General features: G+C 38.8%; 99 protein-coding genes, 2 tRNA genes and 1 other RNA gene (2 of these 102 running past the window's edge). 49 read left to right on the top strand and 53 right to left on the bottom strand.

What is annotated here, in order from left to right; translation table 11 throughout:
- The 10 genes in view from D9O48_RS14605 to D9O48_RS14650 are tightly spaced (at most 32 nt apart) and all read left to right on the top strand, a layout consistent with a single transcriptional unit that may run on beyond the window.
- Window positions 1-1,651: the 3' portion of a glycoside hydrolase family 88 protein gene (locus D9O48_RS14605; protein ID WP_126973722.1), read on the top strand. 251 nt of this gene lie to the left of the window's left edge; the window shows 1,651 of its 1,902 coding nt (coding positions 252-1,902); the start codon falls outside the window, past its left edge; its stop codon occupies window positions 1,649-1,651.
- Window positions 1,652-1,661: 10 nt separating this feature from the next.
- On the top strand, window positions 1,662-2,690 hold the full coding sequence (locus D9O48_RS14610; RefSeq protein WP_126973723.1) for a pectinesterase family protein: 1,029 nt from the start codon (window positions 1,662-1,664) through the stop codon (window positions 2,688-2,690).
- 11 nt (window positions 2,691-2,701) lie between these two features.
- Complete coding sequence (locus D9O48_RS14615; RefSeq protein WP_126973724.1) at window positions 2,702-4,219, top strand: tagaturonate reductase; 1,518 nt, start codon at window positions 2,702-2,704, stop codon at window positions 4,217-4,219.
- Window positions 4,220-4,242: 23 nt separating this feature from the next.
- On the top strand, window positions 4,243-5,889 hold the full coding sequence (locus tag D9O48_RS14620) for a UxaA family hydrolase (RefSeq protein ID WP_126973725.1): 1,647 nt from the start codon (window positions 4,243-4,245) through the stop codon (window positions 5,887-5,889).
- Between the two features lie 30 nt (window positions 5,890-5,919).
- A complete protein-coding gene (uxaC, locus tag D9O48_RS14625) occupies window positions 5,920-7,335 on the top strand; it encodes a glucuronate isomerase (protein ID WP_126973726.1) in 1,416 nt (471 codons plus the stop codon).
- A gap of 21 nt (window positions 7,336-7,356) precedes the next feature.
- Entirely contained in the window at window positions 7,357-8,124 is a 768-nt protein-coding gene (locus D9O48_RS14630) for an SDR family NAD(P)-dependent oxidoreductase (protein ID WP_126973727.1), read from the top strand.
- Window positions 8,125-8,135: 11 nt separating this feature from the next.
- Entirely contained in the window at window positions 8,136-8,966 is an 831-nt protein-coding gene (gene kduI / locus D9O48_RS14635; RefSeq protein WP_126973728.1) for a 5-dehydro-4-deoxy-D-glucuronate isomerase, read from the top strand.
- Window position 8,967: 1 nt separating this feature from the next.
- A complete protein-coding gene (locus tag D9O48_RS14640; protein WP_126973729.1) occupies window positions 8,968-9,987 on the top strand; it encodes a sugar kinase in 1,020 nt (339 codons plus the stop codon).
- Window positions 9,977-10,633: a bifunctional 4-hydroxy-2-oxoglutarate aldolase/2-dehydro-3-deoxy-phosphogluconate aldolase gene (locus tag D9O48_RS14645; RefSeq protein ID WP_126973730.1), complete on the top strand. Its 657-nt coding sequence runs from the start codon at window positions 9,977-9,979 to the stop codon at window positions 10,631-10,633. Before D9O48_RS14640 ends, D9O48_RS14645 begins: the two co-directional genes overlap by 11 nt.
- 32 nt (window positions 10,634-10,665) lie before the next feature.
- Window positions 10,666-12,255: an MFS transporter gene (locus D9O48_RS14650; protein ID WP_126973731.1), complete on the top strand. Its 1,590-nt coding sequence runs from the start codon at window positions 10,666-10,668 to the stop codon at window positions 12,253-12,255.
- A gap of 107 nt (window positions 12,256-12,362) precedes the next feature.
- Here the strand turns inward: D9O48_RS14650 and D9O48_RS14655 are convergent, their stop codons facing one another.
- The 4 genes from D9O48_RS14655 to surE form a co-directional block, all read right to left on the bottom strand.
- Window positions 12,363-12,686: a DMT family transporter gene (locus D9O48_RS14655; protein ID WP_126973732.1), complete on the bottom strand. Its 324-nt coding sequence runs from the start codon at window positions 12,684-12,686 to the stop codon at window positions 12,363-12,365.
- A gap of 137 nt (window positions 12,687-12,823) precedes the next feature.
- Window positions 12,824-15,067, bottom strand: coding sequence for a cation:proton antiporter (locus D9O48_RS14660; RefSeq protein ID WP_126973733.1), 2,244 nt, complete (start codon window positions 15,065-15,067; stop codon window positions 12,824-12,826).
- Window positions 15,068-15,201: 134 nt separating this feature from the next.
- On the bottom strand, window positions 15,202-15,555 hold the full coding sequence (locus D9O48_RS14665; protein WP_126973734.1) for a hypothetical protein: 354 nt from the start codon (window positions 15,553-15,555) through the stop codon (window positions 15,202-15,204).
- 10 nt (window positions 15,556-15,565) lie between these two features.
- Window positions 15,566-16,336 (bottom strand): 5'/3'-nucleotidase SurE, encoded by a 771-nt coding sequence (gene surE / locus D9O48_RS14670; protein WP_126973735.1) that lies wholly within the window; start codon window positions 16,334-16,336, stop codon window positions 15,566-15,568.
- 67 nt (window positions 16,337-16,403) lie between these two features.
- Between surE and D9O48_RS14675 the strand changes: the two genes are divergently transcribed.
- Window positions 16,404-17,303, top strand: a complete 900-nt coding sequence (locus D9O48_RS14675; protein ID WP_126973736.1) for a diacylglycerol/lipid kinase family protein — start codon at window positions 16,404-16,406, stop codon at window positions 17,301-17,303.
- A gap of 59 nt (window positions 17,304-17,362) precedes the next feature.
- Window positions 17,363-18,556 (top strand): glycoside hydrolase family 88 protein, encoded by a 1,194-nt coding sequence (locus tag D9O48_RS14680; protein WP_126973737.1) that lies wholly within the window; start codon window positions 17,363-17,365, stop codon window positions 18,554-18,556.
- Here the strand turns inward: D9O48_RS14680 and D9O48_RS14685 are convergent.
- The 5 genes from D9O48_RS14685 to D9O48_RS14705 form a co-directional block, all read right to left on the bottom strand.
- Window positions 18,542-19,477, bottom strand: coding sequence for a DUF3078 domain-containing protein (locus D9O48_RS14685; RefSeq protein WP_126973738.1), 936 nt, complete (start codon window positions 19,475-19,477; stop codon window positions 18,542-18,544). The genes D9O48_RS14680 and D9O48_RS14685 overlap by 15 nt on opposite strands.
- Before the next feature lie 134 nt (window positions 19,478-19,611).
- On the bottom strand, window positions 19,612-20,265 hold the full coding sequence (locus D9O48_RS14690; RefSeq protein WP_126973739.1) for an NAD(P)-dependent oxidoreductase: 654 nt from the start codon (window positions 20,263-20,265) through the stop codon (window positions 19,612-19,614).
- 79 nt (window positions 20,266-20,344) lie between these two features.
- Entirely contained in the window at window positions 20,345-23,755 is a 3,411-nt protein-coding gene (locus D9O48_RS14695) for an ATP-binding protein (RefSeq protein WP_126973740.1), read from the bottom strand.
- Window positions 23,736-24,317, bottom strand: coding sequence for a DUF4194 domain-containing protein (locus D9O48_RS14700; protein WP_126973741.1), 582 nt, complete (start codon window positions 24,315-24,317; stop codon window positions 23,736-23,738). The genes D9O48_RS14695 and D9O48_RS14700 overlap by 20 nt, the downstream gene beginning before the upstream one ends.
- A complete protein-coding gene (locus D9O48_RS14705; protein ID WP_126973742.1) occupies window positions 24,317-25,798 on the bottom strand; it encodes a DUF3375 domain-containing protein in 1,482 nt (493 codons plus the stop codon). Before D9O48_RS14705 ends, D9O48_RS14700 begins: the two co-directional genes overlap by 1 nt.
- Before the next feature lie 171 nt (window positions 25,799-25,969).
- Between D9O48_RS14705 and D9O48_RS14710 the strand changes: the two genes are divergently transcribed.
- Together D9O48_RS14710 and D9O48_RS14715 are read left to right on the top strand one after the other, a co-directional pair.
- Complete coding sequence (locus D9O48_RS14710; protein ID WP_126973743.1) at window positions 25,970-28,723, top strand: S8 family peptidase; 2,754 nt, start codon at window positions 25,970-25,972, stop codon at window positions 28,721-28,723.
- A 334-nt stretch (window positions 28,724-29,057) separates the two neighbouring features.
- Entirely contained in the window at window positions 29,058-29,489 is a 432-nt protein-coding gene (locus D9O48_RS14715) for a small multi-drug export protein (RefSeq protein WP_126973744.1), read from the top strand.
- A gap of 171 nt (window positions 29,490-29,660) precedes the next feature.
- Here the strand turns inward: D9O48_RS14715 and D9O48_RS14720 are convergent, their stop codons facing one another.
- Window positions 29,661-31,559: a gamma-glutamyltransferase family protein gene (locus D9O48_RS14720; protein ID WP_126973745.1), complete on the bottom strand. Its 1,899-nt coding sequence runs from the start codon at window positions 31,557-31,559 to the stop codon at window positions 29,661-29,663.
- Window positions 31,560-31,665: 106 nt separating this feature from the next.
- On the bottom strand, window positions 31,666-31,890 hold the full coding sequence (locus D9O48_RS14725) for a hypothetical protein (protein WP_126973746.1): 225 nt from the start codon (window positions 31,888-31,890) through the stop codon (window positions 31,666-31,668).
- Window positions 31,891-31,963: 73 nt separating this feature from the next.
- On the opposite strand from D9O48_RS14725, the gene D9O48_RS14730 reads away from it, so the two are divergent.
- From D9O48_RS14730 to D9O48_RS14740, 3 genes are all read left to right on the top strand, one after another.
- Window positions 31,964-32,704 carry a ThuA domain-containing protein gene (locus tag D9O48_RS14730; RefSeq protein ID WP_199750592.1) on the top strand — a complete coding sequence of 247 codons (741 nt, stop codon included), beginning with the start codon at window positions 31,964-31,966 and terminating at the stop codon, window positions 32,702-32,704.
- Window positions 32,705-32,844: 140 nt separating this feature from the next.
- On the top strand, window positions 32,845-33,603 hold the full coding sequence (locus tag D9O48_RS14735; protein ID WP_126973748.1) for a 5'-nucleotidase C-terminal domain-containing protein: 759 nt from the start codon (window positions 32,845-32,847) through the stop codon (window positions 33,601-33,603).
- Window positions 33,590-34,516, top strand: a complete 927-nt coding sequence (locus D9O48_RS14740; protein WP_126973749.1) for a bifunctional metallophosphatase/5'-nucleotidase — start codon at window positions 33,590-33,592, stop codon at window positions 34,514-34,516. The genes D9O48_RS14735 and D9O48_RS14740 overlap by 14 nt, the downstream gene beginning before the upstream one ends.
- Window positions 34,517-34,615: 99 nt before the next feature.
- Here the strand turns inward: D9O48_RS14740 and D9O48_RS14745 are convergent, their stop codons facing one another.
- The 5 genes from D9O48_RS14745 to D9O48_RS14765 all read right to left on the bottom strand — a co-directional run bounded on the left by D9O48_RS14745 (window position 34,616) and on the right by D9O48_RS14765 (window position 38,899).
- Window positions 34,616-35,113: an SWIB/MDM2 domain-containing protein gene (locus tag D9O48_RS14745; protein WP_126973750.1), complete on the bottom strand. Its 498-nt coding sequence runs from the start codon at window positions 35,111-35,113 to the stop codon at window positions 34,616-34,618.
- Between the two features lie 698 nt (window positions 35,114-35,811).
- A complete protein-coding gene (locus D9O48_RS14750; RefSeq protein WP_126973751.1) occupies window positions 35,812-36,495 on the bottom strand; it encodes a hypothetical protein in 684 nt (227 codons plus the stop codon).
- A gap of 56 nt (window positions 36,496-36,551) precedes the next feature.
- Entirely contained in the window at window positions 36,552-37,037 is a 486-nt protein-coding gene (locus tag D9O48_RS14755; protein WP_126973752.1) for a DoxX family protein, read from the bottom strand.
- 16 nt (window positions 37,038-37,053) lie between these two features.
- Window positions 37,054-37,974 carry a DMT family transporter gene (locus D9O48_RS14760; RefSeq protein WP_126973753.1) on the bottom strand — a complete coding sequence of 307 codons (921 nt, stop codon included), beginning with the start codon at window positions 37,972-37,974 and terminating at the stop codon, window positions 37,054-37,056.
- A 109-nt stretch (window positions 37,975-38,083) separates the two neighbouring features.
- Complete coding sequence (locus D9O48_RS14765; RefSeq protein WP_126973754.1) at window positions 38,084-38,899, bottom strand: 2,3,4,5-tetrahydropyridine-2,6-dicarboxylate N-succinyltransferase; 816 nt, start codon at window positions 38,897-38,899, stop codon at window positions 38,084-38,086.
- 108 nt (window positions 38,900-39,007) lie between these two features.
- On the opposite strand from D9O48_RS14765, the gene D9O48_RS14770 reads away from it, so the two are divergent.
- The 5 genes from D9O48_RS14770 to miaA all read left to right on the top strand — a co-directional run bounded on the left by D9O48_RS14770 (window position 39,008) and on the right by miaA (window position 43,648).
- Window positions 39,008-39,574, top strand: coding sequence for an L-threonylcarbamoyladenylate synthase (locus D9O48_RS14770; protein ID WP_126973755.1), 567 nt, complete (start codon window positions 39,008-39,010; stop codon window positions 39,572-39,574).
- A 10-nt stretch (window positions 39,575-39,584) separates the two neighbouring features.
- The gene (locus D9O48_RS14775) at window positions 39,585-40,610 is read left to right on the top strand and encodes a glycosyltransferase family 9 protein (protein WP_233589253.1); all 1,026 of its coding nucleotides are present in this window, start codon (window positions 39,585-39,587) and stop codon (window positions 40,608-40,610) included.
- A 21-nt stretch (window positions 40,611-40,631) separates the two neighbouring features.
- Window positions 40,632-42,077 carry a CCA tRNA nucleotidyltransferase gene (locus D9O48_RS14780; protein ID WP_126973756.1) on the top strand — a complete coding sequence of 482 codons (1,446 nt, stop codon included), beginning with the start codon at window positions 40,632-40,634 and terminating at the stop codon, window positions 42,075-42,077.
- A gap of 62 nt (window positions 42,078-42,139) precedes the next feature.
- Window positions 42,140-42,694: an IS1096 element passenger TnpR family protein gene (locus D9O48_RS14785; protein WP_126973757.1), complete on the top strand. Its 555-nt coding sequence runs from the start codon at window positions 42,140-42,142 to the stop codon at window positions 42,692-42,694.
- Window positions 42,695-42,754: 60 nt separating this feature from the next.
- Window positions 42,755-43,648 carry a tRNA (adenosine(37)-N6)-dimethylallyltransferase MiaA gene (gene miaA, locus D9O48_RS14790; RefSeq protein WP_126973758.1) on the top strand — a complete coding sequence of 298 codons (894 nt, stop codon included), beginning with the start codon at window positions 42,755-42,757 and terminating at the stop codon, window positions 43,646-43,648.
- 70 nt (window positions 43,649-43,718) lie between these two features.
- On the opposite strand, the gene D9O48_RS14795 is transcribed toward miaA, so the two are convergent.
- Together D9O48_RS14795 and D9O48_RS14800 are read right to left on the bottom strand one after the other, a co-directional pair.
- A complete protein-coding gene (locus tag D9O48_RS14795) occupies window positions 43,719-45,293 on the bottom strand; it encodes an OmpP1/FadL family transporter (RefSeq protein WP_126973759.1) in 1,575 nt (524 codons plus the stop codon).
- Between the two features lie 94 nt (window positions 45,294-45,387).
- Window positions 45,388-46,260 carry a hypothetical protein gene (locus D9O48_RS14800; RefSeq protein WP_126973760.1) on the bottom strand — a complete coding sequence of 291 codons (873 nt, stop codon included), beginning with the start codon at window positions 46,258-46,260 and terminating at the stop codon, window positions 45,388-45,390.
- A 226-nt stretch (window positions 46,261-46,486) separates the two neighbouring features.
- Between D9O48_RS14800 and proS the strand changes: the two genes are divergently transcribed.
- Window positions 46,487-47,965, top strand: a complete 1,479-nt coding sequence (proS, locus tag D9O48_RS14805; protein ID WP_126973761.1) for a proline--tRNA ligase — start codon at window positions 46,487-46,489, stop codon at window positions 47,963-47,965.
- A gap of 182 nt (window positions 47,966-48,147) precedes the next feature.
- Here the strand turns inward: proS and D9O48_RS14810 are convergent, their stop codons facing one another.
- Together D9O48_RS14810 and tamL (D9O48_RS14815) are read right to left on the bottom strand one after the other, a co-directional pair.
- On the bottom strand, window positions 48,148-48,546 hold the full coding sequence (locus D9O48_RS14810) for a hypothetical protein (protein ID WP_126973762.1): 399 nt from the start codon (window positions 48,544-48,546) through the stop codon (window positions 48,148-48,150).
- A 114-nt stretch (window positions 48,547-48,660) separates the two neighbouring features.
- Window positions 48,661-50,985, bottom strand: a complete 2,325-nt coding sequence (tamL, locus tag D9O48_RS14815; RefSeq protein WP_126973763.1) for a translocation and assembly module lipoprotein TamL — start codon at window positions 50,983-50,985, stop codon at window positions 48,661-48,663.
- 24 nt (window positions 50,986-51,009) lie between these two features.
- Between tamL (D9O48_RS14815) and D9O48_RS14820 the strand changes: the two genes are divergently transcribed.
- A complete protein-coding gene (locus D9O48_RS14820) occupies window positions 51,010-51,726 on the top strand; it encodes an RNA methyltransferase (protein WP_126973764.1) in 717 nt (238 codons plus the stop codon).
- On the opposite strand, the gene truB is transcribed toward D9O48_RS14820, so the two are convergent.
- Window positions 51,713-52,411, bottom strand: a complete 699-nt coding sequence (gene truB / locus D9O48_RS14825) for a tRNA pseudouridine(55) synthase TruB (protein WP_126973765.1) — start codon at window positions 52,409-52,411, stop codon at window positions 51,713-51,715. The two genes, D9O48_RS14820 and truB, sit on opposite strands and share 14 nt — an antisense overlap.
- A 20-nt stretch (window positions 52,412-52,431) precedes the next feature.
- Entirely contained in the window at window positions 52,432-53,661 is a 1,230-nt protein-coding gene (locus D9O48_RS14830) for an ABC transporter permease (RefSeq protein WP_126973766.1), read from the bottom strand.
- A gap of 111 nt (window positions 53,662-53,772) precedes the next feature.
- Here D9O48_RS14830 and D9O48_RS14835 point away from each other — a divergent pair, with 111 nt between their 5' ends.
- From D9O48_RS14835 to fsa, 3 genes are all read left to right on the top strand, one after another.
- On the top strand, window positions 53,773-55,056 hold the full coding sequence (locus D9O48_RS14835) for a type IX secretion system plug protein (protein WP_126973767.1): 1,284 nt from the start codon (window positions 53,773-53,775) through the stop codon (window positions 55,054-55,056).
- Window positions 55,057-55,116: 60 nt separating this feature from the next.
- Window positions 55,117-55,215: signal recognition particle sRNA small type (gene ffs / locus D9O48_RS14840), an RNA gene on the top strand.
- A gap of 85 nt (window positions 55,216-55,300) precedes the next feature.
- A complete protein-coding gene (gene fsa / locus D9O48_RS14845) occupies window positions 55,301-55,954 on the top strand; it encodes a fructose-6-phosphate aldolase (protein ID WP_126973768.1) in 654 nt (217 codons plus the stop codon).
- A 615-nt stretch (window positions 55,955-56,569) separates the two neighbouring features.
- Here fsa and D9O48_RS14850 read toward each other — a convergent pair.
- On the bottom strand, window positions 56,570-57,397 hold the full coding sequence (locus D9O48_RS14850; RefSeq protein ID WP_126973769.1) for a VOC family protein: 828 nt from the start codon (window positions 57,395-57,397) through the stop codon (window positions 56,570-56,572).
- 18 nt (window positions 57,398-57,415) lie between these two features.
- The gene (locus tag D9O48_RS14855) at window positions 57,416-57,829 is read right to left on the bottom strand and encodes a hypothetical protein (protein WP_126973770.1); all 414 of its coding nucleotides are present in this window, start codon (window positions 57,827-57,829) and stop codon (window positions 57,416-57,418) included.
- 242 nt (window positions 57,830-58,071) lie between these two features.
- On the opposite strand from D9O48_RS14855, the gene smc reads away from it, so the two are divergent.
- Entirely contained in the window at window positions 58,072-61,593 is a 3,522-nt protein-coding gene (gene smc / locus D9O48_RS14860) for a chromosome segregation protein SMC (protein ID WP_126973771.1), read from the top strand.
- Between the two features lie 95 nt (window positions 61,594-61,688).
- Here smc and D9O48_RS14865 read toward each other — a convergent pair whose 3' ends face one another.
- Window positions 61,689-62,213, bottom strand: coding sequence for a ferritin (locus tag D9O48_RS14865; protein ID WP_126973772.1), 525 nt, complete (start codon window positions 62,211-62,213; stop codon window positions 61,689-61,691).
- 39 nt (window positions 62,214-62,252) lie between these two features.
- Window positions 62,253-63,260, bottom strand: a complete 1,008-nt coding sequence (locus D9O48_RS14870; RefSeq protein WP_126973773.1) for a WD40/YVTN/BNR-like repeat-containing protein — start codon at window positions 63,258-63,260, stop codon at window positions 62,253-62,255.
- A 282-nt stretch (window positions 63,261-63,542) separates the two neighbouring features.
- On the opposite strand from D9O48_RS14870, the gene D9O48_RS14875 reads away from it, so the two are divergent.
- A complete protein-coding gene (locus D9O48_RS14875) occupies window positions 63,543-64,172 on the top strand; it encodes a hypothetical protein (RefSeq protein WP_126973774.1) in 630 nt (209 codons plus the stop codon).
- A 126-nt stretch (window positions 64,173-64,298) separates the two neighbouring features.
- Here the strand turns inward: D9O48_RS14875 and D9O48_RS14880 are convergent, their stop codons facing one another.
- The 3 genes from D9O48_RS14880 to D9O48_RS14890 all read right to left on the bottom strand — a co-directional run bounded on the left by D9O48_RS14880 (window position 64,299) and on the right by D9O48_RS14890 (window position 66,331).
- Window positions 64,299-64,844, bottom strand: a complete 546-nt coding sequence (locus tag D9O48_RS14880; RefSeq protein WP_126973775.1) for a hypothetical protein — start codon at window positions 64,842-64,844, stop codon at window positions 64,299-64,301.
- Between the two features lie 233 nt (window positions 64,845-65,077).
- Entirely contained in the window at window positions 65,078-65,995 is a 918-nt protein-coding gene (locus D9O48_RS14885; protein WP_126973776.1) for a transglutaminase domain-containing protein, read from the bottom strand.
- Between the two features lie 69 nt (window positions 65,996-66,064).
- Window positions 66,065-66,331, bottom strand: a complete 267-nt coding sequence (locus tag D9O48_RS14890; protein WP_126973777.1) for a hypothetical protein — start codon at window positions 66,329-66,331, stop codon at window positions 66,065-66,067.
- 277 nt (window positions 66,332-66,608) lie between these two features.
- Here D9O48_RS14890 and D9O48_RS14895 point away from each other — a divergent pair, with 277 nt between their 5' ends.
- Entirely contained in the window at window positions 66,609-67,595 is a 987-nt protein-coding gene (locus tag D9O48_RS14895; protein WP_126973778.1) for a type I glyceraldehyde-3-phosphate dehydrogenase, read from the top strand.
- A gap of 63 nt (window positions 67,596-67,658) precedes the next feature.
- On the opposite strand, the gene D9O48_RS14900 is transcribed toward D9O48_RS14895, so the two are convergent.
- Window positions 67,659-67,997: a response regulator gene (locus tag D9O48_RS14900; protein WP_158624908.1), complete on the bottom strand. Its 339-nt coding sequence runs from the start codon at window positions 67,995-67,997 to the stop codon at window positions 67,659-67,661.
- A 132-nt stretch (window positions 67,998-68,129) separates the two neighbouring features.
- Between D9O48_RS14900 and D9O48_RS14905 the strand changes: the two genes are divergently transcribed.
- From D9O48_RS14905 to D9O48_RS14915, 3 genes are read left to right on the top strand one after another with little or no spacing between them, the layout of a single operon-like run.
- Window positions 68,130-68,363, top strand: a complete 234-nt coding sequence (locus D9O48_RS14905) for a YtxH domain-containing protein (RefSeq protein ID WP_126973780.1) — start codon at window positions 68,130-68,132, stop codon at window positions 68,361-68,363.
- Between the two features lie 60 nt (window positions 68,364-68,423).
- Window positions 68,424-68,759, top strand: coding sequence for a hypothetical protein (locus D9O48_RS14910; RefSeq protein ID WP_126973781.1), 336 nt, complete (start codon window positions 68,424-68,426; stop codon window positions 68,757-68,759).
- Between the two features lies 1 nt (window position 68,760).
- Window positions 68,761-69,099 carry a hypothetical protein gene (locus D9O48_RS14915; RefSeq protein ID WP_126973782.1) on the top strand — a complete coding sequence of 113 codons (339 nt, stop codon included), beginning with the start codon at window positions 68,761-68,763 and terminating at the stop codon, window positions 69,097-69,099.
- Here the strand turns inward: D9O48_RS14915 and D9O48_RS14920 are convergent.
- Together D9O48_RS14920 and D9O48_RS14925 are read right to left on the bottom strand one after the other, a co-directional pair.
- Window positions 69,096-69,530 carry a response regulator gene (locus tag D9O48_RS14920; protein WP_126973783.1) on the bottom strand — a complete coding sequence of 145 codons (435 nt, stop codon included), beginning with the start codon at window positions 69,528-69,530 and terminating at the stop codon, window positions 69,096-69,098. The genes D9O48_RS14915 and D9O48_RS14920 overlap by 4 nt on opposite strands.
- A gap of 247 nt (window positions 69,531-69,777) precedes the next feature.
- On the bottom strand, window positions 69,778-69,942 hold the full coding sequence (locus tag D9O48_RS14925; RefSeq protein WP_126973784.1) for a DUF1328 domain-containing protein: 165 nt from the start codon (window positions 69,940-69,942) through the stop codon (window positions 69,778-69,780).
- A gap of 598 nt (window positions 69,943-70,540) precedes the next feature.
- On the opposite strand from D9O48_RS14925, the gene rpoN reads away from it, so the two are divergent.
- From rpoN to D9O48_RS14945, 4 genes are read left to right on the top strand one after another with little or no spacing between them, the layout of a single operon-like run.
- Complete coding sequence (rpoN, locus tag D9O48_RS14930) at window positions 70,541-71,953, top strand: RNA polymerase factor sigma-54 (RefSeq protein ID WP_126973785.1); 1,413 nt, start codon at window positions 70,541-70,543, stop codon at window positions 71,951-71,953.
- A gap of 60 nt (window positions 71,954-72,013) precedes the next feature.
- Window positions 72,014-73,531, top strand: coding sequence for a sigma-54-dependent transcriptional regulator (locus D9O48_RS14935; RefSeq protein WP_126973786.1), 1,518 nt, complete (start codon window positions 72,014-72,016; stop codon window positions 73,529-73,531).
- 40 nt (window positions 73,532-73,571) lie between these two features.
- On the top strand, window positions 73,572-75,191 hold the full coding sequence (locus tag D9O48_RS14940) for a sensor histidine kinase (RefSeq protein ID WP_126973787.1): 1,620 nt from the start codon (window positions 73,572-73,574) through the stop codon (window positions 75,189-75,191).
- Between the two features lie 3 nt (window positions 75,192-75,194).
- Window positions 75,195-76,658 carry a hybrid sensor histidine kinase/response regulator gene (locus D9O48_RS14945; protein WP_126973788.1) on the top strand — a complete coding sequence of 488 codons (1,464 nt, stop codon included), beginning with the start codon at window positions 75,195-75,197 and terminating at the stop codon, window positions 76,656-76,658.
- Window positions 76,659-76,729: 71 nt separating this feature from the next.
- Here the strand turns inward: D9O48_RS14945 and D9O48_RS14950 are convergent, their stop codons facing one another.
- Both D9O48_RS14950 and D9O48_RS14955 read right to left on the bottom strand, forming a co-directional pair.
- Window positions 76,730-77,647: a YihY/virulence factor BrkB family protein gene (locus D9O48_RS14950; RefSeq protein WP_126973789.1), complete on the bottom strand. Its 918-nt coding sequence runs from the start codon at window positions 77,645-77,647 to the stop codon at window positions 76,730-76,732.
- Between the two features lie 101 nt (window positions 77,648-77,748).
- Entirely contained in the window at window positions 77,749-78,324 is a 576-nt protein-coding gene (locus D9O48_RS14955; protein ID WP_126973790.1) for a DUF4142 domain-containing protein, read from the bottom strand.
- Between the two features lie 354 nt (window positions 78,325-78,678).
- Between D9O48_RS14955 and D9O48_RS14960 the strand changes: the two genes are divergently transcribed.
- The 3 genes from D9O48_RS14960 (at window position 78,679) to D9O48_RS14970 (ending at window position 81,673) form a co-directional block, all read left to right on the top strand.
- Window positions 78,679-79,155 (top strand): hypothetical protein, encoded by a 477-nt coding sequence (locus D9O48_RS14960; protein WP_126973791.1) that lies wholly within the window; start codon window positions 78,679-78,681, stop codon window positions 79,153-79,155.
- 353 nt (window positions 79,156-79,508) lie between these two features.
- Window positions 79,509-80,015, top strand: a complete 507-nt coding sequence (locus tag D9O48_RS14965; protein WP_126973792.1) for a hypothetical protein — start codon at window positions 79,509-79,511, stop codon at window positions 80,013-80,015.
- Window positions 80,016-80,032: 17 nt separating this feature from the next.
- A complete protein-coding gene (locus D9O48_RS14970; RefSeq protein WP_126973793.1) occupies window positions 80,033-81,673 on the top strand; it encodes a hypothetical protein in 1,641 nt (546 codons plus the stop codon).
- Here D9O48_RS14970 and tamL (D9O48_RS14975) read toward each other — a convergent pair.
- From tamL (D9O48_RS14975) to D9O48_RS15000, 6 genes are all read right to left on the bottom strand, one after another.
- Window positions 81,670-83,961, bottom strand: coding sequence for a translocation and assembly module lipoprotein TamL (gene tamL, locus D9O48_RS14975; RefSeq protein WP_126973794.1), 2,292 nt, complete (start codon window positions 83,959-83,961; stop codon window positions 81,670-81,672). The genes D9O48_RS14970 and tamL (D9O48_RS14975) overlap by 4 nt on opposite strands.
- Window positions 83,948-89,014 carry a translocation/assembly module TamB domain-containing protein gene (locus D9O48_RS14980; RefSeq protein ID WP_126973795.1) on the bottom strand — a complete coding sequence of 1,689 codons (5,067 nt, stop codon included), beginning with the start codon at window positions 89,012-89,014 and terminating at the stop codon, window positions 83,948-83,950. The genes tamL (D9O48_RS14975) and D9O48_RS14980 overlap by 14 nt, the downstream gene beginning before the upstream one ends.
- A gap of 97 nt (window positions 89,015-89,111) precedes the next feature.
- Window positions 89,112-89,579 (bottom strand): NUDIX hydrolase, encoded by a 468-nt coding sequence (locus D9O48_RS14985; RefSeq protein ID WP_126973796.1) that lies wholly within the window; start codon window positions 89,577-89,579, stop codon window positions 89,112-89,114.
- 2 nt (window positions 89,580-89,581) lie between these two features.
- A complete protein-coding gene (locus D9O48_RS14990; protein ID WP_126973797.1) occupies window positions 89,582-90,520 on the bottom strand; it encodes a magnesium transporter CorA family protein in 939 nt (312 codons plus the stop codon).
- 9 nt (window positions 90,521-90,529) lie between these two features.
- A complete protein-coding gene (dapF, locus tag D9O48_RS14995; RefSeq protein ID WP_126973798.1) occupies window positions 90,530-91,327 on the bottom strand; it encodes a diaminopimelate epimerase in 798 nt (265 codons plus the stop codon).
- 32 nt (window positions 91,328-91,359) lie between these two features.
- Window positions 91,360-92,238, bottom strand: coding sequence for a nucleoside phosphorylase (locus tag D9O48_RS15000; RefSeq protein ID WP_126973799.1), 879 nt, complete (start codon window positions 92,236-92,238; stop codon window positions 91,360-91,362).
- Between the two features lie 92 nt (window positions 92,239-92,330).
- Between D9O48_RS15000 and D9O48_RS15005 the strand changes: the two genes are divergently transcribed.
- From D9O48_RS15005 to D9O48_RS15025, 5 genes are all read left to right on the top strand, one after another.
- A tRNA-Cys gene (locus D9O48_RS15005) sits at window positions 92,331-92,404 on the top strand.
- A gap of 133 nt (window positions 92,405-92,537) precedes the next feature.
- Complete coding sequence (locus tag D9O48_RS15010) at window positions 92,538-93,077, top strand: DUF1801 domain-containing protein (protein ID WP_126973800.1); 540 nt, start codon at window positions 92,538-92,540, stop codon at window positions 93,075-93,077.
- An 85-nt stretch (window positions 93,078-93,162) separates the two neighbouring features.
- Window positions 93,163-93,555, top strand: a complete 393-nt coding sequence (locus D9O48_RS15015; RefSeq protein ID WP_126973801.1) for a hypothetical protein — start codon at window positions 93,163-93,165, stop codon at window positions 93,553-93,555.
- Between the two features lie 175 nt (window positions 93,556-93,730).
- Window positions 93,731-94,576, top strand: coding sequence for a helix-turn-helix domain-containing protein (locus D9O48_RS15020; protein WP_126973802.1), 846 nt, complete (start codon window positions 93,731-93,733; stop codon window positions 94,574-94,576).
- A 78-nt stretch (window positions 94,577-94,654) separates the two neighbouring features.
- Window positions 94,655-95,371, top strand: coding sequence for a siderophore-interacting protein (locus D9O48_RS15025; RefSeq protein ID WP_126973803.1), 717 nt, complete (start codon window positions 94,655-94,657; stop codon window positions 95,369-95,371).
- Window positions 95,372-95,409: 38 nt separating this feature from the next.
- On the opposite strand, the gene rocD is transcribed toward D9O48_RS15025, so the two are convergent.
- The 5 genes from rocD to D9O48_RS15050 form a co-directional block, all read right to left on the bottom strand.
- Complete coding sequence (gene rocD, locus D9O48_RS15030) at window positions 95,410-96,648, bottom strand: ornithine--oxo-acid transaminase (protein ID WP_126973804.1); 1,239 nt, start codon at window positions 96,646-96,648, stop codon at window positions 95,410-95,412.
- 655 nt (window positions 96,649-97,303) lie between these two features.
- Window positions 97,304-98,116: a 4-(cytidine 5'-diphospho)-2-C-methyl-D-erythritol kinase gene (gene ispE, locus D9O48_RS15035; protein WP_126973805.1), complete on the bottom strand. Its 813-nt coding sequence runs from the start codon at window positions 98,114-98,116 to the stop codon at window positions 97,304-97,306.
- Between the two features lie 3 nt (window positions 98,117-98,119).
- Entirely contained in the window at window positions 98,120-98,719 is a 600-nt protein-coding gene (locus D9O48_RS15040) for a bifunctional nuclease family protein (RefSeq protein ID WP_126973806.1), read from the bottom strand.
- A gap of 94 nt (window positions 98,720-98,813) precedes the next feature.
- Window positions 98,814-99,767, bottom strand: coding sequence for an electron transfer flavoprotein subunit alpha/FixB family protein (locus D9O48_RS15045; RefSeq protein WP_126973807.1), 954 nt, complete (start codon window positions 99,765-99,767; stop codon window positions 98,814-98,816).
- Window positions 99,768-99,791: 24 nt separating this feature from the next.
- The gene (locus D9O48_RS15050) at window positions 99,792-100,535 is read right to left on the bottom strand and encodes an electron transfer flavoprotein subunit beta/FixA family protein (RefSeq protein ID WP_126973808.1); all 744 of its coding nucleotides are present in this window, start codon (window positions 100,533-100,535) and stop codon (window positions 99,792-99,794) included.
- Between the two features lie 114 nt (window positions 100,536-100,649).
- On the opposite strand from D9O48_RS15050, the gene D9O48_RS15055 reads away from it, so the two are divergent.
- On the top strand, window positions 100,650-100,961 hold the full coding sequence (locus tag D9O48_RS15055) for a tetratricopeptide repeat protein (RefSeq protein ID WP_126973809.1): 312 nt from the start codon (window positions 100,650-100,652) through the stop codon (window positions 100,959-100,961).
- 110 nt (window positions 100,962-101,071) lie between these two features.
- Window positions 101,072-102,427, top strand: a complete 1,356-nt coding sequence (gene tilS, locus D9O48_RS15060) for a tRNA lysidine(34) synthetase TilS (RefSeq protein ID WP_126973810.1) — start codon at window positions 101,072-101,074, stop codon at window positions 102,425-102,427.
- On the opposite strand, the gene D9O48_RS15065 is transcribed toward tilS, so the two are convergent.
- On the bottom strand, window positions 102,414-103,064 hold the full coding sequence (locus tag D9O48_RS15065; protein ID WP_126973811.1) for a rhomboid family intramembrane serine protease: 651 nt from the start codon (window positions 103,062-103,064) through the stop codon (window positions 102,414-102,416). The genes tilS and D9O48_RS15065 overlap by 14 nt on opposite strands.
- A gap of 4 nt (window positions 103,065-103,068) precedes the next feature.
- Complete coding sequence (rlmH, locus tag D9O48_RS15070) at window positions 103,069-103,542, bottom strand: 23S rRNA (pseudouridine(1915)-N(3))-methyltransferase RlmH (protein WP_126973812.1); 474 nt, start codon at window positions 103,540-103,542, stop codon at window positions 103,069-103,071.
- Window positions 103,543-103,966: 424 nt separating this feature from the next.
- Between rlmH and D9O48_RS15075 the strand changes: the two genes are divergently transcribed.
- A complete protein-coding gene (locus D9O48_RS15075) occupies window positions 103,967-108,142 on the top strand; it encodes an Ig-like domain-containing protein (protein WP_126973813.1) in 4,176 nt (1,391 codons plus the stop codon).
- A 911-nt stretch (window positions 108,143-109,053) separates the two neighbouring features.
- On the opposite strand, the gene D9O48_RS15080 is transcribed toward D9O48_RS15075, so the two are convergent.
- Window positions 109,054-109,127: transfer RNA gene (locus tag D9O48_RS15080), tRNA-Arg, on the bottom strand.
- 291 nt (window positions 109,128-109,418) lie between these two features.
- On the opposite strand from D9O48_RS15080, the gene D9O48_RS15085 reads away from it, so the two are divergent.
- On the top strand, window positions 109,419-111,368 hold the full coding sequence (locus D9O48_RS15085; RefSeq protein ID WP_126973814.1) for a M1 family metallopeptidase: 1,950 nt from the start codon (window positions 109,419-109,421) through the stop codon (window positions 111,366-111,368).
- A gap of 87 nt (window positions 111,369-111,455) precedes the next feature.
- Here the strand turns inward: D9O48_RS15085 and D9O48_RS15090 are convergent, their stop codons facing one another.
- From D9O48_RS15090 to nagB, 5 genes are all read right to left on the bottom strand, one after another.
- On the bottom strand, window positions 111,456-112,502 hold the full coding sequence (locus tag D9O48_RS15090; RefSeq protein ID WP_126973815.1) for a Gfo/Idh/MocA family oxidoreductase: 1,047 nt from the start codon (window positions 112,500-112,502) through the stop codon (window positions 111,456-111,458).
- A gap of 5 nt (window positions 112,503-112,507) precedes the next feature.
- Window positions 112,508-113,299, bottom strand: a complete 792-nt coding sequence (locus tag D9O48_RS15095) for an L-fucose dehydrogenase (RefSeq protein WP_126973816.1) — start codon at window positions 113,297-113,299, stop codon at window positions 112,508-112,510.
- Window positions 113,300-113,304: 5 nt separating this feature from the next.
- Window positions 113,305-114,156: a fumarylacetoacetate hydrolase family protein gene (locus tag D9O48_RS15100; protein ID WP_126973817.1), complete on the bottom strand. Its 852-nt coding sequence runs from the start codon at window positions 114,154-114,156 to the stop codon at window positions 113,305-113,307.
- The gene (locus D9O48_RS15105; protein WP_126973818.1) at window positions 114,156-114,896 is read right to left on the bottom strand and encodes an SDR family NAD(P)-dependent oxidoreductase; all 741 of its coding nucleotides are present in this window, start codon (window positions 114,894-114,896) and stop codon (window positions 114,156-114,158) included. The genes D9O48_RS15100 and D9O48_RS15105 overlap by 1 nt, the downstream gene beginning before the upstream one ends.
- A gap of 287 nt (window positions 114,897-115,183) precedes the next feature.
- Window positions 115,184-115,343: the 3' portion of a glucosamine-6-phosphate deaminase gene (gene nagB, locus D9O48_RS15110; protein WP_126973819.1), read on the bottom strand. Its footprint extends 1,748 nt past the window's final position; 160 of the gene's 1,908 nt are visible here — the last part of the coding sequence; the start codon falls outside the window, past its right edge; its stop codon occupies window positions 115,184-115,186.

The raw sequence follows: 115,343 nt of genomic DNA on the forward strand, positions 1-115,343 counted from the left end.
ACTGAACGAAGGTGCGGCAATCAAAGCATACAAACAACATGAATATAATATCGACCACGTAAACAATGGTAAAAATTTACTTTTCCTTTACCGTGTTACCGGAAAAGATAAATACAGAAAAGCCGCCCAGTTATTGCGTGATCAATTGAAAAGCCACCCACGTACACAATTGAATACTTTCTGGCATAAAAAAATCTATACCCATCAGATGTGGTTAGACGGCCTGTATATGGGACAGCCATTTTATGCAGAATGGGCAGCCTTGTTTAACGAACCTGAAATTTTTGATGATGTTACCCGCCAGTTTGTGGTAATGGAACAAGTGTCGAAAGACGAAAAAACAGGCTTGTTATTGCATGGGTGGGATGAATCAAAAGAACAACGATGGGCTGATAAAACTACCGGCCGGTCACCGAATGTATGGGGCCGCGCATTAGGATGGTATGGAATGGCAATGGTAGACGCACTGGAATACTTTCCGGAAAACCATAAAGGAAGAGACTCCATCATTCAAATCCTAAACCGTTTTGCAAAAACAATCGTAAAATATCAGGATCCTTCTACCGGCTTATGGTATGATGTGGTAGATAAAGGTAATGAACCTAAAAACTACCTCGAATCATCAGCCTCTGCCATGTTGGTGTATACATTGGTGAAAGGAGTAAGAGCCGGTTATTTACCAGACTCATACATGAAACCTGCTCTTAAAGCTTATGAGAATATCCTGACGATATTTCTTAAAAAGAATGCGAATGGGTATTACGACTGGGAAGGAACCGTAAAAGTATCAGGCTTAGGTGGTGATAAGAATTACAGAGACGGATCATTCGAGTATTATATGAGCGAACCGGTCATTACCAACGATCCGAAAGGTTTAGGTGCATTTATAAAATGTGCGGTACAGGTAGAAGCCTGGAAAAATGCTCAGAACTATAAACCCTCAACCGTAGTTTTAGATAACTACTTCAACAATGAATTTAAAAAACATAAAAACGGAACTACTTACTCTTACCATTATACGTGGGATGATAGGGCAAATAGTGGTTTTAATGTTTGGGGATTTTTATTTGAAAGAGCCGGTGCTAAATTAAAAACTTTAAAAACCGCTCCTTCCAAAACTAATCTCAAAAAAGCCGATGTATACATCATCGTTGATCCGGATGACGCAAAGGAAACAGCTCAGCCTAATTTTATTACAGTAGCTGATATTAAACAAATCAGAAACTGGGTAAAGAAGGGCGGCAGTCTGGTATTAATGGCCAATGATACCGGCAATGTTGAGTTGGCTCATTTCAATCAACTGGCAAAAGAATTTGGTGTACAGTTTAATCATGATTCTAAAAACAGGGTACAGGATAATCAATTTGAAGAAGGATTGGTTACTGTAGACGCAGTAAATCCGGTATTCAAAACAGCAAAGCGACTTTATATCAAAGAATATAGTTCTTTGAATGTTCAAAATCCGGCCACAACAATTGTAAAACATAAGGGTGACAATGTAATAGCAATAGCAAAGTACAAAAAAGGAAAAGTGTTTTTAATTGGTGACCCATGGTTGTACAATGAATATGTAGACGGTAGAAAATTACCTGCTTCTTTTCAAAATCATTTAGCAGCGCAGGAATTGATTCGCTGGTTATTGAATAAGTAATCGTACCGGTATGAAAAAAGTATTTTGTCTCGTTATATTGTTTTTTTGTTTACAAACAAATGCAGAAAATATCGTACGCCTTCCCAGCGTACTGAATAAAATTGTAGTTGCTCAGGACGGATCAGGACATTTCAGGTCTATTCAGGCAGCCATCAATAGTTTGTCGGGGAAGGCAGATTACGATAGAGTGATTTTCGTGAAGAATGGTATTTATAAAGAAAAGATTTATATAGAGCAGTCAAATATTATCATAGAAGGTGAAAGCAGAGAAAAAACAATTTTAACGGCTTCTATAGCCAGAGATCAATGGCGTTGTTTTGTGAATGATGATTGGGGAGTAGCTACTATGAATATCATGGGTAGTGATATTACTTTACTGAATCTTACGGTTGCGAATACGTTTGGGTTTGATTTAGGAAATGATGTTGTTAAAGTTGATTGTATTCTTGACACTATCAATAAGGTAAAAGAAATAAAAGCGAATACCCACCAGATGGCTCTTCGCACCATGCACGGCACACGTATAAAAGCGATTAACTGTCATTTTATGGCTAAGGGTGGAGATACGGTAAGCCCCTGGAATGTTGTGGAAGGAATGTTTTATTTCAAAGATTGTGTGATGGAAGGTGGTGTTGACTTTTATTGCCCGAGAGGCTGGGCCTGGGCTGAGAACGTACGGTTTATTGCACATGGCGGATCTGCGGCTATCTGGCACGACGGTTCGGTTCATGAAGATTCAAAAACCGTTTTGAAAAATTGCACTTTCGAAGGCTATGACGGATTTAAGTTAGGACGTTACCACCGCGATGCACAATTTTATCTCATCAATTGCGAATTCGCAGCGAATATGGCCGACCGCCCGATAGCGCTGGTACCTACTGCCAATACTATTTTATGGGGCGAAAGAATTTACTACTACAATTGTAAACGACAGGCAGATAAACAGTTTTCATGGTATAAAAATAATTTACCTGATTATATCAGCGTAAAGCAAATAACTCCTGAATGGGTGTTTGGAAAAAGATGGAATATTCTTTAAAGTATTAATGTATGAGCGCACAACTATCAAGAAAGATATTAAGTTCGGTTGCAGGAAATAGTATTTCAGTTCCGGATGAAGCATACTTCAGTTTACCTGAAAAAGTGTTACAATTCGGAACAGGAGTATTACTGAGAGGATTGCCTGATTATTTCATTGATAAGGCAAATAAGAAAGGTATTTTTAATGGACGAATTGTTGTCGTGAAATCTACCGGCAATGGTTCTGCCGATGAATTTTCAGTACAGGATGGTTTATATACACATTGTGTAAAAGGCTTTGAAGCCGGTGATACTGTTTCTGAGTGGCACGTAAACGCAAGTATTTCAAGAGTATTGTCTGCACAAGCCCAATGGAATGAGATTATTGCCTGTGCAGCAAATCCTTTCATGGAACTCGTTATTTCAAATACAACTGAAGTAGGTATACAACTGGTAAAAGAATCTATTCACGATCATCCGCCAACGTCTTACCCTGCAAAATTATTAGCATTCCTGTATAAAAGATATCAGGTTTTTAATGGAGATGCAGATAAAGGTATGGTGATTATTCCTACAGAACTGATTCCTGATAACGGTACCAAATTAAAAAATATACTAATCGAGCTGGCTGCTTACAATGAATTGGAAGAAGCTTTTATCAGCTGGTTAAAAGAACACAATGAATGTTGCAATTCGTTAGTAGATAGAATTGTTCCCGGAAAGTTACCTGCCATTCAACAGCAGGCAGCTGAAAAAGAACTGGGGTACAAAGACGATTTAATGATTATGTCTGAAACCTATCGTTTATGGGCAATAGAATCTTCTTCCGTAAAAGCGAAAAATGTTTTATCATTTGCATACGCTGATGAAGGAGTTGTGATCGCACCTTCTATCAATAAGTTCAGAGAGCTGAAATTGAGATTATTGAATGGGTCGCATACCTTCACTTGCGGATTGGCTTATCTGGCAGGTTTCCCTACTGTGAAAGAGGCAATGGATAATGAAGGATTTAGTACATTTATAGAGCAATTGATGAAAACGGAAATTATTCCGTCAATTGTTTCCGATGAAATTACACCCGGTGAAGCAGAACAGTTTGCAAATAGCGTTTTAGACAGATATAGAAATCCTTTTATTGAACATCAATGGATTAGTATTACAATGGAATATAGCTCCAAAATGAAAATGCGTTGTATTCCGGTACTATTAGCATATTGTGATAAGTTTAATACATTGCCGTCACTGATGACTGCCGGTTTTGCAGCACATCTGCAATTCATGAAATCAATTGGTAAAGATGGTGAAAAGCATATGGGAACCTGTTATGGAAAAACATATGTTATTAATGATAGTAATGCAACTGTTTATGCAACTGCATGGAACGGTGAAGATAATCAGGGTACCGTCAATAAGATTTTATCTGATACGGCGTTATGGGGATTAGATTTAACTCAATTATCAGGATTTAAAGATATGATTGTTGAAAACCTGAACCTGATTCAGAATATCGGTGTTAAATCGATTTTACAATCTGTTAAAATTTCTTAATACAATAGTATAATCAGGAAATAATGAAAAATAAAGTATTAAAAGTGCATCCTGCCGACGATGTAATAGTGGCGTTGGCAGACCTTAAAAAAGGGGAGGTTGTTTCTTATCAGGGAACAGATTATACTTTATATGAAGATATCGCCGCCAAACATAAATTTGTAGTGAAAGATTTTGCAGAAGGAGAACCTTTGAAGATGTATGGTGTGCTGATCGGCAAAGCAAAACTTCCGATACCTAAAGGTGCCAGAATTTCTACTGAAAATCTGAAACATGCAGCAGAAGGCTTCGAGTTGAAAGTAGAGAGAAGAACAGACTGGCATACTCCTGATATCGCTAAATGGGAAAATGCTACGTTTAAAGGTTTTCATCGCTCGAATGGAGATGTAGGTACCGGAAACTATTGGTTAATTGTGCCGATGGTTTTTTGTGAAAACAGAAATGTTGAGGTGTTAAAAGAAGCTTTGCTGGATGAATTAGGTTACGGCCGTACTAAAAAGTATAACCACTATACTCAAAAATTAGTAGAAGCGTATAAAAATGGAATTTCTATAGAAACCATTCCTTTTCAAACGGCAGAAAATCAGTATACGAAAAATCCTTTGTTTCCGAATGTAGACGGAATCAAATTCCTGACCCACGATGGTGGATGCGGTGGTATTCGCCAGGATGCTCAGGCTTTATGCGGCTTATTAGCCGGTTATATTACACACTCAAATGTAGCTGGTGCAACCGTTTTAAGTTTGGGTTGCCAGAATGCACAGGTAAGTATGTTACAGGCTGAAATTGAAAAACGCCAACCTGGCTTTGACCGTCCTGTTCATTATCTGGAACAACAAAAAATCGGAACCGAACTTGATTTAATTGCGCAGGCCATTCAACTTACTTTTAAAGGACTGGTAGATGCTGATAAAATCACCCGTCAATCTGCACCCTTGTCTAAACTGACGATCGGTTTAGAATGTGGAGGTTCCGACGGATTCTCAGGTATTTCTGCTAATCCGGCCATCGGCTATACTTCGGATATTCTGGTGGCATTGGGCGGTAAAGTTATTTTGTCTGAATTTCCTGAACTATGCGGTGTTGAGCAGGAGCTGAGCGACCGTTGCGTGGAGATCGGTAATGCTGAAAGGTTTATTGATTTAATGCGTACTTACAATGCGCGAGCGCAGGCAGTAGGTTCTGGATTCGATATGAACCCTTCTCCGGGTAATATCAAAGACGGTTTAATCACTGACGCGATCAAATCGGCGGGAGCTGCTAAAAAAGGTGGTACATCACCGGTCGTAGATGTATTGGATTATCCCGAATTAGTAAAACAACCAGGTTTAAACTTGTTATGCACACCCGGTAATGACGTAGAGTCTACTACTGCTGAAGTTGCTTCCGGTGCAAACGTGGTATTATTTACTACCGGATTAGGTACACCTACCGGTAACCCGATTACCCCCGTCGTTAAAATATCTTCTAATACAGCACTCTATAAAAGAATGCCCGATATCATCGATATCAATGCCGGTGAAATTATCGATGGAAATGAAACGATCGAAGAATGCGGCGCCCGCATTTTGGATTACATTATTTCTGTAGCCAGCGGCGATACTACAGTACATGCAGTACGCCACGGACAGGATGACTTTATTCCATGGAAACGCGGAGTAAGCCTTTAATGATTATAATTCTATTCAATAAATATTGATATGAGAAACTTTTTAGACGAGAATTTTTTACTGTATACAGAAACTGCAAAACGTCTTTATCATGATTATGCTAAAGACATGCCTATTATCGATTACCACTGTCACCTTCCGCCTAATCAGATTGCCGAAGATACGCAGTTCGAAAATTTAACGCAGATCTGGTTGTATGGCGACCATTACAAATGGAGAGCCATGCGAACGAATGGAGTGGATGAGAGTTTTTGTACCGGTAATAAATCTGATTGGGAAAAGTTTGAACAATGGTCTAAAACCGTTCCCTATACACTTCGTAATCCTTTATACCACTGGACGCATTTAGAGTTACAGCGATATTTTGGTATCCATAAAGTACTCGGTCCGGATACGGCACGTGAAATTTATGAAGAGTGTAACGAAAAGTTGCGCTCTCCGGAATATTCGGTTCGTAACCTGTTGCGTAAAATGAATGTTGCATTGATTTGCACCACCGATGATCCTGTTGACGACCTGGGTTACCATCAAAAAATCAAAGCCGATAACTTTGAAATTCCGATTTTACCGGCCTTCAGACCGGATAATGCCATGAACGTTGACAATGCTGAAAAGTTTAACGCCTATGTAAATAAGGTGGAAGCTGCTTCAGGTAAGTCAGTCAGTTCTTATAATGACTACGTAGATGCGTTAAAATCGAGACACGATTTCTTTGTTGCACAAGGTTGTAACGTTTCTGATCACGGATTGGAGGAAATTTATGCAGAAGACTACACTGAGACAGAAATAAATAAGATTTTCGACCATATCAGAGGTGGAAAAGATCTAACTTTAACTGAAAGGCTGAAATTTAAGTCGGCCATGTTAGAGTTATTTGCCAAATGGGATTGGGAAAAAGGCTTTGTACAACAATACCATCTCGGAGCCCTCAGGAATAATAACAGCAGAATGATGCGGAACCTGGGGCCGGATACAGGCTGGGATTCAATCGGAGATTTTTCACAAGCCCGTTCAATTGCTAAATTTTTAGATCGTTTAGATCAGAATAATCAATTGGCAAAAACAATTCTTTATAACCTGAACCCTGCAGATAACGAATTAATGGCTACCATGATCGGTAACTTTAATGATGGATCTGCTCCCGGCAAAATTCAGTGGGGTAGCGGTTGGTGGTTCCTTGATCAGAAAGACGGAATGACCAAACAAATTAATACCCTTTCAAATATGGGGTTATTGAGCAGGTTTGTAGGAATGCTGACTGATTCAAGAAGCTTCTTATCCTTCCCGCGCCACGAATATTTCAGAAGAATTCTTTGTGGTTTGTTAGGAGAAGAAATCGAAAATGGAGAATTACCGAACGATATTGAATGGGTGGGTAAAGTAGTACAGGATATCTGTTTCCATAACGCGAAGAATTATTTCGGTTGGAAACAACTCAATAAATAATCAGTGTATTAAGTTCATCACATGAATATATTAGAAGCTTTCAGTTTAAAAGGTAAAGTTGCATTAGTAACAGGATGCAGCAAAGGTATAGGTGCGGCAATGGCACTGGCATTGGCAGAAGCAGGGGCCGATATCATCGGTGTGTCTTCAAGTCTGAAGCCGGGCAGTGACCTTGAAAATGCAGTAAAGGCTTTGGGAAGAAATTTCACGGCTTATCAGGCTGATATGAATGACAGAGCTTCTGTATACACATTTATAGAAACCGTACATGCCAACCACCCCGTTGTAGATATATTGATCAATAATGCCGGTACGATTATGCGTGCCCCGGCTGCAGAACATCCCGATGATTATTGGGATCGTGTATTGAATATTAACCTGGATGCCCCTTTCATTTTATCAAAAGCTTTTGGTAAAAAAATGGTCGAAAGAGGTTCCGGAAAAATTATATTCACCTGCTCTTTACTCACTTTCCAGGGAGGTATTAATGTTCCCGGTTATGCAGCTTCTAAAGGTGCATTGGGTAGCTTAGTAAAAGCACTGGCCAACGAATGGGCCGGAAAAGGCGTGAATGTGAATGGTATCGCTCCCGGTTATATCGCTACCGACAATACCGAGGCTTTGAGAAATGATCCGGATCGTAGTAAATCAATTTTAGATCGCATCCCTGCCGGAAGATGGGGTGAATCAGAAGATTTTAAAGGTGCCACCGTTTTTCTGGCATCGCCAGCCGCTAATTATGTTCATGGAACCATTCTGACCGTTGATGGCGGTTGGATGGGCAGATAAAAATAATTCTAATGGAAATCAGATTTCAAAATAGTCCGAAAGAAACCAGCCGCATGAATACGGCTGAGTTAAGAGAAAACTTCCTGATTGAGTCGCTGATGGTAAACGATGAGGTTAAATTGGTTTACTCTCATTATGACCGTGTAATTGTAGGTGGAGTAAAACCCGTTAAAAAATCAGTGGAGCTTCCGAACCACGAAGAACTAAGAGCAGACTTCTTCCTGCAAAGAAGAGAGCTGGGCGTCATTAATGTAGGAGGAAAGGGTACGGTAACAGTAGACGGACAATCGCACTCATTAAATAAATTAGATGCGATCTATGTTGGTAAAGGTGCACAAAAAGTAAGTTTTGCATCTGTTAATGAAAACGAACCCGCTTTGTTTTATCTGTTATCAGCACCTGCGCACCAGCAATATCCTACCAGCGTGTTAACTAAAGAAGAAGCTTCGCCTTCAACTTTAGGTGACCAGGCTACTGCAAATAACAGAACAATTTATAAATATATTCATGCAGACGGATTACAGAGCTGTCAACTGGTAATGGGCTTAACCATTCTTGCTGAAGGTAGTATCTGGAATACAATTCCTTCGCATACGCATACACGCAGAATGGAAGCTTATTTTTACTTCGATGTAAAACCGGGGCAGCGCGTTTTCCATTTTATGGGAGAACCAACGGAAACCCGTCACCTGGTAGTGGATAATCATCAGGCGATTCTTTCGCCACCATGGTCAATCCATTCAGGAGCAGGTACCGCTGCTTACGGATTTATCTGGGGTATGGCAGGCGAGAACTACACTTACACCGACATGGATCCTGTTTCATTAGAAGAAATCAGATAGTATGAAGAATAAAGTGTTTTGTTTCGGTGAGTTGTTGCTACGCTTGTCGCCGGTTTTAAACGGTGAATGGATCCGTCAGGGAGAAATGCCTGTTTTTATCGGTGGTGCAGAACTGAATGTTGCTACTGCTTTAGCAAAATGGAACTTACCTGTTAAGTATTCATCAGCTTTACCCGATCATTATCTCTCTCATGAAATCTGTGAAGCGCTGATAAAAAAACAAATCGATGTTTCGGCAATGCATTTTTCCGGCAAAAGAATCGGTACGTATTATTTACCTCAGGGTATTGATATGAAAAATGCAGGTGTTATTTATGACCGGGCATACTCTTCTTTCAGTGAACTTACACCCGGAATGATTAACTGGTACGAGGTATTAAAGGATGTCAGCTGGTTTCACTTTACGGCAATCAACCCTGCCTTAACACCAAATGTGGTAGATGTATGTGAAGAGGCTTTAAAAGTGTGTAAAGAAAAAGGAATTACCATTTCGATTGATCTGAACTATCGTGCAAAATTATGGCAGTATGGTAAATCTCCGGTGGATGTGATGCCGCGTTTATTGCCTTATTGTGATGTTGTAATGGGTAATATCTGGGCCGCCAATAGTTTATTAGGCATTGATGTAGATCCTGAAATACATATTCAGGCCAATAAAGATGAATTACTTGTACATTCAATAAAAACCGCTCAGGCCATTCAGGTGGCTTACCCACAGGTAAAAACAATTGCGCAAACATTCAGGTTCGATGTGGGAGAAAAAGGAATTAGCTATTTTGCTACTTTATATAAAAATGATAATCAATATATATCAAAGCACCTTTCTGCAAATGAAATAATTGATAAAGTAGGAAGTGGTGACTGTTTTATGGCAGCTTTGATTTATAGTTTATATAATGAACTACCTGCACAGCAGGTGATTAATATGGCGGCTTGTGCAGCCTTTGGTAAACTCTTTGAAAAAGGAGATACCACACAACAAACCATTGAAAAAATTCAACAGGCGGCAAATGACGAATGAAGTAATTATCAATAAGATTGTTCAACAGGGTGTTTTACCGTTATACTATCATGCGGATGTAGGTGTTTCACTGGCAATTGCAAAAGCATTGTATCAAGCCGGTGTGAGAGTAATTGAATATACAAACAGAGGTGAACAGGCAATTGAAAATTTTAAATTACTGGTAGAAGCCAGAAATAACGAAATGCCTGAAATGATACTGGGTATCGGTACGATTAAAACAACCGGTCAGGCAAGTGCTTTCATAGAAGCCGGAGCGGATTTTATTATTTGCCCGGGCTTAAACACTGCAGTAGCAAAATTAGTACACGAAAAAAATATGCTTTGGGTACCCGGTTGTATGACGCCTTCTGAAATAATGCAGGCGGAAGCAGCAGGTGCCGGATTTATAAAATTGTTTCCCGGAAACCTGTTAGGACCTTCTTTCGTATCAGCTATCAAAGAATTATTCCCACAGATGAAGTTTATGCCTACCGGTGGGGTAGAAGTAGAAGAAAAGAATCTTAGTGCCTGGTTTAAATCGGGTGTTGTAGCAGTAGGAATGGGCAGTAAACTGATCACAAAAGAAGTTGTTGAAAACAAACAGTTCGAACTGTTGGCGGAAAATACAGTTGCGGCCATTGAACTGATCCGGAAAATCCGCTAAAATTTCTAAACCCACACCTAAAACTAACGATTATGCAGCAAACCATTGGAAAATATAGATGGACGATTTGTGCGCTTCTGTTTTTTGCAACAACGGTTAACTATCTCGACAGACAGGTTTTGTCGCTCTTACATCCGCAATTAGAAGAACTCTATAACTGGAGCAATTCGGATTATGCAAACATTACAGGTATCTTTCAATTGGTTTATGCCATCTCCATGCTATTTGCAGGAAGAATGGTAGACAAGCTGGGAACTAAAAAGGGATATGCCTGGGCGATTATTATCTGGTCGATAGGAGCTGTTGTACATGCATTTTCTATTCCTATTGGTGAATCGTTAGTAACCTTATTTGGTTGGTTGGGTATCACTGCATTTTCAGTATCTGTTTTAGGATTTATGTTTTCACGCGCTGTATTGGCCATTGGTGAAGCGGGTAACTTTCCGGCTGCTATCAAAGCCACAGCAGAATATTTCCCTAAAAAAGAACGGGCCCTGGCTACCGGTATATTTAACTCCGGCGCAAACGTTGGGGCTATTCTGGCACCATTATCCGTTCCCTGGATCAGCGAACATTGGGGTTGGGAAGCAGCTTTTATTTTTGTAGGAGCAATTGGTTTTATCTGGTTAATCTTATGGTGGATTTTCTATGATAAACCTGAAAATCAAAAGAGATTAAGTACGGCTGAACTAGCTTATATCCAACAGGGTGAAGAAGGAGAAGCGGTAACTGCTGCAATTTCAGCTAACCCAAAAGTAGAAAAAGTAAAATGGTTCAGTTTATTAAAATATAATCAGACATGGGCATTTACCGTAGGTAAATTCCTGACTGACGGTGTATGGTGGTTTTTCTTATTCTGGTTACCGAATTACCTGAAAGTACAATATGGAATGGTAAAAACCGATATCATGTTACCTTTGGCTATTTTATATACAATGGCGATGGTTGGAAGTATCGGCGGCGGATGGTTACCCATGCACTTTATTAAAAAAGGCTATACGGCTTACGATGGAAGAATGCGTGCGATGCTGATTATTGCAATATTACCATTAGCGATTCTGGCAGCACAACCTTTCGGACATATTTCATACTGGGTACCTGTTATTCTGATTGGTATCGGAGCTTCTGCACATCAGGCATGGAGTGCGAATATATTCACTACAGTATCTGATATGTTTCCGAAGAAAGCAACTGCTTCGGTAGTAGGTATCGGTGGAATGGCCGGTGGTATCGGTGGCGTATTGATCGGTAAAACCGGTGGTTGGTTGTTTGATGCTTACCGTTCGTCTGGTATTCAATCGGCCTGGGAAGCTGCAAAAGAAAAAGGTTTGGGTGATTTTGTACAACAAATCACCACTATGAATCTTACGAATAAAAGAGGTGATGTAATTAATCTGGGATTAACCGAATTAAAAAACCTGCCTGCTGAAGCTGCTGATCAGATTAAAAACCTGAATGCTATGGCATTTGATCAGCTGGTTGCAATTCAGGAGCCATTAGTACATGGTCAGATGACAACTGCTTACACCATTATGTTTGCCGTATGTGCACTGGCGTATTTAATTGCCTGGACGATTATGAAGAGCTTAGTACCTAAATATAAACCAATTACTGATTTATAATGGTATAAAGCACCATTGAGAATTAGAGTTAACAACTGCCTGGTATTTTTATGCCGGGCAGTTTTTTTATAAAAAAATCCCCGCAACTTTTATTGCGGGGATTTTTATTATGCTTTTCCACCAAGTAGTTTCAATCCGATAATACTGGCGATTAGTGTACAGATGAAAAATATCTTCCAGAAGTTGGCGTCTTCTTTGAAAAAGAGAATACCAACCAGTACTGTACCAACGGCACCGATACCTGACCATACTGCATAAGCCATTCCCAGCGGAATAGTTTGTGTAGCTTTATTCAATAGAAAAAAACTACAGGCTATACATATAAAAAAACCAAGTGACCACTTCCAGTTTGTAAAATTATTAGCCAGCTTCATACAAGTAGTAAAACCTACTTCGAAAAAACCTGCTAACACTAAAATTATCCAAGCCATAAATTAACATTTAGTAAAGAAGGCCGTCTCTAAAATGCAGCCTATATTAATAAATATGTAAATGGCTAACTAAATGCAGACAATTTTAATGGTTAATATATGCCTACTGTTTAGAGACAACCCCTTAGGGTGTACAATTATATAGTTTTTTTATTGATCTTTTTAATTACCTCAGGCACTATCTTGTCATCTCCTACAATATAAACGATATCGTTTGGTTGAAATACGAAATCTGATTCAGGATTTAATATTCTATGACCGTTTCGTTCAATACCTACTACCAGGCCTTTGATAATTTCTTTGATTTTGCTCTCTCTGATGTTTTTACCAATCAATTGAGATTCTTCCTGTATCACAAATTCACGCATCATTACATCGTGGTGTTCTTCAACACCTTCTTTGGTATGTTTAGCCGGACGAATGATTGCCTGTAATCGCTTCATCTGAGCATCTGTTCCTAATATCAGTATTTCATCGCCGGGGAATACCTGATCATTCCAGGTAGGAATGGGGATATGATGTTCGCCACGTTTAATCATAACAACATTAATGCCTAAGGTTTCTCTCCATGCCAGGTCTTTTAAGGTTTTACCTGCACTTGGAGAATCATGGCCAATTTTAATAGGAACAATGTGTGCGTCCCACGGAGCAAGTTCACTTCTGTTCTTTTTAGCAGCTGCAATTTCTCTCTGATTGAAATTCGACATAAACCGTGATTCGATTTTATCATAAAATGCCTGAATTTTCTTAGAGAAAGAAAACAGTGTAAATATAATTACACAGGTAGCTATTAAACCTACCCAGATGTTGAAGAAGTTATGGAATAATAAACCGATGAAGGCTGCGACCAGTATCAAACGAACAATGAATAAAGCATATACTAATGGCTTATACTTAGGTGATGCTAATATTCTTCCATACTCTTCACTATGTTTGATACGTACGGCTAATGCCCACATGAACGGAAGGATAAATAATAAGGTAACTGTAACTGTTGCATATTTTGCCCATACATTTCCATCCAGGTTTTCCATTACATAGGGTAATACAAACTGAGAAGCAGCTAAGATAAACGTCAATATAATTGCTGATAATACAGCTATATTCGTAAGGGCACTTTTTAATACAGACTGCCAGTCTGAAATCGAAGCAACTTTTTTACCTTCTGCGTGTTCGTTCTGGAAAAAGTTGACCATTTTCTTCGGCAAAAACTTCTCTATAAACTTATATACGTGTTTCGAGTATTTAATGGAATAAGGAGTCGTCAATGTTGTTACAGCCGATACTGCTACCGTAATAGGGTAGAGGAAATGACTGGTTACACCTAACGTCATACCCAAGCCGGCTATAATAAAAGAGAACTCACCGATTTGAGATAAACTCAATCCGACCTGGACGGAAGTCTGAAGGCTCTGTCCGGCTATTAAAGTTCCCAAACCTGTTGAGAGTAATTTACCTACGATTGTAACTACGGTAATAATTAAGATCGGCACGGCATATTCAACAATAATATTCGGATCAATCAGCATCCCTACAGAAACGAAGAATATACCACCGAAAAGATCCTTGATCGGAATGATGAGGTGCTCTATTTTTTCAGCACTGGTAGTTTCTGCCAGGATAGATCCCATTAAGAAAGCGCCCAGCGCCGGAGAAAAACCTGCTTTATTAGCCAATACCACCATGATAAAACACAGTGATAAAGAAAGTAACAACAAGGTTTCTTCGTTCATCCATTTTTTAACTTTCTTCAGGAAGGTCGGGATGAAGAAAATACCACCTACAAACCATATAATCAGGAAGAATAATAGTTTAAGAATACTGAAAAGCATGTCGGGGCCGGCAAACTGCTGACTTACCGCTAACGTTGATAACAATACCATCAAACCGATGGCGGCAAGGTCTTCAACAATCAGAATCCCGAATACAATGGTGGCGTATCGTTGGGCTTTAATATTAAGCTCTTCAAAAGCGCGGATAATAATGGTAGTAGAAGATACGGATAACAGACCTCCTAAGAAAAGGCTGTCCATTGTATTCCATCCCATCAGTTTACCGGTACCAAAACCGATCAGCGACATGAATATAATTTCAGAAAGGGCACCGATAGAGGCCGGAGCGCCCACTTTAATTAATTTTTTAAAACTGAATTCTAAACCGAGTGCAAATAACAATACGATCACACCAATTTCCGACCAGATGGAAATATTTTCTCTTTCCAATACTGTCGGTAAAAAACTAAAGTGTGGTCCTACTAAAAAGCCCGCTAAAATATATCCTAATACTACAGGCTGCTTAAATCTTCTACAAATAATCGCTACAATCCCTGCAGCAGCCAGGATTAATGCTAAGTCAGTTATTAAGTGAGGTAAATGTCCCATTTTTTAATGATTGTATAATTCCTTTCTGTATTCAACTCAGATAAACACACCAGGCATTTTAATGCCCTGTTAATGTGCTACTGATTTAAATTTAATTGATTAAATCCAAATTATTGTAATATAACTACTACAGATCACCAAAAATAATGTTGTGGAAACAGTAGAAAAAAATAATGAAGGGTATGGTCAGACAAATAATTTGAAAAAGAATTTTTCTCTGACTGGTATTGATAATCAACGATGTAGGTGTCGCAATTAGGTAGGGCATTGTCACCCAGATACTTTTTAAAGGGTTCTTTTAAACCTAAAGTATTTTCTTCCTGTTGCGGTTGGGAGGTAGATACCTGTACAGTGCTGCTGCCCACAGAATACAGGTAATTGTTTCTTTTTGAAACTTTTACAACTGCAGCAGGCTTTTGTTTACCGGGGCATGCTTTCGCTACCTGGGTAAGCAACACAAATGAACAGAGTAATAATAAATACCTCACAACCACAAATTTATGCTTTTTTATCGGGATTTCCTTTGTCCAGCTGCTGTAAGCTGGCTTCCTGCGTTAATTTACTCAGCTCTTCTTCGTTGGTCAGATTCAATCTTAAGGGTGTTACAGACACGTAATTATTTTCAACAGCCCAACGGTCGGTATTTTCTTCGGCCGGTTCCAGTGCATGAACGGTATACCAGTAATGTTTTCTGCCCATGGGGTCCATTCCCGGAACAATTTTACCATCATAGAAGCGAACGCTCTGACGCGTGAATTTGATTCCGACAGGACGTATGGGGAAGTTTACATTAAACAGGTATAGCCCTTCTTTTTTGAGCAAAAAATCCAGCACCTGCTTTAAATACGGCTGAATAACTTCAAAATTAGGTTCTTCTTTTCCGAGTACCATACTTAATGCGATTCCTTTTTTGCCCAATAGAACAGCCTGTTTAGCGGCAGCCAGTGTACCGGAGTGCCACATCGCATTACCCAGGTTAGGCCCCATGTTGATGCCACTCAGAACAACTTCCGTTTTTGGCCAGATATGCGATCCCAAAGCCACACAATCGGCGGGTGTACCGTTGACGCGATAAGCCTCCACTCCCTCAAACTTCTGAAAACTGGCTTTGTAGTACAGTGGCCGGGTAGCAGTAATCGCATGGCCCATAGATGATTGTTCCACATCAGGAGCAACCACTTTCACTTCTCCAAATGACCGGGCAGCCTGTGCTAATGCAGATAATCCCGGGCTATAAATACCATCATCGTTTGCAATTAAAATATTCATACTATCTTAAGGAACAGAACCATGCCAAAATCGCTGGTATGCACATTATATTGCAAATTTCCCATCGATGAAAGTTGTTAAAATTGTACATAATCCCACTGCCGGTAAAAGAAATTTACCAATGGAATTGCTCATTCAGATCGTTCAAAAAGCCGGTTTTGAATGTAGATATTCGTCTACAAAAGAGAATGACTGGAAGCATATTGAAGACGATGTAGATTATATTCTCATTGCGGGGGGAGACGGATCTGTCAGGAAAATAGCCCATATTCTCATTGAGAATAAGAAAACGCATATACCTATCTTCCTGTATCCTTCAGGTACTGCTAACAATATCGGTTTAACGATGGGACTCGAACGTTCTATCACCAGTTTTACGAATCTCATTCAATCACACCTTACACAAAGTTTTGATGTAGGAAAATTTACGATGGATGAAAAAGATCATTATTTTCTTGAAAGTCTGGGATGGGGTGTTTTTCCTAAATTGATTCAGAAAATGGATGATCATAAAAAAGATTTAAAAAAACCTTTGTATGATGAACTACCGCTGGCATTGGAGAAATTATATAAAATTGTAAAAAAATATAATCCCAAATATGCAGTAATTGAAACCGACCAGCACAGGTTAGCAGGTTTTTTTCTCATGATAGAAATAATGAATACAAAATCGATAGGGCCGCGACTCACACTTGCTCCGCTGGCATCTACCAGAGATGGTTATCTGGATCTGGTACTGATTCCTGCACATCAACGCATTCATCTTTTAAAATATCTTGAGAAAAGAATGAAAGGTGAAAAAGCTTATTTTAAATTACATCCGTTACGGGTGAAATATGTAAACATCGAGTGGTATGGAAAAAGGTTGCATGCTGATGATGCGGTGATGACCTGCGCCAAAGAGAAAATATCAGTAAAAGCTGCTGAGGAACAATTAAGATTCATTGCACCTAAAAAATTTGGATAAACCAGCTATTTTTTGTATCTTAATAGAATAGCCATTTTGTTTTTATAACCTCCTATTATATGCGATTTTTTTTTGCCGCCGTTCCGGTATTGTTGCTTTTATCTTCATGCCGCTCAGCTTCTGACAAGAAGTTTGATGAACAGATTGTAACCAATGCCGTTCATTACGCACATGAACAATATCCTTATCTGATGAAACAAACACCACCGGATAAATTTCCTAAAACATTTGAGCATGATACGGTACGCTTTTCTAATTCAGAATGGTGGTGCAGTGGTTTTTACTCCGGAAACCTTTTCAGGTTGTTTACGCTTACAGAAGACAGCCTTTTTTATAATACAGCCATTGAAAATTTGAAGTATTTAGAGAAGGAACAATATAATACCTCTACACATGATCTTGGTTTTATGATGTATAACAGTTTTGGAAAACTGTACACTTATAAAAGAGATACTTCGGTTGCTCAGATATTAATGCAAAGCGCAAAATCGTTAGCCGGTCGTTATAGCGATACGGTAAAAGCGATCCGTTCGTGGAACAGCCGCCCCGACGATTTTCTGGTGATTATCGATAATATGATGAATCTCGAATTGTTATTCTGGGCCGCGCGTTATTCTAAAGACACTACCTACAGAACAATCGCCATCAATCATGCAAATACAACATTGAAGAATCACTTCCGGCCAGATAATAGTAGTTATCACCTGATTAATTATGATCCGTTAACCGGCAGCATAAAAGAGAAAAAGACAGTGCAGGGCTGGAGCGATGAAAGTGCCTGGGCGAGAGGGCAAGCCTGGGGATTATACGGTTTTATGATTGCCTACAGATATACGAATGACCTCAATTATTTAGTGCAGGCCAATAAAATAGCAGACTTTATTTTACAACACCCGCGTTTACCAAAGGATAAAATTCCATATTGGGATTTTGACCTTCCCGACACTGCACATGCACCGAGAGACGTATCTGCCGCAGCTATTACCGGCGTTGCATTGTTAAAGTTATCTCGTATGCAAAAAGGGATTGATAAGGGCGAAGAATATTTTGCCGCATCTTATGAAATCATGAAAAACCTTTATGAGTATTACAGATATCCGGTAGGAGAAGGAGGAGGCTTTTTATTGTCGCAAAGTGTAGGACATTATAAAGCGGCATCTGAAGTGTCAGTGCCGCTGATGTATGCAGATTACTATTTTCTTGAACTTTTGTTAGAGTGGAAACGAACATTTCATGAACTAAAACTTATATAAAAAACCGATTCCCATTGTTTCTTTGATCTGCGTTTTAGGCGGACCTTCCGTTCCGTCTTTATTTACACTTTTGGTGTCATTATCATAAATTACATCGCAGGTAATGGTCATACTGATATATTTTGAAACCTTGGCCGTCAGAATGTTTGTGCAATAAATATCTATATTCCACGGATCGTGTTTGTAGTTTGAGAATAAATCTAAACGTGTTTTATAAGTTAAATTGTCATTGAATTTTTTATTCCAGTTGATACTGGCATAAGCACCGGGTTCGGTGTTTTTTTGTTTACCCGGAGGTACACCGAATGCGCCGATTTTAGCTAGTGAGTCATTTCGAACGACCGTCCACCGTTGAGTAAAGGGAGATAGGAAGATCGAAAAATTAGGATTGGGTTTAAAGTCAATACCCATAGATAATAAGATATATCCCGGTGCCATGAAATCGGAAGTAAGGATACGGGTACTGTCATTGATATGATTCCAGCCTTTTGTGAATTGACTTCTGAAGTTTCCTAATGCAGATATATACCATTTCTTACTTACTTCATAGCCGTATTTGGTGAGATAATCGATACGGTCACTTGATTTTCTGCTACCGCTGGTAGTGGTATTTACCATACCGAAAGCCAGGTCTATGTTGTGATCCCAGGCATTTACTCCTTTACGATAGGAGCCGTTTAATGACAGGTTACTCGATACTGCCAACGACCAGTTATCGCCGCCAGCTGCCCAGTTACTGAGTGCGCCCTGATTAACGTTAACATTGTAGGTGCCATTGATTTTCCATCTTTTAGCCGTGTCAATTGCTGCTGTTTTTAACGCTCTGCTGGCTTCAGTTCTTAAGTTGATAATATTTTTATCTTGTGCATACGCAGATAACACAGATAAAAACAGTATCATTAATATGAATACATTTCTCATCTTTATATTGCCTTCTGTTCGCTGAATTCGTTCAATAGACGCTCACAATGGCAAAATGGATGCACCGGGGAGAAACAATTGATAATTAATAATTAATTATTTCATTAAAATGAATAGTCTAAATTCTTAATTCTTTAGTACGCTATGGTAAAACGTTTGCGGGGAAACTGATGATTTTCTACTTCATCAATGATGGCTACTGCTAAATCTTCCGGAGATATTCTGCTGCGGCGGTGTTCATCAAATACGGGTTGGTTATAACCTGTTCTGTATTTACCGGTTCTACCTGTTTTTATACCTGGATGCATTTCGATTGCAGGGCTTACGAAAGTCCAATCTAATTCCTGTTCTTTTTCCAGTTCTGTAAAATAATCTCTTGCTGCACGCGCAATCGGTTTATATTCTTCAGGAAACTCGGAAGAGTCAACCAGCTGAAGTCCTGGTTTTATTTCTAAACTACCTGCGCCACCCGATACGATCAGTCTTTTAACTCCGGCAAGTTTTGCAGCTTCCTGAATACTTTCAGATCCGCTTAAAAAACGTTGATGATAATCGTTATCGGTATTTTTAACATTATAAGCACTGATAACAATATCATGGCCTTTAAAGATGTCGGATAATTCTTTTGTATTGAAAACGTCGCCCTGAACGATATGTAATTGTTCATTGAAGGTTCCTACTTCACCGGGTTTTCTTACTACTGCGGTTATTTCATGCCCTCTGCTCAATGCCTCTTTCAAAATATGGCTACCTACAAATCCGGTAGCACCGATTAATGCGATTTTCATAACATTGTTTTCATTATTGACAAAATAGGTTTCGGAAAGTTGCGCACCTGACTGGGTTTAACAGATGCGCAACATCTTTCTAATTCAAAGATTCTGCCACCGCGGAAGTTAATACCGATCGGTCGGTATACTCCTTAATTGTCATGTTATATACAATGCTATGCCGGTTATTAACTCTTTGTACGAGGTGAACAAAAGCAATATAGTTTTCAACGATCTGAATTTTATCACTCGGTGTTACCACCAATAGTTGCAGATGTAATTGTTTACATAGCTCCATCAGGTACGTGGCTTTTTCCTCATCCTGATTACTGAAGCTTTCGTCAACGGCAATAAAACGCAGACTCCTTGCATTTTGTCCTTCTTTTGTAATACCAAATTGATAAGCAATGGCACTACACAAAATAGTATAGGTTAGCTGAGCTTTTTCTCCTCCCGACAGCTGGCCCATCTGACGGTAAGATTTTTTGAGGCTATGATCAGATCTGAAAATTTCATCTGCCCAGAATTCGAACCAGTTACGTACATCGAGTACTTTGCTGCGATAGCGTTCATCTTCAGCCAATGCCATAATAAACGGATATACGTGTTCGTTAAAATGAGCCGCTTTATCTTCAAAACTGCTTTCGCTCCATTCATTATAATCAGTCAGTGCATTAATTAATTGATGTCTGAACTCTTTTATCTGCGTATCTACACTGGCTCTTTTTCCCAGCTGGATATAAGTATCGGGAAATTTGTTAAAATGAATACCGCCTAACGAGTCATTTAGTTTTTTTATGCTTTCCTGAATATCAGATTCCCAGCGATCAAGATCTTCTTTAAAATGAACGACGTTCTGCGTTACTGTTTCGTAAATATATTTTTCAAACTGCTGTTTGTATTCAGGTAAACGTTCCTCCTGAATTTTATGTAGCCAGTCTATATATTCGCCGGCATGTTGTATCTGGTCGGGTAGATGTTGTACATCTCCCATCCAGTCAGGAAACTGTTTTAACAGCTCTGCGCTTGGGTTTTTCAGTTTATAAATAGCTCGTTCAATCTGGTTAGATGATTTCTGAACACTGTCACCAACTTTCTTTGTTCTGTTATCCAGTTCTACCCGCAATTCATCGCAGATAGTGTGAATATTTTCCAGCTCTACCTGTTCAAAACGGCTCTGATGTTTGAATTTGAATTGTTCCAGTATTTCCAGTTCATTTGCCTGCAGCGTGGATAATAATACTTCCAGCTGTGTAATTTGTTGACGGTACTGCTCATATTCATTTTGTGCAATCGCTTTTTTACCGAAATGTTCATCCCGATGATTTTGCAGCTGATTTTTTTCAATCACCACTTCTTCCAACTGCTTCGCTAACTCTGAAAGGTATTGAGAACCTTTTTCAAGTTTAGCCATCTGGTCTACCAGCTTTTTAATCTGTTGTTCCGGAGAAATTGTATCAATCTGCTGGAAGCCCGTATGGTGTTGCAGAAAATGAAACGACTGCCATTGACTCTGCAATTTTCTTTTCTTTCTTTCTGTTTGCTGCTGCACTTCCTGCGCCGCCGTTAATGACTCCCTGAACTGATTTCTCTTTTGTGCCAGCTGATCTTTTTTACGGGCATTATTCCACCCCATTACATATTTAGAAGAATCTCCGTAACCTCCGCGATCGTCTTTTTCATGACGGTCCTTCGATTTGATCAAACCTTCCAATGTGATGGCTTTATCGTATTTTTCGAATTGCTGAACTTTGGTAACGCAGTAATAGTTATAATACTGAATAATCTGTTGTTCCACCCATTCACTGAAAGGATGGTCTGGCATAAATTCAAGTTTATCGTGAATGGTTTCTGCTTCCGGTAATGTTTTAAAACCCGATGGGTTCACTCTATAGTAAACCAGTTTGGTATTGAATCTTGTTTTATTAACAAAAGTGTTGATTTTTTTATAATGTTTTTCAGGAACCAATAATCTGAGTGAAAAACTATACAGGAGTTTTTCTAATGCGGGTTGCCATTCAAGTTCTTCTGAGCGTACCTGCATCAGTTCTCCTGCAAAAGGAATTTCTCCCTGTTCAATTTTTAATGCATCACAAATCTGTTCTCTTACGGCAATCAGGGCCGGAGGTATATTGTTGCGGTGGTGTAATACATGTTCGAGCTCTTCTTCTACCTGTGAAAGCTTCTGTTGTATTTGCTGGATTTCTGATTTCGCCGCATACTCATCTTCTTCAATTAACCTGTCTTCACGTTCCAAACGGTGTTGCGATTTACTCAGTGACTGCTGAAACTGGTTATATCCGGCCTGAGTTAAAGGAATGGATACTTTTACACCAATCTGATCGGCGTGTTGAATATAATGTTGTAATTGCTGTGCAGCGCTATCCAGACTGAGTTGTTGTTGCGAAAGCTGGTCTCTGAGTTGTTGAATGCGTTTACCGGTTTCATGCTGCGCCAGTTGTTCTTCGAGTGATTTTTCCTCCAGCTCCTGCTTTTTTATTTTTAAAGCAATTTCATCAATGAGTAAACTATATTGTTGTGCCGCTTCCTGCAACTGAGCACTTTTAATTTGCATCAGTTGATAAGAGCCAAACTTCTTGAATAATGTTAGCTGTTCTATTTCGTCTTGCAGTTCCTGTAAAATTTTCTTTTGTTCCTGAAAATTTTCATAATGATCGGCAATTGGTTGCAGCAACTGTATTTGTACATTGATTTTTTCAATAGCATTTTTGGCGGCAAGTAATTCTTTTAACTGCGACTTTAGTTGCATGAAACTATCTTCCATAGCCCGTGGTTCGAGCATATTGGTGCGGATGAAATCGTTCAGGTCTCCCAACACCTTGATACCAACTGTTTGGTTGAAAAGGCTCAGTGCCTGGGTACTTTGCATACCCATTACATCAATCATGCGCTGTGCATATTTACTGGCAGAGTCAAACCATTCAATAGCTCTGAAGCGCCCTTTGTTAAATTGCTCATCCAAACGTTTTTTCCATTTGTTCTGAAGATCAAAAGGTTTGAAATGTTCTTCAACATGAAGCTCTTTATGAGCGATGGCGTAATATCTTTTCAGGTCATTACCTGAAAAATACCTTACCTGGAAAAGAGTGATTTCCTGGCCGGTTTCATTTTTGAAACCTGCCATCAGAATACTGTAAGCTGCGGCTTTGTTTTCGCGGAGATAAAGTGTTTTAGTGCCGTGGCTATCATTTTGATGAATACTTCCGTATCCACCTAATACATAGGTTTCTTCATTTCTATCGCCTTTTTTTTCGGAACCGGAGCTCTGATTATAAAACCTGTTTTTCTTTTCGGGAACCATCAGTGTTAACAGGGCATCGATAAATGTAGTTTTACCGCTACCGTTAGCTCCCGTTAATAAAGAGGTTTCTCCCATGGGTTTAATGGAATGAACTTTTCCGTCAAAAGTTCCCCAGTTAAAAACTTCCATGTATTGTAAGCGGAATCCGTTTTTGTTATCGTCAGTACTAAATACGTTCAGTTGCATAATTTTCTAATTGAGCTTTAAATTGATCTAAGACTTCACTGTTCACTTTTGCTTTTATCAGCTTTTTAATTCTGAAGCGTTGTTCGTCTGCTATGTCATGATGTTCAACTTTTGCAATGAAACCATGATCTTCCATCTTATCAATTACTTTGTCGAGTTCTTTTAAAAACTTTACCCTTGATGCATTTTCTTTAAAAAATAACTCTACGTATTCTTTAATATCTTTTCTTTTTCTGATCAGTTCACGATGAGTGGCTTCACTCATTTCATAATCGGCCAGCATTTCTCTTAATAAAATCAGTACCAGTGATTCTTCAAAACTCAGGGGCCTTTTTTGGGTCCAGTGAACGATTGCAGTATCATCTTCTTCATTAATGATGTGCTGTACAAATGCATAACCGTCATTTTCGTCGAGCACCAATCGTAACCCCACACTTTGTAAAAAAATGGCGAGGTCAGATTTATACTGTAGTAACTTTTCCCAGTTCGATTGATCAGTATACTCAATCGGTGATTTGAGTAACTTGATAAAAAGGGGAGTATATGGTAATATGTTTGTCATTATTTCTTTTCTTTTTTATTGCTGAACAGGAGGTAAGGTACTTCTACAAATTTATTTTTTCCGGCACCTAAAGGAACCAGTTCTGTAGTTTTATCTACTACCTGTACGCTGAGCTGTGGGTCTTTATTTAATGCGAAATAGGTTACAACTTCTGCTATACCGTGCTGAAGCGGATATTTTTCCAGTATTTCGAGTAATGTCACCGTTTCTTTATTGTTTAAACTTTCCTGTACTCTTTCTTTCAGTACTTTTTTGTCAACCATTGTTGTATTCAGCATTTTGCTCAAACGGTCATAATCGGCAATTTCCTCTTTGGCTGCACTTGGTTGTAAGAGTTCAATATTTTTTTCACCGGGAAGAAGTGATATCTTACGATCCATTACAAAAGGCATTGTGAGTGATTCGTCTATCTCGATACCCGGTAATGCTTCTTCACTGTCTCTTACCTGGAAGGCAAGTTCTTTAATGGCGTTAATTTGTTTTCTCAGGCGACGGTGTTTGGTAATTTCTTTTTCGGTAATGATACGGCTTAACTTTTCAGCCATACGGTCATTGGCCTGACTTACTTTCTTACCCTTTTGCAGTAACTGAGATTTCAGCGAAGCTAAAAATTGCTGGTCTGTATCAATGCTTCTTTGTGCTAAAACCTCTAGTAATTGGTGTGAGAGTAATTCCCACTCGGTTTGCCCTTTACGTGAAATCAGAAAATCCCAGAAAGCATAAAAGCTGCGTCCCTGATCGCTTTCGCGTAATGCATCGTATGCGTGAAAGGCAAATTCAAGAATGGTTGATTTTTGATCGCTGCCTTTGGTATGTTGTTCTACTATTCTGCGGTGTATTTGTTTAAAATTATCTTCTACTTCTGTAAAATCACTTAACAGGTCGTAACACATTTTATTAAAAATATGTAAGCGTTCCTGTACCTGCGCATTGGTGTACTGGTGCATCATGCTACCCAGTTCGAGTGCTTTGATTTCTTTTTCAATATTGGCTTTCCGCTCTTTTAAAAGCTCGAGTCTTTTTTGTTTATTGTCTTCGGTATATTCCACCAGGTCTTTCAAATGATGAAACATCATTTTGAAACGACTTTCAGTGCCAACGAACTGACGTTCCTGTAGTTGTTGCAGCCACTGAAAAACTTTTTCGGTGTAAGCCGAAAGTTGGTAATGTATTACTCCTTCCGCATCCGGAGTATCTTGCAGAATTCTTTTTTGTACCCAACTGGTAAGGTATTTCCGGCTACGGGCTTCATCGTCGTCGCCGAATTCAATATGGGTTTCCTGCAGGATGTCTGCGTCGTCTTCCTGTTGTTGTAAGTGAAAACTTAAAGCCTGCACCAACACTTCTTCGGTTACCGTACTTTTTTGATCAATCTTGAAAATCTGATACAAAAATGGTAACACCCAATGTGCATTTTTCAATCTCAACATCTGTAATGCCGGCGATGAAGCCAGCAGCATTTCTAAGGTAGCTTTATTCATAACTGATTAAGGGCAAAAAATAAAACTTTTTAGCCTATCTGACCCCAAAAGCGGCTCAAAAATTATACACTATTTACTCCCGTTTCTTACGACAATTTTTCAGTATCCGGGGTGGTAGAGTGGTGAATATTCTTTATATTGTCTAACAGTTATCCTTATACTTGAATTTGTATGAAACATCAATATAAACGTGGTTTTTACCTCATTTTTTTGCTGCTGATAAATGTTCTTTTTGCAAATGCCCAGCGTAAATGGGGGAAAGAAGATTTGTCAGTTTACCGGAAAGATGCCCCTTTTGTGGCTGTTCTGGTAGAGGATATCCCTGCCTCCCTGCGTGGAAAAGTGATCAGGAGTTTTGGTACCAATGGCGCAATTATCGCTCAAAATGACCTCCACAGGTTAACAAATTTTACCGGTACTGTTTACACGGCTTCCAATACATTTAAATTATCGCCTGCATTATGGCACCGTTGGGAAGAACTGAAAGAACAACCTTTTACGGGTATTATTCAACTGTTGAGTGATGCCGCTCAGGAATCTGCTGTTTTTGATGAAGCGGATTTTGAATGGGTTTATCCGGCAAAAAAAGTAGCTAAAATTACCGCTTATAAAAGCTTAAAAGCTTTGGTCGAAAATCCGAATATCGTTTACATCGATGGAGTAAAACCGATCGAAGTAGAAGGATACAATGGCTGGGCTGATTTAAGTATTCATGGAATTACGAATTTCAGAAAACAATTCAGCTTAGCGGAAGTGCCGTTGGTTTCTTTGCGCGAGGGTATGGTCGGAGCTGACGAAATTGACCTTCAGGGGCAATTGGTATTACACGGTAATCAGCCGGTAACAGTAACGGAACATGCTTCACAAATGGCAATTCTGGTTGCCGGCAGCGGAAATACCGGTTTCAATGCACTGGGTGCAGTGCCGGGAGCAAAGTTTATACTCGAACCTATGAATTCTTTTTTTCCGTTGATGAATGCATTACACCCGTCACCCTTGCAACTGAACAGCTACGGTTCAGATTTAGAGTGGTTCTACAGTATCGAAGCACAGGCATATGATGAGTATATTAAGAATCACCATACCTTATTCATTTTTTCATCAGGTAATAGTGGTGTATTGAGCCCTCACGACGGAACTTATAAAAATATACCTGGTTTCAGTAATTTAACCGGTGCGTTTAAACAGGCTAAAAATAATTTACTGGTAGGTGGTCTTGCCTTTCATTACGATGTAGTAAATTATGCTTCAGCCGGACCAACTTTTGACGGAAGAGTAAAACCTGAACTGGTTACCATTGCTGATAACGGCACTTCATCTTCAGCTGCTGTAGCAGCAGGTATCACAACCGGATTGTACGCAACTTTGCCACCTGATTTACATAGAAATGATCTCGCAAAGGCTATATTGATTGCATCAGCTGATGATGTTTATACAGCAGGAATCGATTTTAAAACCGGCTATGGACTAATGAATGCTGATAGAGCGCTGCAATTGTCAAAAAATGAAAATTATATTATTGGTAACGTGGTGCCCGGAGCAACTGCTGCACATAACATTACAGTTCCCGCAGGTGAATACACCGTACGGATTGCATTGGTGTGGAACGATATTGCTGCGCCTGTAAATGCCGCAACAGCATTGGTCAATGACCTGGATTTTTATTTACAGAAAAACGGCAACCAGGTGTATCCATGGGTATTATCAACCGCTGCAAATATAGATTCACTGAATGCAGTTGCTCAGCGGAAAAAAGATGAACTCAATGTGGTAGAGTTGATTACCGATACATTGAATGGAGGTACTTATCAGTTAATAGTTGATGGTTCAAAATTGATAGAAAAGCAGCCTTATGCTATCGCTTATCAATTATTACCGGTAAACCGTTTTGAGTTTATACATCCTGTCAAAGACGATATTATACAGGAAGGACTGAATCAATATATACGTTGGAGTACAGATCTTATACAAAAAGGAAAACTGTTTTACAAAAACGTAATGACAGCCGAAGGTGAATGGATTGAAATAGACTCGGTTCGTACAGAACGCCCCATTGCAATGTTCAGCAATTTTACAGAGGCTGCACGTTATGTGTTAAAACTTGAAACGGATCAGACGGTATATTATTCGGATAGTTTCTGGGTAATGCCGAAAGTAAATTTGCGGCAACAATATTTATGTGACGGAGAAGGTCTGTTTAAAATATTTACAACAATCAATAGCCCGTTGACGTATCATTTACAACAGTTTGATCAACCATCAGCTCAATGGAAGACAGTAGGATCATCAGCGGAACCACTTCTTACACAAAATATCGACGGCGATTACTGGTGGCGTGCCGGTGTGCGTTTGAATGAACAGTGGTTGTCTCCCACCCAGGCTATTACGGTAAAAAGTAACGAAGATCTTTGTTTTCAGGGAACCCTGCTGGTAGATAAAATGAATGAAAATGTATTGTTGAATTTTCAAACCTGGGCATTACATTATGTAGATCAGGTAGAATTTGAAAAAATCATTAACCGCGAGTGGGTTTCTATCCATCAGATGAATCAGATTACTATAGGTGATCATACTTATTCTGATCAGCAGTTAACTTATGGTTCAAATGTATACAGGGCGAAAATTATCCTTAAAAACGGAAGAGTTGTTTATCTGCCCCAGCAATCTGTGGTAAATATGAGCGACAAAGATGTATGGGTATATCCAAATCCCGCACGGGCAGGCCAGAGAATAGAAGTGGTGGTAAAAGAACCACAAAAAATGAGGCTGTTTTTATACAGTAATGATGGCCGGTTGATCAAAGAGATTCAGGTAAATGATACGAATACCGTCATTGCTACCGAGCGGCTTTTACCCGGTGTTTATTTTTTAACAATGGTATATGAAACGAAACTTACTACTGTTAAAAAAATAATAATACAATAAAAAGCCCCTTCCAGCACGGTTGATGATGGAGAGGGCGAAATGTTTGTAGATAACTTTACAAAAGTTGATGGAATATAAAGCATAATTATCCGGTAGTAATTAACAATATCCTAAAGCCCAATAAATCAACAAAAACACTAAAATAGTACCCACACATCCGCCACCCCATTTATAGGCTCCATAGCCGGCTAATAAGCTTCTTAGAAAATTATTCATATCTGTTGTTTTTGTAGATAACTTAAAAAATGATGCCAATTCAGGTATTAAAGAAACTTTAATAAGGCTCCGGCACTATTATTCTTCGGCTGAGATTATATTTGCGCTTTGAAAGATTATGGAAGAAACATTGATCGGTAAGATTTTATTAGTAGGAGCGTTAGCAACCTTTGAGATATATGTAGCTATTCCAACCGGTTTTGCTTTCGGTTTTAGCCCGTGGTGGATTTTTACTATTTGTGTAATTGGTGGCCTGACCGGCGTTTTTGTGACCGCCTATCTGGGGGATATGCTGCGGAATTTAATCAGAAAAGGTAAAGAACCTAAGCCGAAAAAAACATCCAACTGGGCGAATAAGCTTTGGGAGAAATACGGAATGATCGGTTTAGGATTAATCGGAACCTTTACCGTAGGCGCACCTATCAGTATTGCTGTAGGTGTTGGCTTTAACGCCAATATTCATAAGCTGGTTTTCTGGAGTTCTATCGGCGTAATTTTAAGATGCGCAGTTTTTACTTCGATTGGTCATTTTGGTACACAACTGCTTTAAATAATTAATAATTAAGAATTAGAAGTGTTGTGCTTATTAAGCCGGAAATTCTTAAGTTTCAAGCTTATAATTAAAAAATGTCCTTTATTGTCTGATTAATCAGCGATAAAGGACATTTTAATAAGTTGTATTTCAATCTCAATTCATCATTCTTAATTCTTCATTCTTCTTTTACCACGCTATTCCGTAATCTTCTCCGTGGTTCGAACTGGCTCCCCACATGGTTTTGTGTTTTTTGTCGAACAATATTGCATTGATAGGGCCGGAAGTTCTGTCATTCGTAGTAATGCGGTAACCCATCTTCTGTAAATCTTTTTTCACCCACGAAGGTGTTTGTGAATGTATAACAATTGAGCCGGCACGCGGTGCGCGATCGGCTGATTTTGTACCTCCTAACGATAACCATAATTGATTACTGTTAATATTAGCCGCTTCGGCTGCTTCTTGCGGAGTCATTTCAAAGTCTACTACATTTAAAAAGAATTGTAAGAGGTTCTGATCCTGCACATCACCGCCTTGTACGGCAAATGATAAATAAGGCTCATTGTCTTTCAGCGCCATGCTCGGTGTAAGTGTTACTCTGGGTCTTTTGCCCGGTTCTATTACGTTAAAAGGATTGTAAGAACTGTCGAGTACAAAACTTTGCAAACGCTGACTTAAGCCTACACCGGTTTCTCCGGCGATGCACGCAGGAATCCATCCGCCGCTTGGTGTAATCGAAACTACCCAGCCTTCAGCATCAGCAGCCTCAACAGAGGTGGTACCACGCCACAACCGGTCTTCGTAAGCGGCATCTACCGGCAATTGCTGAAATGAGAGTGACTGTGCATCTGTTATTTGAAAAGAGGTTCCTGCAGCCGCAGGGGTATAACCTCTTTTTTCTAAGTATTGTAAGTACGGATTGGTTTCTCCCTGAAACGGATAAGGATCCCCGGGGCCGGTTTTCGGATTGTTTTTAGTCCAGTCAATCTCTTTCGCCCGTTGCTTTGCATATTCTTTGCTCAATAAACCTTTCATTGGCTCTGCCGGAGCGAAATATGGATCACCGTAATAAAAATCCCTGTCGGCGTGTGTCAGGTTCAGCGTCTGGTAAATCAGGTGAATGTAGTTAGCTGAGTTGTAACCTAATTTTTTTAAGTCGAAATTTTCCAGAATATTCAAAGCCTGCAACATCATCGGCCCCTGTGTCCATTGCTGTAATTTATAAACATCAATTCCTTTATAATTAACACTTAGAGGGGTTTCTTCAATTACTTTCCAGTTGGCAAGGTCTTCTTTGGTGAATAAACCGCCCTGTTCTTTAACGCCTCTTACAATTTCTTCGGCTATATCACCTTTATAAAAACGATCATAAGCAGCATAGATAGCTTCTTTTCTTGATTTCTTTTTCTTTAAAGCAGCTCTTTCTGCATCTACTAATTTCTGCAGCATTTTTAACAGATCTGCCTGCACAAAAATTTCACCGGGTTGTGGCGCTTCGCGTTCTTCTCCTAAGTGGGGTAAGAAAACTTTTTTACTATAAGGCCATTGTTTGATACGGTCTTTGCCTCTTTCAATCATGTTGGCGGTTTGTGCGTCAATCGGATAACCTGCTGCCAGTTCCATCGCTGGTTTTAATACTTCTTCGAGTGAAAGGGTTCCGTACTCGGCCAGCATATGCAATAATCCGCCCGGAGTACCGGGTGTAACTGCAGCCAATGGCCCGTATTCAGGTGGAAATTCATAGCCCAGGCTTTTGTAGTAAGCCGCTGTAGCACCTGTAGGCGCTACGCCCAGGGCGTTAATACCAATTACCTTTTTAAGTTTCGGGTGATAAATTAAAGCCTGGGTTTCTCCGCCCCAACCCAATACATCCCAAACAGTACAGGTAGCTGCTAACATGGCGCAGGCAGCATCTACGGCATTGCCCCCTTTCTGAAAGGTCATGGCACCGGCAGTAGCGGCCAAAGGTTTTCCGGTAATAGCCATCCAATGTTTACCATGTAAAGGTGGTTTCTGGGTAGATTGAGCGTTGACGTTAACAACAAATCCTAAACATAGGATCGTTAAGGAGGATAGAACTTTATACATATGCAGCGCTTTGGTTTTAGAGGTTCTAAGTATTCCGGATTTACAGGTTGATGAAAAGCCGGAATAAAATAAACAATGCCGGCTAACTTCCTTCCTCACTGTTCATTTATAAAAATCTCCACATTTTCTCTTTCAATTTAAGCAAAACTTCCAATTGGTCAATATCTTCCAGTACAACTTCACTGTTATTGAACTGTTTTCTTACAATGCGAACCACACCGCCGCCAACTAATACCGACTGGGCTTTCTGAAAAAACAAACTCAGCTGATACTCGTCTTTTAACATTTCCCACTCTTCTAAATCGTTAATATAAACCTGATATATATCCATAAATTTGCCGGAGGCGATTTTATTTATACTTTCGTTAGCAAATTATATACAATTCTTCAAATAAATGCCGGTTATGCGATTTCTTCTTGTAATATGGACTGTCTCTATCAGCTTAATCGCTTGTAATTCTTCTGCTACACCCGATCCGGTATATCCGATGGAAGTGTTGGTATTTACGAAAACGGCCGGGTTTAAACACCAATCTATTCCCGTGGCTGTTAATGCACTGATAGATATGGGATTTGATAATGATTTTGCAGTTGATACAACTTCTGATGCAAGCTTTTTTCAAACAGATTCACTGAATGAATATCAGGTAATTGTTTTTCTGAACACGACGGGAGATGTGCTGGATAGTGTACAGCAGGTAGCTTTTCAGCAATACATTCGTAATGGGGGAGGTTTTGTTGGTGTGCATGCGGCTTCAGATACAGAGTTTGACTGGGAATGGTATGGCAATCTGGTGGGAGGTTATTTTGTATCTCACCCGGATGTTCAACCGGCACAGTTAGTAAAAGCCAAAGTAGCTCACCCCGCAATTGATTTTTTACCTGATACATTAACCCGTACAGATGAGTGGTATGATTTCAAATGGATCAGTTCAGCTGTTCAGCCGTTATTATATTTAAATCAGCAGTCTTATCAGGGAAGTAAAATGGACACAGCCGTTCATCCGATTGCCTGGTTTCATGAATTTGAAGGAGGAAGAAGTTTTTATACAGGGCTCGGACATACTGAAGCTTCTTATACCCGGGATACCGTATTCCTCAGGCACCTTTTAAACGGCATTCTCTGGGCCGGTAAAAGAGAATAGGAGTAAATAGATGGTATTCAGGGTAAAGGTTAAGGAAATGGCTGAATAAGGCTTATTCGACCCGGTTAATGCCATACCATCAAAAGAATTGAAGGAATCAGGTAACTTTGTTTTATTGTTTTATTTAATTCTCATAAAGCATGTTTCAAAAAATCAGATGGGGAGCTTTATTGTTCAGCATTTTGTTGATCGCAGGTTGTAAAACTTATTATTCTCCGGCAGGAGCTCCTGCCCCCCGGCTTATTCAAATCAATGACCAGCTTGGTTCTGACACTGCTATCGTAAATTACCTGGCACCCTATAAAGCCCGGTTAGATAAAGAAATGAATGTGGTAATCGGTGAAACTGTGACTGATTTAACGCGTCAGTATACTGCGCACGAAACCACGATGGGTAACTTTTTTTCAGATGCATTGTTGTCGATCGGCCAGGAGCTCGATCCTGCCGTACAAATTTCATTTGCAACGAAAGGCGGCATCCGCGCAGATGTACCCAAAGGGCCGATGACTGTTTCAAACATGTTTGAAGTAATGCCTTTTGAAAACTATGTAGTAGTATTGACGATTACCGGCAGCCAGTTCCTGAAAATGCTCGATCATATCGTTCGGGCAGGAGGACAACCGGTAGCTGGTATGACGCTGACCCTTACCAATACCACTTGTGAAGATGTGATGGTACAGGGAAAACCTTTTGATCCGTCTAAAAACTATACAATTGTCACTTACGATTATCTGGCAGATGGGGGGGATGGTGTTGAGTATTTCAGAAATCCGGTGAAATTTGAAAAGTATAATTTACTGATGCGCGACGGCTTAATCAATTATGTAAAAGCTAAAACCGCAAAAGGAGAAAAAATAAATGTTCACATTGATAATCGAATAAAAGATGCAAGAAAATAGCCGCCGCAGTTTCCTTAAATTATCAGGTACAAGTGCTGCTTTAATAGCAATGGGAACACTTCCTCTGGAAGCCTTTGCAAGCGGCGACCTGGTACATTTAACCATTTTGCATACCAATGATGTACACAGCAGGATAGATCCTTTTCCGATGGATGGTGGCCGTAACCAGGGATTGGGTGGCGTAGCGCGCAGAGCCTCGGTAATTGAGAAAATCCGTAACGAAGAACCGAATGTTCTGTTGTTTGATGCAGGTGATATCTTTCAGGGAACACCTTATTTTAACCTGTTCGGAGGCGAACTGGAGTTTAAGCTAATGACCAGAATGGCTTACGATGCCGCAACCATGGGTAACCATGATTTTGATAATGGACTGGATGGCTTTGACAAACAACTGCCTCACGCACAGTTTCCTTTCATTACGTCGAACTACGACTTCTCCGATACTATCCTGAACGGTAAAACAATCGACTATAAGATTTTTAAGAAAGGTGGTATTAAGATCGGTGTATTCGGATTGGGGATTGAGCTCGAAGGATTAGTAGACCGTAAATGCTATTTAAATGCCCGTTATCTTGATCCGGTGGAAACGGCGAACAAATGGACCCGTTTTCTGAAACACGACCAGAAATGCGATATGGTGATCTGTCTGTCACACCTGGGCTATAAGTACAATAATAATAAAATCAGTGACGTCGCACTGGCTGCTATGACCCGGGATATTGACCTGATCATCGGTGGGCATACCCATACTTTCCTCAATCAGCCTGAAAACATTAAGAATGCAGGCGGTGGTATTACTACAGTGAACCAGGTAGGATTTGCCGGTATTAACCTCGGCAGGCTTGATTACGTATTTAATAAAGCAAAAGGTAAAAAGCAAAGAAAAGAAAGCCGTGTGATTACTATCGGGTAATAAGGAGATAAACCCTGGTAAAGGAATAAATGACACTCTTGATATAAATAAGAAGCCCCTCAACATTGTTGAGGGGCTTCTTATTTATAAAGTCGTTAATTAACTTACGTGTTTGCTAACGATTTTTGCTAAGTCAAACATAGAGATCTGATCTTTACCGAAGATGCCTTTTAATTTAGCATCAGCATTGATCATACGCTTGTTTTTCTTGTCTTGTAAACCGTTTTTCTTAATATAATCCCAGATTTTCTTAACGATCTCTGTTCTTGGTAATGCTTTAGAACCTATTACTTCTGCTAATTCAGCACTTGGAGTAAGAGGAGCCATGAAAGCTGCATTAGGCTTTCTGGCACTTTTCTTTTTAGCAGGTTTAGCTGCTTTTTTAGGAGCCGCTTTTTTCACAGCTTTCTTAGGAGCTGCTGCTTTTTTAGCTGCTTTCTTAGGAGCTGCTTTTTTTACTGCTTTTTTAGGAGCTGCTGCTTTTTTAGCCGCTTTCTTAGGAGCTGCTTTTTTTGCTGCTTTCTTTGGAGCTGCCTTTTTAGGCGCCGCTTTTTTAGCTGCTTTTTTTGGCGCTGCTTTCTTAGCTGCTTTTGCCATAATTGAAGAATTTAATTGGTTAGAAATAGTATCTACAAAATTATAATTAAATATATCAATGAACGATGTAAATATAGTTAGTTCATTTGACAAATAAAGCTACAAAAAGAAATTTCATATTTCAATGATTTAATACACATTTCTTTCACATTTTTTTCATTTTCTTTCCCAATGGATTCCCTAAGGAAAAGTTGTGCTTTCTTTAATGCTTTTACTTAGTGTTCAATATCAATGTTTTAATTGTTTTGATATAATTGCTAAAACGTTTTAGTATATCGTACAAAAACTTATGATGATGAACGTTTAGTTGTTTATAAATTCTTTATTCTTTATCATTTTTCGGACCAATTTTCTTTATTGAGGTTATCCGTAAGAGATATTCATGATGATTGTTACTGTTTCTTGTCATGAAATATACTTCTTAAGTACCTTTTTTATTGTAACCAAACAGGCCGGTAATGAGTTTTATCTATAAGGGTGGTGGAACTGTAATAGTGAGAATGCAGTACTGATAGTGAATTCGTTTAAAGTAATGACAGGGTAATTGATGTGGATAGATTATCTAACATGTGTAAGAGTGGTACGATAGAGGGATATATATTATAACTTCTTTCTTTTGCTGCTAAAAAAGACCTGTCCTGGCTCAATAAGAGTGAACAGGTCAATGTATTCAGAGCTGATCTTCTGTTAGCTGCGCCTTAGTCAAACTTGTAATGTCTTACTTTGGCCAGGGTTGCCTTTAGCCCTAAATTAATGCCGTATCTACCGGTGCTATTATGATTACTTTCATAGACCACACCGTTAAAACCGGCCCGGGTAATTTTTCCTAAGCTGATATTACTTCTTACATAAAAGCTTACTTTTTCGGAACAGATTATCTCTGCTTCCACCAGTGCCTCTGAGAAAGCTTTTTTGATCATAGTACCGCTATTATCGCCCATTTGACCAACAAAAAGACTTTTTCTTAAAGTAGGGGTCTGGTTGATGGTAAGGGCCAGTTGATGCCCTGCAGAAAAGTTGAATCTGGATGTATGATAGGTAACAAAAGTCGGAAGTAATAATTGTCTGATATAATATCTGGCATTGCCGTATTCAACATTGTTTCTCTTCAGTTCCCACTTAATGATATGTGACCCATAAGCAATTTCCTGAGCAACCGATATCTTTTCATTCAGATAATACCGGCCATAAACGCCCCCCTGAAAATTGAGCGGGTTTTTAGCGGTTCTGGTATACATCGGGTGCATGTCAATGAAATCATCTGATGGCATATAATACTTAGTACCGGCGAATGTAATACCTATGTCAAAGTTTTGGCTATAAGCCTTTTCTGTAAAAATGAGTATTAAAAGGGTCAGTCCAATAATGGCTTTTCTGATCATTAGAATGGTTTAAGGTTAATTAAAGTGAAAATATATAAAAGAGAAAGTGAAGTATTTTATTGCCCGTTTTCTATCTTTTTTAATGGTAAAGGATTCCATCTGTATATAAAATAACACCAGGCAATCCAGAATAACTGAAGGGGTATTCTAAACCACAGGTAAACCGGTCCGTCACCACTATAGTCGGCCTGTACATAATTTACATAATATATAGATGCATATATATTTACCGGCAGGGTGAGTGCTAAATACACCATACAGATTCTTGCGGCAATTTTTCTTCTGTGGGGTAAAAAGAAACTATAAGCCAGCATCAGTTCATAAATACCGGTTAAAAGTACGATTGGTTTTTTGAAAGGTACCCATGCCGGAAGCATCAGTTGCATTCCTTCTGCGTACATAAAATGGCCGGCGGCGGCCATCACCAGCATTGCCCCCATCGCTACACTCGCAGCTCTGTAGTAATACCACCCGTGATACTTTACTTTCAATACGAGCAGGAACAGTAGAAATACACTTAACTGGGTAATGAGTAAAGCCATAGGTTATATTTATTGATTATTTCATTTTCCATCCTAATACCAGCACACCGGCTACCACCAAAGCCGTACCGATGAGCTGTTCGGCAAAAATCGGTTCACCTAATACATAATGTGCTTGTAGTATTGTGCTTACGGGGCCGATACTACTCACAATAGCGGCATTATTACTACCGATTTTTTTCATTCCCAGTGAAATCAGGAATGTTGGGATGACAGTGCCTATTACGGCTAAAATTAATCCATATTTCCATGTAATAGCCGGTGCCTGCAATAAACTGTAGTCGCCCCTGATAAGATAATGAAGAAATATTCCTCCGGTAGCAATTAAAATCGAATAAGCAGTAAACCTTCCCGCGCCCATTATTGGTATCATCCGCCCGTTTCCCACCAGATAAAACGCATAGGTAACCGCACACAGAAATACCAATAAACTGCCCAGATAAAAATATGGATTGCCTGCATCTATATAAACTTCACCAAAAAAAGCCAGTCCGATTCCGAAATAAGTTAGTACCAAAGCCCAGCGTTGATGTGCCAGAACCTTTTGTTTGAAGAGAGTTGCATTTAGTAATACGGCAAAACTTGGATACAGAAACAGAATCAAACGCTCCAGTCCTGCAGAAATATACTGTAAACCTAAAAAATCAAATAAACTACTCAGGTAATAGCCACATATACCATAAAAGAATAAAAGAGCATATTGACGACGGTTCATTTTCAACGGTGGCGACTTCCTGGAAATCCACCAGGCGGCAATGAAGTAAAAAGGGCTGGCAAATAACATTCGCAGCGTTAGCAGGCTGAGCGCATCCGTAGATGTGTCTCTGAATGTCAGTTTAACAATAATAGCTTTGGTAGAGAACAATATTGCACCGGTCAGGGTGATAAAAATGCCTGCAATAAATTCCTTTCTGGCGTTAATAGGGAGTTGAGTCATAATAAAAAGACTGTCCCAAAAGTAAAATAAAATCCCCTTATTGTTCAATTTTAAACTGAAGAATAAGGGGATAATGATAGCTGCTCCGAACAGTAAGCAACTGTTATTATTAAACGCTTACATTAAAGTCGCGTAAAGCATCATTCAGGCTTGTTTTCAGATCAGTACTAGGTTTTCTCTGACCAATGATCAGCGCACATGACACCTGATATTCTCCTGCAGGAAATTTTTTAGTGTAAGATCCCGGAATTACTACACTTCTTGCCGGAATTCTACCTTTATACTCTACCGGCTCTGTACCACTCACGTCAATGATTTTAGTGCTTTGTGTCAATACTACGTTTGCGCCTAAAACCGCTTCTTTTTCAACGATAACGCCTTCTACTACAATACAACGGCTTCCGATAAAACAACCGTCTTCAATAATTACCGGAGCAGCCTGTAACGGTTCTAATACACCTCCAATACCCACACCACCACTCAGGTGTACGTTTTTTCCAATCTGCGCACAGCTACCGACAGTTGCCCAGGTATCTACCATTGAACCTTCGTCAACAAAAGCACCGATATTTACGTATGAAGGCATTAATACCACATTTTTGCCTACGAATGCACCATATCTTGCTGTTGCCGGAGGAACTGCCCTAACCCCCAAGTCTTTATAGTTGTCTTTCAATAACATTTTGTCATAGAACTCAAACGGACCAGTCGTCCAGGTTTGCATTCCCTGAATACCAAAATATAATAATATAGCTTGTTTAACCCATTCGTTAACAACCCAACCGTTCTCTGTAGGAGAGGCCACTCTCAATCGCCCTTTATCCACTTCTTCAATTACCGCTCTCACATCATCAGCAAAAGATTGCTCTTTTAATAATTCTCTGTTTTCCCATATTTGTTGAATGGAACTCTGTAAAGTCGACATATTCTTCTATTTTTTACAAACTTAACGCCTAAATTTCAAAAATGAATCATCCCTCACTGCAAATACCTGCAAATTTTAAATGCGCTTTTTTCGATGTACCTTTGCGTCATGGAATTTCAACAAGATGTGGAAGCTGCTTTAGCTACTTTGCACAATGGCGGATTGATTTTGTATCCAACCGATACCATCTGGGGAATCGGCTGTGACGCCACCAATCCTGTAGCAGTTGAAAAAATCTATCAACTGAAACAAAGAGCCAATGAAAAAGCAATGATTGTGCTGGTAGCTGACGCACGCGATTTGCTCCGGTATGTGGCAAGTGTTGACCTGGCCATTTTTGATTATCTCGAGTCTGTTCAGAAACCTACTACCGTTATTTATGACGGCGCTATCGGGCTCGCCGATAATTTATTAGCCGAAGACGGTTCTGTTGGCATCAGAGTAGTAGAAGAACCTTTTTTAAAACATCTGATAAAAAGGTTCCGGAAACCGATTGTTTCTACTTCGGCAAATGTTAGTGGTGAACCTTCACCGGCTAATTTTAATGAAGTAGGGCAGGAGATAAAATCTGGCGTTGATTATATTGTTGAATACAGACAAGCCGATTTAACACCGGCTACTCCTTCAGCTGTTGTAAAGTGGTCGCAAGAAGGAGTAATTGTTTTAAGACCCTAAAATTCGAGGTTTGAAAAGAATTCTGGTAATACAAACGGCTTTTATAGGCGATGTGGTGTTAGCAACGGGCATGGTGGAACAATTGCACCAATGGTACCCCGGGGCAGATATTGATTTTTTATTGAGAAAAGGGAATGAAGGATTGCTGAAGAATCATCCGTTTGTCGGAAATGTACTGATTTGGGATAAGAAAAACGGAAAGTATGGTGATTTATATCGCCTGCTGAAAATTATCCGTGCAAATCGTTATGATTTAGTGGTAAATGTACAAAGATTTGCCGCAACGGGTTTACTGACGGCTTTGTCCGGTTCGGCAACCACTATCGGATTTAATAAAAATCCTTTCAGCAGATTTTTTACACATCGGATTCAACATGTAGTACAGCAGCAAAATGGGGAAACTTTGCATGAAGTAGATCGCAATCTTGCATTGATTAAGCCTTTGCAGCCTGATCCTTCAGCGCCGCTCAAAGCCTTAAAACCAAGGTTATACCCTTCTATAGAAGATACGGAAAAAATCCGGCATTACCAAATAATACCTTATATAACTATTTCACCCGCTTCTATCTGGTTTACCAAAATGTTTCCGGTTGAAAAGTGGGTTGAACTGATTCAGCAGATCCCTGCTCAATACCGAATTTATTTACTGGGAGGGCCTGCAGATAAAACATTGGCTGAAAAAATCATTGCCCTGACTCAACGTAATGAAATCGTGACTCTGTGCGGGCAACTGAGTTTTCTTCAGTCGGCAGCATTGATGAAAACAGCGGTGATGAATTATGTAAACGATTCAGCCCCGATGCATTTCGCTTCTTCTGTAAATGCGCCTGTAACAGCTGTTTATTGCAGCACTTTACCCGGTTTCGGGTTCGGACCATTGTCTGACCAATCAACCGTTGTAGAAACAAAAGTAGCATTACATTGCCGCCCCTGTGGATTACACGGACATGCAAAATGCCCTGAAAATCATTTTAAATGTGCTTATACAATTGCTGTCAGTGATTTACTGAAGCCGATTGGTGAAAAGATAAAATAATATTTGAATTACCTTTATTGCATGGATATACAATGTTCGGAGAAAGAGTTGTTTGTGTTTAAAAAGATTGCAAGAGCAGCCGGTGAAATTGGTTGCCCTTCTTTTGTGATTGGCGGCTTTGTGAGAGACAAGATATTAAACCGGGCTACCAAAGATGCCGATATTGTATGTGTGGGTGATGGAATTGAGCTGGCGAATAAAGTAGCCGATCTTTTTCAACCCCGTCCTTTTGTAGCGGTTTACAAAAATTTCGGAACAGCACAGATACGACTGAAAAATTTCTTTTCAGAAGAAGGTGACGAAGACTGGGAAATCGAATTCGTCGGAGCCAGAAAAGAATCTTACCGCGAACAATCCAGAAACCCTTCAGTAAGCCCCGGTACATTGGAAGATGACCAGTTACGACGCGATTTTACCATTAATGCACTGGCGATAAGTCTGAATGCACACGACTACGGAAAGCTGATTGACCCTTTTGAAGGACTGGCTGATCTGGAGCGTAAAATTATCCGTACGCCACTTGCGCCCGGTACAACATTCAGTGATGACCCTTTACGTATGATGCGCGCTATCCGTTTTGCGTCTCAACTTCAATTTGAAATAGAACCGGCTACTTTCGAAGGTATCCGGCAAATGGCTCACAGAATTGAAATTATTTCTCAGGAGCGAATTACGGTGGAATTGAATAAAATTCTGGCCAGTGAAAAACCATCTATCGGATTTGATCTTTTGCTGAAATCAGGTTTACTTGAAAAAATTTTTCCGGCAATGATCGACCTGCTGGGTGCGGAATATATTGACGGTAAAGGACATAAAGATAATTTTTACCATACGCTGCAAGTGATCGACAATATTGCAGAGCATACCGATGACCTTTGGTTGAGATGGGCTGCTTTATTGCATGATATTGGTAAACCTGCTACCAAAAAGTTTGAACAGGGACATGGCTGGACGTTCCACGGCCACGAAGTGGTAGGAGCCAAGATGGTTCCTAAAATTTTCAGTAAGCTGAAATTGCCCATGAGCGAAAAAATGCGCTTTGTAAAGAAACTGGTGAACTTACATTTACGTCCTATTTCATTAACCAAAGAAAATATTACAGATTCAGCTATCCGCCGCTTACTTTTTGATGCCGGAGATGATATAGAGGCATTAATGTTATTGTGTGAAGCAGACATTACATCGAAAAATAAGTATAAGGTAAAGAAATACTTAGACAACTTTCATCTGGTACGTGAACGCCTGAAAGAGGTAGAGGAAAAAGACAAAATACGAAACTGGCAACCACCGATAACCGGCGAAATGATCATGAAAATATTTCAATTGGCACCGGGAAAAGTGGTAGGAGATTTGAAAAATATGATCAGAGAGGCTATTCTCGACGGGCAAATTGCCAACGACTACGATGCTGCTTATCAATACATGGTAGAATGTGCTGCAAAAATGGGGCTTACACCAGTGGAATGATAGTTGTGCTATAAAATTTTTTATATTATTTTTGAATCCATCCATCAATTCAGAGATATATTATGGCAGTATTAAAATTCAGGGTTTATTTTGAAGAAGATGATAGTGTTTATCGCGATGTAGCGATCAAACACAATCAAAACTTTGTTGACTTGCATAGAATCATTTTGAAAGCTTTCGAGTTCGACAATAAACATCAGGCAACCTTTTATCGTAGTAACGATAACTGGCAGAAAGGAAGAGAAATCTCTTTAGAAAAATATGATAAGTCTTATCAGGCTCCTCCTTTGTTGATGGATGAAACATTAATCGGTTCAGAAATTAAAGATCCGAATCAAAAATTTATCTATCAGTATGATTTCGTAAAAGGCTGGTCATTTTTGGTTGAATTGATCAGTGTTCAGAAAGAAGATTTTCAGAAGCTTGATTATCCTGTGGTTGTTCGTTCAGAAGGTATTCCTCCTTCTCAATACGGTACGAAAGGCAGCGGTCAGAAAAACGCTATTTCTGAAGTAGAAGAAAAGTATGACTTAACTGAAGGTGCTGATGGGTTTGGAGAGGAAGGAGATGAAGATTTATTTGATGGAATGGCTGCTGAGGGAGAAGAAGAATTTTAATGACAATAATATTATAGATCATTGGCATCCGAATGAACCTCATTCGGATGTTTTGTTTATATGAAAACAAAAAAACTCATTATTATAGCAGGGCCTACTGCCGTTGGTAAAACTGCTTTGGCTATCCGGTTGGCGAAAAGCTTAGGTTGTGAAATACTGTCGGCTGATTCGCGTCAATGTTATCGTGAAATGAATATCGGCGTAGCAAAACCTTCTCCCGAAGAATTAGCTGAAGTGCATCATTATTTCATTAACTCTCATAGCATTCATGATACGGTAAATGCCGGGGTTTATGAAAATTATGGTCTGACTGTAGCAGAAAACTGTTTTCAGCAAAATGATCACCTCGTAGTGGTAGGAGGAACCGGTTTATATATTAATGCACTATGTGATGGAATAGACCTGTTACCTGAAGTGGCTGCTGAATTAAGATCGTCGATCAGGCAGCAGGTAGAGGAAAACGGGTTTGAATGGCTGGTACAAACATTGACTGAAAAAGACCCTTTATATGCAGCTGAAGGCGAAATGAAAAATCCGCAACGGATGATGCGGGCATTGGAAATTGTATTGCAAACAGGAAAAAGTATCCGTGCTTTTCAGCAAAATCAGAAAAAAGAACGTCCTTTTGATATTATAAAGTTTGGTGTAGCCTTACCAAAGCCGGTTTTACAGCAACGGATTCACCTTCGAATCGATTTAATGATGCAGGCCGGGTTATTAAACGAAGTAGAGTCATTACTCCCTTATCAGGAATTAAATGCCCTGCAAACAGTCGGTTATCGTGAATTCTTCGAATATTTTAAAGGAAATGATACGTTGGAAGGGGCTGTTGAAAAATTGAAAACCAATACGCGTCGCTATGCCAAACGACAAATGACCTGGTTTAGAAAAGATGCGGCAATGAACTGGATTGAGCCGGATGACCTGGAGCTGATAATGGAAAAACTGAAATAAATGGAAAGTTGAAAATTGAAAGTGTATCCTCGTTTACAATTCTCAATTCTCAACACTCCATTCTCAATTTTTAAAACTTAAATCCTACGGTAGCTACTACACTACCCAAAGTATTTTTTGTATCAGCATAAGTATTTAACCGTGGGGCGTCTAACAGATACGGGAAGTTTACATTGGTTCTGATTGAATGCACGTAAGCCAGATCGATGAAAATACCGCTTTTTCTGTATCCCAGACCTCCTGAAATATTTTGAATATTTGCTTTTAATTCAGAATCCCTGTTAGGGTTTGAATAATAGCCGTAACCGGCACGTACTAAGAAATCGGTAAACTTCAACTCTCCACCCACTCTCACATTCATCGCATTTCTGTAAATATCCCTTACTACACCGTTTACCTGGTTAAAATAATTATTATCGTATTGGTCTAATGATTTGAATTTACTTTTTGCATAGTTGATAAATTCTACATCGGCTGTGATAAATCCTCTCTGTTTGGTAACATCATGATTTTCAGAGATGAAATAGGCTGCTCCGAATCCGAATTTCCACGGGGTATTGTAATCGTAGTTATAAGTGGGTACTACATCATCGGTAAAAGTGGTAGAAGACACGGTAAAGTCTTTTCCGGTACTTTCATCGAGGTCAATATTCGTAACCATATAAGAGCTGGATTGTTCTTTTAACCCGTAAATAGTCGGTGTATGAACTGTAGCACCGATGCGCAGGTTAGTAGCAGGTTTAATGATCAAACCTAACTTAGCATTAATACCCATTCCCTTTACACTAAAGTTTTCAGTGTACTCTGTATAATCAAAGCTATTATTACCGCTTCCGAATTCGTCTTGTTCTCTGTAAATAGTTTTTCTGTTATAATTTAAAATCGGTGCTCCGATGCTACCACCGAAGTAAATACGGTCGTTCATATTCCATCCGTAACCCAGTGAAATTTCATTAATACCACCACTGGTTTCGATATAATTCGATTGAATCAGGTCTACAGCCTGTTCTGCTCTTGAAATGACTGTGGTAGTGTTGCCATCGTCTTCCAGATCGAGCAGGTAGGTATAGATACCCATTCTTGTTTTCAGCGAAAGGTTTCTCGAGTTAAGTGCATTATCAATGATTTGTTCATTGGTCAGGTTAGGATTCTGATCGCGTTGAGCTACAAAGAAGTCGAAAAACTCATTGGCCAGCGGTTCACTGAAAGAACTGTAGTTGTTTTTACCCTGATAAAAAGTACGACTGTTGAAGTCTGCAATACGGCTTACAGAGAAACCGAATACTTTAGACGACCATTTTGAGTAATAGTTATTGTTGGTAATAGCAACACCGATAGTGCTGAAGTTGAATGAATTTTTGGCATCAGCTGTAGCGCTGCTACCTCTGAAATCGGCTTTACCACTGGCAAAATTCAATGACGGAGTGATGCTGAGTTCGTTGGTTTTATAAAAGCCCAAACCTGCCGGGTTGTGATTGATCGTACTGATATCTCCACCCAATGCATTCATCGCGTTTCCAAATCCTAAAGAACGGGCTGTACCACCTTTCGGATACCAGTGTATGTTCAGCACATCCTCCGGAAGCTGCGCCCACACGCCTACACTGCAAAAGCCTAAGATTCCTGTTAAGATGATTCTTTTCATGTTAATATGGCTATGTTATAAAAAAAGTATGTCAGGGCAAATAATTGCCCGAAAGACATACTTTGTTATTTTAAAGAGATAAAATTAAAATGTATTAGTTTCTGGTAGGACGCGAAATTCCTCCGCCAGAGCTTCCGCCAACACTACCACCACCGCTTGATCTGGATGAACCCATAGAAGATGAGTTAGAACTGGATCGGGTAGGGAAGTTCGAACTGTTTGAGTTCGGGTTGGTATAACTTCTGGTAGGTCTTGAAGAACTGGTTCCCATATAATTCGGGTTCACTCTGCTGTTGTTAGCATGTGGATTGGTTGAAAACACATTTCTTACAGAAGAACCGAACGAATTGCTGTTACGTGTATTTTGTAAAGCATTTCTGTTATTATAAGCTCCTGTTCTGGAGTATTGATTTGCGTTGAATGAACGTACCGGTTTATTGGCTACGGCTGTTCCTTTACCAGGGATATACCCGATCGGGTAACCACCACCATAGAAACCATACGGATAACCACCGAAATAACCTAAGCCCGGGTGCCCCCAGCCGCCCCAGCCACCACCGTAGAACGGATCCATCATCCAGGGACTATTCCAGCCCATTCCCATTCCGAAACGTAAGCCGGAACCCCACATCCACGGATTGTACCAGCCCATACCGGCAAAGCTATTGAATCCGAAACCGGGATGCATACCCATACCCATGCCGCCCCAGCCGCCATAATAGCCGCCGAAGTTACCGAATGCGTTATAGTCGTCAAATGCAGACCAACGGTTACGGTTTCTTACTTTCATACGTAAGTAGTTATCTTCTGAACTGTAACCACCTGCGTCATTGAATGCAAGATACTCGTCCGCATCAGCCCCTTTTGTGTAATAGAGGTCATCAGGCATTTGAGTATTCTGATATACTGAACAGCTCGTAATCGTAGCCGCCAGAATAAAAGCTGTTGTATAGATAGATAATTTCATGGTCAGAAAAATTTGTATGAAAAGTTTAGGTATTTTCGCACCTGCTTTCCCTATAAAATTACGATTTTATTGAGGTTATAGCTAATTTAATCTGTTAAAAATGTATTTAAATCTATGGAAAAATACCTTCTATAGATCAAATTAACAGTTCTTTATCTTTGTAAAAGACACCGAAAATACACTTATTAGGTATTTTTCTAATATAGAAAGCTTTATATTTAAAATCATGAGCAAAGCAATAACCAGTAGATCAGAAGATTATTCACAATGGTACAATGACTTGGTGATTAAGGGCGGATTGGCAGATTATTCAGCTGTTCGCGGATGTATGGTCATCAAACCCTACGGCTTTACGCTGTGGGAGAATATGCGTGATGCCCTCGACAAGATGTTTAAAGACACCGGTCACACAAATGCTTATTTTCCGTTGTTTGTGCCCAAAAGTTTGTTTGAAGCCGAAGAGAAAAATGCTGAAGGTTTTGCAAAAGAATGTGCAGTGGTAACCCACTATCGTTTAAAATCAGATCCTGATAAAAAAGGTGCTTTAATGGTAGATCCTGAAGCTAAGCTCGAAGAAGAGCTGGTGGTACGTCCTACCAGTGAAGCTATTATCTGGAATACTTATAAAAACTGGATTCAGTCTTACCGCGACCTGCCGATTCTGATTAATCAGTGGGCGAACGTGGTGCGTTGGGAAATGCGTACCCGTCTGTTTTTACGTACTGCAGAATTTTTGTGGCAGGAAGGTCATACTGCACATGCTACCAAAGAGGAAGCAATCGCTGAAACCAGACAAATGCTGGATGTATATGCCGATTTTGTAGAAAACTGGATGGCTTTACCGGTCGTGAAAGGAGTGAAGTCCGAAAACGAACGTTTCGCCGGAGCAGAAGATACTTATTGTATTGAAGCGTTGATGCAGGATGGTAAAGCTTTGCAGGCCGGAACTTCACACTTCCTCGGACAAAATTTTGCCAAAGCATTTGATGTTAAATTTTCCGATAAAGAAAATAAACTCGATTATGTATGGGCTACCAGTTGGGGCGTAAGTACCCGGTTGATCGGTGCCCTGGTAATGGCGCATTCTGACGATAAGGGGTTAATCATGCCGCCAAGAATCGCTCCGTTACAGGTAGTAATCGTTCCGATTTATAAAGGAGAAGAAAGCAAACCGGTCATTGATGGTAAAGCTGCAGAACTGGTAAAAGCTTTTAAAGCAGCAGGCATCCGTGTGAAATTTGATGATAATGATAATAACCGACCGGGCTGGAAGTTCGCCGAATACGAATTAAAAGGCGTACCGGTTCGTATTGCAATGGGTGCAAGAGATATTGAAAACGGAACCGTTGAACTGGCCAGAAGAGATACCGGTGAAAAATCAGTGGTAAGCATCGACGGTATTACTGAACATGTGAACCAATTATTACTGGATATTCAACAGGCAATTTATGATAAAGCATTACAATTCCGTAATGAACATATTACCAAAGTTGATACCTGGGAAGAATTTCAGGAAGTACTGAAAAATAAAACCGGTTTTGTAAGTGCACACTGGGACGGTACCGGTGAAACAGAACAGAAAATAAAAGAATTAACGAAAGCGACTATACGCTGTATTCCTCTGGATAGTACGGAAGAAGAAGGAAAGTGTATTTTCAGCGGTAAACCAAGTAAACAAAGAGTATTGTTTGCACAGGCTTATTAATCGTTTTAAGATATCATTGCAAAAGCAGGTCAAACGACCTGCTTTTTTGTTAATTCTATGGGTATTCGGTAATTTTTGTAACCTGTTAATTTTCCCGCAGATGATACAGATAAAGGCTACAAGTGTAATTGTATTAATTTCTTCATTCCTGAATGGTTTATTCTCCACGCCCAGAAAGATATTTATATAAACTCCTCCAACCGGTAACTATTGTTTGTCCTTTTAAAAATATATCGCTTACTCACAATATCGTGCCGGTCGATCAGCTTGATCATAAACCCTTCGTGCGCTACCAGGTTACCGGCTTTATCTTTTGTAAATATTTCCACATCCTCCCCAATACCTCCCAGAATGTATTGAGCGCTTTCTAAATATTGTTGCAGGTGAAATTCTATTCTTTCGGTAAAGAGTAAGTGCGGACTGGTAAGGGTGTCGGGAAATAATCCGATCGGGTGCAGCTGTCCGAAATAATCAATGGCAGCTCCGTACAGTTTATTTCTTTCACCTTCTTTATGTAATGTAATAGCTTTTGAGATAATGTAGTTCAGCACCTGCTGTTCATTCACGGCTCTTCCATTCATCCGGATAAGATTTAATAGATTCAATAGGTTTTGTGAAACTGCCCTGAAGAGCAGCTTCCTGTACCTGCTAAGATAACTCAAATGAATGCCGGAATGTAAGCGGGATTGAGGTGGTTAGAATGGATAACCTATTCCTAACTGAAACTGTCCTTCGTTTAACTTTATTTTATGGAACCAGCCCGAATTATCATACGCATAGCGCGGATTTTTCAGCTTATAGGCCCAGTCAAACCGGATCAGGAAAAAGTCGAAGTCTAATCGTAAACTGGTTCCTCCACCCACGGCCAGGTCTTTATACAACCTGCCGAAATCAAAGCTGGCTGCTTTGATAGAACTATTATCGTTGCGGTTGAATTCCTTACTCCAGATATTACCAATGTCTACAAAAAACGCACTATTCACTTTAACGCCTGCAATGGTGGTTACATTAAACCGGTACTCTGTATTGAATTCGAGCTGCATGTTACCGAAACGGTCAATACCTACCGAGTCAACCGGATCGTAGATAGTGGCACTACCGGGGCCTAAACGGCGTACCTGCCAGGCACGCATACTATACGGGCCACCGGCAAAGAATGCTTTGAAAAAAGGCAGATTATATTCCGGTATAACGTGGTTGCCGGTATCTTTTTTACCGTATACAAAACCGTACCCTGCAAAAGCTCTGAAGGCCAGGGATGATTTCTTATAGTTGATGAGGTGTTTGAATTCAAAATCCACCTTTATAAAACGGCTGAGGTCTCTGTAATCAAGACTTTTGATTAATCCGAATAAGGCACCGCTTTCTTCAATACCGCCCCGGATGGCAGTCATTTTATTGCCATATTCAATAGCGGCATTCACACGGAATTGTTGTGATATAATCAAACCGTCGTTATAAGCATATTTCAGGGAAGGGATTCTTTTTTCGAGATTCTCAAGACTGTCAGTTTTGGTCAGCCTTACATATTCGAAGTTAAAAGGAATATACTGATAGGTTTTAAACCATTGGTTCTTTATAGAACGGTCTCTGCTGCGCGAGGTCCATTCATACCCCCAGGATGTTTTAAACGCAGGTGCTTTTAAGAAGTTCAAACGGTCAACGTAAGAGCCTTCCAGGTTTAGCACGGTTCGCGGGTTCAGCAATGAATCGTTGACCTTAAACGGTAAGATAAACTTCGGAAAGTTAATCCTATGTGTTAAGCTGGTTTGCAGGGTTTGAATTAAATCTGCCCCCAGCTCAATACCAAATCGGGCAGTGGTTGAGGTTTGTATGGCTTCTCTGAAAGCGTTTCTGTTCAGCAGCCGGAAGTTTAAACCGACTCCGAACAATTGTCCTGACGATAAGATATCCGTTGTATTTCTCGATCCTTCCAGATCAATACTGAGTGTTTGTTTTTGTGCCGGGTATAATCTCAGAATTCCGTCCAGGGTATCTCCGCGTTCAATCAGATCAAAATCCACATTATTCCAGGCGCCGAGGTTGTTGAAATTATTCAGGATGCGGTAATACCTTGCCTGCCGGAAGGTTTGACCCGGAATAACGCGCAGGTGGTTTGCTATAAAAGGAAACTTGAATTTATTACTGGTGGTGTAGAAGTCGTATAATCCGTAATGGCTACTGTCAAAAGTGGTGGTTTGCGGGTTATCGATAATACTCAGGTCTGGGTAGATTTTTATGTTTCCGAATTTATACACCGTTTCAACAGAACTGTCGCGTAGCGGCCGCTGTTTGATGACAATGGTAATGGTCGGTCCTTTTTTATTTTGACGGATAGAATCAAGGATTCTGAACTGTTCGAATGGATCGAGCAAAGGATCGATCAGGGCTGTCACCACAGTATCCACCTGTGCGTACAGGTCGTCGCGGGTGAGTTTGAAATAACCGTTATTTCTGAAAAGTGTAGTGATGCGTTCGAGTTCTGCATTGACAATGTCAATGGTATATCTTTTTCCTTTTTTGATGAGGGTATTGTTCAGTTCACGTTGTGCCAGTGCGTGGAGGGCCGGCGAGTTCAGCTGGTAGCTGAATGAGTCAATGATAGTGGGCGGGCCGGTATGAACGGTAAAGTCAACGATAGCCCTTGTCTGGTCTTTTTTCTTTTTGAAATGAAAAGTATCAGTGATATGTCCTTTAAAGTAACCTTGTGACATTAAAAGGGCTTCCATAAACCGTTTGGAGCGGTTAACGTTCATCGTATCAAAAACCGGGGGATGATCCAGTACAGGAATGCCTACAATCGATTTGATGCGTGTTTGTAAACTATCGTCGAGCTGATTTCTTAATTTTTCAGATAATTCTTTCGCTTCGTCTTTTGACAAATCGCCTTTTACATGGATATTTGTCTTATAAACAAAAGGTTGTGGGGTGGGATATTTTCTTGGAATAGCACAAGACGCTAACAGCAGTACGCCGAATACGAGAAGGAACCACCTTGGAAACTGCTGTGTCTTAAGCATTAATCGAGATTAAAAATTTTCTGTATGATCAAATCGCAGGTCAAATATATTCAAAGTTTAAGCCATAAAAAACAAAGAGATGAAGATGGTGTTTTTATCGTGGAGGGGTCGAAGCTGGTAGATGAGATGCTTTCCGCTACCAACGTGGATTTGGTGGAATTATATGCACTGGAATCATGGGCAAAAAACTATTCACATTTACCTGTTGAAATGATAGCGTTGCACGAACTTGAAAAGATCAGTGCTTTACAGACACCTAATCAGGTGGTGGGTCTTTTTAAAAAACCGGTTATTACTTCTGCTGTGCCCTTGCATGAACAGCTGATGATTATGCTGGATACAATCCAGGATCCGGGAAATCTGGGAACGATTATCCGTTGTGCCGACTGGTTTGGAATTGAAACGATTATCGCCAGTAAAGATACGGTGGATGCTTTCAATACAAAAGTGGTACAAAGTACGATGGGTAGTATTGCCCGGGTAAAGGTCGTTTATACCGACCTCGAAGAGTTTATAGCGCGTAATCCGCGCCTTGATTATTACGCTGCGGCTTTGGATGGTGCTCCGTTAGCGGGTTTTACACCTATTGAAAAAGGTGTGATTATGATCGGTAATGAGTCTAAAGGTTTGGCAGACAAATTATTAGCGCGGGCAACCCATAAAATAACCATTCCGAGAAAAGGAAAGGCGGAATCGCTCAATGCGGCAGTAGCCACCGCTATTATTCTTAGCCATTGTTAGTGGCATCGGCCGTATGCTGTGCTTCGATGTAGGCGCTGGCTGTTTCCATGGTAAGTGCATCTGCTACCGAAAAATCACCGATTTTGGTTCTTCTTAAAGAACTCAGGTAGGCTCCGCATCCCAGTGCCTGGCCGAAGTCATGCGCAAGACTTCGGATATAAGTTCCGGTAGAGCAAACCACTCTGAAGTGAACTATATTTTGGTCTATATCGGTAATGTCAAAAGTGTTGATGGTGATAGTGCGCGGATCTAATTTTACTTCAATGCCTTTTCGGGCTAATTCATACACTCTCTGGCCGTCTTTTTTTATGGCGGAGTGCGCCGGAGGAATCTGTTGAATAGTGCCGGTGAACGCCTGAGTAGCATTTCTTATAATGTAGGGAGTAATACCTTCGGTACTTTTATGGCCGGCAGGTTCGCTTTCCAAATCGTAAGTAGGAGTTACGGCTCCTAAGGTAAAGGTACCGGTGTACTCTTTTACCTGCGCCATATACTCATTAATTTTTTTAGTGAACTTTCCGGTGCAAACGATGAGTAATCCGGTTGCCAGCGGGTCTAAAGTACCTGCATGACCTACTTTTTTTGTTTTAACCTGATTACGGATTTTTCTTACAACGTCAAAAGAAGTCCATTCAAGGGGCTTATCAATCAACAACACTTTACCGATTGCAAAACTATTCTCCATCCGGCGAAGATAGGTAGATTTTAGTTGAATTGAATCGCTTTCAACGGTTGTATTTTACGTACAATCGTTAAGGGTATCAGCAGGGTTAAGAAACAAAGAAGAATCGTACCGCCGTTAATTAATAACCAGTATTCCCAGCTGAAGGCGATTTCAGCTTTTGATATGTAGTAATGATCTTCGGGAAGTTTCAGCCATCCCCATAAATGTTGTGATAAGAGCAATAGAAAGGCAATGAGGTTTCCCAGTCCGATACCGATTAAAGCAATAATGCAACCCTGATAAAGAAATACTTTCCTGACGAGTTTATTGGTAGCACCGAGCGCTTTTAAAATGCCGGCCATGCGGGTACGCTCCAACACCAGAATCAACAAACAGGTAATCAGGTTTAATGCTGCAATCGCAATCATGATAATCAGTACAATCTGTATGGTTTGGGTTTGAACATTCAGCCAGTCGAACATACCTTCATAAATTTCTTCAATGGTCAGGCTGAGTACCTGATTGGGTAAATTAGCAAAAAGTTCTTCACTCACTTCAGCCATTTTGGTATAATCGTACAAAAAAAGTTCATATCCCCCTACCTGGTTCTGCTCCCAGTTATTCATCCGCTGAATCAGTTTTATATCACCCAGCGCAATGAGTTCGTCATAATCGCTGATACCGGTTTTATAGAGGCCGACAATGGTGAGTTTTCTGGCACGTGGAGAGGCATCGGGCTGAATGAAGTATACTACAATTTCATCGTTGAGCTTCAGATTGAGTTTTTCGGCTGTTTTAACGGAAATATTAATCTCGTTACTGTAGGTAGAGTCGTTAAAGGCCACCCATCTGCCTTCACGGAGAAAGGGTTGTATATTTTCGAAATGGTAATCGGTTCCGATACCTTTAAACAGAATCCCTTCGATTGATCCGGCTGATTTAAGAATGGCGTTTTTGGTAGCAAAGGTCTGGATTGATTTTACCGCAGGATTAGCCAATGCCACTTCTTTGATTTGTTCTGTATTCGGCAGCGGAGCTTCTTCGGCAATCTGTACCCTGGCTGTTTCATAGCTTTGAAAATGGATATGCCCCCAAAAGCTAAAAACTTTATTGGATACAGTTTGTTGAAATCCGTTACCTAATGCCACTGCTAAAATGATGATCATCACACTCACCGCTGTAGCGCCTATACAAAGACGCATAATGAAACGTGAGAACGATTTTTCATGATTAAAAGCAATTCTCCTGGCTATGAAACCTGCAAAGTTCAAAATATTCCTGTTTATTTCAGTCAAAAATATACCGCTATTTTTGAAAAGGAAAGATTTTTTTAAGATACTCTTTGAAAAAGATTTCTTTATCTTCAATTAAATTCGGTTTTTATGAAAAGATTTGGTGTGGTAGCCATGCTGATGCTATGTTTCGGTTTTTTAACTGCGCAGGTGCAGGAAAAAATCTATGATCCATATATACAAACCGTTCAGTTTTATGCCAATGGTAATCCTTTAGCTTATCCGGTAGTATCGCTTGGCGGCCTTGGCGGATTAACACTCGAATTTGATGACCTGGGCGGCGGCGTGAAGAACTATTCTTATACCTACCAGTTGTGCAATGCAGATTGGACACCGGCTTTATTAAGCGAATTTGATTATATCAAAGGCTTTTCCCAGCAAAGAATAACCCGCTACAAACCCTCTTCGGTATCACTGGTCCGATATACACATTATACAGCGTCATTGCCAGAAGGAAATTGTATGCCTTCTAGATCGGGTAATTATCTTTTAAAAGTGTTTAAAGACGGAGATACTTCAAAACTGTTATTTACCAGAAAATTATTAGTGGTTGATTTAAAAGCCGACATTGCGGCGATGGTACAACAACCCTACAACGGGCTTACATTCAATACGCATCAGAAAATTACTTTTCAGGTAGAGTTGCACAAAGGAATTCAACTGGTGAATCATTTAGAGCAGATAAAGGTCGTTATATTGCAAAACGAACGTTGGGATATTGCTAAACAAAATATAGTACCCACATTCGTAGCAGGTGGCCGGTTAGAATTTAATGCCGAACGCGATGCCGTATTTCCGGCAGGGAAGGAGTGGCGTTGGTTAGACCTGAGAAGTTTACGCTTTTTGAGCGACCGGATGAAAAATATCAAACAGCATAAAGACTATACGGAAGTGTTTTTGAAAGAAGATGGTGACCGCAGCGGATTAAAAATTAACTTTTTCAGAGATAATAACGGTGGTTTTTTTGTTGATGCAACAGAGTCGATCGATCCTGTTTTTCAGGGTGATTACGCAAAAGTACATTTTACGTATGTGCCGTCTGCTGAAAATGCGCTGACCGGTAAAGAAGTGTATCTGATTGGTAAAATGAATAACTATTCACTGGATCCTGCCGCAAAAATGGTACGTAATGCCAATGGGGTTTATACCACCGACCTGGTGTTAAAACAGGGGTATTACGACTATGGTTATGTGGTGATAGACCCGGCTGATCCTAAGAAACAGCCTTTAAATGAATTTACGGAAGGAAATTACTGGGACACCGAAAATAACTACACTATTCTCGTGTATTTCAGGCCCATTGCGGGTCGCGCAGATGAGCTAATCGGCTATACGGTAGTGAATTCGCTCGATGGAAATAAGATATCACGATGAATTTTAAATAATTATTAAGAAAGATTTTGTTCGAATTCATTCATTTCTATATCTTTGCACCGGCAGGTCTTACACGACCAGCTCCTGTTAAATCCCCCAGGGTCGGAAGGCAGCAAGGGTAAACGGTTGTAGCGGTGCGATGTAAGTAATCTGCCATTTTTTATTTTATTCTTCTTGTTGCTTGCACCCGCTGTTTTCAAATTACTTCAGAAAATTGTACATTTACCTTCAAATTTAATGCGACATGAAATTTTTTATTGATACCGCTAATCTTGATCAGATCAAAGAAGCGAACGATTTAGGTATTTTAGATGGTGTAACTACTAATCCGTCTTTAATGGCGAAAGTAGGCGTGAAAGGACAACAGGCAATTATGGATCACTATGCAAAAATTGCTGAGATTGTAGATGGTGATGTAAGTGCAGAGGTATTCTCAACTACTTTCAACGAAATTGTAGAAGAAGGAAAAAAATTAGCAGCCATTCATCCAAATATTGTGGTAAAAGTTCCAATGATTAAAGACGGAATCAAAGCCTTGAAATGGTTTACCGATAATGGTATTAAAACCAACTGTACATTAGTATTCTCTGCCGGTCAGGCAATTCTGGCTGCAAAAGCAGGTGCTACTTATGTATCTCCGTTTATCGGCCGTATCGACGATAGCAATTGGGATGGTGTTCAGTTAATTGAGCAGATCGCTCAGATTTACAGTCTGCAAGGATATAAAACAGAGATTTTAGCTGCTTCTATCCGTAGCCCGTTACACATTGTACAATGTGCACAGGCCGGAGCTGATGTAATTACTTCTCCTTTAGATCCGATCTTAGGATTATTAAAACATCCGTTAACGGATATCGGTTTAGCAAAATTCCTGGAAGATGCTAAAACGATGGGTTAATCGTTGAATATATTAGTAATAGAATCCCTTTACATTTTGTAGAGGGATTTTTTTTTGCCATTCGGAAATCAAGGAATTAAGAGGTGGCTGCTAAACTTTCGAATACATCTCGTAGCTCGCTTTTAGATCGCCCCCTGAATATGTTAGGTGTTAATAGAATAATACTTTTTTATTTTATCAGAATAGGCTTGAATGTTCTTAATTCTTCCTCTGTTTGAAAGCCATTTACAACATGAAGGAAATGAAGCTAGTTGTAAGCTAATGAAGAAAAACGAATTGCTTTGTCAGCAGCATTCTCCCCCCCTCGCGCCGGATGGTATCCGGTGCGAATAAAATAATGTTTTTTTATCTTATCAGAATAGGGTTGAATGTTCTTAATGCCTTCTATGTTTGAAAGCCATTTACAACATGAAGGAAATGAAGCCAGTTGTAAGAGAATGAAGAAAAAAAAGAATTGCTTCGTCAGAAGCATGCTTCATTTACTTTTTCCTTCATTAACTTCCTGTTTCCAATTGGGGTTTAAAATGGAATCAGTTATAAGTAAGGGAGGCTTAAATCAACTTCCTTGCTGAATGGTAAAAACAAACCATTCAGCAAGGATACTTCAATATATTACTAAGCATTTTTCAAAACATCTATCTCTATCTTCCGCATTTTCATAAAGGCTTCTACCGCCTGCGGTGATTGAATCATCGAGGTGAAGTTTCTGGGTATTACCTGCCAGAACACATTGTATTGATCGCTGCACCATCCGCACATGCTTTCTGCACCGGTGGCGGTGAATTTTTGCCAGTAGTAATCAATCTCTTCCTGGTCATTACATTCCAGTACAAACGAAACACCTTCATTAAAATTAAATGCATGCGGAATGCCACTGTCCATCAGAATGAACCGTTGTTTTTCGAGCTCTATTTCTGAAAACATGATTTGCCCGGCGGTAGTACCCGCCTCCTCAGGATAACGTTCTATCTGTAGCGTCATATGTTGTGGAAATATTGAACTATAGAATTCAATCGCTTCGTGCGCCTTGCCCTGTACCTCGTTGGCAAATAATAAGGAAGGTTTCCATTCACCGGTTTGCGGGTAGTTTTCATCCCAGGTAATTTGCCAGCTCGTATGGTACCGGTCTTCTATCCACCCGTATTGTGCCGCCCAGGGATATTTTTCAAAAGGCATTAATACCTTGCCTCCGTCACTCAACTGTTCAAATATTTCTTTGGACTCCTGAGCCGAACGGGCATAGAGGAAAAATGAAATACCGGGATTGGGCATAAACTGAGGGCCGCCATTCAGCAGTAAAATCTTTTTATCGAATACCTGTAGCTGTACCGCTACCGGATTATCTTCTATAATTGAACAACCCGGCAATACCAATTGATAAAACTCAGCCGCTTCCCGGCCAGTCTGATTATGCCATACGCATGGATAGATTGTTGGTGACATCGTGAATAGATTTAAACGTTAGAAACCGTTTTTCTTTCTGCGGGTTTGTTTTTGAGGGGGTAATACTTCATCGGGACTCACCACTTTACCCCAGTCTTCCAGAATTTTAATGTAGATTTCTGTTGATTGCTGAATCGATGTATCAGCTTTTAACAATACGGATACCTGAACTTTTTCAATGGAAGAAGTATCCGGAATCCACAGTGAATTACCCTTGAAGCTTCCGTAATTTGAATTGAAAATCAAATCTTTATCAGTTAAAGGTTGCCATCTGCCGTTTGATAGCTTCGCATCTACATTAATATAGTTGTAAGTACCCTTTTTCAAACTGTCGGTATACAAATGAAAAAAAATCTGCTGCACTTTCTGGGCTTTGACACCTACGGCAACAGGGAGCAAAAACAATAAAAAAGCTACTCTTTTATAAATCATTGAAAATCAGTTGGGCTTATCCTATTAAGATACGAATTTAAACGCTGAAATCCTAAAAATCAGTGTTAAGTTATCGATAAAAACAGATTCAGGCTTACGTGAACAACATGTGAAAAGAATGTCAGTACTTCTGTTTCAGTAATTTATGATAATTCGGTGAAAAATTATTAAAATTGAGGTTCTGGCAGGCTATATAATGTAGCAGCATTCATATATATTTGCTGTCCTTTAAATTAGATAATGTGCGACTAAAGAGCTTAGAAATCAAAGGTTTCAAGAGTTTCGCTGATAAAACAGTACTCCATTTTGACGAAGGTATTACGGGTGTCATTGGTCCGAACGGATGTGGCAAAAGTAATATTATTGACAGTATCCGATGGGTAATTGGGGAGCAAAAAATCTCTCATCTGCGTTCTGAAAACCTGGAAAGTTTAGTATTCAATGGATCAAAAACCCGCTCTGCCAGTGGTTTGGCAGAGGTGAGCCTGACCTTTGAAAACACGAAAAATCTATTACCTACTGAATTCAACACTGTTACCGTTACGCGTAAATTTTACAAAAACGGGGAATCGGAATACCGCTTGAATGATGTGCAGTGCAGACTAAAAGATATCCAGAATTTATTCATGGATACGGGGGTGAGTACGGATAGTTATGCCATCATTGAGCTGGGAATGGTGGATGAAATTATCAAAGACAAAGAAAATTCGCGCCGTAAAATGTTAGAACAGGCGGCGGGAATTACTATTTATAAAACCCGTAAAAAAGAAGCGAAGCAAAAGTTAGATGCTACGGAGCAGGATCTGAACCGTATCGAAGATTTGCTTTTTGAAATTAATAATCAGCTGAAAAGTTTGGAGAACCAGGCTAAAAAAGCTGAAAAGTATTATGAAATCAAAAAGGAATACCGCGAATACAGTATCGAGCTGGCAAAAGCTTCATTGGAAGGGTTCAATGATACTTACCGTGAATTGAATCAGCAGGCTGATGCCGAAACCGATAAAAAGGTTCGGCTGGAGGCTGAAATTGCCAATGCTGAAGCGGGTATCGAGCAGGAAAAAGTAGGTTTTATCGAAAAAGAACGTGCTTTACAAAGCATGCAGTATGAGTTCAATGAATTACTGCAGACTTTACGTACCAAAGAAAACGATAAAAACCTTGCAACGCAACGCCTCAACTTTCTGCGCGAAAGAGAATCTAACCTGCAGGAGTTTCTTCAGAAAAGTGAGGGCCAGTTAAATGGTTTATCAGAAAGTATTGAATTTACCCAACTACAGGTTGAAGAAGAGAAAGGAAAACTCGAAACACTTGAGCATTCATTAGACGATCTGAAAGCTGCTTCTGAAGAAAAAAGATCCATCTTTGATGAGAAGAGAGAAGCGGTTGACCGTTTAAGATCTGAAAATTTAAGTATTCAGCGCAATCAGTTTGAAGCTGAGAAAAAAGTTGCTGTAGCTGATACCTCCATACAGAATATTGTTAAAAGTATTGCCCTTCTTGAAGAAGAGCAGGAAGCCCGTCATTCACAGATTAAACAACTCGAAGAAGAGCAAACTGAAAAAGAGCAAACGCTTGAACAAAAGAAGTCTGAGCTGGTCACTTTACAGGAGCAACAGGAGATGATTAAAGAGTTAATCACTGAGGCTCAGCGTTCCATGGAACAACTTCGTCAGCAACTGGCAGAAGAAAGCCGTAAGCTGGATGCTAAAAAGAACGAACACGACCTTTTAAAGTCGTTGATCGATTCAATGGAAGGTTATCCGGAAAGTATAAAATTCTTACACAATAATCCGGATTGGAATCATACAGCGCCAATATTGTCGGATATTATTTATGTAAAAGAAGAGTACCGTGCGGCAGTAGAAAATGTGCTGGAGCCATATCTGAACTATTACGTTGTAAATAATTTTCAGGAAGGATACCGTGCGATTGAATTACTCGATAATAATAAAAAAGGTAAAGCTAATTTCTTCTTACTCGATCAGTTAAACGGCGTATCTCCAAACGGTTCAAACGGCGTATCAGGGGCGATTCCGGCTTTAGACGTGATTGAAGTAGATGCTCCTTATAAAAGCCTGGCGCAACACCTGCTCGGAAATGTATACATCGCCGATCGTATCGATGTAGTCAACAATTCAGGCAATGCCACGATTTTGGAAAAAAGTGGTAAACTGGTGAAAGGGCAATATGCTTTGGTAGGAGGTAGCGTCGGTATGTTCGAAGGAAAGAAAATCGGACGTGCTAAAAACCTTGAAAAATTAGCAGAAGAAATCGAAGTACTGCACACGCAGGTAGAATCTTTGAAGTCGGCTATTCAGGATAAACAAAATGAGCTGTTGGGTTATCAGGAACAATTGAATGATCATGCGATTAAACACGCTCAACAGGAAATTAACCAGTTAACCAATCAGGTATTTGCGTTACAAAACAAGATTGAGAATATCTATGGAATGCAAAGTACTGCCAAAAACAGACTGGAAGAGTTAAACATTACGCTGGAAAGTACTAATAGTTCGATAGAAGGAACCCGTAGTGAGTGGAACCAACTGATTGCAACTTTAAATGAGTTGAAAAATCAATTGGCGATGGCCGAAGAAGACTATCGCATGGCAGAATCGGGTTATGCACAGGCGCAGGAAAATTACAATGAGTTTAACCTGCAGGTAACCCGTCAGCAAAGTAAAATCAATGCATTAACGCAGGAAACCCAGTTCAAAGAAAATCAGCTGAACGACCTGAAACAACAAATAGATGCCAATCAGTCTCAACTGAAACAAACGGTTGAGAGTATCTATGAAAGTGAAGAGGCGTTAGAGAATTCGCAGAACGGGTTAGTTGATTTACTGAAGAAAAAGGAAAGCGACGAACGTACATTGAACGAAGCGGATCAGGCATATTATAACATCCGTAATGAAATTGCTGAAAAAGAATCAGCACTTCGTCAGAAAGCCAAAGAAAGAGAAATGGTAGAGCACCTGCTCACCGAAATAAAAGATAAACTTAACGAGTTGAAACTGCAACTGGCGGGAATGAAAGAACGCCTGAATGTGGAATTTAAAATCGACTTAGATGATATCATCGATCAACCCCGAACCAATGAAGTGCCGGTAGAAGAGCTTCAGGAAAAGTGTGATCGTATGAAAAAACGTTTAGAGAATCTGGGAGAAGTCAATCCTACAGCAATTGAAGCTTTCCAGGAAATGAAAAAACGTTATGAGTTTATACTGGAACAAAAGAATGACCTTGTAACAGCTAAAGACAGTTTGTTACAAACGATTCAGGAAGTAGAAGCTACTGCCAACCAGCAGTTCCTTGATACCTTTAACCAGGTGCGTGAAAACTTCCAGAAGGTGTTTAAAGCATTGTTTACAGAAGATGATACTGCCGATATGGTGTTAATCAATCCTGAGAATTTGGCAGAAACGGGAATTGATATTGTTGCAAAACCAAAAGGTAAGCGCCCATCTTCAATTACTCAGTTAAGCGGGGGAGAAAAAACATTAACTGCTACGGCGTTATTGTTTGCGATTTATCTTATCAAGCCGGCACCGTTCTGTATTCTGGATGAGGTAGATGCTCCGTTGGATGATGCGAACGTAGGTAAGTTTACCAATATGATCAGAAAGTTCAGTGAAGAAAGCCAGTTCATTATTGTAACGCATAATAAACAAACCATGAGTGCTGTGGATGTTATTTATGGGGTAACAATGCAGGAGCCGGGTGTTTCTAAGCTGGTACCGGTAGACTTCAGAAGTTTAAACTAATCAGTAAAAAAAGATAGATGCCATCGTTTTGAAACTAAGAAGTGATGGTAAAAATAAAAAAGGAGCTCATTGAGCTCCTTTTTTATTAAAGTATTTTAGTGAGAGTGAGAACCTTTTCCACCGCCGGTATTAATACCCATGGTAGCAATATCGCGGTCGAACAGATACATACCTCCTTTATCTTCTCCGATTAATGCTAATTTATCAAGAATTGTACGTGCTAAACTTTCTTCTTCGATTTGTTCAGTTACATACCATTGTAAGAAGTTATGTGTAGTATAGTCTTTTTCTTGTAAGCAAAGATCTACTAAGGCATTGATTTCGTTAGATACTTTTACTTCGTGGCTTAATACGATTTCAAAGATTTCCTGTATGCCTTTAAAGTCTTTTTGAGGGGCAGAGAATGCCGGCACGATAGCGTGGCCGCCACGGTCGTTGATGTAGTGAAACAGTTTCAACATATGTTCTCTCTCTTCATCAGAGTGATGATATAAAAATTGAGCGATACCTCCAAGCCCATTCGCTTCGCACCAGGATGCCATTGCCAGGTAATACATCGAAGCATATCCTTCTAAATCAATCTGACGATTTAAAGCTTCTTCAATTTTACTAGATATCATAGTTTTTTATTTTAATATAAGAAATTTATTGCAATTATCCTACCTCGTAACCGTTTCCGGAGAAAATTTTGCTATTCTTCCGTTTCCGCCGGCCATAAACACAGTAGTGCCTTTTTTAGCTTTCATGATCGTGTGATAACCGGTAGTGGATATTTGTTTCCAATGGATACCGCCGTTGCCTGACCAGTCTACTCCGTTCATTCCACAGGTGATGAACTCATTATTTCTGAAATGTGCAATACCGCTGCGGTAACCACCAGGTGCGGATTGTGGTAAAGTATATTCAGGAGTGGCAGCCAGCTTTACTATCACAAAGTTACCGGTGGTATCATTTGGTCTGGTAAAATCGCCCCCTACAATATAGAATTTACCATCGTGTAAAATCATTCCGTTAGCGCCGGTATTACCGGATCCTGATAACAGAGGAAGAGGGTATTTTTGAGCATTAAAGTGTAAAAAGCTTTTCAGGCCGCCGCTTACTGCAAAAATATCGGTTTTTTCAATAATAATATTGGTACCGCTCGCTGCAAAAAAAGCTTCTACAGAATCGGGTTTTTGTAAAATTTTACCCGAAAGATCCTGCCAGCTGATGCCACCGTCTTTGGTTTCTGCTAAAAAGAACTGTCCGTTTACCGGGTCGCCGATGACGAAACCATGTACATCATTTTCAAAATGTAATGCATCTAAGAACATGCCGGCACGGGAATCATTCATGGATAGTTTCCAGTTGAGCCCACCGTCTTCTGTATAAAGAATCTGAGCAGGAGTATCAATAGCAATAATGACAGCTCTTTTATCGTCGAATGCTTCAATATCCCTGAAATCACGGTTTTCATAACCCGGTACCGGATGCCAGGTCCAGCTTTTCCCTCCGTCTAATGATTTTCCGACAGTTCCTTTAGATCCGCTCACCCAGATGATCGAATCGTTTACGGCAGAAAGTCCTCTGAATGATAATCCTTTCTGCTCATACAATGGTATAACAGATTGAGCCCAGGAAAAGTTGTTGACTAAAAGCAGTGTTACTATAAAAATGACAATTCGCATAAACTTATGTTGAAATATACTTTGAAGTTAAAAAATAATATCGTCTGCAGTGTTTGAACGCTCGTTAAACAAACGGTAATTGTTCACACAACTAAATTACTTCAGAAGAAGCTAAAATTCAAGTATACTAAATAGAAATACCGATAAGGGTACCGTAATTTGTGCAAACCTTAGAAGTATAACTACCTGAATTCGTTGACTTTTAGAGGTGAAACGCAATAATATAATGAAAAATTTCGATCTTGTATTAATATAATGTAAGTGTCGTCTAAAATGAATAGTGTGCTTCCTTTATTAGCAATTGCCGGATACTTTACTCCTATGATAATGCTAGTGGTCAGAGGCTTATGGGGTCTTCAGCCTCATTTGTTATTTGCTTCCTACTGGTTATTAAACGGTACCATTAATACATTTGTTTATTTACAGGTATTTGAACCGGAAACCAATGTTTTTTTAGCAACCGGATTGAATCTGATCGATTTTCCGATTGTAGCATTAGGAGTGTATTCGATCGCAAAATCAAGATGGGTTAAATTTGTTTTGTTGACAGGTATTCCTGTGTACGTTATTGCTGCTATTTATGCCGCCATAAAATACTCGCTGGAACCTGAAACACTCATAAATTTTATTCCTATTGCCATTACTATTATTGTGGTTTCTATTGTAGTGGAAATATTTTATTATTTTCAGAAAGTAGAACACACGAAGTATGAAACTTCTATTATCTTCATACTCGGGTCAATCATATTTCATTATCTCTCTTATATCCTCATTTATTTGTTTGAGAACCACTTTCCTGAAGTGGCCAATGTAAAGGATATTTATACAATCTATTATTTCAGCTCTATCATCGCCATGTTGTTTGCGATAATGGCTTTTAGTCAGCGGAGTTTGTTTAAGCAGAAAAATTAATTCAAAAGCTACTGTAAAACAGTGGCTTTTTTTATAACAGCCTGTTGAATGCTGTTGCTGCATGATTTGTTCATGATGAAAACAATTAACAATTTCGGAAGAACAGCCGGAAGCACCCGGGTTATTTTAATATTTTATCTGATTTAAACGATGCATTAATCGTTTATTTTTAAAGTGAATGATTACGATGGTAGTGAGGAAGAAAATATTGCGGATCAGCGAAAAAATGCTGTGAAGGTTGATTGCTTTGTACTGGTAAACATCCTGAATGATGAAGTTGAAATAATTTCCGGCTTCATAAATTAAGAAGCCTAACAGAATCCAAAATGCCGGTCTTTCATAAATAGGATCAAGCGGAGTAAGAGAAATCCAGTCGAACATGACCAGAATAGAATAGCTGAAAAGGAAGATGGCGGTAAAACCTGCAACGATACTGTATAAAACTTTAAGATCGTAATACATGAAGCAACTAATCACAACAATTGCATAAATAACAGACCCGATTTTTAATACTTTTAAAAGTGACTGATTGTAAAGAAGTAAATAAGCAATTAAACTAAAGTAGAAGAATTCTGAAATTTTGTAAGTAATAGTGAGGACGGAAGTAACGGTGGGATCGTTAAAAACATTGAGCAGGGTTTCTGTAATGAAACAGTAAATACAATAAATCATAACGATTCTCATTACCTTAACAAGGCTCCCTGATCTTTGAAGAAGGCTGAAAAATGGAATAAGCAACAGTGAATATTGGGTGATCGATCCGAGCATATTTAAGGTTTCATTACGGGCTATAATTGCTAATATAATATTAATCACATGAAAAGCAATAGCAATTTAGAAAATCTTCTAATGAAGTTAGATATAAATTAAAAATTTAATCTATTCTTTCCGGTAATAATGGTCGATTATTTTTCAATAATGGCATATGCGGTAGGACTCGAGTATGGCCCTCCGGGGTGTTTTGCAGAGTAGTCGAGATTGATCCAATATTCACCATTTTCTTCATGATAGAAGAGTTGATTACTGATATAAGGAGCAAAAAGTAATTCAATGGCTTCTTTCATTCTGGTAAATGATTTCTGGTCGCCACAATACAGTTCCGGATAAACGTGACGATCGGTCAATACGAGCCTGGTTCTGGCGCCGATTGCTTTCATGGTACTCATCATAAGAATGGTATGATCATCGCAATCTCCACCTAATCCGTTTAAAATAGTTTCGTGTGCTGTAGCGAAGTATTCATCTCTGAAAGCATCGGGTACATATTTAAACTGGCTGTTAATTGATTTGAAAAGAGAGAGCTGCCGCACAATAGGGCCGAATTTAGCATGGTATTCATCAAAATAAGCGAGCGATTGATTTACTGCATAGTTTCTAACCAGTGAGTCCTGGTGGTCTATCTTTGCCGCAATACGTTTAGCTACTTTCGTGTATGCATTATCGGTATTTCCCTGTAATAGTTCAAGGTCGATCAGTTTTGATCCTTTCGATTGCCAGTTTTGCAATACTATATCCCGATAGTCGGTAAAGACATTGGTAAAAGTATATTTATTTTCGGTATTACTGATTTGATTAATGGTTAAAGCGATGAGTGCAACGATCGAAAGAATAATTACCAGTAGTTTGGCCCATCTGAAAATAAGGTAGATAATTGAAACGGTCAGAATGATAGAAATGAATAAATCGATGTTGAAATCACCGATCATGATAGGGGGGATAAATCTGTTCATGTAAAGCGCCGCAGGGGGAATCATCAGAATACCCAGTACAAAAGCGAGGGTATTGATCGTATTCCACCAGTTTTTCAACCATACTTCTTTCATAGGCAGAAAATTACAAAAAAATAGCCTGTTTATTTAAACAGGCTGGAAGCTTATAAAAAAATTCACAAATTATTCTTCGTCTTCTTCATAATAGGCATCCTGGTTATCGTTGTAAACACTTTCCCACTCTGCTACTTTCTGATCTGACAATAATTCTAAAATTTCGTGAATAGAGTCGGTCTTTTTTCTCCACTCATATTCTGCAGTTTCACCGTATTTGATTACATACATGCATAAATCCGATTCTACTGCTACTTTAATCAGCTGTAACGCTTCGTTTTCTTTTTCCTGGATCAGGTAATGGCATCCACACTCCAACAATGCATACGAATACATAGGTAATTTCCTCCAACATTTAATTAATTAACAACTTTTCTGGCTAGCAAATCTTCAATGATGAGGTTAGTAGTAATGAGAAAATAATGAGGTAGATTAGACCACAAATTTAGCATTTATTCTTCACTTTCTTTGTTAATTCTATGGGAATAAATATTTAGTTTATTAATGATAATCAAAATTTTATGAATTTTAAAAATATAATATTTGATGCTTTTAAGATTAATTAATTGATACAGAACTTATTAACGATATTTGCATTTTAAAACGATTAACGATGCGTGTTGCAATTAATGGAATGGGGAGAATCGGGCGGCTTTTATTCAGACGATTATTGCAAGAATCTGGGGTACAGATAGTTGCAATAAACGATGTAATGGATCCCGGAAATCTTGCCTATTTATTGAAGTATGATTCCGTTTATGGAACTTTTGAGACACCTTTAGCTTATGAAAAAGGGTTTTTAACGGCAGGCGAACAAAAAGTAGCAGTTTTTCAGCAAAATGATCCGCTTCATTTACCGTGGAAAGATTTGGAGGTAGATTTGGTACTGGAATGCAGCGGACAATTTACTTCTAAAGCCAAAGCTTCTTTGCATCTTAAGGCTGGTGCTCAAAAAGTTTTGCTTTCTACCACCGGGTCGAATGATATTGACTTAATGATTTATGGATTTAACCAGCATCTGTTAACACCCGAAACACAAATTGTAAGTCCGGGTGGTTGTATGACCAACTGTTCAACACATTTATTGTATTTATTTAATTCAATCGGAATTGAATCGGCACAGTTTCATGTATTACATTCTTATACATCCCGTCAGTTATTAGTGGATGGGCCGCATAAGCAATTCAGAAGAGGTCGGGCAGCAGGCGAGTCAATAGTGCCGGTAGAAGTTGATCTGTTTCAATCATTGGAAATACTTTTTCCCATGTTGAAGGGAAAAATCAGCAGTCTGAGTACGCGTATTCCCGTAGCCAATGGTGCAATGGCCGATTTAACACTGGTTTTGAAGCAGCCTGCCACAAAGGAAGAAGTAAATAAGTTGTTAAAGACTGCAGCAGATACAGAGTATAAAGGTATTCTGGAATATACCGAAGAAGAAGTGGTATCATTGGATATAAAAGGAAACAAACATTCACTGGTAATAGATGGTTCGTTAACTACAGTGATCGGAAATCAGGTAAAAGTAATTGCGTGGTTTGATAATGAATACGGTTATACCAGCAGAATAATTGATTGGCTATATTATTGGAACAAACAATAGCAGATTAAAATATTTTAATAAAAAAAGAATCCCTTTCTCCTTAAGGAGAAAGGGATTCTTTTTTTAAACCAGAACATCAAGGTCTGAGAAAGAGATAGGTTTTGTTAAAACATTGTATCTCTCAGTAATGTGGGGATAGAGCATAGGGTTTCCACTCATTAGAATAACTTTCGATGGAAATATTTCCTGATTAAATTCGGTTAATTTATTCCAGCCCATACCATCGGGTAAGTTATTGTCTAATAGTAGTACATCAGGATGTATTTCATTTAAAAGCTTTTCCCCGTCCATTAGATTATGCGCAAAAAATACTTTGTATCTTCTTCTTTGAAAATAAACTTTCAGTAACACGCATAAGTCTGGCTCGTCATCGATAATCAAAACAGTTTTGGGTAAATGCACATCAATAAATTTTACAGTTTAGTAATAACAAAATTCGGGCTTGTAGAAAAGGTTCTACAGTTGAGCAAATAAAATTCGGTACGGTTATTTCATTAGTATATACATCCTATTAAATCAAAAAAACAAAATGATATGAGAACAGGTAAAGTACTTTTAGGCATTTTGGGTGCCGCAGCAGCAGGGGTAGTTATTGGTATGTTATGTGCTCCGGAAAAAGGAAGTGATTTGAGAAAAAAAATACGTAATACCACCAGTGATTGGGCCGATCAGGTGAATGACTTATTGCATAGCAGTAAAGAGAAAGCTGAAGAGCTGGCTCATGAGGCGAAAGGAAAAGTGAATAAAATGAAAAATGATTTAAGTTAATTCAATCAACTCATTACCCTTACCTGCAATTGCGGGTAAGGGTTTTTTATGCCTATGTCAATGAAAGAAAATAAATCGGGTGATAATTTATCAGGATCAGTGATTGATTTATTTAAAGCATATTACAGATATTCTACTTTAACGCTTGCGCAAAAGATAACGATCGTATCTGTATCAATGATTATGTTTTTAATGGTATTCAGTCTTTCGCTGTTCGCTTTTTTATTTTTAGGAATAGCAATCGGTATATGGTTGGGACGTTTTCTGGAGAATCCGATGATGGGATTTTTTCTGATGTCAGGATTATTCATGTTCCTTATCCTGTTGTTTGTTTTATTCCGTAAGATGATTATTAGAAAACTAAGAGATTTAATTGTTAGAAAAGTATATAGCTGATATGAAGAAAATTAATTCTTATAAAGCACTTGTTGAGGAACAAAACCGTACATTACGTGCGATTGATACTATACAGGATAATATTAAGAAGAAGTTTTCTAAAACGGAAAACGCAGTGGCTCCTGTAGTTCGTATGATCGGAGGTGTTAGTAAGGTGTTAAATCCCTCTCGTCAGGGATTATTAAGTATGGGTGTAGGTACAGCCCTGGATTTTATTCTGAGAAAAAAATTATTGAAAAATGCTCCACCCATCCTGAGGATGAGTGGTGGAGTTATCGGAAAGTCATTAATAGCCGGTTGGTTATTGAAAAAACTGGTTGGTAAAAAGAAAAAAACTTAATTGTCAATATCCAGACTGGTAGCGGTATTGATCCAGTACATTCTGATTTCCCTGATCACTCTTACCAGGCTATCGAAACTTACAGGTTTTACCACATAGGTATTCGCCCCCAGTTCATAACAACGTTTAATTTCAAATTCGTTTTTTGTAGTAGTAAATACAATAACAGGAATTTTTTTCAGGTCAATATCCTGTTTCATTTCTTTTAATACTTCCCTGCCGTCTTTTTTCGGCATGTTTAAATCAAGAAGAATAAAAACCGGAACAGTTTCAGCCGGTTCTATTTTTATTTTCTCCAGATAGTTGGTTAATTCCAAACCATCTTTCACAAAAACCAATTCATCTGTGAAACCGTTTTCTTCAAAAGCGGTTTGCAACAGAAATCTGTCGTCTTCATCATCTTCTGCTATCAGGATATAATGTTGAGCCATATTGATCAAATAGTTAGTAGTAGATACAATTTAAATACAAACAGAGAATCATTCAGTTTACACTGAGTGAAATTCATGTTATGTCTTTAGAACGATAAAAGTAAACAAAAATGTTTTGTAATAGTAGATTTCGTACTTATGCGCTTCTTTTTAAGAGAAGTTTGTATAATTAGAGGTTGAGAGAGGATGATAGAGGATTAAAATGTTGCTCAAAAGCCAAACCACAGGCTTGGCTTTTGAGCAATCGTTAAACTTTTTTGGTTCCTCCGAAAATCAGAGAAATCAGAAATATTACAATAAAAATGTAAAATAATATTTTGGCAATACCAGCTGCACTCTGAGCTATACCGCCAAATCCGAAAATCGCCGCAACTATTGCTACGATTAAAAAGATAACACTCCATCTAAGCATGTGCAATAAGTTTAAAGTTAAAAATCATAGTAGGTTATACTCAAATACCTGAAAATAAGATGCCAAACATGATGCTTTGTGACAAAAAAAGTTTGGTGTGGATATTGTACAGTATTAAACACTCAATCCATGTAGAATAATAGCCATTTACGGTTATTGGGTATAAACCGAAACGATTTGAAGAGGCCCCTGGTTAAAGGATTGTTAACCCGATAAATCACCTCGCCTTCAACGTTAACTTTGTGACGTTATTTTTAGGAATTATACGGGTATTTCTGAAAATAGATAAGCAGAATATGTTTTAAATAAGAATAAATACTTATCTTAATAGGAGTTCAATTTATATTTACTTGAACTTTTGTAAGTGTTGGTTCCCTTAGAGATCAAAATGATTATCTAAAAAGATCTATTCTGTTGATCAGGGTCAATAAATTATAGCAAAAGTCGATTTTTTATAAAATTGACGATATGTTTACACAAACTTATGTTTAGTTTTTTATTTTGAGTTAAGTAGCTTTTGGATATCATTTAAGGAATTGATATTCAATATTACATCGGTTAAGGTAAGGAATAAAGAATTTTAATAATCATTACACTTATGATTCATCAAAACCTTACAACGAAACAACAAGTTAGAATTCTGCCCCAGCAAATCCAGCTATTAAACTTGTTTCATTTGAGTACGCTTGAATTAGAGCATCGTATTCAACAAGAGCTGGAGGAAAATCCTCTGTTGGAAGAGTTGAAGCCTGAAGATGCTGCCGTTCTGGATAAGAGCGAAGCCGTTCAGGAGTTTGCCGATTATGAGGAGTTTATGTATGATGATATTCCCGATTATAAAACGGAATATGCTAACTACTTCTCAGGTGAAGAAATTCCTGAGCGTCCTATCGTACAGTCATTTGATTTCCGTCAACAATTGAAAGCGCAGATTCATCTGGTATTGACATGTTCTAAAAAGTTAGAATATGCCAATTATGTGATCGATTCGCTTAGTGAAAACGGGATGCTGGAGATTCCGCTTTCTTCTCTTGCTGAAGATATGTCATTTAAGTTTAATACGTGGATGGAGGAAGAAGATATTCTTCCATTATTATATGCTATCCAGAATCTGGACCCGGCGGGTGTGGGTGCGCGTGATATTAAAGAGAGTCTGGTGTTGCAGTTAAAAAGACAGAATGTCAATCGCCCGGACGTACATGCCGCTTTGAAACTGGTGGAGTATCATTTTACCGATTTAAAAAATCGCCAGCTTGAAAAAATTAAAGATGGTTTAAACCTGGATGAAGATGAACTAAAAATTGTACTCGAATTAATTGCATCATTTCCGTTATATCCGATTTCTGTGCGTAGTGAAGACCCTCCGGGAAAGAATTATATCATTCCTGATTTTATTATTTCGGTAGATGGAGAAGATATTGAAGTGAGCCTGGCTAAACAACGCTCCACTTCTCTGTTCATTAACCAGAATTGGATGGATGCAGTAAAAAGCCAGTGTACCAAACAAGATAAAGCAACCGGCCAATATTTAAAAAGTAAATTGCAAAGCGCCGAATGGTTTGTTTCAGCAATTCAGCAAAGAGAAAGCACTATGCTGAAAGTAATGAGAACCATCGTAAAGTGGCAATATGATTATTTTAGAGAAGGAGACATTTTGTTATTGAAGCCGATGATTCTAAAAAATATTGCGCAGGAAGTAGGGGTGGATATTTCAACTGTTTCACGTATTACTTCCAACAAATATGCTTCTACTCCTTTCGGAAATATCTTGTTAAAAGATTTGTTTTCTGAAGGACTGGCCAATCAGGAAGGCGAAGTGATCAGTAATAAGATCGTTCAATCTGCATTGGAAGAAGCTATCGCCCAGGAAGATAAGGGCTCTCCTTTAACTGATCATCAATTGGCAGTAATTCTTGCTAAAAAAGGTTATAAAATAGCGAGAAGAACTGTTGCAAAATATAGAGAATTACTTAGAATACCGACTGCTCAGATGAGAGCGTTATGGGGCTAAACATGTGTGACGTTGACCCTCATAATTAAATAACCATATTGTATTAATAAAAATAATCAAATGGCTAAAATATTAGTGATTGATGACGATAGGGACATTTGTGTCCTGATGAACAAATTCTTGTCTAAACATGGCTACCATACACAGGAGTGTTTCAGTGGTAAAAAAGCCCTTGAAATGCTGGAAGAAAGTGATGACTTCAACCTGGTATTGTGTGATTATCGTTTGGATGGAATTGACGGTAATGAAATGCTTGAAAAAATTAAGCAGATACATCCGTCTTTACCGGTAATTATTATTACCGGCTATAACGATTTAAAGACTGCGGTTGAATTAATGAAGAAAGGAGCATTTGATTATGTTACCAAACCTTTACATCCTGAAGAGTTGCTTAAAACAATTCAACAGGCTATTCAATCGGCAGAACAGGAATCTGAATTTGTTCCTTCGCGCAATGAGCCGGCAGTAAATGCTACGCCGGTCGCCTCTGCTCAGCATACTTCCTCAAAAGAAAAACCTAAACATTCTTCTTTTACTGTAAGCGGTGAGTATATCTTTGGTACCAGTGCTGTTTTTCAACAGATTGTTGAACAGATTGCATTGGTTGCTCCAACCGATTATAGTGTTATCATCTATGGAGAAAGTGGTAGTGGTAAAGAAGCTATTGCGCAGGAAATTCATAAAAGAAGTAAAAGAAGCAATTATCCTTTTGTGGCGATTGATTGCGGTGCCCTGTCGAAAGAACTGGCGGGTAGCGAATTATTCGGGCATGAGAAGGGGGCTTTTACCGGTGCCATCGGCCAGAAAGCCGGTAGTTTTGAACTGGCAAACGGAGGAACAATCTTTCTCGATGAAATTGCTAACCTGAGTTATGATATCCAGGTTTCGTTGTTAAGAGTAATTCAGGAAAGAAAAATGAGACGTGTTGGCGGAATCAAAGACATTCCCCTGGATGTAAGAATTATTATCGCTTCTAACGAGCGTTTATGGGATGCTGCTCAAAAAGGAAAATTCAGAGAAGATCTTTTTCACCGTTTTAATGAATTTACCATCGAAGTACCCCCGTTACGCAACAGAAGAGAAGATATCATGGTTTTTGCAAAACACTTCCTTCAGAAAGCAAATGAAAGTTTAAATAAAAATATTGTCGGATTTTCTCCGAATGTAGAAGAAATACTTAAAAATTATGTATGGCATGGAAATCTACGCGAACTGAGAAATGTTGTTAAAAGAGCCGCATTGTTAGCAATGGGTGATGTTGTAGATACTAAATCTTTACCATACGAGGTATTAAATTACCAGGCACAAAATGAGGAGCCTGTATCCGAACCCGTTCACCATCCGGTAGTGGAGCATTTTGCGCCTATTATAGAACCTCCGAAATCTAATTCTTTAAGCTATAAAAGACCTTTCGAAAATAGTTTGAAAGAAGCTTCTATTGATCTGGAATATGAGATGATATTGAAAGCTTTGAAGGAAACCAATTTTAATAAAAGCAAAGCTGCCAAACTATTGAATATCGATCGTAAAACCTTGTATAATAAGATTAAATTGTACCAGGATTTAAATAACCGTTAGCAGGAAGGAAAAATACAATAGCTGAATTAGTTTATCATATATGAATATTGCTCCCAGACAGTTTCTTGAAAATGAATTATCACAAACTTCCCTCAGGGAGTTTAACAAAGGTGAAGGGTTTCCTTATAATACTTTGCCGATCTGGCTTGAATTAGAAGAGGTTTCTGAAACAGGCGTATGGTACTGGGATTATCAAAATAAAATACAATACTGGTCGGATGGTTTCTATCGTTTTTTGAACAGAGAAAAGCATCAGGGAGCCATCTCAATTTTCGAAGCTTTTAAAAATGTGTCAATACATCCTGATGATATTGACACATTTTGTGCTGCAAGAGCGTTTGTGATTACTGAAAAGAAATCAATCACTCATGAATACCGCATTATTGAAGAGGATGGGAATATCCGTTATGTAAAAGCCCGGATTTCTGTTCAGCTCGATGATCATTCTAACATTAAATTTATTGTAGGCATTGAAAGTGATACTACCAAAACGCAACAGGCGATTCAGGAGTTGAAAGAGTATAAAAAGAATGTAACAGCGAATGAAACATTTTTACGTATCGGTAACTGGGAACTTGACATTAAAACCCGGAAAATCAGTTTATCTGACAGCCTGAAGAAATTGCTTAAATATCCTGATGCAGAAAATTCAGAGAATATAGATTTTAATGAATGGATTGCAAAACACGTTACTGCTGCAGATAGCCATCTGCCGTTAACCATTGAAGAGCGGCTAAAGAAGTTTCAGGGAGTTATTATCGATAGTGTTGCCATTATTGATAGCGAAGGCAATGAAATTAATGTGCAGGTACTGTGTAAGTTGATGATGAATGACCGGGGTATGCCCGTTAAAGTCATTGGCACGATGAAAGATATTTCCGAATTAAAAGAGTCGGAAAGAAAACTGGAACTTAAAGTAGAAGAATTAAATCGCTCTAACAGAGAGTTGGAAGAGTTTGCTTATATTGCTTCGCACGATTTACAGGAACCGATCCGCAAGCTGATTACTTTCAGCGAAAGAATAGAATCGGCATTCGGTGATGAGATTCCTCCAAATGCAATGATTTACCTTGAAAAAATGAGTAAGGCTGCATTTAACATGCGCACGTTGATTGAAAATTTGTTAGAGTTTTCAAGGGTAACCCGGGTAAAAACTAATTTTCAAAAATGTAGTTTGAAACAACTCTTTGAAGATGTATTACAGGATCTGGAATTAAAAATAGAGGAAACGAATGCTGAAATTGTTTATTCCGATTTGCCGGCAGCAGATGTGGTGCCTCATCAACTCAAACAACTGTTTCATAATTTGTTGGGAAATGCATTGAAGTTCAGAAAAAAGGAGGTTCCTTTAAAAGTAGAAGTGTCGCATTATGAGTTAACAACTGAAGAACTGAAAGAGAAGAAACTGAATATAAAAGTTCCCCATTTTTGTATTGAAATCAAAGATAACGGAATCGGTTTTGAGCAAGAATATGAAGAAAAAGTATTTCAGGTATTTCAACGCTTAAACGGTAAGTCTGAATATCCGGGAACAGGCATCGGTTTATCTATTTGCAGAAAAGTAATGAGTTTCCATAAAGGATTAATATATGTAAAAAGCCAGTTGGGAACTGGTAGTACTTTCTATTTGATTTTCCCATATGAACAAGTTAAATTTTAGAGTATGATTTTTTCTCGAACTGCCCCGGTACGTGTGCTGATTATTGATGATGATGAAGATGACTTTTTTTTAACGGAAAGTTTAATCAACTCTATTGATAGTGGCAACTTCATCGTAGAATGGTCATTTAATTATAAAGATGCTTATGAGTCAATCATACAAAAAAAGTATGACCTTTATTTTATTGATTATTACCTGGGTGCAAAAACCGGACTGGATTTGTTACGGGAAGCGAAACTGGCCGGTTGTGATGAACCGATGATTTTATTAACCGGTAAAGGAAACCGAACGGTGGATATTGATGCTATGCGTTCAGGAGCGGCAGATTATCTGGTGAAAGCAGACTTGAATTTAGAATTGATTGAACGTTCTATCAGGTATTCATTAGAGAATGGACGCATAATGAAAACGCTTAAAATGAATGAGCTGAGATACCGTTCAATATTTGAAAATACAAAGGATGCTATTTTTCTTGCTAACAAAGATTTATACTTCAGCATATTTAATCAATCGACGAGCGCTATTTTAAAATGTGGTCCTGATGAATTAGTACATAAGAGTTTTTACGATTTGATTATTAAGGAGGAAGATAAAGTACGGCTAAAAGAAGCACTGACGGGTAATAATAGTATCAAAGATTTTGAAGTAATCATTCAAAACAAAGACGGGGAAGAAATCTATACGGTTTTCTCCTGTCATAAAATTGATGAAGTTTCGGATACAAATTATTATCAGGCAATTTTGCATGATATCAGTTTTATCAAGAAAGCAGAGAAAGCGCTTGTGTTAACTGAAAAATTAGCGGCCACTGACCGGTTGGCACGTACACTGGCACATGAAATCAGAAATCCTTTAACGAATATTCATTTGTCGCTGGATCATTTATCGCAAATGGGTGCTGATGAAGAAATTTCTACTTATTATGATATCATGAACAGAAGTGCCGGACGTATTGGTTCAATTATTTCTGAGTTGCTGGATACTGCATTGCCCACACAAATTGTATTTAAGAATAATATTTTGCAGGAAGTGATGGAGGAAAGTGTATTGGCTGCAAAGGATAGAATTCAGCTGAAGAAGTTAAAACTGATGATGGAGTTGCCGGAAGATAATATTCTCATTTCGGCAGATAAAGAAAAGTTGAAAATAGCATTTCTGAATATCATCATTAATGCGGTAGAAGCGATGGAAGAAGGTAATGGTATATTGCAACTCAAGGCGGTACCTTTGCCGAATCAAACGGTTGAGGTATATATTAAAGACAATGGAATGGGAATTCCGCAGGAATATCTTGCCCGTTTGTTTGAGCCGTATTTTACAGCTAAAAAAAGTGGATTGGGTTTAGGCTTAGCCGCTACATTGAATATATTGCAGGGCCATAAAGCATCTATTGATGTGAAATCTGTTCTGCAAGAAGGAACGGTGTTTTGTATAACACTCCACACCTGCGAATCATTTGAAAATTAATTATTCCAGATCTGTTTAGATCTCACATATTTTAAAGAGCAATGATGCGCTTCGCATCATTGCTCTTTTCTTTATGATAAAGGTCTTATTACTTCTCTTTCTATTTCTTTCTGTTCTACCAATACTGCTGTTTTTTTCGGAATAATCTTTTTACCTCTTTCCATTGTATAACACTTTGTGAAAGCTGCTCCGAAGTATAAAATAATAGAAGAGTAGTACACCCAGGTTAACAGAATAACAATAGAGGAAGCTGCTCCATATGTGTTGTTAAAAGAAGAATTTTTAATATAAAGTCCGATAGCGAATTTGCCGATAAGGAAAAGAATTGCTGTGAATATAGCTCCCATCATTACTTCTTTCCAGCCCACTTTTGCATCAGGCAGTATTTTGAAAATAATGATAAAGAGAATAGAGATAATGATAAACGGAATTAATAAATTCAATGCAGATGCAAAAAATAGAGTAGTGTCGGGAAAATAATTCATCAATCTATCGTAAACAACATCTAATAATGTAGATAAAATAAGCGAAACGAGTAAAATGAACCCAATAGAGATAATCAGTGAGAAAGATAAAAGTCTGTTGAAAATAAACTTTAACCAGCCTTTCTGTGGTTTTGCTTTCACACTCCAGATAGTGTTGATTGAGTCCTGAATTTCTGTAAACACTCCACTTGCACCAAATAAGAGAATAATAATTCCTAATGTTAAACCGGTTCCGGTCATTCTGGTATTTTCAATATTCTGAATGATATTCTGTACCTGTATAGCAGCATTCTCTCCGATAATTTCAAATAATTCTTCATAAACTTCCCCTCTAACGGCTTCACGACCATAGAAAATTCCGGCCAGAGAAATAATGATAATTAACAGAGGTCCCAGTGAGAATATTGTATAATACGACAAAGAAGCGCATAGTTTCATGCCCTTGGTGTCCATAAATAATATAGCTGCTTCTTTAACTGATCTGAAGAATGTTTTAACTTTCATACGCATATTATTTTGTACTAAAACTTCTATACCAGGCAAAAAGAAAGGCTGGTAGAAACCAGCCTCGAAAAGTCCAATGTGTGCCTTATGAAAAACAAAGTTTACTTAAATGTTGCTTCTAATGCAGCAATTTTATCGTAATGTGTTCTTAATTTTGTTAGTGTGTTAGTGATATAATCTCTAACATCCGGATCGGTAGTTGAATTCAGTTTAGATTCCAGATCCTGAATATCATCTTTGTGATCTTTTGCTAATTTTGAAATGAAATCTTTATCGAATTTATCCGCTTTCACTTCATTCCATTTTTTGCTTTCTTCCAAGGCATCTTCAGTAGGGGAAGTTGGAATACTCACTCCTTTTGCTGTTGCAACTTGTTTAAGTTGAGCCAGGTTAGCCTCATGATCTGTTACAATTGCATTGGCAATTTCTTTTACCTGTGCATTATTACTTCTGGATACAGCAACTTTAGCAGCTTCGATGTCTTTATAGTTTTCATTAGTTTCATCTACTAAGAATTGTGCCGTTTTTTCAGCTTCCTGGTCATTAAACTTAGCATCATTCTTATCTTCTGCTATTTCCTGAGTATCCTTATCTTCACGATTGGCGTTGTTACCACAGCTAACCATTAAACTTCCTGCTAATACTAATGTCAAAAAATTATAAGTTACTCTTTTCATAGATAAGTTTTTTAGTTTCACTATATACCTACAAAAATGCGTACCAAAAATGAAAGATGATGTTTGAGCTTCTTTTTCTGTTAATAGAAATAAATGACTATTAATTTGTTATTTACTGAAAATCAGTTCTTTGTTTCTTTATTGTCAAAATCGGCATAAATTTTTCATTTGCAATTCATTAACAATTACTGCTCGGAGGCGTAAAAAAATTGTTTAATTTCAGATAGCTGATTTATTTACTCTCTTGTAATTATGTGGTTGCATTGCGGATGTATGTCAACTATCTTCATTGTATGTTGCTTATGGTTCGATATTTATAGTGTATATATTTTATCATCACCCAACTTTTAAGACATGATTAAAAATATTTATGTCTCAATAGAGGATCAATCTTTTCAAATTGAAGTATCAGAAATGGAACACCCGGTTCAATCGATGTTTCATGTTGCATTTGATTATGGGTATGAAAATATTTTCTATAAATCAGTTGATCATGGTGACTGGATTGAGCAGGATATCGGGCAAACTTCTATTGCTACCTGCATCGGAAATATTATTGAACAACATTATCAATTAGAAGACTGGGAAAAACCACTGACCTATGTGGAAGCCGATTCTAATTACGGTCTTCTCAATTTTTATTATTACAAGTTTAAGTCTTCAGGGTTTTCATTATATGAGATATATGCCTTGAATAAACGTTATATGTTTAGCATCGTTTCTTTACAGAATAAAGCATGGGAGTTACATAAGATGCCTGGTTCTTATTGGAATTATCCCGAATATTTTGTAGAAATCATACCCGAAATTATTGTCAGAGAAAATCTTTAATTCTTTATGGTTGATTTATTTCACATATTATAATATAATATGTGCATAAGCTTCTTCTTTTTTACTCACATCTTGTATCTTATCAATTTTAATTTTTGTTTGCATCTTATTTATTTACTGCAAAAAACTGATTTGTTAATTGCATGTAAACAGTACGTTTAAACGATAAATTTTAATGCTTATGAATTGCTTTAAGTATATGCCGAAACTGTTTGTTTTTTAATTGTTTAAGCACGTTCTTAAATAATTATGTAATGATTTTTAGTATTTGATTTCCATGAGGAATAAGCTCTACATGCATGTTTTTAATAAATGGGCAAAGACTTTGCATTATTACAGAAAAATGCCTTCATATGATTTCTAATACTGATTTTGATTTCGTCAATAGTTGTATTGGGAAGTTTGAAACTGCAACTTTTTTCAATGACGATTATTCAACTTGCAAGGTTCCCAATTTATTATGCAAGGTGAAGCTATTGGAACGTAACGGTAATCTGATAGCGGTTATTCCCTATGTTCCCATCAACGATGAAGATGTGAATACTTTTATGCATGGTACCATTCAGTTTTATAAAAAGAATTCGCTATTTTACATTAGTTTGAGTGGCATCGGCAGGGTAATGAAAAAAGAAAACTATCCCCATTACTTTGAGCATTTAGCGAGCAAACTTAAATCTCCTCTTTTAGGACGTGAAATTCTGCTCACCTTTACCATTAATGAAATTAACTACGTTGAGGTAAAGTCTAAACCAATCACTTTGATGGAAAAGTTTGTGAAACTGGTATTTAAAGTGTTTAATCAAAATCCGCCTCACTATAGAACTAAAAATATACACTCTGTTCATTACAATTGGGGATAAACCTTAAACAATCTACATTGAAGAATAAGAAATTAATTTTCTTTTGTATCCTTCTTGCTGTTATAGCTGGAGGGATCATTTATTGGACCAATTACAAGAATAAATTATTACATGGTGGTATCAGAAAAATGGTTTTAGAGCAATCAAACGGATTGTACAAAATAAAATCGGATACTATAGTACTTGATGAAATTGAAGGGTTTCTGAGCATTACGAATCTTTCTCTCAAGTCTGATTCATTGGTTTATGATACTATTACACTTAGTCATCAACAGCCTTCGGTATTAACTAATCTCCTGATTCCGAATCTGACGATACGGGGTGTAAAAACACCAAAAGCATTATTGAGTCAGGAAATTGAAGGTTCGGCTGTTGTGATCGAATCTCCTACTATAGAGTTGTTGATTACCGGAAGTGCGAGCGATACTGTGGTTCAAATGTCATACAACCAGGTTTATCGCCAGATACTCGGTAATTTTAAACATATTAAAGTAGATAGTCTTCTGATCAATAATGCTGTTTTACTGACGCGTGATTTACATGGAAAAAACTATAAACATCAATTAGATAGTGTAGACATCCATTTATTCGATATTCAGATTGATAGTTTAAATAATCAGGATACTTCCCGTTTTCTTTTTGCAAAAGACATGCATTTATTTACCAAAGAAATAAAAATCTTAAGTGGTAATGCTTTATACAGATATGTAATTAAGAATGTGATGCTAAGTACTTTTGAGCAGAAGCTGAATGTGGAACAGTTTTCTATCAACCCGTTACAGGGTGAAGCTGCTTTTATGAAAAATTTCAAGTATCAGCAAGACCGTTTTGATATTGATATGTTCAATATTGAACTTAAACAATTGAATATTCCAAGGTTCATTTCTGAAGAAATTGATGCGCAGGAAATGCAGGTAGGAAAGAGTAGTTTTAAAATCTACAGAGATATGACTTATCCGCGGGCGCAGGTATCTAAAGTTGGTAACTATCCGCATCAGATGCTGATGAACGAATTACCTTTCAGGCTCTTTATCCGGAAAGCCATTTTTAAAAACAGTTTTATTGAATATAAAGAACGTGCTGAAAGTTCTGGGGAGGCAGGGCATGTACAGTTCAAAGAAGCAGGGGCAACGATTGATTATCTGACTAATATTAAAGAAATGCTTCCTTCTTCAGGTATTATGACTTTAGATTTCCACTCTAAATTTTTAGGCCAGATTCCTTTGACTGCTACTTTACAATTTTACAATGCATCGAAGGATGGTAAATGGAGTGCAAAAGGACATCTGAGAACATTAGATGCTAAAATAGTGAATCAATTGACCGAGCCCATGGGGTTAGCAAGGGTAGAAGACGGTGTAATTAATAGTCTGACATTTAATTTAACGGGCAATGATTATCGTGCTCGTGGAGATGTATTGATTTTATACAAAGATTTGCAGGTTTCTCTATTGAAACAGAATGATAATAATGATCTTGAACGAAAAAAGTTTATTTCATGGATTGCTAATCTGAAACTAAAATCAAATAATCCTAAAAAAGAAGGCCGGGAACCACGGCATGGAAAAGTCAACTATGAAAGAGATATTCATCGTTCCTATTTCGCACTGCTGTGGAAATCAATCTTCGAAGGTATTAAACAATGTGTAGGGTTCTAGAATGGATAACCGATACCCAGGTTTAGAATCAGATTATCTCTGCGCCATTGTTTGTCGCCCAGATCAATGGTGTTGAATATCCAGCGTTTTCCGTCTTCCAGCCATGGTTTCCTTACAGGGAAGGCCACGTCTAATCGTAATACCAGTATACTAACGTCGATTCTGATACCAACACCTGTACCGATCGCCAATTCGCGGAGAAAATTTTTCGTAAAGTTGGCGCCCGGTTTCTCAGGATTGTCTCTATATAGCCAGATATTACCTGCATCAACAAATACAGCACCATGTATAACACTGAAAAGTTTTGCTCTTAACTCCGTATTGAACTCCAGCTTAATATCTCCCGATTGGTCAGGAAATAATTCATATTGAGTACCGTCATAGGTACCCGGACCTATAGAACGTGTTCTGAAAGCTCTGATACTGTTATTACCACCTATAAAGAATTGTTTGATGAAAGGAACTTCTCTTGAATTGCCATAAGGTAATGCACCACCCAGAATAATACGGTTTGCAAGAATGGTATTTTCGCTCAGTTTTCTATAATATCGGAAATCTGCCTCCAGCTTTACGTATTGTGCATATGCATTGCCGAAAATAGTATGTGGATTGTCAAAACTATTTCCTCTGCCGAAAAGAGCACCGAATAAATTACCGGAAACATCCGCAGTGCCGCTGAAGTAGAAAGTATTAGTTTTGAAACCGTCAATTGCCTGATTATACGTATAGTTGTAAGTAGAGCCTAATACAAACTGGCGTTCGATATTCTTTCTAAGTGTATATACTGTATCTGCTGCAGCCTGGTATTCCGGACTTACCGAAGATGGTAGTACATAGTTAATACTAATTGGGTTTAACTGGTGTTCTTTATAAATGTTTTCCTTCCAGTTATAACCGTAGCTCGTTCTGAATGAGCTAAGCGTATAAAGTTTTTCTTTTCGCAGGAAATCATAAGCCAGCATGATATTCGTTTTGGGTACGAATGCGCTACTGGTATTGAATTTAAAAAAAGGTACAATTACTCTCGGAATGGATAAGCTTGTCTCCAACCCGCCTCTGTAAGTATTATATCCTTTCAAACGTGATCCGTATTGAACCTCGGCACCACCCAAGGCTGAAATGGTTAACAGCTCACCTCCTTTAAACGTGTTTCTATTGCGCCACGAAAGACTTAATTGCGACCCCACCAGGTTATTTGATTTGGTAGTACCGTTTAATTCTAAACGCAATGATTTTTTGGGCATAGGCGTAAGGTAGTAATACGTATTCAGACGTGCCTGAGCATAATTACTATCAATAACAAATCTGTTTTTTACGAATTTAAATATTCCCAGATTGATTAGCCTGTTGAGTGATAAGTTATGATCGTTTCTGCTGTAAACATCACCGCTTTCAAACTGTAAGGTCTGATCAAAAATTCTGGGTTTATAATTTCTGGTTCGGTCAATAATTGTAATACCATTATATAATACCGCATTTTTGGTGCTGGTGTCACTGTATCCGGTATTCAGTCTATAGTCTGAGTAAACATAGGTATCTTTAATGGTATACATTTGTTTTGCTTCGGTAGGAGTCGTCGGTTTTATTTTTAAGAAATAATTCACCTGACGGTTGCCGATCGAACTATCTACATCAATGCTTAAATATTCAGGGTTGAAAAAGAAAAATCCATTCTGTTTAAGATATGCATCAATTCTTTCTCTTTCTGTTTTAATTCTATCCAGACTATATGCCTCTCCTTTTCTTAAAATGGAACCGTATTGAGCCTGTTGTACAGATAATCCAATGAACGATTCGTCTGTTTCATATACTACTTCATTAATAGAATAAGGTTTGCCGGCTGCAACCGTATATACTGCTGTTGCTTTTTTGCCTTTAATGACTGTATCGGCGGTAGTTGTTACATCAAAGAATCCGTTATTTTCGAGGTAGTTGTCAAGAATAGCAGTATTATAATCGAGATTGACCTGATTGAGTAATACCGGTGCTTCTCCGAATTTGTATTTTAATCTTCCTGCGAGTGATTTTTCTTTTTTAGGATTTCCTGCAAAATTATATGCATACAAACGTAACCGCATGCCCAATGTTTTTCTATTAGGCAGCGGGCGCGTTAATGATGTTAGTTCATCTTCAAGTTTTGATCTGCTTTTTTTAGAGATTGAATCATTCTCTATATTTACTTTAGCACCAAGATATAAATATTGTCCCTCTTGTAAGTACTTAGTATTACTACAAGCTGCTAAAAGCGCCAATAAAATAATATGTATACTAACTTTAAGGAATTTCATTTTCGTTTTCCTGTTTTTGCATTAAACGATCTTTGATCTCATTTAAACGTCTTTCTCTTCTTCTTTGACTTTCAAATACCTGTCTGAAGCGGTTGTAGTCTACTGTTAATATAAATCCGACACCTGTTTCAACGATATAACCTTCCAGTACACCTTCATATTTATTTTTTCTATAAGCCCGCAGCATATAGCGTCCGTCTTTGCTAAGACGGTAATCTAATGCTACGTTATCGGCCAGTGTGGTAGTTTGACCGCCTTGTGCCGGTCCTTCTAATTCAAAGTTCGAGCCAATGGTAACAGTTAACCGGTCGTTTAATAATTGTTTTGACAAGGCAACATTTAAATCGGTTCTGTTGGCTTTTGCACCGGTGGTATAATCTTCTGTACTTTGCAGATCAAAGTTTATATCTACTCCCTGAATCAGATTGCCTGCCAGGTTATTTAACTGATCTGATAATAGTTTACTTACACTTTTACGGGCAAGTCCTTCCGCTGAAAGTCCGGCATTACCGGTTGCGAATGGATTTTCAGCCACGAATCTTCCGAGTAATAATAAGGCAAATACCTGTTTATTCATTTCTGCAGGCTCCTGTCTTACCTGAGCCAGCTTATTATTAGTGGTTTCTATCACTTCTTTTCCTACGGTATAGTTTCCATTTTCCGGTAGAATAATGTCGAAAGTGATGGTTGGTTTCATTAACTGGTCTTTCATTTTAAGGTGTACTTCGAAAGGAAGCCTTTGGCGATAAGTATTTTTAACAGCAGCATCCACACCACTCAATTGATTTTCTACCAGGTCGATCGGACCGGTGTTGGCAATATAAACGGCTGTAATATCAACTTCGGCCATAGTAGGTTCTCCCTGCCAGGTGATAGTACTTCCTTTTTGAATATTGAAAGACCTTTTCAGGAAGTTGAAGGAAAGATTGTAAGAACCTTTTTCCAGTTCGTAAGTACCGGTCATGGTAATTTTTCCGGAAGGGTCAATGCCGCCAGTTAAATTAGCCGAGCCCTGAACTGTTAACATATCTCCGTTGCCTTCGTCAATAATAACGTTGAGAACAGCTTCTTTCATTACGGTTATATTCACATTGATGTCGAAGTCTCTCACGCTGGCTTCGTTTAATGAATCATAGCGATTCGCGAAGAGTGTATCTTCTGCGCTGGCATTCGGATCGATAAAGTTTACAATACCATCCCTGTCCTGAATAGACGGATCTTCCTGCGGAAGTATAAAAGTAAAGTCAGTTTTGTTATTAACCTGTAAGGTTCCGTCTACCACAGGGCTCATCTCCGTTCCACTTATATTCAACCGGGTATTAAAGAATACTTTTCCAAAAAAGATATCACCGAGTTCCCTGGTTTTATTCATTAACTGGAAGTTGTCGGCGTTCAGCGTCATGTCAAACCGGTAGTTAGTAAAGTTTTGCGTTAATGCGTCACCGTCTATTACCATAGTTTGCCCTGAAGAATCTTTTATTTTAAACTGGCTGAAATGTACTCCACGTTCGTCGAGGGTAATGGCTTCGTTTTCCATTTTCAGCAAACTGTTAATCGGATAAGGAGCAATTACTGCATTCTGGAAATTGATTTTCCCATTTACTTTCGGGGCTGCAGCAGAGCCGGTGATTTTGGCCTGTCCGTTCATTTCTCCCGATGCCTGTTTGATGTAGCCCATTGCCAGTTTTTCAATTGTTTTCATGGGTAAATGTGCAATGTTTAATTGCAGGTTCATCGGGTTAGAAACATTCTCTCCTATATCGTAGGTTCCTTTAACAGTTAAATCGTTACCGAACTCTTTTAAACTAAGGTCTACATTAAAAACGTTTGGTGTCTGGTTCAGGATATTGGCCTGTAAAGTGCCGACTGTATCCTTATTCATCATGAAGTTTTTTATTTCCAGTTCGCTTTGGAGCTTCATATCCTGCATCAGGTCATGAACGGTTGCGTATCCATTGATTACACCGTCCATTTGTAAAGAATCCAGTTGAATTAAACGCGTAAGGGTGGCAATACGGAAATCTTTAAAGCTGGCCGTTAAAGGATATCCCGCCGCCGAACTGTCACTTTGTAATTTCAATTCCTGGTCTTTGTCAGAGAGAATAAAGTTAGAAGCCAACACTTTACTGCTATCGTAATAAAGTCTGTTACCCGGGTTAAGATTCCATTTAGCATAGTTTAATAAAAGCGAATCCGGATTGAGTGAAATGGCATATGCTCCGGATTGCGGTTGAAATACATTTGCCGACAACCGGTATTTCAGTTCATTTTTTTCATCATTGATATTGAGATGTACATCTAACTCATTGTCGTGAGCAGACGCCTGTAAACGTGTGGCATTTAAGGTTACTCCGCCGGCTTTCAATTCCTGAATACGTATATATCCATTCAGGGTGCTGGTATCTCTGGTAGTAGCAAAGAACCTGAAGTCTTTTACAGAGTTATTGCCATAGATGAGTTTAGGAATCTCAGAATAAACCCTTATCCCGTTTTCATGATCTCCCCAGATTCTGAGTTCAATACTGTCAAGTCCTCTTAAATCAGGTAAGAAATCAACAATACTTTTATGTTTGTAAACATCAATGTCTAAATGAAAATCGTAAGGTTCATTAATGACAACGGTATCGCTATAGCCTGTATTAAAGTATTTGTTTGCTTCTCTTTGTAAAATCGCATTCATCTGCGTTAATTCAAAATGCCCCCAGGCATTGGCATACATGAACGGAGTATACAGTTGAATCACTTCACCGGTGTCGGTTTGTAGCGCGTTTAACTGAATACTATCTACCTGTAATCTGTTTTCGTTGTACACCAGAATAGATTGTACTACTTTCAGATTTCCTTCTAAGCTATCGGGATTAGTGTTGGCAAAATCGCCTACAATTTTTCCGCGATAGATGATGGTGTCGGTGGTAAGATTAAGCTCATGTGTTTTAATACTGTCGATCATGGCATCGATCGACAACGACGGATATTCGTTACTCAGATCTCCTTTGGCGGTCAGATTTAAATGTATCGGATCGTTTTGAATATTTGCCGTCAGATCTATTTGTAAAGAGTCGATTATTCCGTTTAATTGAAGGTTTTTATAAGTATAGTTCTGATAAGTAACACTATCAATAGTAATATTTGCTGCTGATGTCAGTTTCTCGAAAACATAACCCTGGCCTTTGAGTGTTGCATGTGTTGATAAACCGCCTACTTCAGGCATACCTATGATTTTTCCGACCAATACATTTTGTGATAATAACTGAAGGTCGTACTGCATGCGCAAGCTATCGGTAAAGTGTGCAAGGGTTCCGTTGAGTACAACATCGCCATCAGTTGTATTGATATTAATATTGGTGTACAGTTCTTCGGTAGTTCCGCGGATTACCCCGTCAGCAGCAATTACATTCGGAAGAGAAAAACTATCCGGTAATGTTTTTTCCGGTAAGAGTGACAGAATATCCTGATTGGTGGTATATAATTCTTTTAATTGAATGTTGGCACTGAGCTGATCAGGGTTAAACATGTTTACGACTCTTCCGGAAAGATCAACGCGGGTATTTTGCCAGCCAGAAACTTTAAAGTGAGAGATATTTAAATCGTTTAATAAACCTTTTAACTGTGCGTCAACTTTCAGGATCGCAGAACGGTTTGCGAAACCGGGCTGCTCTGCCAGAAAAGGTGCAAACATAAGAATATCTCTGATGGCAATTTGTGAACGTCGAAGATTGATATCTACAAATAAGCGTCCGGGTTGATCAGCGATCAGATCAAGACTTGGATATTTGATGGCAGCCGCATCTCTCAAAATTGTATGGGGTGTAGCAATATACAGGTCTTTTAAATAAGCTTCTTTGTCAGAATAGAGAAACGTTACTTCGAGTGATTTTAAATCCAACCCGCTTTTCTCTTTCATACTTCCTTTTGAAATCTCACCCATAATGGTGTCATTCGCAAAATAGAAGTCTTCCAGTGTCAGGTTAAGTTGTCTGGCATCTATATGCGAATAATCCATTCCTTCTTTTACAGGTGTAGAAGCCTGTTGGTCAAATTTTATATTACTGTTTTCGATTCTAAGTTCTTTGGTAAGAATTTTCCATGAAGCAGCAGTAGAATCTTCTATTACAACCGGTGCGGGTGCTGCCGGTGTGGTGGGAGACAAGGTTACGTAAGCATTCGCTTCATCCAGTAATACGTCGTTAATATCGATGATTGCCTGCCCGAGGTCAAAACGGTTGATGGTTGTTTCAAAGGCTTTTAACTGAATACCTGTTTCAAAACCCGAAGGAATACTTTTAAACAGGAAATCAGTATTTTTCAATTCAATATTTTTAAGCAGCAGAGCGATAGGAGCGGAGGTAGTTGTATCCGGTTCGCTGATTACAAGCGGTTCTTTCATAATAAAGGAGCCCTTTAAGCCATCGAGCTCAATTACAGGAATATCAATTACCAGTGAAGGCGAAATGCCGAGCTGATTGGCATTCAGTGCCAGTTTAGAGAACAGCACATCGGCAAAATTACCCGTTACATCGTCGTGATATTTTACATTAAAGTTTTTAAGATATACATCTTTCAGGTTAAATACCATTGCTGAAGTGTCGGTAGACTGAACTTCTGCAGGCATACTTTCCGAATCAGCCTTTGCAAACGAGTCGATAATAAACTGGAAATTAAAAGCAGTATCCGGTAAAACTCTGTAAACTCTTGCGGTTACATCCTCCCAGCTGATATCATTTACCTGATATTGCCCTTTGATGAGTTTCCACATATCCATGTTTACAGAAAGTTTTCCTGAATAAACGAGGGTGTCTTTTTGTTTATCTTCTATATAAAGTTTTTCTAATACGACTGATTTAGGAAAATCTATATATAGTTTTTGTATTGATACTTTGGTATCTAATTTTTTAGTGAGCCAGTTTTGGGCCTTACCTACAATGAAGTTTTGTACGGGCGCTGTTTGAATGAGCAGTAGAATAAGAATAACGAATAGTAACAGGAAAAGGGTGGATTTCCATAAAATCCTCCATACCTTTCGTGCTATTTTTTTGCTTTTTGATTCCTCCACTTAAAAAACTTTTTGGGCGCTGCCAAATTATAAGCAAGGCAAATGCCAATAAATAGTTTACCGGTACTTGGGGGCTATGTAGATATATTCCCCCACATTATTGTGTTTTGATTAAAGACGCTACGATCTTATCAATAGGTAAATTTACAGTATTGCTATTAAAATCGGTCCAGGGAACCCATCTTATTGACTCAATTTGCTGAGTGGCTTCATATATTTTGAGCTGGTCAGGTGAGAAGTCAAACGGAGCGGTTTTTATGGGAATTTTTATGGGTTCCAGTGCTTTTACTTTATAGTAGATGGAAATAATCTGGTGCATAGGGTTAAATGCACTTTGCTGGTAAAAGTCGGTGGTATATAAATGATCCTGAACTTCTATTTTCAGCTGAACTTCTTCCATAAATTCTCTCATCAGGCAGTCGCGGGTGCCTTCTCCCATTTCGAGCCCACCGCCGGGGAACTTAGTAAAGCGGTGACCACGTATAATTTCATCCGAAACCAGAATATCGTTCTGTTCGTTTTGCAGAATACCGTATACACGTATGGTGAATTGGGAAGGAAGCATTACTAGAAAATTTTAGAGCGGAGGAAAAACCATCCCACTAACAGCGACACCAGTAAACTACCTAAAATCGGGATGAAAAAAGAACCGGCTTCGTGTTGGAAGGGGATCGGAACGTTCATTCCGTAAATACTGGCAACCAATACAGGGAAACTTAATACGATAGTAATTACGGATAATCTTTTCAATACCTCGTTCTGATTATTAGCGATAATGCTGGCAAATGCATCAAGGGAGGAGCTGAGGATATTGGTGTAGATATTCGCCATCTCCAATGCCTGGGAATTATCAACAATTAAATCGCTCAGGAATTCGCGTTCTTCTTCATTTAAGCCTAAAAAATTGGTTCTTTCCATTTTCATCAGTAACATTTCGTTTGAGCGTAATGCAGTAACGAAATATACGAGGCTTTTCTGGATACGCATTAGCTGTAACAATTGCTCATTTCTGTTAGCAGCGTATAATTTTTGTTCGAGAATATTTCTGCGTTGATTAATTTCTTTCAGGTATTCCATATAGGTATGAATAATCTTTTCTATGATTTTCAACACCATCATTTTTCTGTTATCGGGATGCCTGTTTTGAAATGTATTCAGAAACTTTTTGATAGCACCGTTTTCAAAAGAGTTAACGGTAACAATCTGCTTGTGGGTTAAAATGACGCAGATCGGAATCGTAATATAATATGCATCTGACTCATTAAAGGAATTGTTTTCGGTAGGAGTTTTGATTACAATAAGCTTTACATTGTCTTCTGTTTCAAAACGCGAACGTTCGTCAATATCGAGCGAGTCGGTTAAAAAGTCTAACGGAATATCCAATTCTTCAGATAACTCTGAGAATTCTTCTTGTTTCAGTGGTGGAGAAACGTTTACCCACACATCGTTTTCGGGACGGTCGATAGCCACCGTTTGTTTATCAATATTTCTGAAATACTGTATCATATTTCCGCCTTAAATAATTTGATTGGCTAAATTTAAATGTACATTTCCTTCAAACACTAAACTTGCGGGTCCTGTAAGCCAGATATCAGAAATAGTACCGTCCTGGTGACGGTGAAAAGATACTTGTAATACTCCCCCTTTTGTAGAAACCTGTATACTATGTTGCCCAACTGTAGCGGCATGAGTAATGGCACAGGCTGTAACGCCGGTACCGCAGGATAATGTTTCATCCTCTACGCCTCTTTCATAAGTTCTTACTTTGATAGCGTGCGGATTGATATTTTCTATAAAGTTTACGTTAATTCCTTCCGGAAAATCATCGCTGTAACGAATTGATTTGCCAATATTATAAACATCTACCGAGTGGATATCACTTACGTAACGAACGTAGTGAGGGCTGCCGGTGTTTAATACCGCGTTTCCATCGTGAACAGATTGTTGTGAAACACCCGACATTTTAAGAGAAACGATGCCTTTATCATCAATCGATGCTTCGTGTTCGCCGTCAACTGCAATAAAATGGTATTTATCTCTGATGATACCGCAATCGTAAGCAAATTTTACCAGACTTCTTCCTCCGTTGCCACACATACTGCCTTCTTTTCCGTCGGCATTGTAATATTTCATGGCAAAGTCATATCTGGGATGTTCATTCAATAACATCAAACCATCGGCACCTACTCCAAAATGACGATTACAAAGAAAGTGCACTTCTTTTTCCGTTAATTCGTCGTAGAGACCGGTGCGATTGTCTAAAATCACAAAATCGTTTCCTGTTCCCTGATATTTATAAAAGTGACAAACCATGCTGATCAATTATATAACAAAAGTAGTTTTGTTTAATCAATATTTGCTATGATCGGCAGTGCTTTTTGTATTAAACTTTCAACAGCTTTTTGTCCGTCACCGGAAAATGTTTTATTCACTCTGTTGGCAACAATTGCATTCAACGCTAAACACTGATGTCCTAATAGCTTACCCAGCCCATAAATAGCTGAAGTTTCCATTTCAAAGTTGGTGATTTTATAATTCCCAAACTGAAAGGTGGTTAATTTATCTACCAGTAAAGGGTTTTTTAGCCCGAGCCTTAGAATTCTGCCTTGCGGGCCATAAAATCCCGGACAAGTTACTGTAATTCCCTGATGGAACCCTTCTACAAAGTTTTTTAGTAAGTGTACTCCTGCACTGCTGATATAAGGTAAGCCGTGGCCGGAGTGGAGTTGTGTATGTGTAAAAAAGCTTTGCAGTATAGCATTTTCTTCTTCATTTTGCTCTAAACGATAAAAGTTAAGGAGGTTATCAAGTCCTAACCCGTGTGTAGAAGCCACAAAACTATCTACAGGAATATCGGCTTGCAAAGCACCAGAGGTTCCCAGGCGGATAATATTTAAGGACGAAAGTACCGGTTTAATGGTTCTGCTTTCAAAATCGATGTTTTTCAGTGCATCCAGTTCGTTGATAACAATGTCGATATTATCAGGCCCGATACCGGTTGATACCACAGAAATTCTTTTTTTTCCGATATAGCCGGTGTGGGTGATAAATTCGCGGTGCTGCAAACGATGTTCAACCGAATCGAAATATTTACTTACCATGGCCACACGGTCGGGATCTCCCACTGTTAATACGGTATCTGCCAGTTCTTCGGGACGCACATCCAGGTGATAGATCGCTCCTCTCTTGTTGATAATCAATTCAGAGTCCAGGATTTTTTGCATAAAAAAAAACGATTTAATTTTATTTTTTCGGGATAAATATACTACTTTTGCAAACCCCGATCCGATGAAATATTCGTTAAGGGCTGTGTTAAGGTACCGTGGCCGAGTGGCTAGGCTGAGGTCTGCAAAACCTCCTACAGCAGTTCGAATCTGCTCGGTACCTCCAAAACCCCGAATCACTCAGTGATTCGGGGTTTTTTGTTGCCCGTCCTGTTATTGTCTGATACAGAATACCCCGAATTCAACTTTTCTAAAAAAGTTTTTGTAAGTTGAGTCATCTTCCATTTTAAAACCTGGTTATGTCTTGCCAAGAAGTGAATGATTATATTCAGCAATTTCCTCCGAAACAACGCCGGCTGTTAAAAGAAATCCGTGCTGCGATTCGTCAGGTAGTACCGGATACTACACAAGAGAAAATCAGTTACGGAATTCCTACCTTTCATCTGAAGAAAAATATTATTCACTACGCGGGCTATACCAATCATTTGGGTATGTATCCCATTCCGAAAGGTGATGAAGCTTTTCAAACAGCTGTAGAGCCCTACGTAAAAGGAAAAGGTACACTTCACTTTTCGTTGGAGGAAGAATTACCCGTGAAACTTATTAAAGCAGTCGTACTCTGGCGCATGAAGGAATTAAATATTTCTGCTTTTGCCACAAATGAGTTTTCGTTTTTATCAGCTCCCGCACAACGTGCATTGGAAAATGCAAAAATTAAAAACCTGAAAACATTGTCAAGCTATACTTACGAAGAAATTGCCGCCTTACACGGTATTGGAGCAAGTGCGTTAAGGGCTCTGGAAGTGAAAATGGAAGAACAGCAACTCAAATTTAAATAATTAGAAATTAGGAATCAAGCGTCAGCAATTCTTAATTTTTAATATTAATTCTTACTTGATTTTCAGATACGCTTATCTTTGCGACATGAAATATTCTCAAATAATAGGTGCTATTCTTTGCCTGGTAATAATCGGTTTGTGTTTTACCAACTGGACGTATCATCCGGACCTGGATAAATATTTTACAGGTTATTTTTCAGAAGAAAATGTATACGGTAAGCCGGCTATTCTGATTAACTTTTTTTCAGGGTTGGCATTTATCTGTTTTTTGATTCCGAGAATCTGGGCAAAAAGATTGAATATGGCCATCTGTTCTATCTTACTGGCATTTGTTATTAAAACCTTTATTTTATTCGGTGGATGTTATAAAGGTATCTGTCCGGAAAGAGAATGGGGGCTTTGGGCTTTGCTGCTGGTAAGCATAACTATGCTGATAACTACTTTTTTGCCAGATATGAAATTGAAAACCAATAAGTAAGAGATATTTGGAAAAGATCGGAATATTTCGTATCTTTTTAAGATAAGCATTAATGAATTCAGAAATGATCTCCCGGTAAACTCCTGGTTCGGGAGATCTTTTTTTATGATCACTCCACCTGAAAAACTACATTTGATAACGGTAAGTGATCTGCAAGCCTTGCAAAAAGATTCCATTGAAGTCAATCAAAATTCCCATACAGGTTTTTAGCGAAGGATATGAACCCGATATTCTCGTGGCCCGGGCCAATGATATTCCTACAGTAGACCTGAAACATGTTCAGCATGCTCACCGGCATAATAAGCATGCGTTTTTTTTGTTGTTGGAAGGAAAGGCTATCATGGAAGTGGATTTTGAATCAATAGAAATGACAGGCCCGTCACTGATTTATATTCACCCCAGTCAGGTACACCGGGCAATGACATATGACAGCAGCAATGCTTATTTTTTAGGAATATCAAGTGATTGTATACACCCGCATTATTTAACCTCGCTTGAACAGGAAATATTACCGGCACCGGTACTGCTGCCGGTTAGGGAGGTGATTATATTACTGGAGCAAACTATTTCATTGTGTTATGAAATGATACAGCGAAGCGAAAGCAAATTGTTGGTAAAGGATTTTGCGAATGCTTTTATCGGCCTGGTACAGGCGCAATATGTAGCGGAGTCTGCCCGAAAAAATAGCCGTTCCAGATACGCTGCTGTTTATAAACAGTTTAATGTGTTGTTAGAAAACAACTTTACTATCCTGAGAACCGCCTCTGATTATGCTGCTCAGCTGAATATTTCGCCCAATTATCTGAATGAGTGTTTAAAAAATGCTACAGGTCAAACTCCTTCCGAACTAATACAACAAAGAATCGTTCTTGAAGCCAAGCGACTACTTCATCATAGTGATTTATCGGTGAAAGAAATTGCGTTACAGTTAGGTTTTGACGACCATAGTTATTTTTCGCGGGTATTTAAGAAAATAACTACAGAAGCACCATTGTCATATAGAGCAAAAAACCGTGAATAGTCCTGCTTTTACCCTTTTAGAGTCTTGATTACATTGCTGAATGTGATCAATTTTACAATTGTTACCAAAAACAATTGTATGCCCAGAATAGCAAAATGGTTAGGCGATACGATCGAGAACCTTTTAGATTCAAAGTTTCCCTTATTAACGGTTATAGATGTACGGAATATTACAGATTCAATAAAAAGAATAACTTTTCAAGGAGAACCGGAAGTATCTGCTTTTAGTATAGGCAGTGCTGTTTTAATAAGAGTGAGTGATACTGAATACAGAAATTATACTCCGTCAGCTTATGATGCTGTGAAAGGAGTAATGGAGATTATCGTACATGTTCATGGAAGTGGCCCGGGAAGTAAGCTGATGAATCATTTACGACCGGGAGATGTACTCAGAACCAGTATTCCCAGAGGAATTGGTTGGTATCGTGAAACGGTACCTGCTTATATTTTATGGGGTGATGAAACATCGCTGGGATTGGCTTATTCTTATCATAGCCGGTTTGTTCAGCAAGGAAATGCTTTTCATTATTATTTTGAACTGAATGAAGAGAACAGGGAGGCACCTGCTCATTTAGGATTATCAAATTACACTGTATTTAAAAAAGGTACCGTTTTTAATAATCCTGCGTTGCTCAATGAATTACCGGTATGGGGTTTTCCGGAAAATGAAACGACTTATGTTGTTACGGGTAATGTAAAGGCTGTACAAACTATACGGAAAGTGATTAAGACAATGGATAAGAAAGGCCGGATACTATCGAAAGGGTTTTGGCTGGAGGGAAAAACCGGTTTATAAAAATCCGGTTATCACCAGGGTGATAACCGGATTTAATTTTAGGCTAATACCTGTAAAGCGTCTTTTATAATTGCCACAGCTTCGTGAATTTGCTGTTCTGTTATAATTAGTGGTGGGGCGAATCTTATTTTGTCGCCATGGGTAGGTTTGGCCAGTAAGCCACGGTCTTTCATTGCCATACATAATTCCATCGCTGCGTCTTTGTTCGGATGTTGAATAACGATAGCACAAAGCAATCCTTTCCCTCTTACAATACTGATATGAGGTGATTGCAGTTTATTGAGTTCTGTTCTGAGTAACAGACCCATTTTTTCAGCATTGTCAGCCATTTTTTCATCCTGCAATACCTGTAATGCTGCAATAGCAGTGCGGCAGGCGATGGGGTTGCCTCCATAAGTGCTTCCATGTTCACCGGGTTTTATGGTGAGCATGATAGCGTCATCTGCTAAAACTGCTGAAACCGGTAACATACCTCCACTCAAGGCTTTACCCAGCAATAAAATATCAGGACGAACATTTTCATGATCACAGGCCAGTAGTTTACCGGTTCTGCATAATCCTGTTTGAATTTCATCAGCAATAAACAATACATTCGCTTGTTTACATAATGCCGCTGCCTGGGCGAGGTAACCTTCATCGGGTACTACAACACCAGCTTCTCCTTGTATTGGCTCTACAAGAAACCCTGCTACGGAAGGGTCTTGCAATGCAGTTCTTAATGCTTCAATATTATTATAGGCAATTACTTCAAAGCCGGGCATATATGGGCCGAAGTCTGCATAAGAACCGGGATCGGTACTAAAGGAAATGACGGTGCTGGTTCTTCCATGAAAATTTTCAGCACAAACGATGATCTTTGCTTTTCCTTCCTGAATGCCTTTTACTTTGTATCCCCACCGACGGCATAATTTGATGCCGGTTTCAACTGCTTCTACTCCGGTATTCATCGGTAAAACTTTGTCATAGCCAAATAACGCCGTTATGTATTTCTCATACTCACCTAAAGCGTCATTATAGAAAGCTCTGGAGGTAAGTGCTAAAGTTTGTGCCTGCTCAATAAATGCTTTTACAATAGCAGGGTGATTGTGCCCCTGGTTTACTGCAGAATAACCACTTAAAAAGTCAAAATATTTTTTACCGTCAACATCCCAGAGGTGTACGCCTGCGCCTTTGTTCAAAACCACCGGAAGTGGATGATAATTGTGTGCTCCATGTCGATCTTCCAGATCTAAAAAATATTGTGTTTGGGCAGATAGGCCCTGTAAAGTCTTTTCCATTACAGTAAGATTAATGTATAATGCAAACAGGTGGAAGTAAAATTCCATCCTTTGATTTCAATAATATATAGTGATTGGATTGAGTAGTGTATACTCAAAAAATATCAGTAAGGGTTGACATTAGTGATTCAGCAGATCGAGATTCTGCTGGAGAAAGGGTAATATGTATGTAATGTTGCTCACTTAAACAAATATAATAAAAAAAAGTGAATAATGAAAGGGAAAGCGGCGGCTAGTGACTGGAAAGGCAGCTAATCCATGTGAGTCAGTTTTTCGTAAATATATATAGAACGGAAGGCATGCCGGGGATTTTAGATCCGTTTAGATGTTTTTACACTTAAACGCATCGAACTGGGGTTTATCGTGATGGCTCGTTAAATACCGCTTAGAGGGATTGACAGGAGCTGCGGGATATAAATCAACAGTATAAGGGTAACGAAAAAGTAACACTATAAAGGTGGAGGAGGAGTTTAGTGTTATATAAATAGAAGGGCAATGAATCTATGAGCAGATTACTCATAGAATTTTATTGCTGTATGCTACTACCAATGGGTATTGTGTAGTGGAATTGTTGTGCTTGCAGGTGAAACGGGTTACCGGCTTTTCGGTGTCTGGTGAATCAGTTAGATCTCTACCGGGCTTTTGAAGATGTTACTTAGTAAGTAGCCAGGTGGGTAGCAAAACTTTTAAAAGGAGATAAATCAATAGATTGTTTTGACGGGAAGATACCGAAACAGGCCGATCCGGAGCCGGAAAGTGCTGCATACAATGCTCCTTGTTCGTAAAGCTGGTCTTTTATCATTTTAGTCACCGGATGGGCATTGAATACAGGCTCTTCAAACTGATTGAAGAGTACTTTGCGCCATTCATCTACAGCATACGTTGGTAACAAAGCCAGGTCAAAACCGGCGGGTTGTGGTTTGATTTGCTGGAATGCCCAAGGCGTTGAAATGTGTATGCCCGGGTGAACTACCAGAATCTGATAGCCGTTGAGTGATAGCTCTATAGCGGTTAAAACGTCGCCTCTGCCCTTAGCCAGGCAAGGTGTGTTTTTAATAAAAAATGCACAATCGCTTCCGATCCGGGCTGCGAAATCAATTAATTGCTCATCAGTTAATTGTAATCGGAACTGATTATTTAACAAACGTAAGGTAAAGGCAGCGTCGGAGGACCCTCCGCCTAAGCCTGCGCCCATCGGAATATTTTTCAATAAGTGAATATCTACTGAAGGTATCTGAAATTGCTGGTGTAAAATATTCCAGGCTTTAAAACAGAGGTTTTGTTCGGGGGTACTGTCTATCGGCAAACCGTAACTGCAAAAGGTTGTTTGACCATTAGTTTCAATGGTTTCTAACGCATCATTCCATTGAATAGGAAAAAAGATCGTTTCAAGATTATGAAAACCATCTGCTCTTTTTTCTACAATATGTAGTCCTAAATTGATTTTAGCATTAGGAAAAGCGATCATGCCTTATTTATTTTTACGGCTGTTGATTTCATCGCGGATGGCAATGGCGCGTACATAGTCTTCCTGTTCCAATACTTCATTGAGTAATGTATGCAGTTCTTCGATGCTTAAACGTTCCAGATTGCTTCTTTCGCTATGTTCCTGTACCGGTGTTGAAGTAGTAGAAGAAGTTTCCTGCGGCTTTGGCTGCGTATCTTCCATTAGAATACCGGCATTATCTAATATATGATCAAAAGTATAGATAGGGCAATTAAAACGAACGGCCAATGCGAGGGCATCAGAGGTTCTGGAGTCGATTTCGATCGTTTCTGAGTCGCTTTCACAAATCAGACTGGAGTAGAAGATACCTTCTTTCAGGTCACTGATCACGATTTCTTTCAATTCGATATTGAAAGCTACCATAAAGTTTTTCATCAGGTCATGGGTCAAAGGACGTGAAGGATCCATTTTTTCCAACGCAACAGCAATCGCCTGCGCTTCAAAGCCTCCGATAACGATAGGAAGGCGGCGTAAGCCATTCAATTCACCCAATACCACTGCGTAGGAGTGGGTTTGGGTAATGCTGTGCGACAATGCAACTATCTCCAATTCTATTTTCTTCATAACTAAACCACGAAACTAAAAAATTTTTTCCAAAAAAAAAGAATGCGGTAACGAATACCGCATTCTAAACAGGTTTTTTTATAGAAAAACTCAATTAGCGATTTTTAAAAGCTTCGATTAATTTCGGAACTACCTCAAATGCATCTCCCACAATGCCATAATCGGCAGCTTTGAAGAAGGGTGCTTCCGGATCTTTATTGATCACAACAATCACTTTGCTTCTGTTTACACCGGCCAGGTGTTGAATAGCTCCTGAAATACCGATCGCGATATATAAATTAGGGGCTACCACTACGCCTGTTTGGCCAACGTGTTCGTGGTGCGGGCGCCAATGTTCATCGGCTACCGGACGGCTACAGGCCGTGGCTGCACCCAGTGTTTTAGCGAGATCCTCAATTAAATGCCAGTTCTCCGGTCCTTTCAAACCTCTACCGCCGCTTACAACGATATCGGCTTCTGTTAAAGGAACTTCACCTTCTACTTTATTTACCCCGGTAATTTTCACTTTTGCAGCCGGTAAACTGGCTGATAGTGCTTCTACCGTTGCTGTACCGCCAACTTCTGTTGCCTGGTAAGCATTTGGGTTCAGAGAAATGATTTTAACAGCAGAATGAACCGCTATGTTCGCAAAGGCTTTACCGGAAAAAACAGATTTCTTAACGACAAAACCGTTTGAAGTATCAGGTAGGGCTACAGCTCCAGACACTAATCCGGCTTTCAGTTTAGCCGAAAGGCGGGGAGCAATGGCTTTACCATCCACGTTATTTGAAAAAATAACAATCGTTGCACCAGCAGCTTCAACAGCCGCGGCAACAGCTTGTGTGTAAACCTGTGCATCGAAATGATTCAATGCAGCATCATTGATATGATAAATTTTCTGAACACCATATTGACCATAAGTAGCCAGCTCTTCCGACACATTACCCAACACTACTCCGTTTACTGCAACGCCCAGATTTTTAGCAACTGCAGCTCCATAGCTGATCACCTCTGCCGCTGCTTTTTTTACATGACCTTCGGCCTGATCTATAAAAACTAATACTGACATAATTTTATATTAAGGGTGAACAACTTAGATTACTTTAGCTTCTTCTTTTAATAGGCGAACCAACTCTGCAGGGTTTTCAGCATCAATTAATTTAACACCAGCTTTTGCAGGAGGCATTTCAAAGCTGGCAACAGAAGTTAAAGCTTCTATAGCAGCAGGCTCCACCACTTTCAGAGGTTTTGTTCTGGCTCCCATAATCCCTTTCATATTTGGAATACGTTGTTCTGCCATCCCTTTCTGGCAGCTCACTACCAGCGGTGTTGCAACTTCGTCTACTTCTTCACCACCCTCAATTTCGCGGGTAATGGTTGCTGTAGTACCACTTAATTCAAATTTGGTAGCTAAAGCTACATAAGGGGCTTCGATTAACTCGGCCACCATACCACCAACAGAAGAACCATTGTAGTCAATCGTTTCTTTACCGGTAAAGACCAGATCAAATTCACCCTCTTTTGCAATGTTAGCGATGTAACTGGCTATCTGAAAAGAATCTGCTTGTGCAGCATTTACACGAATAGCTTCGTCTCCACCTAATGCTAGTGCTTTTCTGATAATAGGGTCAGCATCTGCTCCGCCCACTGTAACCAAAGAAATTCCGATAGAAGGATCTTTTTCTTTCAATTCAATAGCACGTACTAATGCATACCATTCGTCATAAGGATTAATAATCCATTGTACTCCAGCTTCAGCGAATTTCGTATTGTTATCGGTGAAAGCTATTTTTGCCGTAGTATCAGGCGTTTTGCTGATGCATACCAAAATTTTCATTGGCAATAAGTTTTTGATATCTAATTGAAGGTTGTTTATGCAACCAGTGTATATACAAATATAAGTATCACAAATATAATTCCGAAAAATATTAGAAATTAAATTGTGGATAAGATGGAGAGAATTCTTAAAATACAGGAGTTTTTAGAAAAAAATCCGAACGACAGTTTTTTGAAACATGCGCTGGGATTAGAATACAAGAAAATTGAAGCATATGACAAAGCGCTGACAACCTGGGAAGACCTGCTGCAAAACGATCCGCAATATGTCGGAACTTATTATCATATTGCACATTTATTGCTGGAAATGGGGCAACAGGAAAAAGCAATCGCTTATTTTGAGAAAGGAATGGAAGTAGCCAAACAGGCCAACGACCGCCATGCATATAGTGAACTCAGAGCCGCGTATGATGACTTGATGTACTAATATGAATGAAGAATGAAGAATGTAGAATGAAGAGTTAAGGATGTAAAATTGAAAATGCGGTGAAAGCTATTCATTAATGGTAAAAAGCAGCATGAAACTAAAAGCCGGTTATGTTAGAAAAGTTTATTAAAAATATCGAAAAATCAGGCCTTAATAATGGTAATCGAATATTGATTGCCGTTAGTGGAGGGGTGGATAGTGTTGTTTTAACACGGCTTGCCGTTCAATATTTTTCAAATGTGTGTATTGCGCACTGTAATTTTCAGTTGAGAGGTGAAGAAAGTAAAAGAGATGAGCAATTTGTACGGAATCTTGCAAAAGAGCTCAATGTGCCTTTTTACATTATTTCTTTTGAAACGGAAGCTTTTGCAGAAAAAGAAAAAATCACTATTCAGGAAGCTGCCCGTACGTTGCGTTATAAATGGTTTAATGAAATTCTGGAAGGAAACCATTTACCGGAACAAGGGCATGCTCATCAAACAGGTCATCCGCAGTTTTTATTGACAGCGCATCATGCCGATGATCAGATTGAAACTTTTTTTATTCATCTGAACAGAGGTAGCGGTTTGAGAGGGTTAAAAGGCATTCTGGTTAAGAATGGAAAAATTATTCGTCCTTTCCTCAGTATTTCAAAACAGGAAATTGTTGAATCTGCTAACAATAATAACTGGCGTTTTGTAGAAGACAGCTCCAATGAAAGTGATAAGTATTCAAGAAACTATTTCAGACATCATATTCTGCCTGCCATTGAAACAAAGTTTCCGAAGTTTGGAAATTCTTTATTACGCAATATTGATTTACTACAGGGTGGTTTTGTATTGTATGAAATGAAATTGAGAGAATTAATGAATAATCTTGTAGAGTACAGAAATAATGAAGTGCATATTCCTGTACGTAAATTACAAAAGTTACCCGCATTTGAAACCGTTTTATGGGAAGTAGTAGCTACTTATGGATTTTCTTCAGCACAGCTAAATGATATACTGCATCTGTTAAATGCACAGACAGGTAAATACGTAGAAAGTGAATCTCATCAAATCTTTAAACACCGTGAGTGGTTGATCATTGTAGCGAAACAATCATCAGACCATCACCATTATGTAATAGATAAGGAAGGTGCTTATACTTTTGCAGAAGGTACCTTATTGTTAAAAAAGCAACATGAAGTAAACGAAGCTGTATCCGGTTCTTTGTCGGTGCAATTGGATGCAACGAAGGTGGAGTTTCCGCTTCTTTTAAGAAAATGGCGCGAAGGTGATTATTTTTATCCGCTCGGTTTGGGAAAGAAAAAGAAAGTGGCGAGATTTTGTATAGATCAGAAAATGTCGAAGACCGATAAAGAAAAAGTGTGGGTATTGGAAATGAACCAGAAAATAGTTTGGGTGATAGGCTTACGGATCGACGACCGGTTTAAACTATCACCCAATACAAAAGATATATTAAGTCTTGATTTTAAAAAGAATTAATCCAGTTACGGATATTGTATACAAAAGCTTCCAACAGCGGGTAGGAGCTGAATACGTAAGTTGCAGCGATAATGAACCCGATGCCGAACAGGCTTCCGAAGAGATGGGCGGAGTGATTGATGCGATCACCGCCTCTTTTATCAAGATAAGAAGAGATGAGCAGGTATACGAAGCCGAAGATGAATCCCGGAATAGTAAAAAACGGTAATAATATAATACCAATTTTTCCTAAAGGGTTAAACATGATCGAGGCAAACACTACGGCCGAAACTGCTCCGGATGCGCCCAGCGACCGGTAGTATGAATTATTTTTATGTTTCAGGTAAGTTGGTAAAATACTGAAGAATAAAGCTGATATATACAATAACAGATAAACCCACACTCCGTTTTCATTAAAAACCTCTTTTAAATAGAGTTCCAAAGCAGAACCGAATGAGTAAAGGGCGATCATATTAAAGGCCAGGTGAACATAATCTCCGTGAATTAAACCAGATGTAAAAAAACGGTACCATTGTTTGTTCTGATGAATGGCCGGAGGATAAAAAATAAGATCATTCATCACTTTTTCATTACTAAAGGCAGTTAAAGAAGCTATTACAGTGATAATTACAATAATTAAGGTGATACTTAGCGTCATGATATTAAATATGATGGTATTTTTCGTTTTTGATAATCGTGCAGGCGCGGTAAACCTGCTCTGCCAAAATTAATCTAACTAATTGATGTGGAAAAGTCAATGGTGATAATGACCACTTTGCATTCGCTCTTAGCATCACCGTTTCGTCAATGCCAAAAGCCCCTCCTATTAAAAAGATGATATTTTTTTGCGACTCGTTGGCCCGGGTTTGTAAAAATTGAGCCAATTGTTCTGAGCTGTAAAGTTTTCCGCGCTCATCCAAGGCTACGAGATAATCCTCTTTCTGCAAATTTGCCAGAATCAGTTCCCCTTCTTTCTTTTTTAATTCCTGAACCGATAACTGAGCAGCATTTTTGGGCGGAGAAATTATTTTCCACTCCGTCGGAAAATATTTCTGAAGGCGGCCCGAAAACTCCGTAACCCCTTCATTGACATAGAAGTCATTTTTTTTACCCACTGACCAGAACTGTATTTTCATAACATAAAAGTACGGCTTTTACCTTTTCCGTTCTATTACCCTTAAAGTTTTGTTAACGAAAAAGCTGGAGTCTAATGGGTTTTGTTAACGCCGATGATTCAGGTCAATAAAAATCAATGATAATCTTTTAAAAAATAGATATATATCAATTTTTAACTGAAAAGTATAGGCGAAGTTCAATCAGTAAACATTGATTAGGTAAAATGTTATTAAAATAATCTATTGAAAATCAATTGTTATTTAACAAAATGAAATCGTTTGACCTTTAACGGTTGTTGTAAAAATACAATGAGCGGTTGCGGGTGAACGAAAGTCACATAAATGCCCGGCAAGCAATATAGTCAGTCTATCTTTCCCCTGTTTTTCGGTTACAGGTTTCATCTCTGATTAGCAAGTAAAAAGTAAAACTTTTAAAAATTATTCTATGAGGAAAATTTACTTGCTCTTTTGCTTGTTGCTCACGGTGACAACGGTGCATTTATTTGGACAACAGGCTAACATTCCAAAAAATTCAATAACGTTCACTCCGTGGACGACAGACGTGTTTCCGGGCGTTGCTGTCGGTATTAATGATTGGAACAACGGAGGTAATGTGGCGAATGTTATATTAAATAATACATCTACTGCCACCGGTACTGTTTTTGGAACAGCTTTGGGTTCTACAGATGCAACGGACTCTCTGCGTATAACGCATACCAGTACTTACTCTGCCGGTAATATTGTCGGATTCAGAGGATCTGTAGTTGCATTATCTACCAATATTTCTATTGAAATTTCAGCATGGAACGGTACGAATAAAGTGAGTTCCAGAGTTTATCCTTCTTCTTTATTGGGTGATTTGCTTGGCAGCGGTACAATGGATTTTACGCTGGTAACTACAGCAGCTTATAATGCTGTGCAAATCAAAGTTACAGGAAACAGCGGATTGGCTTTTACGGGTGGAGTTACCGTACAGTATGCTATTGTAAAAGCATTTGAAGCGGGGCCGCAAACGGCTTGTAATACGCCAACTGTTATCAATGCTCCTTCTCAGGCATTTGATGTAGAACCGAGTTTAACAGCACCTATAGGAGTGGCTACTTACAATTCTCCGTATAATTTAATTGATAACAATGCAGCTACTACAACTGATATCGTTTCGGTGGTAACAGGTGGTGCGCAAATTGCGTATATAGACAGAGCACAGACTTATACTGATCCATACTTTGTAGGTTTTGATATTCGTCAGGCTTCTTTGATCAGTTTAAGTGCTTTGGGTACGATGCAGATCAGAACATACCTGAATGGTACCCTGCAGGAAACGGTTGCTTTAAGCGATGCATTGGTAGGGGCCAGTGTGGTTTCTTCAAATACACGCAGAGTTGGTTTTGTAACCAGTCTGCCTTTTAACACGATCCAGTTCTATCAGAACGGTATAGGCGCTAATATTGGAAACTTTTCATTGGTGAATCTTATTATGACGAGATTCTGTGCAGCTCCTGATTTAAATTGTAACGAAACCGTTAGTCTTACAAATCCGGATCACTCTGTATATATTAACTCAGTAAGATCAGGAGTAAGCGGCGGTGCCTGTGTAAACTGTTCGGTAGATGGGGCAATCAATGTATTAGATAGTGACCCTGCTAATTTCGCAACTCTTAATATGGTAGGTGGCGCAATAGGAAGTGTGGCACTATCGGTAAAAGACGCCATGCGTACCTATCCTGCTAATACTTATGCAGGTTTTGATATCACTACTCCTTCTTTGTTAAATCTGACACTCTTATCAGGATTAAGGGTAGAAACCTATCTTAATAATGTAGCTCAGGAAACATTTACCGGGGCAAATTTATTAGGTTTGGGCTCTTCCTTTGTGGGTGGAATCACGACTAGCAGAATCGGATTCCTGGCAGGTCAGCCTTTCGATGAAATTCGCCTGGTGGTATTAGGAGGTCTCTCCGCAAATGTAGGAGCTACACGTGTATACAATGCATTTGTAACAAGAATGTGTGACGTAAATACATTGTCGTGTAATACACCTGAAACATTAGACTTTCCGACTTATCCGGTGTTGATTAATTCTGTAAATACAGGAATTACTTCGGCAGGATGTGTGGGCTGTTCTTTAAATAATACATCAGCTATACTGGATAATGATCCGGCTACTTTTGCCAGATTAACGATTGCCGGTGGTGTATTAACCACTGCAAGAGTTTCTGTGAAAAAAGCTGTTACTCCTTTTGGTGCCAATACATTTATCGGCATTCCGATTCAGGCAAATTCACTGGCCAGTCTTGATTTATTCAATGCTGTAAAGTTGATCGCTTACAATAATGGTGTGGTGGTGAGTGAAACAAATGCAAGTACTAATCCTTTGATGGGGTTAAATTCAGGGCTTTTATTCCCGACAGGATACCAGGTATTAGGTTTTGTGCCTGCTGGTCCGTTCGATGAAGTAGTGGCAGAGTTTACCATACCGGCTTCTATCAGTGCCGGAAACATCGATATATACGATGTGGTGGTACAACAGTTCTGTAATCAGCCGATCGATTGTGATGAAACGATTTACCTGAATGAAGGTGATCCTTTAAATCCTGCTGCACCTGGTATGCCGGTATATGTCAACTATGGAAGAACAGGTCCGGTTGGAGGAGCTTGTGTTGGTTGTTCGGTAGCTAATCCTCAAAATGTGATCAGCGCCAGTACAACTGATTATGCTACTATTAATTTAACAGGAAGCCTTATCTCCGGTGCAGGTATATCAGTGGTAGATGCAATGAACGTTTATCCTGTTGGAACTTATGCAGGATTCACCGTTCAGGATATGGGATCATTTGCCGAATTACAATTATTATCTGGCTTAACAGTTGAAACCTATCTGAACGGTACTTTACAGGAAAGTGGCACCGCGGCTAACCTGATCAGCCTTGAAGTGATTGGCATTCCAATTTTTGGTAGTGGTTCAGGTGTTTACAATGTAGGTTTCAAGGTAACTAAAGACTTTAATGAAATCAGGTTGATTGCAAGTGAAATTGCAGGCGTAGGATTATTAAATGGCCTGAGAGTATACGGCGCCTGGGCAGATACCAGAGAATCTAACGGTGGTAACCTGTATTGTCACAAACAGGTGAATCCGGATATGAACGTCGCTATTCAGAATGTAACTATTGCAGGAAATCTGAAGTCAAATGACATTATGCCTTCTAATGCAATATACAGTGCATGGACGCCTCATCCTGACAATCCGGCCGGCGCAGTGATTGTTACCAATCCTGATGGTACTTATACTTTTACATCTGCAACTGTTGGAAGTTATGTATTCTTCTACGAAGTATGTGTAGGAACACAAGGATTATGTTACCCGTCATTTATCAAGATTACAGTTACGCCTGATGATAATTCTCCGACAGGAAATTATCCGGTAATTGTAAATCCTGATTATGGTAATGTACTGACCGGTGGAGCTATTACAGTGAAAGTAGTTTCTAATGATGCACCTGGTAATGATATTCTGATGCTGAATCTGGCTTCATTAAGATTATCAACCGTACCAAGTGAAGTAGCTCAGCATGGTATTGCGGTGGTGAATCCTGACGGAAGCATTACTTATACACCAACACCCGGATTTACAGGGAAAGATAGCTTGAAATACTATGTGAGCGATAACCACGCTCCAACTCCTCACGAAGGAAGTGCATGGGTGATTTTCTCTATCTATCCTGCAGATTATGTGAATACGGTAGTAGCGAATGATGACTTCTTTGCAACGAAATATACAAAAGCAGGTAATGTGTTAGATAATGATAGCGATCCGGAAGGAGATATGATTAGTGTGGTTGATCCTTCATCACCACGTGTTGCGAACAATACAAAGAATAAAAAACAACGATATTCAGTAAGTGCCAGAACGGTAACAACACCGGAAGGAGTACTGGATATACAGACAGACGGTAGCTTTACGTTTGTACCGGCTCCGACTTACGCAGGAACTTATCAGCACGTGTACACAATCACTGATGATAATGCAGGAGGAGCAGCTACAGCATCTGCAACACTTTCGATATTAGTATCTCAGGCTTACACACTACCGATCGTAGTTTCTGAGTTTGACGTTAAACGTGAAAACGGAGTGAATGTTCTTCGCTGGAAAACCAGCCTGGAAGAAAATGCCAGCCACTTCGGAATCGAGAGAAGTATTGATGGGGTAACCTTTACCGAAATTGCCCGTATCAGTGCTGATAACCGCTCTTCTTACAAATATGAAGATGCCTTCCAGCATAATGGTAAAGTGTACTACAGGCTGAAGCTCGTTGATTTAGACGAAACAGCTGAATACTCATCAGTGAAGTTTGTTGAAACTGAGAACAGATTTAATTTGTCGGTTCATCCGAATCCGGCAGTAAACGGAAGAACTTATCTGAATACAGGCGGTTACTCTGGTACTGTATCAGTAAGAATTTCAGATGCTGTTGGTAGAACGGTAGCACAAAAACAATTGAATGTTCAACAAAACGCAACCGTTGAATTGCCACTCTTGCCAAGTCAAAAAGGTATCTACTATATTATGGTTTTAGATAGTCAGGGTAATAGAATTCTGCAAACCAAAATATTGAATCAATAAAGGTGTGATTGAGTCAGACCGAAAAGGGATATTCATCTAGAATATCCCTTTTTTATTGCCGGAAAAGAAATGAATTTTTTCGTATTTGTTTATGTTGATTAATAAAAATAATCGAAGGAATCGTACAACTTCTGTTGGGTTCAGTACTGGTACGATGAAATGATTCCGGTTATAAAAAAGTCAGTAAAATTGATTGAGATAAAGTATTAGGAGTGATTGAAAAAAATAAAAAATAAAAACAAAAAAATAATATTAAAAAGGTAGTACGAAATAAATAAAGGCTGGTTATATATGAAAGACGGTTATTACAGCATTTAAAAAAAGCAATCGTTTTTGAATAGTTCTTTTAAATAGTTTTTTATAACATAGGATTAATGCACGAATGCGTTAATCTGTTGTGTCGTATAAAATGAGAGGAAGGTGTCAACCATCCTCAATTCAATTAGCATATAGTTAATTGAGATATTAGAAATGGGAATTCGAAGCTTGGCTTCTGCCAGGCTTCTTTTTTATTTTTTTGTAAAATAATTCCAAAGAATGACACAGCAGGCTAATGTATCACTGCTCAACATATTGAATGATTTTCATGATTAGTTTTGGTTGTTAAAAAACAAGTTTGCTCTCATTTTTCAAAGTGTGCTTTTATGAAAAGAAGCTTAGCAATATGCCTAAGCTTTTTTTCATAATCGACCGGGAGCCAATCCAATTGAATATTTAAATGGGAAATACAAGGCAACTGCCTTGAAAAAGCGAAGGCCGCAAACAAAAAGCCTCATCATTTTATGATGGGGCTTTTTTGTTTTTTTTAAGTAATAGAAACGTCTGTGGTAGAATATTCTATAAGAAGCAGGAGTGGTGGAGATAAGATGATGGTATAAAAGAAAAAAGGCTACAGTAAACTGTAGCCTTTGTGACTCCGTCAGGATTCAAACCTGAAACCTTCTGATCCGTAGTCAGATGCTCTATTCAGTTGAGCTACGGAGCCGTTTTTTTTCGATTGGGTGGCAAAGATACAAATTTTAAGTTTTCTACCAAATTTTTTTCAAAAAACTTTCAAACTCAATTTGTTACCACTGATTCGAAATGGAGCACAAAGGTAATCCTTGCTGTTTTATCTTCCAACAATTTGTAAATGAAATTTAAAAAAAATAGTTTTTTGCCTTTCGGATAAAATTTTAACCGTTGATAATCTTCCCTTTCATTCATGATAAATTCCAGCCCTTTATTTCCTTATCTTTAGTCATTAAATTAATTGTTTCACTTTATTTTTTCTAGAATGAATGTAAGAAAAGCATTGTTGGCGATGAGCTTTTCTGCCGTAGCATTGTTTGCGCAGGCACAAAACTCAAAGTATGACCAACACGAAGCATTTGCACCATTGTTTTATCCTGCCTTTGGTGATGAAGTTCGTACACCACATGGGGTTCCGGGGCCTAAATACTGGCAAAACAGCGCAGATTATACGATTCAGGTAAATTTAAATCCTACTGATCATACTATTGCCGGTGAAGTGAAAATTGATTATACGAATAATAGTCCTTACACCTTACCATATGTATGGTTGAATTTAGATCAGAATATTTATAACCTGAAATCACGTGGCGTAGCCGGAACTGCTCCGGCCGGTGGAAGATGGGCGAATAGAAATAATTTTGACGGTGGTTATACTATTGAATCAGTAGTTCTGGTAAATGGTAAAGCAGAAACACCCGCTAACTTTTTGATTGATGATACCCGTATGCAGATCAAACTGGCAGATGCCATGAGTGCAGGCGGTAGTGCTTTAAGCATTAAAATCAAATACAAATTTACCATTCCTGAATATGGTACAGACCGTATGGGGCGTATCAAATTAGAACAGGGTTGGGTATATGAAATTGCACAATGGTTTCCGAGAATGTGTGTATTTGACAATGATTTAGGTTGGAATACTGCCCCTTATCTGGGTCAGGGTGAGTTTTATCAGGATTACGGTAATATCACTTATCATGTAACTGCTCCTGCAGATTTATTTGTAGTGGGATCAGGAGAATTATTAAACCCGGCTGAGGTTTTTACTAAAGAACAACATCAACGTTGGGAAGCAGCAAAAAAATCAGATAAAACCATTATGGTCCGTTCTGCCGAAGAAGTTGCTCAGAAAAATTCGCGCCCGAATGCCAAGTCTCTGACCTGGAAATTCAAGATGGAAAATACACGTGATGTAGCATTTGCTGCTTCTACTGCCTTTATAGTGGATGCTGCACGTATCAATCTGGCAAGCGGTAAAAAATCGTTGGCTGTATCGGCTTATCCAAAAGAAAGTATCGGCCAGAATGCATGGAGCCGTTCTACTGAATATGTAAAAGGTGCAATTGAATTTTACTCTGGCTACCTGATTGAATATCCTTATTCTACCGCAGTAAATGTTGCGGGTATTGTAGGCGGTATGGAATATCCCGGTATCGTTTTCTGTAGCTATCAGGCTAAAGGCGCCGGTTTGTGGGGCGTTACTTCACATGAATTTGGGCATATCTGGTTTCCGATGATTGTGGGTTCTAATGAACGTCGCTATCCATGGATGGATGAAGGCTTCAATACTTTCATTAATTTCCTGGCCGAACAATCATTCAATAACGGAGAATACGCCGGTTCAAGAGGTCTGGATAAATTAAGAGGACGTGTACTGTTCCCTGACTCTACCGAGCCGATTATGACCATTCCTGATGTACAGAAGTCTACTAATTTAGGACCTTTGGCTTATCGCAAGCCTGGTTTCGGTTTATACTTATTGCGCGACCATGTTCTGGGTAAAGAACGTTTTGATGCAGCCTTTAAGTTTTATGCGAATCAATGGGCTTATAAACATCCTACACCATGGGATTTCTTCCGTTGTATCGAAAATTATGCAGGAGAAAACCTGAACTGGTTCTGGAGAGGCTGGTTTATGGATAACTGGTTAATTGATCAGGGTGTTTCTGATGTTAAGTATGTAAACAATGATCCTGCAAAAGGTTCTTTGATTACTGTTACTAACTTTGAAAAACTTCCTATGCCGGTTACCGTAAAAATTAAAGAAGAAAACGGTAAAGAATCTATTGTGAAACTACCGGTAGAAGTATGGTATACAGGACCTAACTGGACCTTCCAGCATGCCAGCACTTCTAAAGTAATAGAAGTAGTGGTAGATCCAAATAATGTTTATCCGGATAATAATCTGAATAATAATAAATGGACTGCTCAATAGTAGTCTGTGCAAATAAAAAGCCTCCACAAATTATATATTGTGGAGGCTTTTTATTTATTATAGTCAGCTGATAAAATAATTGATACCTTAATGCAGCGTGATTACCTTTTTTTGCTCATGACTTAAATAAGCCGCTTCAATTATTTTGATAGATTGTAACCCATCTTCTGCTGTGATATTAAAGGGAGCCTGATGACGGATCGCATAGGCCAGCTGATCGAAAAACTCCATGTAATTACCAATTTCACTAGGCGTCTTTTCGTTAATAACAGTACCGGAATATTCTGTATGTAAATGTCCTGCGTGAATGGCTGACTCTACCGCCCAGCCGTTTCTGATAGGTTGTACACCTTTCTCCAATAAGGTTTCCTGTACATCACCCCGGTGTTTGATAAAACTTCCTTTCTTACCCTGTAGAACGTATGAAGGTACAGGTTCACGGTTAAAAAAGCCGCCATGCAGTTCTACCGTTAATGATTCGTAAAACAAACTGATCTGAAAAGCGTCTACTACTTCTGAACCTTCCCGTTGTTTTGAAAGGTGAGCAAAGAGCTCTTTAGGCATACCGAATAAAGATAAAGCCTGGTCTATAATGTGTGGCCCCAGATCATAAACGATACCTCCTCCTTTTTCATCACCTTCTTTATGTTGTTTGGCACTTAATACCGGTCTGTATCTTTCATAGCGGAAGTTGGCGTATACTAACTCTCCAAGAAATCCTTTATCAATGATTTTTTTAACTGTTTTGAAGTCTGAGTCAAACCGGCGGTTATGATATACTGTTAGAAATCTGTTTTTTTCTTTGCTCAATGCTACTAATGTTTCGGCCTCCTGCACAGAGCAGGCAAAAGGTTTTTCAATGAGCACATGTTTACCTGCATTTAAGGCCTTTTGCGCAAATTCAAAGTGAGTATAGTTGGGTGTATTTACAATTACCAGTTCCACTTCAGCATCATTTAATAGATCGTCTATAGAAGCATAAGAAATTATAGAAGGGTAAAGTTTGTTTGCTTTTTTTTCTGTGCGTTCCAATACCGCATACAATTCAAACGACGGATTAATATGCAAAAAGGGGGCATGAAAAACTCGACCGGATAAACCAAAAGAACACAATGCCGTTTTTATCGCTTTCATGTTTTTTATTTAATGTGAGTGATTGCTCTGTCCAGATGTACGTAGCCACCGTCAACATGAATAATTTGTCCGGTAGTATGACTTGATAGTTTACTTAATAGAAATAACACCATATGTGCTATTTCTTCAGGTTTAGTCATTCTATTTTCAAATGGAATGGATGAGATTATTTTTTTTAGGGTTTCGTCAGGGGCCGGAAGGGTTTTAATCCATTCCTGATAGAGTGGGGTAAATGATTCTGCTACTACAACAGCATTCACTCTGATTGCATAGGGAATTAATTCAACGGCCCATTCTCTGGTTAATGCATTTCTGGCGCCATTGGCAGCTGCGTAACCGCTGGTTCCTCCCTGACCTGTTTCTGCTACTTTTGAACTGATATTTACAATGGCTCCTTTGGTTTGGATGAGTTCATTCAGAAAACATTGTACGGTGCCAAAATAGTGCGTTACGTTTTTATGGATACTTTTAACAAACAGATCAATATTACCGTTTTTTAAACCTACTCCATCATTTGCACCGGCATTATTGACAATGCCGTGTATCTCTTTAAACTGTGTTGTTATACGTTGATGTAAAGCGGCGTAATCGGTACGTTCATTCAATTCTGCTTCAAATGTAGCGCATTGACCACCGGCAGCGTGAATAGCTGTTTGTATATTTTCATTATCGTGTTGATTTCTTCCGATAATGATGGGTAAAGCGCCTTCTTTCGCCAGTTCAAAAGCAATTGCTGCTCCAATACCTTTGGCGCCACCGGTTACAATGAAGTTTTTATTTTTTAGTTGGAGGTCCATTATACTTACAATGCGTTTTGAGCAATTTGTTGTGAGCTTCCCAGTCCTTCAATTCCTAATTCTATCACATCACCTGCTTTGAGGTACTGAGGAGTGGGTTTCATGCCCATACCTACGCCAGCGGGTGTTCCTGTACTGATAATATCACCTGGTAGCAGAGTCATGAACTGTGACACGTAACTTATTAAATAAGGGACATTAAAAATCATTTCGGCAGTGGTACCATTTTGTTTGGTTTCACCATTTACTTTCAACCACATGTTAAGGTTATGAATATCTGCAATTTCATCCTGAGTGGCAAGGAACGGGCCGATGGGGGCGAAGCTGTCACAGCTCTTACCTTTTACCCATTGTCCGTTTCTTTCCAGTTGAAAAGCCCGCTCACTATAATCATTGTGCAGGCAATAACCTGCTACATATTCGAGTGCATTTTTTTCTTCTACATAAGAGGCTTTTTTACCGATGATAACTGCCAGTTCTACTTCCCAATCGGTTTTCTGACTGTTTCTTGGAATAACCAACGGATCATTCGGACCCACATAAGCACTTGACGCCTTGAAGAAAATAATTGGTTCTGTCGGGGGCGTCATATTCGTTTCGCGGGCGTGATCATAAAAGTTTAAACCGATGCAAACAATTTTTGAGGGTCTGGCTACAGGAGCACCCCAACGGCTATCATCAGCCACCAAAGGCAGCGCATCTTTTTTTGTAGCCAGGTTCTTCAATCGCTCTAATCCATTCTCCTCAAAAAATCTTTCATCATAATCATTGACCCATTCACTCACATCATATCTGATATTATCAATTAATAAGCCCGGTTTTTCTTTATTCAAATTTCCGAATCTGATCAGTTTCATTATTGTCCGTTTAAAGTTAAGAAGCCTCCGTCAATAGGATAGTCTGTTCCGGTGATGAAGCCTGCCTCATCACTGCATAAATATAAAGCCAGCAAAGCAATTTCATTTGTTTGAGCCATTCTTCCGATAGGTTGTGTTTGTGCCAGTTGTTCAAATTTTTCTTTTTCTTTCCCCGGAAAAAATCTGGCAAGGAAGCCGTCTACAAAAGGTGTATGTACACGGGCAGGAGAGATGGAATTACAACGAATACCTTCTTTCACATAGTCTTTAGCTATGGAAAGTGTCATTGATTTAATGGCCCCTTTCGAGGTTGAATAGACGAATCTTTTTTCCAATCCGGCTGATGCTGCAATAGACGCAATGTTAAGAATCACTCCCTTTTTATTTTTTTTCATAACAGGAATACATGCCTGTGTACATAAGAATGTACCAAATACATTGACATTCATTACCCTGTTGAAATCTTCTATAGAGGTAGTTTCAATATCACCTACATGAGCAATTCCTGCATTGTTCACCAATATATCCAGCGATGTAAAAGTAGTTACAACTGATTGTACCTGTACAGAGTCTGTAATGTTGACTGTGTGAAATGTAAGATAAACGGGAAAGTCTTCAGGTTTTTGAATATCAAGAATATGAACGCTGGCACCTTGCTGATGGAAAAGTTCAGCGATTGCTTTGCCTATTCCACTGGCTCCGCCTGTGATGATTGCTATTTTACCGGAAAGTGAAAACATAAAAAAAATAATTACTACAATATACTATTAAAATCATCCCGATACAAGTAAATCCTACTCTAATTAAGTGTTAATACGTCAGTGCTTATTATATACGTTCATTAAGGTAATCAGATGGTTTCTATAGTAAAGAATACAGATTAATCTGATAGGTGAAACCGGGAATGCAGCTATGCAGGTAGCAATCTGTAAGTAATTGTTTGATTATGAAATAATGGTGAAGGTAGATAAAAAAAGGTCTGGTTATTCGTTAACCAGACCTTTATATTTATAAGCAAAATATTTTATTAATAATGCCATCGTACGAATGCTTCCATTGCTGCATACTTTGTGAGGCCAAGTTGCGCATACAGATTGGCGGTGTTGGCGTTTCTGTCTTCAGCTCTCTGCCAGAATTCTCTTGAGTCTGAACCCTGAAAAGGAACAGAATCTTTTTGCGATTGATGG

Origin of the sequence: Gynurincola endophyticus, assembly GCF_003991195.1 — a bacterium.
Lineage (GTDB): Bacteria > Bacteroidota > Bacteroidia > Chitinophagales > Chitinophagaceae > Gynurincola > Gynurincola endophyticus.

Excerpts from the sequence above, each read along its gene's own strand:
- D9O48_RS14610 (WP_126973723.1), top strand. The coding sequence starts at position 1,662 with ATGAAAAAAGTATTTTGTCTCGTTATATTGTTTTTTTGTTTACAAACA.
- D9O48_RS14615 (WP_126973724.1), top strand. The coding sequence starts at position 2,702 with ATGAGCGCACAACTATCAAGAAAGATATTAAGTTCGGTTGCAGGAAAT.
- D9O48_RS14620 (WP_126973725.1), top strand. The coding sequence starts at position 4,243 with ATGAAAAATAAAGTATTAAAAGTGCATCCTGCCGACGATGTAATAGTG.
- uxaC (WP_126973726.1), top strand. The coding sequence starts at position 5,920 with ATGAGAAACTTTTTAGACGAGAATTTTTTACTGTATACAGAAACTGCA.
- D9O48_RS14630 (WP_126973727.1), top strand. The coding sequence starts at position 7,357 with ATGAATATATTAGAAGCTTTCAGTTTAAAAGGTAAAGTTGCATTAGTA.
- kduI (WP_126973728.1), top strand. The coding sequence starts at position 8,136 with ATGGAAATCAGATTTCAAAATAGTCCGAAAGAAACCAGCCGCATGAAT.
- D9O48_RS14640 (WP_126973729.1), top strand. The coding sequence starts at position 8,968 with ATGAAGAATAAAGTGTTTTGTTTCGGTGAGTTGTTGCTACGCTTGTCG.
- D9O48_RS14645 (WP_126973730.1), top strand. The coding sequence starts at position 9,977 with ATGACGAATGAAGTAATTATCAATAAGATTGTTCAACAGGGTGTTTTA.
- D9O48_RS14650 (WP_126973731.1), top strand. The coding sequence starts at position 10,666 with ATGCAGCAAACCATTGGAAAATATAGATGGACGATTTGTGCGCTTCTG.
- D9O48_RS14655 (WP_126973732.1), bottom strand. The coding sequence starts at position 12,686 with ATGGCTTGGATAATTTTAGTGTTAGCAGGTTTTTTCGAAGTAGGTTTT.
- D9O48_RS14660 (WP_126973733.1), bottom strand. The coding sequence starts at position 15,067 with ATGGGACATTTACCTCACTTAATAACTGACTTAGCATTAATCCTGGCT.
- surE (WP_126973735.1), bottom strand. The coding sequence starts at position 16,336 with ATGAATATTTTAATTGCAAACGATGATGGTATTTATAGCCCGGGATTA.
- D9O48_RS14675 (WP_126973736.1), top strand. The coding sequence starts at position 16,404 with ATGAAAGTTGTTAAAATTGTACATAATCCCACTGCCGGTAAAAGAAAT.
- D9O48_RS14680 (WP_126973737.1), top strand. The coding sequence starts at position 17,363 with ATGCGATTTTTTTTTGCCGCCGTTCCGGTATTGTTGCTTTTATCTTCA.
- D9O48_RS14685 (WP_126973738.1), bottom strand. The coding sequence starts at position 19,477 with ATGAGAAATGTATTCATATTAATGATACTGTTTTTATCTGTGTTATCT.
- D9O48_RS14690 (WP_126973739.1), bottom strand. The coding sequence starts at position 20,265 with ATGAAAATCGCATTAATCGGTGCTACCGGATTTGTAGGTAGCCATATT.
- D9O48_RS14695 (WP_126973740.1), bottom strand. The coding sequence starts at position 23,755 with ATGCAACTGAACGTATTTAGTACTGACGATAACAAAAACGGATTCCGC.
- D9O48_RS14700 (WP_126973741.1), bottom strand. The coding sequence starts at position 24,317 with ATGACAAACATATTACCATATACTCCCCTTTTTATCAAGTTACTCAAA.
- D9O48_RS14705 (WP_126973742.1), bottom strand. The coding sequence starts at position 25,798 with ATGAATAAAGCTACCTTAGAAATGCTGCTGGCTTCATCGCCGGCATTA.
- D9O48_RS14710 (WP_126973743.1), top strand. The coding sequence starts at position 25,970 with ATGAAACATCAATATAAACGTGGTTTTTACCTCATTTTTTTGCTGCTG.
- D9O48_RS14715 (WP_126973744.1), top strand. The coding sequence starts at position 29,058 with ATGGAAGAAACATTGATCGGTAAGATTTTATTAGTAGGAGCGTTAGCA.
- D9O48_RS14720 (WP_126973745.1), bottom strand. The coding sequence starts at position 31,559 with ATGTATAAAGTTCTATCCTCCTTAACGATCCTATGTTTAGGATTTGTT.
- D9O48_RS14725 (WP_126973746.1), bottom strand. The coding sequence starts at position 31,890 with ATGGATATATATCAGGTTTATATTAACGATTTAGAAGAGTGGGAAATG.
- D9O48_RS14730 (WP_199750592.1), top strand. The coding sequence starts at position 31,964 with ATGCGATTTCTTCTTGTAATATGGACTGTCTCTATCAGCTTAATCGCT.
- D9O48_RS14735 (WP_126973748.1), top strand. The coding sequence starts at position 32,845 with ATGTTTCAAAAAATCAGATGGGGAGCTTTATTGTTCAGCATTTTGTTG.
- D9O48_RS14740 (WP_126973749.1), top strand. The coding sequence starts at position 33,590 with ATGCAAGAAAATAGCCGCCGCAGTTTCCTTAAATTATCAGGTACAAGT.
- D9O48_RS14745 (WP_126973750.1), bottom strand. The coding sequence starts at position 35,113 with ATGGCAAAAGCAGCTAAGAAAGCAGCGCCAAAAAAAGCAGCTAAAAAA.
- D9O48_RS14750 (WP_126973751.1), bottom strand. The coding sequence starts at position 36,495 with ATGATCAGAAAAGCCATTATTGGACTGACCCTTTTAATACTCATTTTT.
- D9O48_RS14755 (WP_126973752.1), bottom strand. The coding sequence starts at position 37,037 with ATGGCTTTACTCATTACCCAGTTAAGTGTATTTCTACTGTTCCTGCTC.
- D9O48_RS14760 (WP_126973753.1), bottom strand. The coding sequence starts at position 37,974 with ATGACTCAACTCCCTATTAACGCCAGAAAGGAATTTATTGCAGGCATT.
- D9O48_RS14765 (WP_126973754.1), bottom strand. The coding sequence starts at position 38,899 with ATGTCGACTTTACAGAGTTCCATTCAACAAATATGGGAAAACAGAGAA.
- D9O48_RS14770 (WP_126973755.1), top strand. The coding sequence starts at position 39,008 with ATGGAATTTCAACAAGATGTGGAAGCTGCTTTAGCTACTTTGCACAAT.
- D9O48_RS14780 (WP_126973756.1), top strand. The coding sequence starts at position 40,632 with ATGGATATACAATGTTCGGAGAAAGAGTTGTTTGTGTTTAAAAAGATT.
- D9O48_RS14785 (WP_126973757.1), top strand. The coding sequence starts at position 42,140 with ATGGCAGTATTAAAATTCAGGGTTTATTTTGAAGAAGATGATAGTGTT.
- miaA (WP_126973758.1), top strand. The coding sequence starts at position 42,755 with ATGAAAACAAAAAAACTCATTATTATAGCAGGGCCTACTGCCGTTGGT.
- D9O48_RS14795 (WP_126973759.1), bottom strand. The coding sequence starts at position 45,293 with ATGAAAAGAATCATCTTAACAGGAATCTTAGGCTTTTGCAGTGTAGGC.
- D9O48_RS14800 (WP_126973760.1), bottom strand. The coding sequence starts at position 46,260 with ATGAAATTATCTATCTATACAACAGCTTTTATTCTGGCGGCTACGATT.
- proS (WP_126973761.1), top strand. The coding sequence starts at position 46,487 with ATGAGCAAAGCAATAACCAGTAGATCAGAAGATTATTCACAATGGTAC.
- D9O48_RS14810 (WP_126973762.1), bottom strand. The coding sequence starts at position 48,546 with ATGAATGGAAGAGCCGTGAATGAACAGCAGGTGCTGAACTACATTATC.
- tamL (WP_126973763.1), bottom strand. The coding sequence starts at position 50,985 with ATGCTTAAGACACAGCAGTTTCCAAGGTGGTTCCTTCTCGTATTCGGC.
- D9O48_RS14820 (WP_126973764.1), top strand. The coding sequence starts at position 51,010 with ATGATCAAATCGCAGGTCAAATATATTCAAAGTTTAAGCCATAAAAAA.
- truB (WP_126973765.1), bottom strand. The coding sequence starts at position 52,411 with ATGGAGAATAGTTTTGCAATCGGTAAAGTGTTGTTGATTGATAAGCCC.
- D9O48_RS14835 (WP_126973767.1), top strand. The coding sequence starts at position 53,773 with ATGAAAAGATTTGGTGTGGTAGCCATGCTGATGCTATGTTTCGGTTTT.
- fsa (WP_126973768.1), top strand. The coding sequence starts at position 55,301 with ATGAAATTTTTTATTGATACCGCTAATCTTGATCAGATCAAAGAAGCG.
- D9O48_RS14850 (WP_126973769.1), bottom strand. The coding sequence starts at position 57,397 with ATGTCACCAACAATCTATCCATGCGTATGGCATAATCAGACTGGCCGG.
- D9O48_RS14855 (WP_126973770.1), bottom strand. The coding sequence starts at position 57,829 with ATGATTTATAAAAGAGTAGCTTTTTTATTGTTTTTGCTCCCTGTTGCC.
- D9O48_RS14865 (WP_126973772.1), bottom strand. The coding sequence starts at position 62,213 with ATGATATCTAGTAAAATTGAAGAAGCTTTAAATCGTCAGATTGATTTA.
- D9O48_RS14870 (WP_126973773.1), bottom strand. The coding sequence starts at position 63,260 with ATGCGAATTGTCATTTTTATAGTAACACTGCTTTTAGTCAACAACTTT.
- D9O48_RS14880 (WP_126973775.1), bottom strand. The coding sequence starts at position 64,844 with ATGATTTATTGTATTTACTGTTTCATTACAGAAACCCTGCTCAATGTT.
- D9O48_RS14885 (WP_126973776.1), bottom strand. The coding sequence starts at position 65,995 with ATGAAAGAAGTATGGTTGAAAAACTGGTGGAATACGATCAATACCCTC.
- D9O48_RS14890 (WP_126973777.1), bottom strand. The coding sequence starts at position 66,331 with ATGTATTCGTATGCATTGTTGGAGTGTGGATGCCATTACCTGATCCAG.
- D9O48_RS14895 (WP_126973778.1), top strand. The coding sequence starts at position 66,609 with ATGCGTGTTGCAATTAATGGAATGGGGAGAATCGGGCGGCTTTTATTC.
- D9O48_RS14905 (WP_126973780.1), top strand. The coding sequence starts at position 68,130 with ATGAGAACAGGTAAAGTACTTTTAGGCATTTTGGGTGCCGCAGCAGCA.
- D9O48_RS14910 (WP_126973781.1), top strand. The coding sequence starts at position 68,424 with ATGAAAGAAAATAAATCGGGTGATAATTTATCAGGATCAGTGATTGAT.
- D9O48_RS14915 (WP_126973782.1), top strand. The coding sequence starts at position 68,761 with ATGAAGAAAATTAATTCTTATAAAGCACTTGTTGAGGAACAAAACCGT.
- D9O48_RS14920 (WP_126973783.1), bottom strand. The coding sequence starts at position 69,530 with ATGGCTCAACATTATATCCTGATAGCAGAAGATGATGAAGACGACAGA.
- D9O48_RS14925 (WP_126973784.1), bottom strand. The coding sequence starts at position 69,942 with ATGCTTAGATGGAGTGTTATCTTTTTAATCGTAGCAATAGTTGCGGCG.
- rpoN (WP_126973785.1), top strand. The coding sequence starts at position 70,541 with ATGATTCATCAAAACCTTACAACGAAACAACAAGTTAGAATTCTGCCC.
- D9O48_RS14935 (WP_126973786.1), top strand. The coding sequence starts at position 72,014 with ATGGCTAAAATATTAGTGATTGATGACGATAGGGACATTTGTGTCCTG.
- D9O48_RS14940 (WP_126973787.1), top strand. The coding sequence starts at position 73,572 with ATGAATATTGCTCCCAGACAGTTTCTTGAAAATGAATTATCACAAACT.
- D9O48_RS14945 (WP_126973788.1), top strand. The coding sequence starts at position 75,195 with ATGATTTTTTCTCGAACTGCCCCGGTACGTGTGCTGATTATTGATGAT.
- D9O48_RS14950 (WP_126973789.1), bottom strand. The coding sequence starts at position 77,647 with ATGAAAGTTAAAACATTCTTCAGATCAGTTAAAGAAGCAGCTATATTA.
- D9O48_RS14955 (WP_126973790.1), bottom strand. The coding sequence starts at position 78,324 with ATGAAAAGAGTAACTTATAATTTTTTGACATTAGTATTAGCAGGAAGT.
- D9O48_RS14960 (WP_126973791.1), top strand. The coding sequence starts at position 78,679 with ATGATTAAAAATATTTATGTCTCAATAGAGGATCAATCTTTTCAAATT.
- D9O48_RS14965 (WP_126973792.1), top strand. The coding sequence starts at position 79,509 with ATGATTTCTAATACTGATTTTGATTTCGTCAATAGTTGTATTGGGAAG.
- tamL (WP_126973794.1), bottom strand. The coding sequence starts at position 83,961 with ATGAAATTCCTTAAAGTTAGTATACATATTATTTTATTGGCGCTTTTA.
- D9O48_RS14985 (WP_126973796.1), bottom strand. The coding sequence starts at position 89,579 with ATGCTTCCTTCCCAATTCACCATACGTGTATACGGTATTCTGCAAAAC.
- D9O48_RS14990 (WP_126973797.1), bottom strand. The coding sequence starts at position 90,520 with ATGATACAGTATTTCAGAAATATTGATAAACAAACGGTGGCTATCGAC.
- dapF (WP_126973798.1), bottom strand. The coding sequence starts at position 91,327 with ATGGTTTGTCACTTTTATAAATATCAGGGAACAGGAAACGATTTTGTG.
- D9O48_RS15000 (WP_126973799.1), bottom strand. The coding sequence starts at position 92,238 with ATGCAAAAAATCCTGGACTCTGAATTGATTATCAACAAGAGAGGAGCG.
- D9O48_RS15010 (WP_126973800.1), top strand. The coding sequence starts at position 92,538 with ATGTCTTGCCAAGAAGTGAATGATTATATTCAGCAATTTCCTCCGAAA.
- D9O48_RS15015 (WP_126973801.1), top strand. The coding sequence starts at position 93,163 with ATGAAATATTCTCAAATAATAGGTGCTATTCTTTGCCTGGTAATAATC.
- D9O48_RS15025 (WP_126973803.1), top strand. The coding sequence starts at position 94,655 with ATGCCCAGAATAGCAAAATGGTTAGGCGATACGATCGAGAACCTTTTA.
- rocD (WP_126973804.1), bottom strand. The coding sequence starts at position 96,648 with ATGGAAAAGACTTTACAGGGCCTATCTGCCCAAACACAATATTTTTTA.
- ispE (WP_126973805.1), bottom strand. The coding sequence starts at position 98,116 with ATGATCGCTTTTCCTAATGCTAAAATCAATTTAGGACTACATATTGTA.
- D9O48_RS15040 (WP_126973806.1), bottom strand. The coding sequence starts at position 98,719 with ATGAAGAAAATAGAATTGGAGATAGTTGCATTGTCGCACAGCATTACC.
- D9O48_RS15045 (WP_126973807.1), bottom strand. The coding sequence starts at position 99,767 with ATGTCAGTATTAGTTTTTATAGATCAGGCCGAAGGTCATGTAAAAAAA.
- D9O48_RS15050 (WP_126973808.1), bottom strand. The coding sequence starts at position 100,535 with ATGAAAATTTTGGTATGCATCAGCAAAACGCCTGATACTACGGCAAAA.
- D9O48_RS15055 (WP_126973809.1), top strand. The coding sequence starts at position 100,650 with ATGGAGAGAATTCTTAAAATACAGGAGTTTTTAGAAAAAAATCCGAAC.
- tilS (WP_126973810.1), top strand. The coding sequence starts at position 101,072 with ATGTTAGAAAAGTTTATTAAAAATATCGAAAAATCAGGCCTTAATAAT.
- D9O48_RS15065 (WP_126973811.1), bottom strand. The coding sequence starts at position 103,064 with ATGACGCTAAGTATCACCTTAATTATTGTAATTATCACTGTAATAGCT.
- rlmH (WP_126973812.1), bottom strand. The coding sequence starts at position 103,542 with ATGAAAATACAGTTCTGGTCAGTGGGTAAAAAAAATGACTTCTATGTC.
- D9O48_RS15075 (WP_126973813.1), top strand. The coding sequence starts at position 103,967 with ATGAGGAAAATTTACTTGCTCTTTTGCTTGTTGCTCACGGTGACAACG.
- D9O48_RS15085 (WP_126973814.1), top strand. The coding sequence starts at position 109,419 with ATGAATGTAAGAAAAGCATTGTTGGCGATGAGCTTTTCTGCCGTAGCA.
- D9O48_RS15090 (WP_126973815.1), bottom strand. The coding sequence starts at position 112,502 with ATGAAAGCGATAAAAACGGCATTGTGTTCTTTTGGTTTATCCGGTCGA.
- D9O48_RS15095 (WP_126973816.1), bottom strand. The coding sequence starts at position 113,299 with ATGGACCTCCAACTAAAAAATAAAAACTTCATTGTAACCGGTGGCGCC.
- D9O48_RS15100 (WP_126973817.1), bottom strand. The coding sequence starts at position 114,156 with ATGAAACTGATCAGATTCGGAAATTTGAATAAAGAAAAACCGGGCTTA.
- D9O48_RS15105 (WP_126973818.1), bottom strand. The coding sequence starts at position 114,896 with ATGTTTTCACTTTCCGGTAAAATAGCAATCATCACAGGCGGAGCCAGT.